The following is a 115343-nucleotide window of genomic DNA, read 5'->3' on the forward strand; positions in this document are numbered from 1 at the left end:
AATTCAAGGAGGATCAGTGATGACTTTAAAAGAGGCTCATGAGCTACAACGCCGAGAACTTATTTCACTTCGTGCAAAGGTAGCCCGCCTCGAAAAACAAACCACTGGTCTATTTCCCGTGGAAGAAAAAGAAACTTTGGAACGTCATATCCGTCATCTTGAACAGGTAAATAAGACCGAAAACCGTCGTCATCAACAAGCCAGAGCCCATTGGAAACTTATAGAATCCCAAAAGTATGATCTTGAGCTTGAACTTCTTGATGTAAGGGAACAGCTTGAAGTTGCACTATCTGAAAATGAGCTCCTTCGTCAGCTCGCTGAAACAGCAGAAGCTGAAGTAGCCATGCTTAATGGTACAAATGCCAAGCTTCAAAAGAAGCTTAACACAAACTTTGAGAATTCTTCCCTGCCTTCTTCTTCTCTTCCTTTTCGCAAAAAAGTTCCTAACAATCGTAAGCCTTCTGGCAAAAAAACTGGTGCCCAAAACGGTCATAAGGCTCATACTGCCTCTAAACTTCCAGCCACAAAAGAACCTGTTATTATTCCTGTCCCTGACACATTTATATCAAATCCCGATTGATATCCAACTGGAAGAAAAATTTCCAAGCAGCTTATTGATATTTCTATCTCTGTTAATGTAACTGACTTCATCACAGATGAATATCGTAATCGCATAACTGGCACCAGATGTCATGCACCTTTTCCTGCCGGTATTATGAATGATGTTAATTATGGTTCCTCTGTTAAGGCTCTTGCTTTCCTTTTGAACAATTATTACAACGTATCCATTGCCAAAACTAAACAATGTATTTCTGATATCACAAACGGTGTTATTAACATTTCTACAGGTACTATATATAACCTCTCAACTGAATTTTCAGCTTCTACTGAAGCTGAACGAGCCAAGTGAAGAATCTGTGCCTCAATAAGCCACCTGTCCGGTATGAAACCCTGATTCTGGAAGCTGGAGACCAGTAGTTCAGGACACGGAAAACGCTTTGATTGGCTTAAGTGCTATTAATCAGGTTCAACAAAATAATCAAGCACAAAGCCACTTTTCGGTGCGTAACAGTCTTTACTAATGAGGTAAATCTGATACGATTTCGTCACCCAATCGCACAATTTTATTGTTTTCCTTTCTCTGGACAGTAGGGACATATAAACCAGAATATTCATTCTATGCCGTAAATGATAACCTGCCGGAGATTATGAGTATTACGGCAGTAATAGTCGGAAATTTACCTGTGATTACTATATCGGCGGCAGAATGCTGTACATGCCGCGGACTGTAAATACTAATATTGGGGCTGTTTCCTTGACGAACGATTTTTTGTGAAGAGGTAGCCGTTTATAGCTATGTTCTAAAATTCAATCCAACTAGTTTATTATTTTTGATAGTATATTGGTCCTATCCCCCTCATAATTTGTGGCAGTAATATATAAATCCACAAGTTGATTTTTTTCTGTTTCAACTAATAGTGTTTCGGAAACTAATTGCATAATAATCAATCTAATTAAATTTGTATTCACTCTATTGATAATCTTTTTGCCATCCCAGACAACACCTTTCCAAACGGATGAGTTTAAGTTAAGCTGAATGTCATTCATTTGTTTCAAAACAAAATTAAAATTCTTTTTTTCTCTTTCAGCAATAAGGACAGAAGATTTAACAAACTCTATTATTCCAATGGGCCTAAATAGCAAGTTTCCGCCTTCCTTATTTCTATACTCTTCGGCAGGTTTATCGTCCTTTTTAACAAATTCCTCTATTACTGTGATATTCGAAATAAAATCTGACCAATATTCTTTTACATAATCATATATCTCACCAATAATGTCTTCATCAGGTCTATATAGTTTATATTCCTTAAGTTGTCTATCTGATAGTGCCAACTTATTTTGAATAAGGACTTCATTACACTGGTATAATGCAATTAATGAAGTAAATGCTGTCACATTAGAATTAGGAATTTGTTTAGTAGTTCCATTAAGTAGCCTTTCACCCTGAAACAGATCAAATTCTTCAACGATTTCACGTGTCACTATTGCAACAATATCATCTTCATCTAAAGCAATTTGATAATTGTCCCCAACCGGCTTTGCTCGCCTATTTAAAGTAGAAAAAAGTTTTCTAGTGCGTTTCTTTCCCTCGATGGTATTTTTATGTGCAATAAAAATTACTGGAACTTCCTCACTCATTAACGATTGGTTTTCACTGATTGATTCAATTATCCCCTTTACTCTATGCTGTCCATCAACAGGAAATACTTGTATATCCTCATTAAACGAGAGAAATCCTACATTGTTATATTCTTCGTATTCATCCCCAAATTCAATTTCGAGCCATTTCGGGTCACCATCATATATTGCAAGTACAATGGCATTAAAAAATCTTTGTTCTTCTTTTATCAAATATTTTGCTATACTTTTATAGTTCTCAGTTAATTGTCTTTGCAATAAATCATTCAAGCAACTCGGATTACAAAACTCATCTACAGAAGGAGTAACGACTTTCGCAACATCTTGAAATTTCATCACTCCTGTATAATATCTCCAATCTCCAATGTGCCCACGTATAACTGGTAATTTCATATTCCCTCCTAAAAAGCTGCGTCAACCGCATCTTTTACTGTTTTTATTAATATCTCCTTATTGCATGGTGGTCTTCCATAAGCAGCTATTAGTCTGTCTTCTAATTCCGTAATATCTTTTGAAGTTGAACTCATCGGCAAATAATAGACATAAACATAGTCTCCCCATTTTGTAAACAAACTATGTAGCTTTGAACGATTATACTTATCTCCAAATTGTTTTTTATATGAACGAACTCTAGCCCTTAAATTTTCAGTTTCAGTTTTTGTAGCTTTTCCTATATACATTAAATAATTCCCACCATTAGGAATAATTGACGATACTATAGTATATACATATATTCCACCACAATCTTTAGGTATCCTATTTGTTTCAGAACTAATACCTCCATCATCCCCTATCATTTTAGCCCGATCCCACTTGGAATAATCAACATCAATCCCTTCCAAATCAAATTTATCCCATAACTCCGGACTCAAAATGAAATTCACTTTATATGACATCAAATCACTTTCTACTAGATCATAAAGTGTCCCCATATTTCTCCTCTTCTTTACTTAAGTATTTTTTCCAATGCCTCAACAATCTGCCTTGCCTCATTTACATTGTTATCTTTTCCTAGAGATATTCTTATTGTACCTGTCGCCAACTCATCATTGAGATTAATCGCTTTCAACACATGAGATATGCTAGTTTTCTCACTATCACACGCAGATCCTGTAGACACACATATTTTCATCAAATCTAGTCTATGCAAAAGAGATTCACCCTCAAATCCCCCAAATGACAAACTCATATTCCCTGGAACATGCTCTTTACCACCATTACGCACATGTTCAATCTTTTTCTTTAAAAGTCCATCCTCTATTACTCTTTCAAGTTGTAACAGCTTCTTTTTGTTAATTTCTATATCTTCCACATTTTTCTCTAGAGCCTTAGCCATGCCTACAATAGCACTAACATTTTCAGTACCAGCTCTCTTTCCCTGTTCCTGTGATCCACCATCATTATGTGGAAAAATATTAATTCCTTTCTTTATATATAGGAATCCAATTCCCTTAGGTCCATTGAATTTATGAGCAGAAGCGGATAACATATCTATATTCATTTCTTTTACGTCAATAGCTACATGTCCTACCGCTTGAACTGCATCTGTATGTAAAATTGCACCGTTTCGATGAGCTATTTCAGCAATTTCCTTTATCGGCTCAATTGTGCCAATTTCATTATTTGCAAACATTATTGAAACAATAATTGATTCACTAGTGGAAGCTAATTTCTTTCTTTCCATCAACTTTCTTTCTAGCTCATCCAGTTTTAAGACTCCATCAGTGTTAACTGGTATATAGCATACGCTGCTCCCTTGCTTCTCCATATGTTTACAAGCATTTAATATTGCACTATGCTCAATTGTAGAAGTAAAAATAACTTTGGTTTCTGTAGGCATACCAAATTCTTTTATTGCCCAATTATCACTTTCCGTACCACCCGAAGTAAAAAATATCTCTTCAGGCTCTGCATTTATACATTGTGCAATGATTTTTCTCGCTTCTTTTAATGCTAGTCTTGCTTTTTTTGAAAAAAAGTATGGTTGAGAAGGATTACCAAATTCTTCTAATAAATATGGTTTCATCGCTTCAAAGGCATCTCTATCCAGTTTTGTTGTTGCGGCATTATCTGCATATATCATTTAAACAATAAACATCCTTCCTCTTTAAATTCCTCTATTTTATCTAGTAATTCCTCTTCTGTAACTTCAAGCTGTTCAGCCAGACACGATAAACAATACATTTTCTTTTCGGCTTTTCCTAATAACTTTTTAGTTATCCCAACTTCATCTTTACTTAATTTTTCCTTACCACAAGCATAACAAGCACTCATACCACACCTACTTTTCATATTTTGTTGATACTGTAAATACAGGAATATCTTTTCCTCTATATTCTTCATCCAATATACCTAACTGATATTTTATTATGTCTCTCATCTTTCTGGCACGATCCAAACAATATCTTTTAAACTCTCTTACTGAAATATCGCTTGCATCTCGCACATTTGGATAAAGTAACTTAAGATAAGCAGTTGCAATTCTTTTCACTGCTTCTGTATCTCTTGTATCTGCAGCTTCTGGAACTTCAATCAATTCATCAACAATTGCCCTATAACTCATGTCGTTTCGAAGTTCATGCATAATTGAACAAAAATACTCCGAATTCAATGCCCAACCAGATATTTTTAAATCATCATTCATTCTTGGAATATTCCATCCTTTAATAAAACCATGGAATCGTTCAATCAATGCTGATTCATGAAATACACTAGGTAATTCAACAAACATATTACCAAATCCATCCGCATCCATTGTTTCCTTTTTAATATTTCCACAAAGAACCATTCCCGCATCAGCTGTACCTTCGTAATTTCCTACAGTAAATATTCCCGATTCAAGATATCCCTTTAATGCGGCTCTCATTTCATCTACATCTGTAAATGATATTGTTTGTACTTCATCTAATGTAATGAAGTCATTTCCTGCTACAAGACCTTCCGACCTTTTATTTTGATCATAAAACATCTTTGCTCTACTCATAACTCCACCATTAGAAAGCCATCCATACCTACTTACACGCCCAAATAAGTATGACTTTCCTGTTCCCTTTGGAGCTAACTCAATGAGATTTATCCTCTTTTCGACAAAAGGAAGCAGTCGTGTCAACATAGTTAATTTCTTCTCTTCATCATCACAATATCCCTCCGCATTATAATCCACAGCTCCAAGCAAAACATCAATCCACTCATCTACTGTAAATTCATTTCTTGCATCCTTGTAATACTCTAAATCAATCTGGTATGGGCAGAATGTTTTAAATGAAACTAATTTGATTTTCCCTTGTTTTCCATCCTTACCATGAGAAGACTTTTTGTTATAGTCAAACGCCCAATCATATTCATCTGGTGCACGATAACCAAGTTCAACCATCCCCCAAGTTTCATGTTCTCTCACTAAATCATTTTTGCACGTCTCCCACACAGATTCTTCAATTATTGTATCCTTACTCGATAGCCCAAAATCTGGTAGTGAAAAGGACACCCCTCCAGTTTTTATATCAATATCAACTGACACCTTTGCCAAAAATTTTACACGCTCTTGTTCAACAACTACTCTATTTTTGATTGAATTCCAATCTTCTTTTTTAGGTAAGTATTTTTTTACAAATGCAGCAACTTCCTCTGTATTAAAGTTACCCTCTTCATCTTCAAATTTTTTTAAAATCCAGTCCCTCATAAAAGAAGGTAAACTTAAAGAATTAAAAAAATTGCTTTTTTTTAAGTCCTTATATACCACCATCTCATCGAAACAATTTCTTAGTTTCTCAACATTCATCTATATACCCTCCCGCATACTAAAAGAGATCATCAAATTCAGAATTAACAGATGCACTCTTTCCTTTTGTTGTAACATCTAATCTAGTAACTAAATTTTCTCCAACATATACATCTACCGCATATGTCTTAGCACGTTTCATATTAGTTACATGCACTTTATAATGGTTTTCATCTGTCCTTACTGCCTGAGAAGCTTCACCATCTACATGTACACAGAGCTTCTGAGTTAACGACTTATTAACAAAAATACACAAGTCAGCACCATTTCTATAATCAGAAACCACATTTGCATCTGCCAACTCAATCTTAATAGAGTTATCAGAAAGTGATAGTTCAATAACTGGTACTACAACCTCTTCAAGAGTTGCACCACCATGTACCTCCACGTTAGCTGCGCGGCTTCCTTTAAACCGACCATAATCAGCTAATACAATAAACCCACTTTCTTCTGTTGCAAATGGTAAATCGTAATTATTAAATGTTTTACAGCATCTACCAGAGTGTTCTCCTTTTGTATCAGTTTCGTATTTCTCTTCAATGCCACTTATTACTGCTAGTCTTGATGCACCATGATCACTAGTTATGACATACTTATCATAATGTCTAAGAGCTAACTCTGTCGCTGCTCTATCTATTGCATCAGCAATGATTTCCAATTCTTTAGCCAGATGTATTGGATACCTGTTATTAGGTCCATATTTATATCCGCCTTTTTCCTTATGCTTTACATCATCCAATTCTTCTATCTTTTCACGATGCTCTTCTGGCCAATCATAGAAAAACTGATTATTAACAGATGTAATTGTCGGCAATTTAGACCTTCCCACCTTAACCGAAACCATTAACCCTCTACATTTTGCAGCTTCCACAATATAAGCCAAATATTCAACACCTAAAGCATCTATCCAACATAAAAATGTGGACTCTCTATCAACTGCAGAAATCAGCTCATCACGAGTTCTAAGCCTATTGTATTCTCTAGATACAGCATATCTTTCAACTTTTTTCATAAAGCTGTCATCAATACTATTTCTAATTTTCTGTTGCTTATAATCTTCAAAATACTCCGTTAACTCTTTTGAAAGCGTATCCCCATGAAAGCAATACTTTTCAAGATACATGCATAAATCAGGATATATATCAGATAAATTATCCGGTCGCCCAAACTGAGAAAGCAATGCTATTATCTCTTGCTTTTCTACTGTTGTATTATCTGTAAGCTTATATATACTTTCCTGCAAATCAATTCTGTTACTAACCACAAATTGTGCAATTTCAGCCTTTGGATATCCAGCCAATAGCTTTTTTCTACCTACATAATAGTCTTTGAAGTGCTTATCTGTATGAGGAATCTCAATAATCTGATTAACAATTCTCTTTTTGAAGTCCTCGAAATCAGTACTACACCCTAATACATATTTGAGATACTCATTTTTTTCTGAAGTCATTGATAACTTAAGGTACAAATAATACAACCAGCATTTATCAGATACTCCTGCAATACGAGAATAAAATGAAGAACTTGTAGTGTCATTAAATTGGTAAAACTCAAATACAGCTTTCAACGATCCATGCTCAGTAACTTGAGACAATAGATAGTCCCATCTGCGTTCTTCTCCATAACTTCTAGGGATATTGAAGCCTGATATAATCCTTCTTATCGCCTCGTATGAATCCTTTATCTCTCTGATTCTACACATAGCATCTGGAAATGATAAATCCGAATTAAACTCAATACTGCCATTCTTTCCATCTTCTAACACTAACAACAAGTTTTTTAGCCCATTTGTGTCAAACATTGCAACATTAGTTGGCGATATAGACAACTCCAATTCCAGATGCATCACACTTTCATCCATATAAAACCTGCGGTTATCAAATCTTGGATCATCTACAGACATTTTTTTTACCGGATTATTAAGTCCTCGAAGTAAAAATACTACCCATGCACTTCCTAAATTAAAATCTTTAAAGTCATCTAAAATGGTTTTAGCCATTTCTTCTCCTTGAAGAATTAGATATTCTGCCAATCCCAATACAACCACTCTATTGCTTTTACAGTCTACATCAGCTGTTCTTAACTTTTCACGGAATAAATCCAAGTCAGGCTTTTTATCCTCTCCACGACAGCAATCACTTAATCTAATAAAATCCGTTCCTTGCTCTTCTAATTTTATTTTTGTTTCTAAATAATCTTCATTACTTACCACTGCAAAAAATGGTTTGTGTGTCGATGAAGTATAATATTCTTCAATTGCTGTCAATATCATATGAATTTATTCTCCTTCGTTCATTATTTCAACACCTATATTGATGTTGTCCTTGATTAACTTTATGAGATGTTTTTTTAAATCTTCAGAAGACATCTTCTCAATTTTTGATACAACTGTGTCACTTCCTCCAGCATCATACTCTGCTTTTGCAAGTTCTAAAATTTTAGACCTTATCGATGGATGAGTATCCCATTCATACGGTTCTACTGACAATCGTTCTAATGCATCCCTAACCTTTTCAATATCAGTCAAGATTGTTTTATATCTACCAAGCATCTTTGCAAATGCTTGATCAACCTTTTCAGGTTCCGTCAAATCTGCGTAAAAATCGGCACCTTCCAAAAATGCCAATGTACTTTCTATTTCTTTTTCAGTTGCAGTTGTACGATTAAGAACCTCGAACGCCTTTTTGGCATCGTCATAGAGATTTTTCGGAATCAAACATAAGATAGGAGTTCTATGGATAGCAGACCATTCTCTTGGTGTCTTTGAACCAGTCTTTTCCCTCCATAAACTAAACATCTTTGTTTTTGTCTGATTTTTTCTAAATTCGTCCGCTAATCCTTTAACAATAACGTTACTCTCTGTCTTACTTTTTCTAAATACATTAATGAGCTGTGGAACCTTTAACTGTGCGCATTCTTCAACTGAAATATCATCCAAATATGCTTTATATATTTCATGGAAAGTGCTTATTTCGTTATCAAAATATGACTGTAAATTAGTGCTCTGCTCCTCAAGCGATAAAGTACACTTCTTCATTTGGTCAGGCAAAATATCTTTTCTCGCAACAATATCAAACAAAAAAACATATACTTCTTTCATACTTGAGAAATACTCTTCTAAAGCTTCATGAGAACACATTACAAATTCCAGCTTTTCTCTCCATTTATCAAAAGCTTCTGCCTTTGAATGCGAACTGCAATTCAGCAACCTATTTGTTTCTTTCACAAATGTATAATCAACTATTAATTTTTTAATTTCATTTTCTCCCATATCGCTTTTCCATAAACTAGAATACGCAACAGAGAACAAATGGCTTATATCTGAGAGCATATTGTCTTCTGCACCAATTTCAGCAGCCAATTTTAGCAACAATCCATTTTCAAACTCCTGTAAAAATGACTTCATTCCTTCTTGGCACTTTTCGATTGTAAGCAGTTCAGCCAAATTATCTCCTAATGAAGTCTTAATCAACGCTGCAGAACCAATGCTTAATGCAATCTTATGGGCGTCTTTACCCTCTTTTTGAATGAGTTCTATGTATTTTTCTACAAAATCATATACTCCAGTATTATCGACTTCTTTTAAGCTCCAAACAGGTAATCTCAGTGACTGCATCTTATTTTTTACACCAACCTGTGCCTGGCTTATATGTGCGCATGAATCCGATTCTAACCCCCAAGCTTTCTCTGTAACTTCATAGAACGCCATTTCTTCTGGAGTCATCTTTACAATATATGTTGGTTGCGATTTACCGCTAATGTAATTACCAATCATCTCCGACAATTTTTCGGCTGACATGGAATCATGACTTCCACTTGAATCCAAATATCTAAAAGGTTCTCCTCCATATTCTTTAAGTAAGAAACCGACAATAAAGGCCGATAAATTGCATGGTGCAAATCCATATTCAACTTCTAAATGACTATAAATATCATCAATTGAAATCTGTCCATCTCTCTTAAATCCCTCAGAAATAATTTCTTCTAGGTCTCTTTTAATCACAGATATCTCAAGTCCAGATGTTTCTGAATCAGCCCAATACTCATTTACATCCCACACTGATGAAAGAACACTCTTCTCAGCTCTAGCCATAACACCACTAGTAGATTTATTAATTCCGCATTTAGCCGCAAGCTTAAGCTGTGTTGTTTTTAATTGATTTTCATTTACCCCTCTACAAAAATCAAATATGTACTTATATTTTGAAGTAACTATTGTCTGTAATACCTCTGCAACTGTAGAGCCTCCAATAACTTTTTCTCCTTCTTTACACTGAGAATGATATATTGTAAAGCTTCCGCTATATATTCTATTCTTCCAGGTTACCGCTAAAACTTGTTGCGCTTTAATAGTATTTTCTGTCGCCAATTTTGGATTATCATGATAGTACTGAGCCATCGCAGCAAAGTCTACATATGCATCAAAATCATCCTCACCTAAAACTGTAGATAGTGCATCAATAAACACGATATTTTCGTATTCTTCATTTTGAGCGGCTTCTTTAATCATTTTTCGCAAGCTTATTGCTTCATCATCATTTTTTGCAAATGCAATTACCGCGAGAAAATGCCACCCTACAGGAGCATCTTTCAATTCATTTATTTTTTTAGTAAAGTCTGCACTAGTGACTGAAACTAAGTTTCCATTTCCAGGATTCATTTCATATCGCAATTTAAGTGCAGGAGGCAATGATAACACTGTCTCCAGTTTTCCTTCTGCAACAAGTTTGGCAGTTGTACTATTCTGCTTTATTGTTTTCTTAACCTCATCAATTTTAGCCTGATCTCCAGCCAAAACAGCCGCACCATACGCGTACTTATTATTGCCAATTGGGGTTGTAACAAGTATCCCCTTGGCGGCTAATCCTTTAGCGATATTTTTACAATTAGTATCTAAACCAGAAGTAATACCCTCATATACATAACTAATATTTTGTTCTGTGGGCTTAAGTAGCTCTATTGTTCCTCCCAGTCTTTTATCAATGGCCTGCATTATAAGAATAGTCTTCAAAACACGCTTTTCGTCTTCTCTAAGATTCTGTTGTTGAGGAAATGTATCCAAAATCATTCTTATATCAGCGGTAAGGTTATCTCTTCCCTTCACATAGAAAAAGTCCCATAACATATCTACTGTTAACAGAGGATGATCATCATCTGGACCTGTTTTCTCTATAAACCACTGAAATGCTTGCGTATCATCAGCATTTGCGATCTTAATAAAGTCAAACATACTTCTCTGATTTGACTGAAATGCAACAGCTATATTTTTTAGGATTAACGCCGTCATCGGATGAATCGGCATAATATCCTTTATTACCCTAGGATCACTAATTCTTGCTGCTTTCATTACTGCAGCTCGCGATGTGCTTAATCGATTATTCAGATCGTCTGCACATAAATTCCACATATCTAGTGCTGCCGGCTTAATATTAAATGCATGCCCAATTAAATTAAAGGCAATATTATCTGGTAAAGATATCTCAGAAAAATGGAATCTCTGCTGAACTACTTTCCATGTAGAATCCTCACTATTAATAATCGATTCCGTTTGATGAGTAACAACTATAAAATAGAATGGTGCCTCTTGACACAACGCAACAATTTTCTGAAACTCATCCAAAGAATTTCTATTTTGCTTGAAGAAACCACTAAATTCATCCCAAACCAATACTATTTTAATATCATTTTTTTTGATAACATCCTTTAGCCAATTTTTCAGTTTATCACCATCTAAAGACATTGCAGTGATACCTTCTTTATCTGCCATTTTAAAAATGTTATCCATTAAGTTCTTCACATCAGAAGACTTTTCCAAAGTATTAATTACTTCATCAGAAGTGGACTGCGAAAAAGTGGCAACCCATTCAGGCTTTTTTAGTAGAATATCAAATATTTCTTTATGCTCTTTTATCCACGCAAGAACACTCTCTTTAAGAGTATTTTCTCCCATGTAGCTCACACATGGACTACTTTCAAGTGCTTTTTTCACACTTTCCTGAATAGCAAAGTACAAGTCTCTAGGAGTAGTAATACCACCGGAGGCATATCTATATGCCGTTACTATTCCTCTTTCTTTATGTCCAATAATTTTGTTCAACAAATCTGCATTATTTTTAAGAGGCTCATATTGATTCCAATATGCTTTTAATTCTTCTTCAGGGACTTCAAGGATCTTCTTAAGTGCATGTGCACACTGAGACTTTCCAGTTCCATACGCACCATGAATCCAAACAGAACGCTTCGTTGATCCGCCCAGCATATTTTCAACATTCTTTAATAATTCAATAAATGTCTCATGTGGGTATGTGTTTTCCCATGGAGCACCCGCTTCAATTGCAGAATCGTCAATACATGGGAAATATTTCTCATCAACATCAAAAAACTGCCTATACTTTCCTACTTCCTGTGTTGACATTATTCTTCCTCCTCAAACAACAAAATTACATCTTCTGCTCTTTTATTTAAAACAGATATTTTATCCAAGTCATTTGTAAATGATGCTATTAGATAATCCGGATATTTTTGTGACAAACCCATTAAGGCAGATTTCATTTCTTCATAATCCAATCCGAATATTTTCGCTGGGCTTATTCCGTTTCTCTCTACTGAATCATCCATTAACCAAGACAAAGTAAATTCTTTATTATCCTTACAGTTCTCAGTAAAAAGCAACAAACTATATAGAATTACTCGATTATCCGTGATAGTGCACTTATTTCTATAAAGAGAATCAATTTGTCTTCCATTCTCATACACAGCTCCCCAATTCAGTGCTGTTCCAAATGGTAATCCGCAAAATCTCTTAAATGCATTAATTATAGAAGTAGCATCGTTTTTCTTTACGCCATCATTAATTAGCATATCACTAATTGTATCTCGCTGATAGAACGTGCCAATATCCATATTGTTAATATACCAGTTAAACTGTGGGTTATACGCAAAGTTCGCTGCAATAATTCCCCAAGACACACTGCTTTCCCATCCAATTAATGAAACCACATTAAACAACTTTGTAGTATTTGCATTTTTATCAATAAGACCAGTATCTCTTAAAAAGCGTTTAAACATTGAAACTTGATTAGGTCCCAAACTATTTATTTTCCAATATTCATTTCCTAATTCAAAGAATTCACGTACCCACTCAATTTTCGGGGCGTGATTTGCAAATGAATTTATACTAGCATTATTCATCTTTTCATTTCCTCCTAACGATGTTCGCAATGAATGATACGCCAAACAACCATCATCAATTTCATGACACTGTCCACAATGAATACAATCCATTATTTTTAGACCATTCGCGAATGAAATACATCCATTTCTGCAGTTGGTCTCGCATACTCTACACCCAACACAATATGCCGCTTTCTTGAACACTTGTTTAAACTTCTTTGTTTCTTTCGGATATTTTTTTGAAATATATGCAGGAGCTGTAATCCTATATCCGCCTCGTATTTCTTCATATTGATATTCAAAAGGAACTTCGCCTAAAGTCTTAATCCATTCAAGCCAATCAGTTTTTGCATTAGTAATAGTTATAATTAGATTCCCGCCTTTTACTGTTTCTTCATAGTGCTTTTCGTTAATTGTAAGATCTCTTCCATTCTTTCTTGCATTCCATCCGCCATTTGTAATATAGGTTGTAAGTGCAGTTTCGTCACCTTTATTTCTTGCATTCATCTCTTTAATCATATCTATATACATTTGAATTTCTTCAGGATATGACTTTCTTTGAATATAATCTCCCTTTCCTCCCCCCATTGGGCAAAACAAACAGCCTGCTCTTGAATTACCTTTCTTGTATGCTTTATTGATAGGAAGATTATACATATACAAATACAGCCAGATTTCAGCAGACGTCCAATCTAAAATAGAATTATGACTATATTGTCCCTTTTGCTTTTTTCCAAAATTCTCATATTCATATTCACTTCGGGCAGTACTCTCATGCTTTCTTACACCAACAAAGTCAAGACCGACATAATTATTTTTTCCTGTGATTTCACGAAGTTTTCTAGTTTGTGGAGCACTTTTATGTACACTACAACACCATCTCAACACTCGTGCTGGTGGTCCAAACAAATGCCATGATTCATCAGGTTCAAAGTGACACTTTGAAGTATAAAAAGGAACATCTTGCCACTCACACCTTCTTTTGGTTTCTTCTACTGCCTCATATGTATCTGGAAACTCCATTCCCGTATCACCAAATACAACTACAAAACTTTTTTTAGGTAAAGTCTTTCTTACAAGATCTAAGAGAACCTGGCTATCTTTTCCACCAGAAAAAGCAACATGAAAAATATCTAATTTATTCTTATATTTCTCATAAACCGCCAATATTTTCTTAACCGTTGAACTCTCTATTATTCCCATTAATTCTCTGTTTTTTTCAATCATTAATGGAATATCAACTGGCTTAAGATATCCACCATTTGGTTCTGGTTCAATCACATTTCCATCTTTATCTTGCAACAAAACAATTTCAGGGGCATCATATAAACTTCCTCCTTTTAGCTTTGCAACAACTTTTCCTCTATATATATACTGTGCTGATTCTGCCCACATATATGGGGTATCTGACTGATTAACATAATTCCAATATTTATCAAAACCAAGCAGATTCAATTCATCCGCGTATACAGGTCTTGGTTCTTTCGAAAAAACAGTAGGTGTTGTATTAAGTAATATTCCTCCTGTCTCTTCATCATATATATATGAATACATCTATTATATTATCTCCTTTCCTTTAGCTTCAAAGCTAACTCAATCAATTCTTGCAAATACTTATATGAATGTCTTGCAATATATCCACTATCATATAAATAGTCCATAACAACTTTCTCTGTCAAACTAATATTTTTTGTAACCAATACATGCGCCAAAAGAGTATGATAATCATAATTACATTCTTTTCTCACTATAGCCCCAGCATTTCTCGAATTTGTTGTAACTGCCATATATTTAAATGTCTTACTGTACCTTCTGCAGAAGCTCTCAAGTAAGTATAAGTTCCAAGGAAAATTGCAATCAGGAAACAACGCAAATGAAGTAATTTCTTTAAGACCTAATGCCTCACCTAAAACCATACTATCTAAAACCTGGTCAATTCCCAATTCATTAAAAGTAACCTGTTCGTCAGAAACAAATCGATTTTTGTCGACACGTACCATCGAAGAGTATGCAATATTCAGCGGTTCTGCTTGCCTATGTGTTCCTGTTCTTAATTCCCACTGATTAAACAGTTCTTCAATCGATACTTCTCGTCTTGATTTACAGTATTCTTCAATTAAATCCATCGCACTTCCTTCTGTTCCCTTTTTTGTAATCGCACGATTACTTTTAACATACTCCGTTGATAAAAGTCTGTTATAAACCAAATTAAAGATTGCCGTTTCAGATAATTCATAATTCTCATCAAATACTGTTTCCAATGGCATTTCATCAAATAAAACGTAATCATTTTGTTCAATATTTTTTTTAATAAAATTTTGAATTTCTATTTCTTCGTTTTTGTCAATAACGAACTTATCTTCACATGTATATGTCTCAGCAGAATTCCATACAAAACAATTATTATTTGCCAATGCATATTTGATTTTTTCTATAGGAACATATTCCATACATTCATTCAAATCTGAATAGTCATGCAACACAGATTCTCCCCAAACATTTCTAATATATTCCTTCAGTAATTCATTTTCTGTACCTTGTGACCATGAAAAATACGATTTTCTGCATATAATATCTTCAGCGTATTTTTGTAAAAAGCTTTTTAGCATTTCGTCTGAAAAAATACCCAGATTATAAAACCATTCTTCATTCTTTTCGTATAATTCTCGATAGTAAAGTATCACAGCCCCACTTTTTCTCAGTTCTTCTATTTCAGTTAGAATCTCCGTACATTTGTTTTCGTTAACTAAATATCCCTTTCCTTCATGAAAAAAGCATTTTTCAGAAATAATTCTCCTAATATCCTCATCACTCCAAGGGCACTCTTCCCCATAATCTTCCACATAGAAACGTTTGAATCTCATCAACTCAATAGGTGAATCGGCTTTTATTCCATATGCAAAATGTGATAATAAAAAGTCATCAAACATTACTTTAATTTTCTTATCCACTAATTTTGCCTCCATTAATTTATTTTTAAAAAGAATAGGATCGTCCACATACAATTGCATCACTTCTCTAAAAAGCTTAGATCCACTTTTCAATCCATTTTTACTCTTAGAATATATATATTCAAGAGTAGCCATCTGCATTGAAATACCATTCTCGTTTCTGAAAACATCATCAATAGCAACTCCTTTTAACATAGCGAGTTGTCTTAACTCATCTGAAACGTTTTTAACCGCACCTTTCCTAGTAATCAAACCATTTTTCACTTGATAAAAAGCATCAACAATAATCAATGCTTCTTGTTCATTCCAAGGCACTCTAATTCCCATTTTCTGTTCCTTTATCATCAATCATTTTGATGAAATTCCATAATATCATCAGTAGAGCATTCTAAAGCCTTACAGATTTTTCCTAATATTTCAGTAGACACATCCTCATCACGTCCTAGTTTTAGCATGGCATATTGCGTTAATCCTGCGGATTCTTGAAGATCTTTTTTCTTCATGTTTTTATCCAATAATAAATGCCATAATTTCTTATAACTTACTGCCATTACAAAAGTCCTCCGTAAAAAGCAAAACAAAAAGTGCATATCACGCCAATGTTAATTATACAATTTTTTATTGTATAATCAATAATTATATTGTCAATACCATATTTTTCTTTATATAACGTTCATAATACATACTTCTTTTTTCTGGAAATAAAAGTCTATCACAACACAAGTCCCATTAAACGAACAATAACATTCCCACATTTCCCCATGTTACTGTTCAGACCCCAGCCAGAAGTCCTATCACGTAACCACATTTTATTTATAAAAGCACCTAAAAATCCTTGAAAAATGGCGGTTTTCTGCCATTTTTTCTTGCATTTTATAGTGTTATGTGTTATAGCAAACTCATAACCACTAAGGAGGTGTTTTTAATGGCTATCATAAAACAATTCGATAAAAGATCTGGTATTACCTATGTTTATGACTCTAAATCTTACTACGACAAAGAAAAAAAATGTTTCAGAGCCAAACGTACTCTCATCGGTAAACTTGATCCCAATACTGGTGAGATTATACCTACTGATGGCAGAAATAAGGGTGCAAAGTCTAAACCCAATTCTATATCTCCTGAAATTGATAAAGACAAACGTATTCAGGAATTAGAATACGAAAACCGTCAGCTTAAGCTTCAAATATCCGCTTTAAAGAAAGAACTTGAACGCATTCAGACTTCCAACTAAATTTTCTTATTCCCATAAATTCAAGGAGGATCAGTGATGACTTTAAAAGAGGCTCATGAGCTACAACGCCGAGAACCTATTTGTGAAACATTCACAACATAAACCCTGCACCCGTTCTATTTACTGCATTTGACTAAGGTGTGAACAGTAACTGTTCTTATTTTTTGTATTGTTTTATCAATCTGTCAATTTCAGCATTCATCATTTCAACCACATTTTGCGGTCCTGCAAGTGTTACCCCCTCTCCAAGACCTATGATCCACGCCAGAAACTGCCTGCTGACTGCAACCTCTGCATTGACTACGAAGCGTTTATCATCCAATCTGATCATTGATACATCTTTACCAAAGCGGTCTATCATTACACCAGCAAAAGAGTTGTCGCACTCAATGCGCACCCACTCTTCTTTGCCTCCATACATGCCAAACATTTTTCTGGCATATGCAGCCATATCAAATGATTTAAATGCCTGCCTTCCTTCTCTTCCCTTACCGTTTGACTTGATATAAAGCATTTTATCTACACGAAAATGTTTAATTATTCCCTCATTACTGTCATACGCAATTAAGTAATAATTTTCATCATCCCAGGATAATGACCATGGACTAACCTCGTAAAGTGCTCCATCATGACGCAGTTCCATCTTCTTGTCAACATTCCACTGAAAATACTGGAATGTTATCCTCGAATTTTCTGCTATTGCCGTATGTATCCTGTCAACATTGTAATAAATGCTCTCATTCATCGTCTTTACACGACCAGCCACAAATACTTGTCTGTGTAACTGCGATGCTTCATATTTACTTGCCAATCCTTCTATCTTTTTTATAAGCTCATTTGACTTCTTGGCTGTGATAAATTTTGCAGACTGCACAGAATCAACCAATAATTTTAATTCTGCAAGTTCAAACTGTCTGTTACCTATATGATACGAATATGTCCTGTCTTCCTGCGTTCCTATAACATCCAGACCATACACTCTTAAATTTTCAATGTCATTATATAAGCTTTTGCGCTCCGCACTTATATCATACGCAGCGAGTGCATCTATAATCTCCGGCATAGTAATACTGTGCGTTTCATCAGTCCGCTCCAGAAGAATTTTCATAAGATATATCAGTTTCAATTTCTGATTTGATGATTTAGGCATATAGCACCTCCAAACTCCCCGATAAAACTAAAAACTTCTCTTATATGATACCATAAATAACCATATAAGAGAAGTTCCTTCATTCCTGCGTTTGACGTTCAAAATATGTTAGTTTATGATTAAAAAAGAGGTGAAAAAATGAAAAATGCAAACATCGCAAAAGTATTAAAAGAATATCGCAAACGCAACCAGCTTTCCGTAACTGATGTCTCCATCCAGTTAAGTGAGAAATCTGTCCCGGAAGCACCCGGAAATGCAGGAAGCAATACAGAAATTATTGAATTTATCTTAAAAGTGCTATCTTCCCGACAGCAAAAAATCCCGGATACCTGATAAAAATGAGATGTTCCTCAAATTATCAGATATCCGGGATTTTCTATCCCAGTGCCACATCCAGTATCATCATCAGCAGAAATCCTACTGAAAACCATATGGTTGCAATATTCGAATGGCTGCCTGTGGATGCCTCCGGCAGCAGTTCCTCGATTACCACATAAATCATGGCGCCCGCTGCAAACGATAACAGATACGGCAGAATCGGAATCACTATGGATGCTGCTGCAATGGTTATAATTGCAGCTATTGGTTCTACAATGCCAGACAGTGCACCATAAAGAAATGCTTTTCCTTTTCCGGTTCCTTCACTGCGAAGTGGCAAGGATATAATTGCACCCTCCGGAAAATTCTGAATGGCAATACCGATTGCCAGGGCAAGTGCTCCTGTCAAAGTAATATTTCCGCTGCCCATCAGAAATCCTGCGAATACTACACCCACTGCCATCCCTTCCGGAATATTATGTAAGGTAACTGCTAGTACCAGCATGGTTGTTTTTTTTAGGTGTGCTTTAATTCCCTCCGGCTCATCACTGTTTAAATGTAAATGCGGAATAAGCCTATCCAAAATCAGCAAAAATGCAATTCCAAGGGCAAATCCAACTGCTGCCGGAATAAATGACAACCTTCCCATTTCTTCTGACATTTCCAAAGACGGAATCAATAGTGACCATACCGACGCCGCCACCATGACTCCGGACGCAAATCCCAGCAGGGATTTCTGCACCAGCGGCTTCAACTCCCCAGTCATAAACAGCACACAGGCCGCCCCTAAAAATGTTCCTACAAACGGAATCCAGATATATACTCCAATCATATAAAACCTCCTTTCACATTTGCTATTCTAAAGTAGCATTTCATTATCTTCTCATAAAATTCTTCTCTCATATAGAATTTATCTCATAAAGTTTCTACTCCAGCGTAAGATTCAAGTACCCATTCTCCGCCTCATCACATCCGGTTATCATGCCAAAATCTTTTTTCTGATAGCCCGGTTTTTTTTTACCATTTCCGACTCGTTCTTCTCTTTCAACTGCCGCCAAAGATTTTCTGACTCTGACCGGAACTTTTATCCGAAGACGCTTTAATACCGCCAGCAAATCCTGCTCTGATAAAGTTGTTTCCAATACTTCGATTACATTTTCCTCTTCCCGGAATAATAAAAGATCCTCTCTGCCATGGTGCTGCACTTTATAAGCATAACCATCTGCATAGTCATTTTCCAGCAACGCATAAGTGATTGCATCCTTATCCCAGCGGATATAACCATTTCCCATAAAATAAGCATCCCGAAGCTGCACATACTCATCCGGTGTCACTGTAAGCAGCCAGTATTCCTGCTGCCCTTTTTCTTCCCCTTTTGCTTCTGCAATTTCGTCCGGAAGAATGGTTCGCTCTGCTACGCAAAATGCCATACGGAAGCCCAGCTTCTCATAATAGTATATGAGGCTTTCGCTGGCTGGTTCTAAGACAATCGGTGTCTGAAAATGCTGTTTTCCTTTTTCTAACAGTATTTTTGCATAGCCCCTGTCCCGGTATTCCGGCAGGGTTGCTACTGCATAAGCATAATGTACCGGTATCTCACCTTCCCCGGTCACAAGATACGCCTTAAGAAATGTTGTCATTGCCACAGGCTTCTTATCTTCCATACACACCAGCATATTTTCTTCCGTAAACCGGTGCGTGAAATAGAATTCCATATAGTCCTCTTCATCCCCGAAGCACCGATGCCAAATCTCTTTTATCTGTGGAATCATCTCTTTTGTTGCAAACCGTATTTCCATCTTAAATCTCCCGTGCAGTATAATTTTTCAGCAAAATATCAGGATAATAGGATAATTTTGCCTTTCGCAGTCCTTCATCCCCGGCATCATCTTCTCGGTTTACATAACTATACTCCTGACAATTATGCATTACAAACTGCTGGTTAATCATTGGATAAGCACCCTGTATTTCCGGAAATGCTTTTTCAAAATGCACTACATAAGTATCGGAATTCAATCGTTCTCCTATGGTAAATGCTACGATTTCTCCAGCCTTACGCAATATGCCACCTTCTAAATGCAACTCATCAAAATATTTCATTGCCTGATTCAGGGCACACTGCTCATCACTCATATCCTCATTCCACTTGCAGGCTCTCCGGTCGCACCACTTAAGATTCATATCATAGCATTCCTGCTTATTTTCCGCTGTCATTGGCTCATAACTCCAATCCTCGTCATCTTTAAATCTTGCAATGTGATTTCGTTTGCCATGAAGCTTCTTTCCTGCCAGACTGGTCAGCTTGTCCACTGTATAAATATAATCAAAGCTGTCCCTGTTTTCTTCGATCTGAAAAATACCGGAAAAATACGTTTCTAAAAACTCCCGGTCTGCCTCCTCAATACTTTCAATATAGAGCTTGCTGTTATCTTCTTTTGCATGTGTAAGGAGCTGCATAATTGCTGCCTTCTTATCTCCTGCTCCAATTGGGAATGCATAACAGTCTTCCCCTTCTGCATCGAATTTTATCACGCAGCAGCCGCAGACTTCTGCCACTTCCACTTTATATATCACAGACCAGATAAAGTTATTTGCAAAGCTGTATTCGCAGCCCTGTCGGTTATCTTCCCTAAGCTTTTCACTCATCCAGTCTCTGTCATCTATGGTTATTGGTCTAAATTCTATCATATCATCTTCCTCATTCTCTTTTCTTCTTCAATTATTATACCCCAGATTGTCAAATTCTGCTCCTGCCATAAACTACTTGAAACATATTTTCAAGTTTATCGGAACAAAGAATGTGCCTTGGCACTTTCTCGTGCCTGCGGCGGTCGCTTGCGACATCTACCTTATACGCCGCAGTGCGCATCCTCGCGGAGCGTTTTTTACTTTACAGGAAAACAATTTCCTGTAAAGTAAAAAAAGATTCCCTATTGTCTCCTTCCATCGGTTATGACAATAGCGAACCTTCTCCTTAAATCATGCTATTCCAATATATATTTTACTGTTCTTTACCACCCTGCAATAAATTTTCTGCTTCCTCTTCCGGCAATGCAAAAATATCCATCAGATTTTCGATATAGAAAAATCACTCTTTTTCTTTAATCATTTTAAACATCTGAACACGGTTTCTGATACCCAGCTTCCGATAGATATTTAAGATATGCTTCTTTAATGTATTTACGCTTATGGACAATTCTTCACAGATGGTATGATTATCCTTTCCCTGCATCAAAAGCTGCAATATCGTATGCTCCCGCTTTGTCAGTTCATATTTCTCTGTTACTTCTGTTATCGTTAGTTTCTCTGCCCTTTCATCCTTTTGCTGTCCGTCCTTATATAACCGGAATGCCAGATGATCTTTTAACATGTCCAGAATAAAAATGTCATCATACTGGAAATTATCTTTTCCGATTGTCCGGTAAAAAGTGACAACGCCTAAAAATTCTTTATTTCTTCCCAATATCATCTGGATTGCATAATGCCAGTTATTTGGCCGGTACACCTTCTGATAATATTCTGTCTGTACCCTTTTTTCATCCGATATCATATCTGTTTCCCGGTACACCAGACTCTTTCCGCTATATACAATTCCGCGATTCGAATTCATTTCATCATACATCGGGGATTCATCATCACAATTATAAGTGACCGGTCTTACCAGATGCCTGCTCTCCTGGCTGTCTGCGAGAAAAAAATCTGCACTGTCAAAATCCAGCACCATCTTCATCTGCTCTAAAAACTGCTCCCGCATAATATCTGCATCTTCCGTCGTATAAATCTTATAAATAATACTATTTAAAATCATCCAGTCATTTGTCTCTAATGTTTTCAATCAATCACCCTCTTTAAGTATTTTTCAGATGTAAAAAGAGGGCATATTCTTTCGAATATACCCTCTTTGGTCTAAAACCATTATATTTTATGGCATTTTAAATTGCAAGTATTATTTTTATTATTATTCATGAAAGATTACATTGCGGTACTTATTCAGTACCCGGAGTAATACACTGCCTAAAATCACACAAGTGATAACTTCTCCGATTCCAACAGTAAGTGCATTAAATGGAATCGACCAGTCAACGCCTTTATATTCTGTAATAAAGCCATAACCATAGCGTAATACAAAAGGTACAATCACCATATTTGCAATAACCGGCGGCCATGTACATGCGAATTTATGCTTTCTTAATGCATAAGTTCCAAACGCTCCAATCAAAGTTGCAATACTTCCGCACACAACATCCACCGGAATCCCGCCTGTCAGCATATTTGCCAGAAAACATCCCAGCCATAATCCCGGAATTGCTGCAGTCGTAAATACTGGCAGAATACATAATGCTTCTGAAATACGCACCTGAATCGTACCGGATGCCAGTCCTGCAATACTGCTAAGATAAGTCAGTGCCACATAGATTGCTGCAATTAACGCAGCCTGCACAATAAATAATACTTTTTTGTTTCTCATATTCTTTTGTCTCCTCTAGTTTTGTTTTACGAGTGGAAGGTCTCGAACACTCGGTTTCTTCTTCCCCTAAGACCTTGGTTTTACGGGGTACTTGCAACGTTTGAAAGTGTATCACAGAACTTGTCTAATTGCAAGCGATTGTATGCACCCACAAAGAGAGGCTGCCTTTCGGCAACCTCTCTTTGCGCTTAATTATATTTTGTATGAGGAAATGGAAAAAAAGAATTACTTGTATTTTTATTAGCCCTTTACACCACCAAGTGCTACACCTGCTACAATATACTTTGAAAGGATAAGGTAAGCAATAATTAATGGAAGTACCGTTACGGTAAGACCTACATATACAACACCGTAATCTACACGGAACTGATCAGATGTCAGCATCTGTACAAACAATGGAAGTGTTTTCTTCTCATCAGTTGTTAACATGATGGTTGGGGTAAAGAGGTTATTCCACTGTGCAATAAACTGGAAGATTGCCTGTGTTGCTACTGCCGGTTTCATAATCGGCATGATAATGGTATTGAAAATCCGGAATTCTCTTGCTCCGTCAATTCGTGCAGCTTCAATCATTTCAATGGATAAGGTACTTTCCATATACTGTTTCATGAAGAATACAACTGCCGGTGCTGCGATACAAGGAATAATCAATGGGATATAAGTATCTACCAGATTCAGTTTTAACATAAAACGGTAGAAACCAATGATTGTAATCTGGTTCGGCACCATCATGATTGCCATGATGAACGCCCATGCAAACTTCTTTGCTTTGAAGTTATATACATGAATTCCATAAGCTGTCATACAGGAACAATATACTGCAAGGAAGGTACCTGGTACTGTGATACATAAGGAGTTCAACATTGCTCTTCCTAATGTTAATCTCATACCATTCTGCTTCTGAAGAAGCATGTTCCAGTTCTCCATCAGGTGGGAGGAAGGAATCAAGGATACACCTGCCTGAATATCTCCAGAAGTTCTGGTCGCATTCATAACCATTAAAAGGAATGGCAGTAAACTAAGGAGACAGAAGAGGATACAAATCAAACCTCGGATTGCTCTTTTTGTATGTAATACTTTCGAATAACTTTTCTGTTTTGGCTGGGATGTCTGTCCGCTCATTGCCATATCAAAACTTGCCATTATCGATTCCCTCCTTTCTTATGTTTCTTCTCGCTCCGATCCGTCATCGTTCCGAAGAAGATAAGACTAATAATCAAGGTCAGAATAAACAGGAATACAGATACTGCTGCTGCCTTACCTACATCACTCTGATATAATCTCATGATGTACATTGCCATTGTTGTGGATGAATCATCCGGCTGTCCGATAAGTCCTGACTTACTGACATTGAATAATGCCGGGATATCGTACATCTGTAAACCACCGATTGCGGAAGTAATCAATACGTATAACATAATCGGTTTTAATAATGGAAGTGTTAAATAACGGAATTTCTTCCATCCGGTTGCTCCATCGATATCAGCCGCTTCATAAAGACTTGGGTCAATTCCCAAAACTCCTGATATCAGCAACAGGGTTGTATTTCCATACCACATCCAGAAGAGGATAAATGATATTAATCCCCGCGTTCCGCCGACGCTTGTCATAAAGTTAAATTTCTGTGAAATGATTCCCATATCACGTAAAGTCTGTGTAATTGGTCCATACTGGGAAAACATTGCATTGAATAAAACAGATACAGACGCTGCTGTGATAATACTAGGTAAGTAAATAATAATTTTGTATGCGCCCTGAGCTTTTAATTTTACAATGTTATCAGTCAGCCATACTGCCAGTAACAATGAAACTAAAATCTGTGGAATAAAGTTACATACCCACATTGCCAGTGTATTTTTCAAATAAATCAATGCATATCCTTTTTCACCGGCTGTCAGTCCGAGAATATTTTTGAAATTGTCTAATCCGCAAAATTCAATAAATTCTCTACCGTTTCTCTTATAGTAGCTTAATGTACTATAGTAAAATGTATTAAATAACGGCCATAACTGAAACAGACAATATGCAATGAAGAATGGGGCGATAAAGAAGTATCCATATCTGCCATATTCAATATGTTTACGTTTTTTCTTTTTGTCCATCTTTGCCAACTCCTCTCAATCCATCTTCCATTTCCCTATATTTTAAAATAACTCTCCAATAGTTTTGTTTATAAATGCTGCCCTTCCCATGCCGGAAAGGGCAGCATAGTTATTGTTCTTTTACTGATTATTCAGCTTTTAAGTATGAATAGGAGTCATGTACTGCGGATTTGAAATCTGCGATTGCAGTATCCTTATCCTTGTTTCCTGCTGCATACTCTTTCACCTGAGTAGCCCAAGCAGAGTTGATGTTCTGATCTTCTGCTGTTGCATTCTTAGCACTGATGGAATCAGCCATTGGTAAGTAGAATGCCATGATGTCCTGACCAGCTGCTTCATATAAGTAGTCACATGTTGCGCCTGCTTCAGAAATCTTCTTAACAGCTTCTTTGTTGTTTACGAAATCACTGTTCTTTGCATTGATAGATACCATGAAGTCTGTGTCACAGGTAAATGCTTTGATAATTGTTCCAGCCATTTCTTTGTCTGCACAGTTAGCTGTTGCTGCAAGTCCTGTACCACCCCAGTAGAACTGTTCCGGAGCATTTACAAGGATTGTGTTACCTTTCCAGGTATCTTTTAAGCTCCAGTATGTGAACCATGGGCATCCACAGTAAGCAACTGCTGCATTAGATGTCTCGCCGTCACCTTCCATGTTTGCATACCAGTCTGTTGACCACTGGTCTGTTTCATAGGTTAATCCTTCGTCTACCATTGTCTTAGCAAGATCCATATACTGTGTCATATTATCATCAACAGAAATTACATCGTCATCGCCATACCAACCAGTTGCTCTTGAGTTAGAAAGTACACGGAAACACTCATCATAACCAGAGAACAGTTTACATTTTCCGCTTGATGCATCATTTACTTTTCTTGCTGCTTCCAGGATTCCATCCCATGTAGAGAACATTGTGCTTAATTCAGCAGGATCAGTTGTTCCAAGGTATTTCTCACAAAGATCAGCTCTTAACTGGAAGCATCCAGGAGTAGCCTGCCAGAATAATGCTTTTACATTGTTTGCATCAGATGAATCCTCACCAGTTACGGTACCAAGATCCAGATTATACTGATACTGATTTGCATAATCATCTGCTGTAACTCCACAATCACCAACTGAGGTCAGCCAGTCACTGTTTACATATTTCAAAACGTAGTCAACCTCAAGTCCCATCAGGTCTGGGTACAATTCATTGCTTGGGTCATCTAAGATTTCATCAATCTTTGTCTGATAATAATCAGATCCACCTGCATTTACGAATACGATACGTTTTGCAAGATCCGGATACTGCTCTGCAAACGGTCCATCCAAAATGTTCTTGATGTCATCGTTCCAGCCCCATACTACGAATGCATCATCTGCACTTGGATCACCGGTGATGGTGTTCTCTACTTCTGTAGAATCAGAACCACTGTCTGTGTCCGTATCTGCATCTGCTGTTCCTTCTGTGTTGGATGCATCATTGTTCGCATCCTTTGTGTCATCCCCTGATCCACATCCAGCTACCATAGCTGCTACCATGGATACGCATAATAAAGTACTGATAAGTTTCTTTTTCATTGAGTTCTCCTCCTTCTCATTTTTCATCCTCTTCGGATGTTGTTTCAGGCAGCTCTCCTACCGACTGGCCGGTAATCAATGTGCCCTCTATAACGACTCTCTCTATGAGAGTAGTTCTCGGTTTCTCGATGGCATCAATCAGACGCCGTGCTGCTTCTCTTCCTATTTCTTCTGTATCCTGACGAATCGTTGTGATTCTCGGATGAGATAACTGGGAAATTCTTGTTCCGTCATATCCTGCAATGGAAACATCTTCCGGAATATGCATCCCACGTTCCATAATCACGTTTTTTCCTCCGATTAAAGAGGTGTCATCCGGATAAAGAATACAGGTTGGCGGGTCATCCATATCAAGTAAAATTTCTGTCTGCTCCGCCGCTCCCTTTGTTTCCAGATAAGCAGCTTCCCGAATGTAATCTTCATTTACCTTAATATGAAGTTCTTCCATCGTCCGGTAAAAGCTTGTAAGTCTTTCTCTTGTTACATTCGAGTTTTTCTGTCCATGTATGTAAGCAATTTTTCGGTGACCCTTCTTATATATATACTTCAGCAGCTCTTCCATTCCTTTTACATTATTGGAACAAACTGCTGTGCAATTGTAATGTGTATAATCAATGGTCACTACCGGGAATGCACTGTTCATTAATTCAAGCACTCCCTGGCTGGCAAAATCAGCACACACGATAACGATTCCTTCAAAGTTCCGGTATCTGCAATGTTCAAAAAATGAGGTTTTCTTTACTCCGTAACTGTTGTTGATAAATGTTACATCATATCCCATCTTCTCAACCTGCACCTTAATTCCATTTAGCACACCTGAAAAATATTCATGTGTCAGACCACTTCCTGCTTCTTCCTGAAACAGGACTCCTACATTGTAGGAACGGTTGGTCTTTAATGCTCTGGCAGCTGCATTTGGAAAATACCCCATCCGCTCTGCTGTCTCTCTTACTCTTGCTTTTGTTTCTTCTCCAATATCATGTTGTCCATTCAGTGCTTTGCTAACTGTTGCAGTTGATACACCACATTCTTTCGCAATGTCTTTTAAAGATACCATCTTTTGCACCTCACTGTTTTGAGTTGCTTTTCTTAATCGTTTTCGTAGCTTTATCATAACATATTCAGTGTGAAATGCAACTATTTTTTGTATATTTGTAACAGTTATCCAGTTTTAAGTCGTCAGTTTTGTGCATTTTTTACTAATCTTGTTTTCTTTCTTCTATATTAAGTCGATTTTTTTCTTTCTCTTTACTTAATCGTTATCACTCGGTGTTTTCGATTCATATGACAAAAAGCTGTCATTTTCGCTCTTTTCTCCTAAAATGCATACTTTCTTCAATATTTCTGTTGCTTTTTCCTGATTCTTATATTATACTCAACCTAAAGAAATACCTCTCTTAATCGTTTTCGGACTTATTGTATTTAAGGAGGTTATTTAATTATGAAATTTGGACATTTCGATGATGCAGCGAAAGAATATGTCATCACTTCCCCAAAGACTCCACTTCCATGGATCAACTATTTAGGATGTGAAGATTTCTTTTCACTGGTTTCTAACACCTGCGGAGGATACAGTTTCTATAAAGATGCCAAGCTCCTTCGTCTTACAAGATATCGTTACAACAATATTCCTTATGACAGCAATGGACATTATTACTATATCAAAGATGGTGACACCATCTGGAATCCGGGATGGATGCCAGCCAAGACTGAATTAGATTCCTATCAGTGCCGGCATGGATTAGGCTACTCTGTTTTTGAGGGAAGCAAAAATCAGTTATCCGCAGAGCTGACCATGTTTGTTCCTATGGGAAATACCTGTGAGATTAACAAACTGACACTGACCAACCACGGCAGCGAACACAAAGAAATTTCCGTATTCTCTTATGTAGAATTCTGTCTGTGGAATGCCATGGATGATATGACAAACTTCCAGCGTAACTTCAGTACTGGTGAAGTGGAAATTCACGGCTCTGCCCTTTATCATAAGACAGAATACCGCGAACGCCGTAATCATTATGCGGTATATGCTGTAAATACCCAGCTTGCCGGATTCGATACCGACCGTGAATCTTTCCTTGGTGCTTATGGCGAAAATTCCGCGCCGGAAGTTGTCATAAACGGAACCTCTAAGAACTCTGTAGCAAGCGGCTGGTCTCCGATTGGTTCCCACCATATCAAGGTTTCTCTTGCACCGGGCGAATCAAAATCCTTTGTTTTTGTACTGGGTTATGTAGAGAATCCGGTTGCCGAGAAATGGGATGGTCCTGCTGAAAACGGATGCATCAACAGAAAACCGGCAGAAGAATTATTAAAACGTTTTGATACCACAGAAAAAGCTGACGCTGCTTTAGCAGAATTAAAAGAATACTGGAATAACCTTTTAAACCACTTTACCGTATCTTCTTCCGAAGAGAAGTTAGACCGTATGGTAAACATCTGGCATCAATATCAGTGTATGGTTACCTTTAATATGTCACGTTCCGCTTCCTATTTCGAATCCGGAATTGGACGAGGCATGGGCTTCCGTGATTCCTGTCAGGATCTTTTAGGATTTGTTCATCTGATTCCGGACCGTGCAAGACAGCGTATTTTAGATATCGCATCTACCCAGTTTGAGGATGGAAGTGCTTACCATCAGTATCAGCCACTTACCAAAAAAGGAAATGCTGATATCGGAAGCGGATTCAATGATGACCCGTTATGGCTCATTGCCGGTACTGCTGCTTATATCAAGGAGACCGGAGATTACTCCATTTTAGATGAAATCACTCCTTATGATAATGACGAAAGCAAAGCAACCGATTTTATGGAACATTTAAGACGTTCCTTCAACTATACCAGAACACACTTAGGACCACATGGACTTCCTCTGATTGGACGTGCTGACTGGAATGACTGTCTGAACTTAAACTGCTTCTCAGAAGAGCCGGGTGAATCCTTCCAGACCTTCGGACCATCTGAGGGACCAAATGCAGAGTCTGTATTTATCGCAGGCATGTTTGTAAAATATGGTAAAGATTATGTAGAAATCTGCAAACACAGAGGTCTGGAAGAAGAAGCCAAAGAAGCGGAAGAAGCAATTGCTTCCATGGAAAAAACCGTTCTCGATGCCGGCTGGGATGGCGAATGGTTCTTAAGAGCTTACGACCACTACAAACAGAAAATCGGTTCCAAAGAATGTGACGATGGTAAAATCTTTATCGAGCCGCAGGGATTCTGTGTTATGGCAGAAATCGGACTGAAAGAAGGCAATTGTCTTCAGGCAATGCAGTCTGTTGAAAAATACTTAGATACCAAATACGGTATTGTACTGCTGCAGCCACCTTATCACAAATACCATGTAGAGCTCGGTGAAATTTCTTCCTATCCACCTGGATACAAAGAAAATGCAGGTATCTTCTGTCACAACAATCCATGGATTTCCATTGCAGAAACAGTCGTTGGACGTGGCGACCGTGCATGGCAGGTATACACCAGAACCTGTCCTGCTTATATCGAAGATATCAGCGAAATCCACCGCACTGAGCCATATGTGTACTCTCAGATGATTGCCGGAAAAGATGCACCAAACTTCGGTGAAGCAAAGAACAGCTGGCTTACCGGTACTGCTGCATGGACTTTCCTTGATGTATCCCAGTATATCTTAGGTATCCGTCCGGATTATGATGGTCTTGTAATTGACCCATGTATTCCATCTACTTTATCCGGTTTTACCGCAAAACGTGATTTCCGTGGTGTAACTTATCACATTCAGGTAAAGAATCCAAATGGCGTACAGAAAGGTGTCAAGGTTCTTACTGTGGATGGTGTTATTGCTGATGGCAATATGATTCCATTTGATCCGTCTAAGAAAGAAGTTACTGTTGAAGTAATTATGGGTTAAGCAAAATACCTCCCTTTATTTATCTTATATAAAATCAATCCATGATTCAAAAGAAGGGCGTATGAAAAAACGAAAGTTTTTTCATACGCCCTTCTTCTATATACTTCTTTTATAACCTGCTGCTCTTACAATTCACAGGTATTAACGGTTCTTGGGAACGGAATGACATCACGGATGTTTGCCATACCGGTAAGATACATAACGCATCTTTCAAATCCAAGTCCGAAGCCTGCATGTCTTGCAGAACCATATTTACGTAAATCAAGATAGAAGCTGTAATCTTCCTCTTTTAATCCAAGTTCATGGATTCTTTCTAATAATTTATCGTAGTCATCCTCTCTCTGGCTTCCTCCGATAATTTCTCCGATTCCTGGCACCAGACAGTCAACTGCTGCAACTGTCTTGCCATCCTCATTGAGTTTCATATAGAAGGCTTTGATTTCCTTTGGATAATCTGTTACAAATACCGGTCTCTTGAAAACCTGCTCTGTTAAGAAACGCTCATGCTCGGTCTGAAGGTCACAGCCCCAGGATACCTTATAATCAAATTTATCATTATTCTTCTCCAGAAGTTCAATGGCTTCTGTATAAGTCACTCTTGCGAAATCGGAATGTAATACATTATTCAGCCGTTCAATCAGTCCCTTGTCTACGAAGGAATTAAAGAACTGCATTTCTTCCGGTGCATGTTCCATAACATAGGAAATAATATATTTCAGCATACTCTCTGCCAGTACCATGTCATCTTCCAGATCTGCAAATGCAATTTCCGGCTCAATCATCCAGAACTCTGCAGCATGTCTTGTAGTATTGGAATTCTCTGCCCTGAAGGTTGGTCCAAAGGTATAAATATTTTTGAACGCCAGTGCAAAGGTCTCTCCGTTTAACTGTCCACTTACGGTAAGATTGGTTGGTTTTCCAAAGAAATCCTGTGTATAATCAATGCTTCCGTCTTCCTTGTGTGGAATGTTATTTAAGTCCATGGTAGTAACCTGGAACATTTCTCCCGCACCCTCACAGTCACTTCCGGTAATCAGCGGAGTGTGTACATAGACAAAGTCCCTCTCCTGGAAGAACTTATGAATTGCATATGCAATCAGGGAACGTACACGGAATACTGCCTCAAAGGTATTGGTACGTGGTCTTAAATGTGAAATAGTTCTTAAATATTCGAAGCTGTGGCGTTTCTTCTGTAACGGATAATCCGGTGCAGATGCGCCTTCAATTACGATTTCCTCTGCCTGAATTTCAAATGGCTGTTTTGCTTCCGGTGTAGCTTCCAGCACTCCGGTAACAACAATAGCTGCACCAACATTAATTTTGGTAAGCTCCTGAAAATTCTCCAGTCCGTCTGCATATACTACCTGCAGTGGCTCAAAGAAAGTTCCGTCATTTACTACGATAAATCCGAAGTTTTTAGAATTACGGTTACTTCTTACCCAGCCTCCGACGGTAATCTTCTTACCTACATAATCTTCCTGATGGTGAAATAAATCTCTGATGTCAACAAGTTCCATTTTTCTATCCCCCTTAGATAAAAAATTTTCTAATCCTTTTTAGTTTTCTGTATTTAATTCAGTATCTGTAACATTTTCTGTTCCTGCCTCATCTTCAACAGTTGCACTGTCAACTACTTTCTGAAGTGCCAGATTACATACATATACTTTCTTTAAATATTCTTTTCCGCTGTCTGCGCTCAATCCATATGATTTGTATAATGTGGATTCATCGCTGTAGCTGTAATTGCTCATAAGATTTCCAACGTAGCTGTCAAAGCCATCCTGGTCAAACTCAATGCCTTCCTTTTCTGCAATTGCCTCTAAAATCATCTGTGTCTTAAGATCTGATGTCACTTCGTCAGTTACATTGCTTACAAATTCATCATAATCCTGATTTGCTGTATTTTCCACATAATCCTTAAGGCTGCTTCCATCGCTGCAGTAATAGGATTCATACTGTGCCATTACTTCTTCCATACGGGCATCCAGAAGTCCATCCGGAAGTTCCTTTACGGTACATACCTCTCCTAACTTGTCCATTACTGCAGAACGGATTGCAGATTTCTTGGAGGATTCCTTAGAAGATTCCAGATAATTGCGTGCATCTGCCTTCATCTCATCTACCGTATCATAGCCAAGGCTGGCCTTAGCATTGACATATGCCACATATTCATCTGTCATATTGTCATAAGTAATATCCTGCTTCTCAACAATTTTATTGATGGTTACATTAAACACAACCGCCTGTCCTGCCAGGTCTGTATTTTTATAGCTTTCCGGAAATGTAAGATTCAAGGTTACTTTATCCCCTACTTTTGCACCAATCAGTCCTTCTTCGAAGCCGTCAATAAACGTATTGCTTCCAATCTCTAAGACCGTATCTGTTGCAGTTCCACCGCTGAATGCCACACCATCTTTTAATCCTTCATAATCGATATTTACAGCATCTCCATCCTCTACCACTGTTTTATCCGTATCTACATAGTATGGATAGTTGGTAATTACGCTATTCTCAATAAAAGTCTTCACATCATCATCACTTACGGAATAATCGTCTGTCAAAGCTACTGACAATCCCATATAATCGCCCAGTTCCACATAATCAAGCGGGTCAAAATCAATTGCCGCACTGGATACCACTTCTGTGCTCTCTGTATTCTCTACCGATTCACTTTTCTTGTCTTTTCCACAGCCAGTTACTGAAAATGCCAGTGTCAGGCATAACAATACTGCCACTATTTTCTTCTTCATATTTATTTCCCTTCTGTCTTTCATTCAAAGGCTGGATTTTTCCAGTCAGTCATACTTTCTAAAGATACCACATTTTCACCGAAAATAAAAGCATTTCATAGAATTTTTCGCATTTGCAGGTTGTCAATCCTGCCAATCAATGATACAATCATATTTGGATTTTACTTAAGGAGGTTTTCATCGTGCCAAAATTTGCGATTGTATTATTAACAATACTGATTATTATGATTATTGCCCTGATTGTTCTTTATTTTGTGGGCAAACGAGCTCAGAAAAAGAAAGAAGAACAGGATGCCCAGATTGCAGCAGCAGCACAGACCATTTCCATGCTGATTATCGATAAGAAGAAGATGCGGCTTAAAGATTCCGGTCTTCCGGCAAATGTCATTGCCCAGACTCCGAAAATGCTCCGCCGTTCCAAACTTCCAATCGTCAAAGCAAAGGTTGGTCCAAAGGTTATGACTTTAATCTGTGACGGACAGATTTTTGATTCCGTTCCGGTTAAGAAGGAAGTAAAAGCTACTGTCAGCGGGCTTTACATTACCGCAGTAAAAGGAATGCGTGGTCCTATCGAAGCACCTGCCAAAAAGAAAAAAGGCTTTATGGCAAAGTTAAAAGAAAAAGCTGGTAAATAAAATAACTTGAGCTGGGTTTTCACCCAGCTCTATTTTATTTTACAGGAGATTGCTTTCCTGCAAAGTAAAAAACGTTCCGCGAGGATGCGCACTGCGGTGTATAAGGTAAATGTCGCAAGCGGCCGCCGCAGACGCGGGAATGTGCCAAGGCACATTCTTTGTTCTACATCCAGCTACGCAAGACTGAATCCGCCTTTTTCTTTTGATGCAATCTTCATCTTAATGGTACAGTCCGCCAGATGCTCATAGTTTACCTCCAATGCATAATCTATCTGCACATCAATACAATGTTCTGTCTCTTCCACTTTAATATCCTTTGCATCAATTCCAACCAGAAGATTTCCAAATGGCGTTCCATAATAAGACATATTTTTCCGGTTCTTTTCAAAGACCATGTGTACATTGGAAACTCCTTTTTTTGTAATATCAATACAGTTTTCCTGCATCTTGATTATATTCTTTGTGCTTCCTTCAAAACCTTCATTTACTTCTTCATACAGCACATAATGTTTTCCGTTTTTCTGGTAATAATCCCCTACTGTAATCACTTCAACCGGCTCTGCTTCTCCTTCTGCCGGCATCTGTAATCCGCTGATTGATACAATTACATCTTTTGTCATCTAATCCGCTCCTTCTATAGAAATCCAGGTCAGTATAGCACTATTTATCCCAGAAATCCAGCCATTTCCATGAAATCTTATAATTCTTCTCTTCCATCAGAGACTGATATTCCGTCTCACTCAAGGTATCCTTCAATACCTTTTCTGATTTACCATCCACAACCTCATAGACACTTCCTTCAAAGCACATATTCGGATACATGACACACCACCAGTTATGTCCCATGCCTGCTCCGATAATCACTTCCAGTGCCTGATAAGTTCCCGCCGGGAACGTATAACTGCCATAGGTCTTTACCGGGAACTCCACGGAAGATAATTTCACCTCTACCGGATAATCATAGCCCTCCTGCCGGATGACTTCTTTTGCAATATGTATAATTTCCGGGAAGTGTTCTCTTGCAATCCGGCTGCTTTCTTCGGCTGTCTTAGCATCCTGCAAAAGTTCTCCCATTTCTTTTCCAACAGCATCCCGCACCTTAAGCTTCAGTGCCTGATCTGCTTCCCCATCACTGTTTGCCCTGACATGGAAACGCAGAATCTTTTCTGCAATGTCCTCCTGCATTCTTCGCCCCTCATAAGCCTTTTTCGCACTGCCTGCCGTAAATACCAACAGTAATAACAGCATGCCATAGAACAACGCCCTTTTTAAATACAATTTTTTTCGGTTATATTCTTTCATGGTAAAACTCCTTTTCATGTTTCTGATTTCTTGTTTCTTTTTTTCCTTGCTACGCTTTCTTTAGCCATACCATTCTGACTTTCTATCTGGAATATAACCGAAAAAATTTTTTCTATACATTTTGATAACTTTTTGAGGGAGAAAATTTTATGTAGAAATGGGGTGGGGTTGTAAATTTTTCTTGGTGGGATGCGGCTGAGCTTGTAACTTTTCTTTTTGGGGACACGGTTGAGTTTGCGACTTTTCTCTCAAAAGTCGCTGGTGAAGTTGATTTGGGTATAATTTAAGAAAAATGACTCTTTTTTGCCCAATCTCCTCTGCTGTTATCTCCGAAGTTCTCTCGGTTTGGGTAAGATTCTAGAAAAATGAAGTCTTTTTACCCAATCAGAAGCAAATAACAAAGACTATGCTTCCTTCTGCAACTCATTTTGGGCAAAAAGTAATGTAATCTTTCTGTTTTTGCCCAATCTAAGTCAAATTAATAAATTAACTTAAGAAATAATAGGCTGCCGTCAGCATCACCAGAACCAGACATCTTACAAAGATGTTGCCAATGTTACCAGTGTAACCGGGTGTCCAGCATCCTACGGAGATGTCACCAGCGTGACATCCCAATGATATTCCACTGTCAGGTTTTTCCGGTAACTGCTCCAATCCTTCTGATATTGCAAATAAATATCCCTTGCATATGCCCCTAATTTATAATAACTGTTTGTTCCATCTGCATTCTGATTCTGTTGCAATTTTTCTGTCATGGCATCCATCTTTTCTTCCAAAGTCTGCTCTATTTCTGCTTCCACTTCCATCAGAGCATTTTCATCCTGACTGTCTGTATGAAGGTCTTCCAATTTTTCATCCCTGTGCTTTGTTTTCTGCAGCAGTTCCCTGTTGCCCTGATACTTTCCATCCGCCTTTATTGTAACGGTTTCCGTCACCTGGCCATTCTGCTCCGTAAAAGCATAGCTGCAGCATAAATTACTAAGTGTTACACTTTCTGCATCTTCAAGTGAAATGCTGTAGCTTTTCATCTTCTGCTCTGAGAGCAAAGCCAGTTCTCCCGTTTCCCGGTCCACTTTGCCTGCTGCCGTCCTGCCCTGCATCAGATAATATTTTTCCAGTATCATTTTATCTTCTGCACAGTTAATATAGGGAATCCACAGATTTTCGTTCTCATTTTCCCATATCCGGAACAGGCTGCCCAGGGTAACTGCCTCACTGTCCTTAAAACGTTCATCCGAGGCAATTCTTTCATTCAGATAAGTTCCTACCGGCTCTTTTAAAACTGTATCCATCTCCATCACCTGATCCGGTTCATCCTCCGTAACAAAAAGCAGCGTATTCCTCGAAAAAAGATTTTCCTCTTCCAGATACCCAAGAAATGCCCCCAGCTGCTTTTCATTCTCTAACAGCGACCTGTTTAGAATCAATGCCTTTAAATGGTTATAATCCATCTCTCCAGGATTTTCCCCATCTGCATGTAAAAACAGCTCCATGCAGTCTTTTCCTTCCGCCAGAAGTACCGATGTATTCTCTTTTTCGCTTTTCTCATCTGCCACATTCTTAAGCTGCTCAAAGCCAAATGCCATCTGATAGTTCTCCTTTGTCAAAGTCACCGCTGCTGCCAATGGAAAATTCCGTTCTTCCAACTCTGTATTTCCACAGCCGCCAAGGCATAAGACTGCCAAAAATATCATGGAAACAATTGTCACGATTCTATTTTTCATACTGCTGCTCCTTTCCACCATTTTTTCCGCTATCCTTTTTCACTATCCCTTTTCACTATCCCTTTTCCCGGCATTTACTTATCTCTCCAATGCACAGCGGAAGAATTACCGTCAACGGAAGAAATGCAATTGCCTGAATCCATATAAACATTATTTTCCACTCCGGTAGCCGGTAAAAAAGTAATGTGACTGCAAATGTAAGAACCATTACAATTAGTATTATCAATTTTTCTATACTTTTCGCATCGGCTTTTCCCTGAATCGCTTCATTTTTCCCATCCGCTTTTTGGTGCCCTTCCTTTTGCCATACAGCTTTCAGCAAATCCGAGGCATAAAACATTCCGGTATTGATAAATGCGTAAATTGTAAAGAACCAGATTGCTACCATAAAGGCATCCTGCCGTTCGAAGAAACCGCCTGGCAGTTTTATCATGCTCATTAATGTAATCGCCGGATATTTCATTTCCGGCAGCATGCCACTGCCAAAGATGCCAAGCGTAATCAGATAGATTGCAGCATTAAAAATCACTGTAACACAAAGGCTTTTCCGGCATGTCCGTCCTACACGGACATTTTCTGCAAGATAGGGCTGTAAAAACAAAACAAATGCCATTGTGCCATACAGGAGCACGACTGCCGCTGTCCCTTTCACAAAGTTTCCCCAGGAATGTACCATTACCGGAGTCCAGTAAATCGTATTGACATCCTTTGTTGCCAGAAGCAGCATTAAAATAAGTGGAAGAAATACAAACCAGAACAGGATTTCATACACCCGGGCACGCCCTTCGATGCCCTGCCAGATTCCATAGCCACATAAAAGCATTAGTAAAACTGCTGCCAGCACAAATGAACTGTCCTTTAACAATTCACTCACCATCAGGTCACTTAAAAGAAATAAGCCATAGCCCGCCAGCAGAATTCCCTCGACTGTATAGACTACCAATACAAAAATGCGAATAAAACCATTGCCTTGTTTCTTTAAAATCTCCGGATAACTTTTCCCGATGTTACTGATATTGCTGGTATTACTGCCATTTCTGGTATTACTGTTTTTCCGCTTTTCCTGTAGCAGCTCTGGAAGAAAGGTAAATAGATACACCGGCACTGCTCCCAGCAATATGGCAAATACGCCGTCTGTCCCAAGCATTTTTCCTAACAGTCCGGGAAGCAGCAACGTACTGATTCCGCACATATCAAAAATCAGGAGCCTTGCCATCTGCCTCTCTGATATTTTCTGATTTTCTGAAAACATAATTACTTTTTCCTCCTAAGCCGCAGACGATTGTGGCGTCTCGCAAAAACCGGTCTGTGCCGCAGTTGATATAATGGCAGACGCAGCAGACTGTCCCGCTCATCCTGATAATCCGTTACATCTGCGCCTACAAAGGGCATCAGATATGGAATGCCAAAACTCTTAAGATGTGACAGATGAATGAGTACCGCAAGCAAAGCCATCAAAAAGCCGAAAAAGCCCAGCCACGCACACATGGCAATAAAGAAAAATTTCAAGATGCGAAATGCTGTTGCAAATTCTTCATTGGGTACCGCAAAGGAACAAAGTGCTGTAAATGCCACCACAATTACCACGATAGGACTGACCAGATTTGCTTCCACCGCCGCCTGTCCGATAATCAGCCCACCGACAATTCCTATGGTATTCCCCATAGCTCCCGGAAGGCGTACGCCTGCTTCCCGCAACAGTTCAAAGGATAATTCCATCAAAAGCACCTCTACCACCCCGGGAAACGGCACTCCTTGTCTTGCTGCTGCAAAGGATAACAGCAATTTCGTCGGCAGTATCTGTGTATGAAAATTACAGACTGCAAGATACAGTCCCGGTAATGTCATGGCAAAAAAAGAAGCCAGAAAACGTAACATTCTTCCCAATGATGCAATTTCCCAGCGGTTGTAATAGTCATCACTGGTCTGTATGAAGGAGTTATAATCCGTCGGCAGTATCAGTGCAATTGGTGAATTATCCGCAATCAGTACTACCCTTCCCTCTAAAATTGCCATTGCTGCACGGTCTGGCCGCTGTGTGGTCTGAAACTGGGGAAATGGAGAATACCATTTTTCTTCTGTAAGCTGTTCAATAATTCCACTGTCTAAGACTCCGTCAATTTCAAATCCATCAAGCCGCTTTTCTACCTCCTCTAAAACTCCGGGATAAATCAAATCTTCCATATACATCAAATCCACATTGGTCTTACTGCGCAGCCCTACCTTTTTCTCTTTTACCTTTACTTTCGGAGAACGAATCCTTTTACGTACCAATGCCGTATTTGCTTTTACGGACTCGGTAAATCCTTCATTAGAGCCCCGGATTACCTTTTCTGAATTTACTTCAGAAATTCCCATAGACGGGTATCCCTTATCCGGAATCTTTAATGCTTTATCATAGCCATCTATAAATAGAATGGTATCTCCGGTCAGAAGACCTGCTGCTGCATCCGAAAAAGTATCAAAGGGCGTAACATCCGATAATCCAAGGGCATTCTGCGACAGCCGCTCATAGACTTCTTTTTCATTATAATGACACAATTCGTTTAAAAGCCTGCCAACGAGAGATTTTTCAAAAATTGCTCCACCACCGGTTATCTCTATGTATGCTGCCATACACGCAATCTGCTGCTTCTGTCCTATCTTCATGGTTCGCATTTTAATATCCGCACACCCGGAAAATATCTTCTGAAAACGTGCAGCATTTTCCTGCAAACTGGTTGTAATTTCATCATTGTGTTCTGCATTACGTTCTGCTGTATGTTCTGCGGTGTGTCCTACGATATGCTTTGCGGTGTGCTCTGCGATTTTCTCTTCTTTCTGCTGCATAAATCAACTCCTTGGCATAATTTTTATAGTATCGGATGTCCGCCAGCTCTGCATATAAACATGCGATTTTCCAGTCACCTGTGCATATGCAAAAAGGACAGACCCTGTGTGGTCTGTCCTTAGTGTTTCCGTATTTTGTTTTTTTATTCCTGTTTCTTTATGCTATTGGTCTTGTTCCTGCTGACGGATCATATCTTTGACTGCTTCTGCCTGATTCTTCACATGCTCCCGCATGGTTTCTGAAGCACGGGACTTGTCCTTCCTGCGAAGACTCTCTGCAATATCCTTATGTTCCTTTAATAATCTCGGATAAATCGTCTCGTCCTTTAAATATTCTACACGGTAACGATACATCTGCTCCCGCAGATTGTTCAGCATGGATACCAGTTTTGCATTTCCGGTAGCATTATAAATAGCATCATGAAATGCTACATCTGCCTGTGCAATTTCTTTTACATCATCACTTTTTAAAGAATTTTCAAAATTCTGTCTTGCCTGTTCTAATGCATCAAACTGTTCATCTGTAATCTGTTCTGTTGCAAGCTGCACTGCCAGTTCATCTAAAGCTGCCCGGATCTGTAACACATCTTCCATGTCCTTTTCTGTCATGCGGGCAACCTCGGCTCCTCTTCTCGGTATGGTTACAGCAAGCCCCTCCTGCTCTAACATCCGGATGGCCTCACGAATCGGAGTCCGGCTGACTCCAAGCTTAGATGCCAGCTGCAGCTCCATCAGTCTTTCACCCGGTTTTAATTCTCCTTTTAATATTGCCTCACGAAGTGTATTAAATACAACATCTCGCAAAGGAAGATATGCATTCATATTTAATTCCAGATTATCTGTCATATATTAACCCTCCAACCCTTTTTTATAAAGAGCATGTTGTTATCTTCTATTATTATAAATCTCTGTTACAAAGACCTGCCTTGCGAGCCCGCTCTGGCGTACAATCGCTGCTGCCATTTTTGCCGTTTCCAGTTCATCAAAAAGTCCAAATACTGTCGGGCCACTTCCACTCATCATGGCATTCAATGCACCATTTTCCCGCATCAGTTCTTTTATCTTCTCTATCTCCGGATACTTCTTTGCAGTAACCGTTTCTAAAAGATTTCCCATACTACCTGCAATTGCCGGCAAATCCTTTGTGCGGATATTCTGTATCAAGGCATCAATGTCAGGATGCTGTGTATCCTCATCCAGCTTCAGATTCTCATAGACATATTTAGTAGATACACTGACCTGCGGTTTGGCAATCACTACCGGACACTTCACCATCGGTGGCAGTGAAGTTAATTTTTCTCCAATGCCTTCTGCCAAAGCTGTACCACGCATGATGCAATACGGTACGTCAGCCCCAATCTGAACGCCCAGTTCCATCAGTTCTTTCCGCTTTATTCCAAGATTGAATAATTCATTGATTCCATAAAGCACGCCTGCGGCATCCGTGCTTCCACCTGCCATCCCGGCAGCAACAGGAATCCGCTTATTCAGCCGGATATCAATGCCTTCTTCAATCTGATATTTTTCTTTCATAAGTCTCGCTGCCCGGTAAGCCAGATTACTTTCATCTACCGGAAGAAATCCAAGATTTGTCTCTAAATGTATGCCAGACTCTATTTTCTTAAGATGAAGCTGGTCATATAAATGAATGGTCTGCATAACCATCTTTACTTCATGATACCCATCTTCTCTCCGACGCAATACGTCCAATCCAAGATTTATTTTTGCCAGTGCTTTTACTGCAAGTTCGTCCATTGTTTTTCTCCTGTATTTTGTATACATGATACAAATTTATGTTATCATTTTTTCTAAAAAAGGTCAATTCTTCCTCTTATATTTTGTCCCATTCTTACCGATAAAATATATGAATAAGACTAAGAATGGATACTTAGTAAGCATTTGACCAAGGAGGGTTAAGATTATGGCAATTAATTCTATTAACAATTATGTATCTGCTGCATCCACTGTTGCCACAGATTCCAAAGTTTCTTCTAAGAAGACCGAATCTTCGAAGAATGACACCTCTACTGGTGTTATCTATGAAAAAGGCTCCAGTGACAAGAGCAGTTCTTCCCAAAAGACACAGAACTCTGCTCTCATTGCAAAAATGAAAGCTGATTCTGACAGCCGTATTTCACAGCTTCGCGGAATTGTAGAACAGATGATGAGCAAACAGGGCGCAGCCATTGGCAAAGCCGATGATATGTGGTCTTTCCTTGCAGGCGGTAACTTCACTGTTTCTGCTGATGTAAAGGCACAGGCACAGGCTGATATTGCAGAAGACGGATACTGGGGTGTAAACCAGACCTCTGACCGTATTTTAGATTTTGCAAAAGCATTATCCGGTAATGATAAGTCCAAGGCCCAGGAATTAGCAGATGCTTTTAAAAAGGGCTTCGATCAGGCTACCAAAGCCTGGGGTGGAAAGCTTCCTGATATTTCCCAGCAGACCTATGATAAAGTATTAGAAAAATTCGATAGCTGGATGAATGGTGAAGAGGACTAAATAGAATAAAGAATGTGCCTTGGCACATTCTCGCGCCTGCGGCGGTCGCTTGCGACATCTACCTTATACGTCGCAGTGTGCATCCTCGCAGAGCGTTTTTACGTTACAGGAAAGCAATTTCCTGTAACGTAAAGAAGCTGCCGGTTTTGGCAGCTTCTTTTATTTTTCTTTATCCGCTCTATTTTTTTCTTCCCGCAATAGCTCTGCTTCCTGTGCTGCCTTGGCCTCTAGAATTGCTTCGTTCAGGGATAACATCTTTGCATCCAGCATAGAAACAATTTCTGCACACTCCCGCAAATCTTTACTGATATATTCCGGTGCATTTCCTTCGAATTTGTAATATATCTTATGTTCAAGACTCGCCCAGAAATCCATTGCAATGGTCCGTATCTGAATCTCAACCTTTGTATCCACTACACGGTCTGATAAAAAAATCGGCACCGTAACCAACATATGATAACTCTTATAGCCGCTTTCCTTCGGATGCCTGATATAATCCTTTACCGATACCACGGTAAGGTCATTCTGTTTTCCAATCATCTCTGCCATACGATAAATATCAGAGGTAAAGGAACATACAATACGGATTCCTGCAATGTCATTTACATAATTGACCATATTATCAATGGTACTCTCGTAACCATATCGTTTCAGCTTCTTTACGATACTCTCCGGCGTCTTAATCCGCCGCTTTATATATTCTATCGGATTGTACTGATGTACATGCTGAAATTCATCATTTAATATTTCAAGCTTGGTTCCAACTTCTTTTAATGCAGAATTATAAAGAAAGATTATGGTATTCCAACCATCTACACCTTCTGTCACTTCAATTGGTGATTCCATTTTCTACTCCTCCATGCATCTACTGCGGAAAATAACCTTTTTATATTTCCGGAATTTTCCTCGTAAGTTATAATATATGCAATAATAATCTAACTTTAGTATAGCACATCTTTGTATAATATGTTTGTTATTAGTTAAATTTTTATCAATTTTTAATAATTATGCACAAGAGGTATTGTTTTTATTTTCTTATGGTATAACTTTTATCTATATTTTCTTAAATCTTTCTTATAAATCGAGCTTCAAATCATTTTCTTTGATCCAGCCAATCTTACGGAAGAACAGACCGAATGCCCAGGTTAAAACACCCGGTAAGATAAAGCATACTAACAGCATTCCAATCCAGTCCATTGGTGTAATGGCTGCCTTGGTGCCGGATGCAATATCATTAATCCAGCCGGTATAAATACCAATCTGACCAACCAGTCCACAGGTTCCCATTCCGGATGCTACAGCTGCACCGTTCATCTGAAGATGGAATACACAGGTTGCTATTGGGCCTGTTATGGCGGAGCTTAAAATTGCCGGAAGCCATATTCTTGGATTCCGCACGATATTTCCCATCTGTAACATGGAAGTTCCGATTCCCTGTGCGAAAAGTCCACCCCATTTATTTTCCCGGAAGCTCAGTACTGCAAAACCTACCATGTTGGCACAGCATCCTGCTACTGCAGCTCCTCCTGCCAGTCCGGTCAGTCCCAAAGCTGCACAGATTGCAGCACTGCTGATTGGCAGCGTCAGTGCAATACCTACAATTACAGAGACTAAAATTCCCATAAAGAACGGCTGCAATTCGGTTGCCCACATAATGGCATTTCCTACTGCACTGGCTGCGGCTCCGATTGCCGGTGCCCACCAGATGGATAAGCCTGCTCCGATGAAAATGGTTACAAACGGAGTAACGATAATATCAATTTTGGTTTCTTTGGATACTGCTTTACCGAATTCGGCTGCAAAGATGGTGACAATCAATACTGCCAGCGGTCCGCCTGCTCCACCCAGGGTATTTGCGGCCACACCGACGGCTGCCAGTGAAAAAAGCACCAGTGGCGGACACTGCAAAGCAAAACCAATGGAGATTGCCATTGCCGGGCCGGTTGCTGCTTTGGCATATCCACCGATGTCCACCAGAAGCTGGATGCCAGCCTGCTCACCAATTGTACTGATAATTGTTCCAATTAAAAGAGAAGCAAAAAGACCTTGTGCCATTGCACCTAAGGCATCAATGCCATATCTTTTTGCTGAGATAATAATATTTTTGCGTTTTAAGAACGCTTTTATCTTTTCCATTTTTCTTCCTCCTTGACTTTAACTGTCTTGTCAGTTGTCTTGTCAGTCAAGGAGTAGTTTACCATATCGAGAAAAAAAGTCAAGCTGTTATCTTGCGTAGCCTTTTTCCCGTAATTTTTCTTCTATGATGTCAAGTAATTGTTCTGAATCTGCTTCTACGGTATGAAAGTGTTTATTTCCGGTCAGTGTCTTAAGCGGCTTTGCCTTGCTCTTTGCAACCTTTGCAATAAATTCGTCCACATCCTGACGGCTTTTTAAAATCAGATCCACCGTTATCTGTCCGTAAATATCATGCTCGATTACGACGTCTAAGACTTTCCCACCGAAATCCACGATGGTATAAAGCTCATCCTGTGTCTGTTCATCACTGTGGCTTACTGCAATGGTTCTTCTTGCTTTCTGTGTCTCTTCCGAAGGGTCATAAAGCACATAGCCTTTGTTGGTGCTTAAAATATTCTTATTTACTGCACGAAGCAATGCAATATCCTGTACAATCACCTGACGGCTGACTCCTAATTCTTTTGCCAATTCTGTTCCGGACAAAGGTTTTCCCTTCTCCCCCAGCATCTTAATGATGGTATCCCGGCGCATCTGCCCTTCCATTTTCTTTCCTCCTGACACAGTTACTTAATCCTCTTCAATCACATGAATTTCCAAAAAATCAAATTCAATTTCTTCCACAAAATTATCCTGATAAAACCTGGTCTTTGCATGCCGCTTAAATTCATCTACATTGCGGTCTAACCAGATTGGTTTTCCCAAATCAAAGGTATAGCACACCTCATCTAATGCCCGGAACACCTTATGGGTTCTGGTATCCCCGGAGTCATCACAGATGGTGGTATCCTTTAACATATGATTGTCTTTAAATTCTTTTGCCCATAACCGGAACATCCCTTACCTCCTCTGGCGTGCTGCCTCATACATCAGCAGTGTTGCCGCAATTGCTGCATTCAGTGATTCTACTTTTCCTGCCATTGGAATGTGGATATAGGTATCTGCCATTCTGGCAATCTCATCCGATAATCCATTTCCTTCATTTCCAATTAAAAAGCCTGTGGGTTCTTTATAATCCGGCTCCTCATAAGAAACACTGCCCTGCAGATGGGCACTGTAAAGCTTTATTTTCCGGGACTTTAACTGCATCAATATATCCTGCAGGTTTTCCGTCACGAAAAATGGTACGCGAAAGATACTGCCCATAGTGGAGCGGATGGTCTTTGGATTAAAAACATCTACAGTGGTGCGGTTCATGATAATTCCGCTGATTCCCGCTCCCTCTCCGGTTCGGAACATCGTGCCTAAATTGCCCGGATCCTGAATACTTTCAAGAATCAGAAGATGGGCATTTTCCTTTGGTATTACTTCTTCTAAGGTATAATCCGGCATTTTCACAAGACAAAGGATTCCCTGCGGTGTCTTGGTATCGGACACACTTTCAAACACATGATTGGCAAGTACTTCATAATTTTTTCCCTGCAGAACTTTTACATGGGATTCCTCTTCCATGAAATGCTCGGAAACATAAATTCTATCAAGCCAGCCTTCCGGGATTTCCCGGAACATACGGATTCCTTCCACAACAAAAAGCCTCTGTTCATTACGAACTTTGGCTTTTTTTACTAACTGAATTAAATTTTTTACCTGCGGATTTGCTGTACTGGTAATCATAATAACATCCTATCTGGAAAGATTTCTACAAATTTCATACTGATATTCCGGAATGGATTTGGTCATTGCCAGTGCCTCGTCAATATCATAATCTACGAATTCACCATTTTTATATGCTACAAGACGGTTGGATTTGCCTTCGCACAGCAAATCTACGGCAATGCATCCCATGGTAGATGCATAAACACGGTCTTTACAGGTCGGGCTTCCACCACGCTGCATATGTCCTAAGATGGTCGCTCTGGTTTCAACTCCGGTTGCTGCTTCAATTCTCTTTGCCATGCTTGCGGAATGACCGATACCTTCTGCATTTACAATAATATGATGCTGCTTTCCACGTTTTCTGTTCTCTATAATATTATTTACAAGCTTCTGCTCGTCATAATCATATTTCTCCGGAAGCAGGATATCCTCTGCTCCATTGGCAATACCACACCACAGTGCAATGTAGCCTGCGCCTCTGCCCATTACTTCAATGATGGAGCAGCGCTCATGGGAGGTTGAGGTATCACGTACCTTATCAATGGCTTCCATGGCAGTATTTACTGCGGTATCAAAACCGATGGTATAATCGGTACAGGAAATATCAAGGTCAATGGTTCCCGGTAATCCGATGGTGTTGATTCCAAGTGCTGCCAGCTTCTGTGCGCCCTTAAAGGAACCGTCTCCACCGATTACGATAATTCCATCAATGCCATGTTTTCTGCAGATTTCAGCACCCTTCTGCTGTCCTTCCGGTGTTACGAATTCCTGACAACGTGCAGTCTGTAAAATTGTTCCACCTCTCTGGATAATGTCTGCTACATCTTTTGCTTCCATATCAATAATCTCTTCCTGCAAAAGACCTGCATAACCTCTCTTAATTCCTTTTACTTTCTTTCCCTTTGCAATAGCTTCCCTTACTACTGCACGGATAGCAGCGTTCATGCCCGGAGCATCCCCGCCACTGGTTAAAACACCAATTGTCTGAATTTCTTTTGACATTCCCTGTTACCTCCTATATGTAAACACTTCTCTTTGTTCTTTATCCAATCATTTTTATTCTAATCCTTAAACTGTGGTTTTGCAATGGCTACAACGACTTTTCTACAACTTTTACATTATCTTTACCTAAGAAATTCCCAAGATCTTCTAAAAGCTCTTTTGTAATTGCAACATTTCTGTTTTCCGGCAGACGCTTCATCTGTTTTTCTGCTGCAAGATAAATAACGACATGCTCTGAGCCATCGGCATCCATCATTTTTCCATAAAGAGCACCTTCTTTTTCTTCGAAATCGCTCTTACTTGGGAACTGCAGCCACAGCTCCCGTTTCACTTCATCAAAGGAAATGATTTTCTCACAAATAAGCTTGCCGTTACGGTCTTCTTCTGCAGTTACACGGCCTTCCACAAATACTTTGGCATCATTTTCAAGATATTTTGCATAACGCTCATAATCCTTCGGGAAAATGATGATTTCCACTGTTCCCACCAGATCTTCTAACGTAATAAATGCCATCGCCTTATTACTCTTGGTATACTTGATGACTTTATCGGTAATCATTCCACCGATACGTACCTTTGCGCCATCCGATACCTTAAGGGTTCCGGTCTCTTCATCCAGTACAAAGTCTGTGGTAACGGCATTGGTATTCTTCTTTAAACGCTCCATATATTCTTCCAGCGGATGTCCGCTGATATATATGCCCAGGACTTCCTTTTCAAAGCCAAGAAGCACTTCTTTGTCATACTCTTCTACATTCGGAAGCTTGATTTCGTACTCTGCCTTGTCCTCTTCCGGTGCAATATCAAAAAGTGTCATCTGACCAGCCATTGTGGTCTTCTTTTCCTGATTCAGTGCATCCAAAAGAGAACCGTATATCATCATCTTCTGACGGCGGTTTCCTTCCAGTCCGTCTAAGGCTCCCGCTTTGATAAAGTTTTCTATGGTCCGTTTATTCACTTCTCTTCCGGAAAGTCTTGTAATAAAATCCTTTAACGTGGTAAACGGCCCACGGATTTTACGCTCCTCCACAATGGCATCAATCACCGGTCTTCCGATACTCTTAATGGCAGAAAGTCCATAGCGGATTGCTTGTCCGGATACGGAGAAACCACCCTCGCCTTCATTGATATCCGGCGGCAGAATTGCGATTCCCATCTGGCGGCAGGTGTAGATATATTCTGAGACTTTGGAAGTATTGTCTAAGACTGATGTCATTAACGCTGCCATAAACTCTACCGGATAATAGTATTTCAAATATGCGGTCTGATATGCAACCACTGCATAAGCTGCCGCATGGGATTTATTAAATGCGTATTTGGCAAAGTCAATCATGTTATCATAAATCTTGTTTGCCACTTTCTCATCGATTCCTCTTGCAATACAACCCGGAACATTTTCTTCCGGATTACCATAGACAAAGTTCTTCCGCTCCTGCTCCATTACCTTGCCTTTTTTCTTAGACATGGCACGGCGCACCAGGTCAGATCTGCCCCATGTATAACCGGCGAGGTCACGTACAATCTGCATAACCTGTTCCTGATATACGATACAGCCATAGGTCGGCGCCAGAATCGGCTCCAATTCCGGGCAGTCATAGGTAATGCTTTCCGGGTGGTCTTTTCCCTTGATATAAGCCGGAATAAAGTCCATTGGACCCGGACGGTAAAGAGAAATGCCTGCGATAACATCCTCTAAGCTCTGTGGCTTTAACTCCTTCATGAAGTTCTTCATTCCGGCACTTTCCAACTGGAAGACACCATCGGTTTTGCCGGTTCCAAGAGAGTCTAGCACTTTCTTATCGTTATAATCAATGGCATTCATATCAATTTTTTTACCGCTGCTCTTTTCTGCAAGACGGACTGCATTCTGGATTACAGTCAGTGTCCGGAGTCCTAAGAAATCCATTTTCAGAAGTCCTAATTCTTCAATGGTAGTCATGGTAAACTGTGTGGTTATGGTGCCATCGGATGCTCTTGACAACGGAACATATTCATCCATTGGTTTCTGGCTGATTACCACGCCTGCTGCATGCATGGACGTATGCCTCGGCAGACCTTCTAATCTTCTTGACATATCGATAAGCTTCTTTACCGACTCGTCGGATTCATACATGCCCCGAAGCTCCGGGTTCATCATCAGTGCCTTATCAATGGTGATTCCAAGTTCATTTGGAATTGCCTTGGCAATCGTATCCACAAAATTATAAGGCAAATCCATGACACGTCCAACATCACGGATTACTCCACGGGCTGCCAGCGTACCAAAGGTTACAATCTGTGTCACACAGTCCTTGCCATATTTTTCTACCACATAATCAATAACTTCCTGTCTTCGTTCAAAGCAGAAGTCCACATCAATATCGGGCATAGATACACGTTCCGGATTTAAGAAACGCTCAAAAATCAGATTGTAACGAACCGGGTCAATATCTGTAATTCCGGTGGTGTAAGAAACAAGGCTTCCTGCGGCACTGCCTCGTCCCGGTCCCACCATAATATCATGCTCTCTCGCATAATGGATAAAGTCCCACACAATCAGGAAATAGTCCACATATCCCATATTTTTAATAACGGCAAGCTCGTCATCTAATTTCTGTAAATATTTTGGTGCATCGGCTCCATACCGCTTATCCAGTCCTTCATGACACAATTTATTTAAATAAGTCCAGGAATCATAGCCTTCCGGCACCTCAAAATGCGGCACCTTGGTATGTCCGAATTCAATTTCCACATGACAGCGGTCTGCAATCTTCTGGGTATTTTCCAGTGCCTGCAGTGCATATGGAAAAAGTGATTTCATTTCCTCTTCGGATTTGACATAATACTGTCCGCCTTCATAACGCATTCTGTCTTCGTCCGCTAATTTTTTTCCGGTCTGAAGGCAGAGCAGGATGTCATGAGGCTCTGCATCCTCTGCATTGGTGTAATGCACGTCATTGGTTGCCACCAGCTCAATTCCGGTCTCCTGACTCATGCGAAGAAGCTGCTGGTTTACCAGCTTCTGCTCCGGAATTCCATGATCCTGCAGCTCTAAAAAGAAATTGCCTTTTCCAAAACAGCGTTCATAGCGGTAAGCTACTTCTTTTGCTTCTTCATACATTCCACGTACCAGATTACGCTGTACTTCACCTGCCAGACAGGCACTTAAGGCAATGATTCCCTCATGGTATTTTTCTAACACTTCCATGTCCACACGCGGCTTATAATAGTATCCCTCCACAAAGCCTTTGGATACAATTTTCATCAGATTGCTATAGCCTGTGTTATTCTCTGCCAGAAGCACAAGATGATAGTATCTGTCCTCTCCATGTACCATCTCGCGGTCTAATCTGGAGCCGGGAGCCACATAGACTTCACAGCCAAGAACCGGGTTAATTCCCGCATCCCTGGCTGCCTTATAGAAATCAATGACACCATACATAACACCATGGTCGGTAATCGCCCCTGCTGTCATGCCAAGTGCCTTGATTTTCTCCACATATTCTTTTATTTTATTTGAACCGTCTAACAGACTGTATTCTGTATGTACATGTAAATGGGCAAATGCCATTCCCGTTTCCTCTCTTCCGCTGTTTCTATTCTTCGCCTTTTATCACTGTCTCATATTATAACGTTTTTTGCGGAAGGTTTCAACGACCGGAAGGAGATTCTGTGTGGATTATTCCGGGGAAATTATATCAATTTGCGGCATTCGTGCTGCTCCCCATATATTAACGAAATTGTTTAGAGACTCTTAGAATTTCTCACCAAAACTGGCAATGCTGGCACATGGACGTGCCAGCAAGGCACAGATGAACATGGATGTGAATTTGTGCCGGTTGCCGGAACTTTTTTTATATTTCATGAAATTCTTAGAGACTCTTAACAATGCAGTGACATATGGGGAGCGGCCCGAATGCCGCAAACTCTTATATTTTCCCGGAATATACATACAATAAAAAATGTATTTTGACATTCTTCTTCAATGTGCTAAACTATATGTGAAAAAATTAACGAAGTATATCTCAAGAGGTGATATCATGGAAAAGTCTGGATTGATTGTAGAAGGCGGCGGTATGAAATGCGCTTACAGTGCCGGAATTCTGGATGCCTTCTTAGACGACAATGTTACATTTGATTATTGTATGGGGGTATCTGCCGGTGCGGCAAATACTGCTTCTTACCTTGCCGGGCAACGTGGCCGTAATCTGCGTTTCTATATAGAGCATGTAAAAGACCCCCGCTACATCAGTATCAAAAATCTGATTAAAACCGGTTCTCTCTTCGGGCTTCAATATATTTACGGAACCTTAACCAATTCCACAGGAAACGACCCGCTGGATTATGATGCCTTAGCAGCAAATCCAAGTGAATTTCATTTTCCGGCAACCAATGCTGCCACCGGAAAGGCAGAATATTTTTCCAAAGAAGATTTAGGCCGTGATGATTACCGCGGCATTATGGCAACCTGTGCCCTTCCGGGCTTCTGCAAACCGATTTCTTTTCACGGCAATTATTACTATGATGGCGGTGTTGCAGATTCCATTCCGGTTGAACGTGCCATTGCAGATGGCTGCGACAAGGTAGTAATTATCTACTGCCGTCCACTTGGCTATGTCAAGCAGCCGGAGAGTTACCGTTTTCTTTACAAAAAGATGTTACGGAAATTTCCAAATACGATTACTGCAATTGATAACAGACACTTAAATTACCGGCACTCGGTAGAAGTTGCTGCAAAATTACAAAAAGAAGGACGGGCATTTCTCTTTGCACCGTCCCATCAGGTTAAGATTGGCACTTTTACCACTGACCCGAAAATCATGCAGGAGCTTTATGATTTAGGAATCAGTGATTATAAAGCACAAAAGGATGCGCTGCGTGCCTTCTTAAACAATTAACAATATTTCTTTCTGCCAGCAGCTGCCACAACCATCAATCCAGCTGCGGAAAACATCAGAAGCAGTATTCTTCCAACCGGTGTTTCATCACCAGTTTTTATGGTTGCAGTCTTCTGTATTGTTCCCGTCAGGGCTGCCGTATTGGAACCGGCTGCATCAGAGCTGCTTCCATTTGAAGTTCCCGCTACTGTGCCGGAACCGTTCGTTCCAGTGCTGCCTGTAGTTCCATTACTGCCTGTGGTTCCATTACCACCTGTGGTTCCATTACCGCCCGTGGTTTCACCTGGATTGGAACCAGTTCCAGTAGAAGGGGCTTCCTTTACGGCAACTGTTACCTTTGTAGACGCAGAAGCCAGATAGTTTCCTGTTTCTGCATACCGTACGAAATAGTCACCTGCTGCAAGCTGGATTATCTTTGTACCATCTGTAACCTTGATCCAATGAATTTCATCTGTGCTGTATTCCATTGCAGTAGTCAGGTTTTCAATGGCTCCATCACTTGCACCTGTTTTACTGGTATTTACAGCCTTCAGTCCTGTTGGTGCCGCCTGACCTGCCTTCCCTATCGTAAACTGCAGATGTGCTGCTTCATGATACACTCCAATACCTGTTATTGTTACCTCTGCATTTCCTGCATTTTTGTTATCCGAATAAGCAACGGTATAATCCGTATCCTTTGTCAGTGTCTGTCCGTCATATACCACAAGTACTTCCGGTTCCTTTGCTGTTCCATCATAAGTATAGGTCGTTGGATTCAATGTTGCTGATAAATCTGCATCTGTCATCTTACGATAACGAAGCTCCACATTCTGGGCAATCTGACCATCTGCATCCACAATGGTATTTCTGTAATCAACATCTGCCGGATTTCTCTTCCTATTTGCAATAGAATAATCTTTTGGCAGGAATCCCCGGATTGTTCCCAGGCTTTCTTCCAGTGCAACATTAGCATAATTCGAAATACCCTGGCTTACATTCTTTAATATCAGCTTTGAATCTTCATCCATTGTAAGCTTCTCTAACCAGCACTGTCCAGAACCATCATTTCCGGATACTGTAACTTCACTTCCCTCAAGCTTTACTCCACTGTTCGTCATCCACTGTAAATCAGTCAGTGCTGCTTTTGCATTTTTAAAGGTCAGTTCCTTTGTAAGTCCGACACCGCCATTGGTAATCTTTCCCTTATAATTACCATTTGCAATGGTAAGATTGTTCCCTGAGGAAATCGTATCCAGAATCAATGTATGTCCGTTCAGGTCAAGGGTTACGGCTTTACTGTCTCCGATTGCTGCGGTTCTTCCATTTCCATAAATATCTTTCACAAATTTGATGGTATCTCCATCTTCCAGGTATCTGAAATCATTACGTGCTCCGGTTCCACCGAAGTCTCCATTCAGCATTCTCTTAGTCGTTCCATCCGTTCCAATCAGCTCTGCATATTCTATGTCATATTCTCCACAGACCATACATCTGCCGGAATATCCTGCTAAAATCGGATGTTCACAGTTATCTGCATCATATGTCTCGCCGGTTGCCATTATCTGTACCCAGTTTTCCCCGCCATCGCTATATTTTACGATATCATTCTGCGTCTGCAATGTTCCTCCCAGAAGTGGCGGAGTACCGGTAGCAGCACTTCCGGTTCTGGATATGGAAAGCTCACCGCCTGCTGCATTCATTAAAATGTTGCTTCCCCCTATTACAGAATGCCCTTCTGCTCCCAGAAGTGTAATGTAATTTCGTGCCTGAAGGTCTGCATCCCCTGCAATTGCTGCATTGTTCGCACTCTGCATGGATATTCTATTTGCATTTATCTTTGCATTTCCTTCGATTATGGCAGCATCTCCATTTGCCTGCAGCATAACAACTAATGAAGGTGCCGTAATCTCTGTACTTCCGGTTGATACCGCTCCCCCTTCACTGGTTATCTCAACACCATATCCATTTTCTGCATTGACAGCGAGATTTCCTTTTACCGCAGTCTTCTTTGCGCGGATTGTTACATCTTTTACTGTTTCTAATTCAAGATTGCCTTCTGCTATTGTTTCACCCACAAGAACTATCCTGCCACTCGAACTGTTCGAATTACTGTTTCCATTGGATGACAGAAATGTATCTTTTGCTTTAAAAAATGCCTCTGTTACATTTATATTATTTCCATTTACCAGATCAAACGAATTCAGGGAACCAGTCTTTTTCAGGCTGATTTCTCCGTTCTGCTCATCCGTTGCCTCTATCAGATACTTCACCGCTCCACCTGATAAATAGATGTCCAACTGATCCGCCTCAAGCTTAACTGAACCGGCAGAGATAAATACATCACCAGTAACATCGTCTGCATCTAAAGTTATCTCCCCGGCGGTTTTTAAGTCCACCAGAGAAAGTCCCTTTATAAGAGCATTTCCACCCCTTCCAGAAACTTGAATATCTCCGGTATATTCATCCGCCTTAAGTACTGCATCTGCAGTTCCTGTAACCAATGTTTCCGTATCATTATCATTTGTCAAATAAAAGTTACCATCCCCTTTCAATGTCAGGGTTCCATTTTCAATCTTTAAGATTTCTGTTGAACTTCCTCCGTTCGAATATATTTTTACACTTCCTTTTACTTCCATTATACCTGCACTATAATAGATATATGCTCCCGGAAGAGCCGCCGGGTCACATTCACTCATGGTTCCACTCCCTCTGCTTCCTCCGAATGCATAGTATCTGCCATCCTCTAGTTCCGTTCCGTTTATGGATACCTTCAGTCCCTCTGCATGTACCGGTATTACTTCCTGCATTCCGGTAAATACAGTCATCAGCAGCAGTAACACTGCCAAGATTCCACATGTTTTCTTTTTTAATTTCATAAGTTACCTCCCAAATTTATTTTTCTCTTACGAAATATTTTTCAGAATGAATTTGTATACCAATTTCCTTTATACCATTCTTTTTGAAGGCTTGTCAATCGGGGTGGGATGAAAAGCACTTTAGTGGGATGAAAGATTCGTATTTTTTCGACAGGTATGCTATAATAATGCCTGAAAAGCCATGAAATCGAAAGGAGGCTATCTCATTGCGGTTTGCAATTGTTGATGACAATATAGAAGAAATACATATGACAGAGCTGCTCATCCGGGACTGGTGCGGTAGCCATAACATAACGGTCTGCTGTGATACATTTACCGAAGGGGATGCTTTTTTGTTGTCTGCCGCCTCGAATTCCTATGATTTTGTGCTATTCGATATTTATCTTAAGGAAGCAAACGGGATTGACCTTGCGGTTTCTTTTCGCAGGATTTCACCGAAGACACCGATTGTCTTTCTGACCTCCAGCTCGGAATATCATGTGGAAGCTTTGCATGTCCACGCTTTCGACTATCTGCAAAAACCGATTACCAAAGCTGCCATCCATCCGTTATTAGATGACCTTCTGGCTGTCCGTCCTGTTTTGGATTCCCATTTATTTCTGACCGTAAATACCAACAAGACGAAGCTTCCGATTCTTTATTCGGACATTCAATATATTATTTCAGATTCAAACTATCTTATTATTCATACCAGCGAAGAAATCCGCTGCCGTATGCTGTTTCGGGATGTTACCCGCACGCTTTCGGAGGATGAACGTTTTTTGACCATTAACCGTGGTGTTATGGTAAATCTGGACTATGTTTCTTCCATGGACGGAGCAGTCTGCATGATGAATGATGGAGCATCCTTTTCCATGAACAAAAAGCAGTCTAATACCCTTCAGCAGACTTATATTACCTGGCAATTTACCCAACGCACAAAGTCACTTTTACACGGAGGTCTGTCATGAATCCTTTTACTGTTCTGATTGCCGCAGCCCATTACGGAGTTATTTTCCCGGGTATTTTTATCTGCATCGTTCCGGTTGCTGACTGGATATCAATTCCCCTGCGGAAACTCCTTTCTGTTCTGATTCCGGTTATGACTGCAATTTGTCTGATTTTAGGCTGCGTTGAATCCACCGGGAATTATGATGCAAATCTGTTCTTTTTCCCACTCCTGTCCGTATGCCTTATTGTATATTTTATTACGGTCCGCCTGAGTAATCTAAAGCTCTGGTATTTATTTTTATGTGCCACCGCAGCCCTTTCCTTTGGCTGCATTGCCAACGATTATATCATTGCTTATACCGTCCCTTCTTCCAATGTAGATGACAGCTCTGTTCCGGGACTGCTCTTACAATACGCCATCAGCTTTCTTATTATGTTCTTATTTATCGTCATAAAAGATAAACTGAAATGGATTTTCGAAAATGTAAATCAGCCTTTATTCTGGTGGCTTACATGGATTATTCCTGCCATTATTACTTTTTGTAATATCTTTATGCTGCCTAAGGACTACAACAATATCCGTGTAGGCCGGGTATTTGTAATTGCCATGGTTATCGAGGTGGTTCTTTTTATCTTTTTTATAACCTTCCAGATTCTGCTTTATCTCATTGCCGTTACAACTGCACAGAAAATCAAAGCAGATACCACTTCGATTATGTACCGCGCCCAGGCAAGCCAGTATGTCAAGCTTCAGAATTATCTCGATCAGTCCCGTCAGGAGCGGCATGATTTCAAACATACCATTGCAGTTATGCAGGAACTGGCCCAATCCGGGCAATATGAAGAATTAAAAAATTATATGGCTGACTACCAGCTGGAAACCGGAAGACATTCCATGCAATATCTTTTCTGCCAAAACATGGCTGTGAATGCAGTTATCAGTTACTATGCTTCCCTTGCAGAATCCTGTCATATCAAAATGGATTTTAAGGTTATTGTTCCCCGGAAGATTTCTATTTCTGATGTAGACTTAAGCCTGCTTTTCGGCAATCTTTTGGAAAATGCCATCCATGCCTGCTGTCAGGTTCCGGTGGAAAACAGATATATCCACCTCAGTTCTGACCTTAACAGTCCGGGCACCATATATATCACAATGGTAAACAGCTTCAATGGAATTGTAAAAAAGATGAACGGGCAGTTTCTGTCTACAACAGAAAGCGGCAGCGGTATTGGACTTCTTTCTATCCAAACCACTGCCGAACGTTATCATGGTTCTACCCGGTTTTATAATGAGGAAATGGAGTTTATTTCAAATATTATGCTGCGGTTATCTTAAGAGAAAGCTATTTCATCATATGATTGTAATGGACTCCTGTTTCATTTGAGACCTCCCTGTTGCCGGATGTATCTATTTTACTGTATCAGGTATAAGACTTCAAGATGCTTTACTTATCTCTCGCGGACTTTCAAAAAAATAGGACTTAAATCATTCAAACCCTTGTTGTATAAGGTTTCTCTTGATTTAGTCCTATTTTATCATCTGATTTAATTACTGAAGATCCTCATCTCTTAATCCATCAGAACCATCCGCATGCTCAAATGCTGCAAGTTCCGGATGTTCTCTCTTTTCTTCCGTATAGTTCTCATAAGGTGCTTTCTTATGTTTCTGTTCTGCCCAGATACGGTCTGCAACCGGTCCCCACTCTTCTGCATAGTGGTCACACTTAGAGCAAAGATGCTCAACAGTCTCTTCTGCTTCAGCGTTTGTTCCCTTCGCACCAGTCTTGTTTACCATTTCTCTTAAGAGCTTTGGATTCTCAAGCATCGGACATGGACGCAGGTGGTTTCTGTTAAATGGCTGTCCTTCATGATATGCCTTAAACAATGGACTCTGCAGCATCTCAAGGATTGACTTATCATGGATATTCGAATCCGAGAAATGGATAAATACGCACGGTTCTGCGTCTCCCTGTGCATTAATATGGAAGTAGTTACGTCCACCGGCAATACATCCGCCAACAAATTCTCCGTCATTCTGGAAGTCCATTGGGAAAAATCCGATATCATTGTCTCCGGTACGAACCCAGCGAATCTTCTTAATAATTTCTTCCCGCTGTTCCAATGTCGGCATCAGCTCCGGAGCTGCGTTCTGTCCTACCGGCATATAATGGAAGTAGAAACCGAAACGTGCGCCCTTATCAGCAATGAAACGTAAGAATTTCTCATCGGTAACAGCCTCAACATTGGCTCTGGTATAGCAGATAGAAGTTCCGAATATGATACCATATTGTTTCAACAGATCCATTGCCTTCATAACTGCTGCATAATGTCCGTCACCACGACGTCCATCATTTGTCTCAGGTGTTCCCTCAATGGAAAGAAGGAATGTAATATTTCCAAGTTCTACAATCTTCTTACATAACTCCTCATCAATCAGAGTAGAGTTGGAGAAAAGACCGAACATACAATCATTATGCTTCTCAGCAAGTTTTAAAATATCATTCTTACGAACAGTCGGTTCTCCACCTGTCATAAAGTAAAGATAAGTTCCAAGTTCCTTACCCTGTGTAACAATCTTATCCATATCCTCATAGGACATGTTATTCTTGTGGCCATATGTGCCGGACCAGCATCCTACACAATGCATATTACATGCGTCTGTCGGGTCAAAAAGAATCAGCCATGGAATATTACAGTTGTACTTCTCACGGTTTGCCCTGATTGTCTTTGTTCCACGGAAAAATGCTTCATATCCTAAATTCAGAAGGAATTTCTTAGCATAATTTGGATTTGTCTCATCCAGAACACGGTTTACAAACTTCACCCATCTGTTCTCCGGATTCTTTACATACTCTCTGACCTTATCCAATGTTGCCTTGTCTGCGCCATTTCCCCAGAAAGTCTCTGCCTTATCAATAAGTTCAAGGAATGTTTCCTGTCTTTTCGCGATATCATCTGTCTTAGTCAACTTACCTACGATGCTATTGGTCATTATCTCAAAAGCTTTTCTTTCTACTTTGTGCTGTGTGTTTTCAACGAATGAAGCCATGCTAACTTCCTCCCTCTTTTTTCTTCTATGTATTTTAACATTTATTAGTATAAGAAACAATGCGTTTTTTTGACATATACAATAGATTTTTTTTGTATGGTCAAGTTATACTTTTTCGACAATTTGTATATCTGACAGCACAAATTGTCCATTTTGTTTATAACTGCTCATCATAGACAAGTCCTTTGATATCGTCCTCGGCAAGTTTATGCTCCGCAACCTTTTTCTCTGCTTCACTCTTTAAAAGGCTGCTCTGGGTCTCCTTGTCTAATTTTGTATCAGTCTTCTTATCCTCTTTCTTGTCTGCATCCTTCTTATCCGTATCTTTCTCATTTTCTTTGATGGTCTCATCGATGTGGTCTACTGCTTCCCCAATCAGTCCTAATGTTGCTTCATCGGATGCATTGTCTAATATTTCTTCCGCTTCCTTCTGGCTGTCTATCATATCATGATGCTTTAACCGTTCCGTATGTACTGCCCGGAGGTATCCGTTATCCTCGGCTCTTTCCTTTCCAAGGTCTTTTATCTTGCTTCTGTATTCTGACTCCATTTTATAGTAGTCCATGGACTCTTTCTGATAGTCTGTCATTCCGCCTTTCTGTAATTCTGAGACATGCTCTAATTCTTCTTTGGAAAGCATGCTTCTTCCTTCTGCTGTACTGGCTTTCTTTAAAAGGTCAAGGTCTGCCTCTTCCTGGCTGCCATCCGCTACCTGGTAACGTCCCTTTAATTCAGCTTCCTTATTCTGTAAGTCGCGGATTTCACTCTGATAATCTTTTATCTCGCTGTCAATTTCCTTAATGTGGGCACGCCGCTCGTCCATCTCTTCATCCACTGCGTGCTCACCGGAAAATGTATCCATAATCTTCTTTAATGCTTCTTTCTGGGCATTTGCCATCTTCTGTCCAATCAGATCTGTCTGATTCAGATTAAGACCGGCACCTTTTATTACATTGCTGTCATTCTTATTATCCTGCTTCTTATCATCTGACTTTGCACTTCCCTGTGTCCCGTCATTCTGATATAAGCTCTGTGTCCCAAAACTGGTATTGATTCCATTCATATACGCTTCCCTTGCCTTTCTGCAACGCTTATCCGGTTATCGGATATTTCTTTCACTGTTGTATACACTTTTATAAATAATACATCGGTTTTCCACTGCGTTTTCCTAAGAGTTTTGGTCTTATTTTTCCTTTACAATAGCTTTCGTCAGAATCCATTCTGCCCACTGGGCATAATATTTTCCTAGAGGATGGGCATCATCACTGGTATACTGGGCATCGAGGTTTCCTGCCCCATCATCAAAGATTTCATTCACATCAATATAATAGGTCTGCTTCTGGTCACATAAGGACTCCACCACGCCATTGAGCCAGTCAATATTGGCATTGTTATAAAGGCTGTCCGAATCGGATTTTGCCTTGGAAACATGAAGACTCGCCTCTAAGAATAAAATGGCATCCGGCTGCATTTCCCGTATTTTCTCTACCACTTCACGATATTGCTTTTCTATGCTTGCATGTGGATATCCCAGTTCATTGATACCTAGCATCAGATAAATCTTTCCGTAATTTTTCCGGCTTAACACTTCATCCAAAGTTTCTTTTCCATAGCCCGGCATATCCACCTCTGTTTCAAACAGCTTAAAGGAACTTAAGCCAATCGTTGCAAATACATCCGCATCCCCAAGGTCTGCATACTCCGATAATCCTACTGTTCTGGAATCTCCAATAAATAAAGCATCGGAAAAATAGCTGATATCCTCTGTTGTAAAGGTTCCCTCCTGCTCCGTATCTGCCACCGTTTCATTATCCTTGGTACCTGTTTTATCTTCTGTATTTTCTGTACTATCAATATCTTCTTGTCCTGTACCGGCTTTATCTGTGCTGTTTTCTTCCGTTCCGGCAACTGCTTCCGCCGGCTCTTTTTCTGTGTCTGTCACCTGTGCCAGTTCTTCCTGCCTTGCCTTCTTCTCCTGCTCCGCAGTTACAAGCTTTACGGTAATCACCGGGAATGCAATCACAAATGTCAGCAGTAAAAGTATAGTAAATTTATATTTTTTCATCGTATTTCCTCACTAGAATCTGAAGTATAAGAATGGATCATCCATTCCAAGATACATACAATATACGCTCGCCCAGAATAATGCCAGCAGCAGTAAAATCACCCAGAGGCGGTTCTTATTCTTCTTAAGGAGCTTCTCCTGAACACCTGTTGCAAACAGGATACCAAGCACCAGATAAATGCCATAGGTCTTACCATATTTCAGATAATCTCCCTGAAACAATACCGTTCCGGTACTGCCAAAGAATGGGAATAATTTCTGTAAATAAATGCCAAGCTGGCTTAAATCCGTAATCACAAAGACCAGCCAGGAAAGTGGTATCCAGAGTATCATATAAATATGGCCAAGCGCCTTATGCCGCTCCAGCACTTTTCCAAGTCCGGCTTTTTCCACGAATAATAAGACAAAAAGCAAAAGTCCCCACAGTACAAAGTTCCAGCTTGCGCCATGCCAGAGCCCTGTCAGAAGCCATACCACAAACATATTGCGGACGGTCTTTGCAAAACCACCGCGGTTGCCGCCCAGCGGAATGTATACATATTCCCGGAACCAGCCACCCAGTGTCATATGCCAGCGGCGCCAGAAATCCGTCATGGACACTGCCATATACGGATTGTTAAAGTTCTGTGGAAAGTCAAAGCCCATCATCCGCCCCAGTCCGATTGCCATCAGGGAATACCCATAGAAGTCAAAATATAACTGCAGGCTGTATGCCACAATGCTCATCCATGCCAGCGGTGTGGAAATGCTCTCATAACCGATTGCTGTCACCTCTGTCCAAAGATGTCCCACCCGGTTTGCCAGCAATACTTTATAAGCAAGTCCCAGTGCAAATACCTTAAGTCCGGATTCCACCTTTACCATGGAATGTTTTCTCTTATGAAGCTGTTCCTGAATCAGATGGTAATTGACAATCGGTCCTGCAATTAACTGCGGGAACATGCAAAGATACGTTCCCAGTGAAATCAACGATTTTTCCGCTTTCGTTTCCCTCCGGTACACGTCCACCAGATAGGAAATAATCTGGAACGTATAAAAGCTGATTCCAATCGGCAGAATCAGATTCCATGTTTCCAGCTGTACCTTAACGTGCATTGCACCAAAAAGGGCATTCAGATTCTCTATAAGAAAGCCCAGATATTTAAACAGAATGAGCCATCCTAAATCATAGACGATTCCAACCACAAGCCAGGCTTTCCGTGCCCGCTTCGTCTTCTGTGCCTCAATCAGTTTTCCAGCCACGAAATTGACCACCACGGACATAATCATAAGTAAAAGATAACCCGGATTTCCCCTGACACCATAGTAATAAAAACCAAGGCTGGCAAGGAAAAGCCAGGCATTCTTATAAGAAGCCGGCAGGATATAATAAACCAGAAAAAATACCGGCATAAAATACATGATAAATGCTATGCTGCTAAAAACCATCTTTCGTATCCTCTCTTTACTATCTTAAAATGGTATTATCCATTCATTCTTTACCATTCATTATACTCTTTATAGATTAGACGTTCCAGATGAAAAAAAAGTTTCTTAAATTCCGTATTTCGATAAATTTCTTCTCTGACAGTAAAAAGAAAGTCCTGATGTCACAAATTCTGCCACCGGAACTGCCAGCCAGACTCCCTTTAATCCGATAATTTGCGGCAGAATCAGTAAAGAGGCCAGAATACAGACAAAGGTTCTGCTGAAGGATACCAGTGCAGATGTTTTTCCATCAGAAAGTGCCGTGAACAGTGAAGATGTAAATACGTTATAGCCGCTGAAAAGATAGTTGATGCCAAACAATGCAAATCCCGTAACTGTCATTGCAAAGGTATGACTGCTTTCTGAGACAAATACTGATGTAATCGGCTTCGCCAGAAGGACGGATGCCACCGCCATAAAGCCGGAGGATATTTTTACAAACCGGTTACTGATATGGTAAACGTTACTTAATTTTTCACTGTTCTTTGCTCCGTACTGGAAGCTGATAACCGGTGCCACACCCATGGAAAATCCAAGATACAGCGCATTGAATAAAAACTGTCCGTATAAAATAATGGTAATTGCAGCTACCCCGTCTGCTCCAACCATACGCATCAGAATAATATTAAAAAGGTATGTAATTACTGCATTGGAAAGGTTCGTTACCATCTCGGAAGAACCGTTGGTGCAGGACTGCCACAATGCTTTTCCATCCCAATGGAAGTGGGTAAAATGAAGTCCTTTTCTTTTCACCAGGAAATAGATGACTCCCACTACCGCAGGAATCATCTGTCCGATGCCTGTTGCAATAGCTGCTCCGGCAATGCCAAGCTGCATTGGCCCCATAAAGACATAATCTAAGATTGCATTGGCTACACCTCCGGCAGTAATCAGTCCGAGTCCATATGCAGGTTTTCCTGCAGTCACAAAGAAGCACTGAAATAAACTCTGCAAAATACAGCACGGTCCAAAATACATCATATAAATAAGATATGTTTTCCCATTTTCGAATAAAGAGTCGTCTGCTCCTAATGCATATACAATCGGTTTATGAAAAAGTAATACAATAACCAGCAGCACCAGGCTTACAGCAACTCCTGCCACTGCAAGAAAAGTAAAGTTCTCACATGCTCCCTTTTCATCTCCCTCACCCATTTTTCTTGCTACCACTGCACTTCCACCGGTTGCTAACATAACGCCGATTGCAATGAGAATACAAATAACCGGCCATACAATATTGACTGCAGAAAGAGCGCTTTCTCCTACCAGTCTTGACACAAAGATTCCATCTATGATTGTATACAATGACATAAATACCATCATAATCATAGATGGCAATGCAAATTTCAATAAGGATAATGTTTTAAAGTTCTGATTTAATGAATTCGACATGATAACCTCCTTGTCTTATGAATCACTATTTGCTATCATAAACTATATGGTAACCATATAGTCAAGGAGATTTTTTAATGAGTAGAAATGAATATCTGACCACCGGAGAAGTTGCCAGGATGATGGGCACTACAAAAAATACACTGTTTCACTACGACCAGCTTGGCATTTTTTCACCCGAAGCAAGAGGGGACAATGACTACCGCTACTACACCGTCCGCCAGATGGATGTGTTAGATGCCATTATCACGCTGCGGGAACTTGGCATGCCTCTGCCGGAAATTAAAGAATACATGGAACACCGAAGCCCGGAAAATTATGCCACACTTCTTACGAAAGAAAACGCTGTCATCGAACAGCAGATTCGTGCATTAAAAGAAAAGCAGAAGTGGATTCAAAGACAGCAGAAACGAATTAAAACCAGCCTGACTACAAATCCGGATATCATTGAAGAAGTCTCTCTGCCAGGATTTTATATTGCAGCACACCATGTCAGTTCTTCCGATGATAAGACCATCTCCGTAAAAGTCAGTGAGCTTCTGAACTCCTATTATGAAAGCAAGGAAACTACCGGTTTTACGGTGCTTTATATCCAGATGGAACGTGACCTTGCCCGGGGTGCCCACAATCTTTATCACGAAGTATGCCTTGCCATGCAGACCCCTCCCAAGAAAATGCCTTACCGGATTCTTCCGGCTTCTAAATGTCTCGCCGCCTATCACCTGGGAGACTGGGATGATATTTCACTCGCTTATGACAGGCTGCGCAGCTACATGAAGCAGCACCAGATTACTTCATCCGATGGCAGATTCTATGAAGAAGAATTGATTAACGCTACCATGACGGATAAACAAAGTGAATATCTTACCCGCATTATCGTCAGAATCTAAAAAGCAGCATTACAGTTTCATTTTCCCCTACATTTGCTTATCTATTTTACAGTGCCCCAAGAATCTCTTTTGCCCGGTCTATCTGCTCCTTTGTAGGCGGGTCTACGCCTTCTAACTGGTATGGAATTCCAAGTTCCTTCCATTTAAAGACGCCTAAGGTATGATATGGCAGCACTTCCACCCGCTCTACTGTCTTAAGGGTATCAAGAAAACTTCTTAAGCGGTGAAGCTCATCCTCTTCTGTTGTAATACCAGGCACCAGCACATGGCGGATCCACATTGCTTTGCCATGGTCTGATAAATAAGCTGCCATTTCCAAAATATTCTGATTCGTCTGTCCGGTGAGTTTCCGGTGTGCTGCATCATCCATATGCTTAATGTCTAACATAAAGAGGTCTGTATATTTCATCAGCTCATCAAATTTACTTTTAAATGGTTCTTCCAAGGAAAATGGATTGCCAGAGGTATCGAGACAGGTATTTACCCCTTTTTCTTTTGCCAGCCGGAACAGTTCTGTTACGAAATCTATCTGTAAAAGAGCCTCTCCACCGCTTACGGTGATTCCGCCCTTTTCTTTCCAATATGTTTTATAGCGAAGTGCTTTTTTTAACACTTCTTCCGGTGTCATCAGCTCTCCGCCATCTTTTGCCCAGGTATCCGGGTTATGGCAGTACTGACATCTCATGTTACAGCCTTTCAAAAATACAATATATCTTACACCCGGTCCGTCTGCCGAACCAAAGCTTTCTACAGAATGGATGTGTCCTTTTATTTCACTCATATTGCCTCCTATACACAAAAATACTTACGGATGTTTAACAACCTGTGATAAAAATGTGCAGGCTTTTTTCATTAAGCCTGCACATTCTGCTTTACCTGAATCGCGGAAAATCGTATACTCCCCGCAGTTCGGTTACTGTCTTAAATTACATACGCTCATGACAGGTACGGGCAATAACATCAAGCTGCTGCTCTTTTGTCAGGTCGATGAACTTAACTGCATAGCCGGATACACGGATTGTGAAGTTTGCATACTCTTCTTTCTCCGGATGCTCCATTGCATCAATAAGCTTTTCTTTGCCAAATACATTAACATTCAGATGATGTGCACCCTGATCAAAGTATCCGTCCATTACATTTACAAGGTTATCGATTCTTTCCTGCTCGTTGTTTCCAAGTGCGCCAGGATTGATGGTCTGTGTATTGGAAATACCATCTAATGCCCACTCATATGGAAGCTTGGTCAGAGAGTTTAAGGAAGCTAAAAGTCCGTTCTGCTCTGCACCGTAAGATGGGTTAGCTCCCGGTGAAAGTGGTTCGCCGGCTTTACGTCCATCCGGCATAGCTCCGGTTGCTTTACCATATACCACGTTAGAAGTAATGGTAAGGATAGAAGTTGTAGGCTCAGAATCACGATAAGTATGATGTTTCTTTAATTTATCCATGAAAGTCTTAAGCAGCCATACTCCGATTTCATCTGCACGGTCATCATCATTTCCGTACTTCGGGAAGTCTCCTTCGATTTCGAAGTCTTTTGCAAGTCCGTTCTCATCACGTACGACTTTTACTTTTGCATATTTGATTGCAGAAAGAGAATCGATAACATGTGAAAATCCTGCAATACCGGTTGCAAAAGTTCTCTTTAAGTCGGTATCCATCAGAGAAAGCTCTGCTGCTTCATAGTAATATTTATCATGCATATACTGAATCAGGTTCAGTGTATTTACATAGATGTCTACTAACCAGTCCATCATCTTGTCATATTTTGCCATTACTTCATCATAGTCAAGATATTCAGCTGTAATTGGTGCGTAGTTTGGTCCTACCTGCTCGCCTGATTTTTCATCAACACCACCGTTGATTGCGTAAAGCAGACATTTTGCAAGGTTTGCACGAGCGCCGAAGAACTGCATCTCTTTACCTGTCTGTGTAGCAGATACACAGCAGCAGATTGCGTAATCATCGCCCCATACCGGTTTCATTGCATCATCGTTCTCATACTGGATTGAGCTTGTTTCAATCGAGATACGTGCTGCATAATCACGGAAGGTCTGTGGCAGTCTGGATGAATAGAATACAGTAAGATTTGGTTCCGGTGCCGGTCCCATATTCTCTAAAGTATGAAGGAAACGGAAGTCTGTCCTGGTTACCATGGAACGTCCGTCTACACCTGTTCCTGCTACATCAAGGGTTGCCCATACAGGGTCACCGGAGAATAACTGGTTATAAGAAGGAATACGTGCGAATTTAACCATACGAAGTTTCATTGTGAAATGGTCAATCAGCTCCTGAGCCTGCTGCTCGGTAAGAATTCCCTTATCCATATCTCTCTTAATATAAATATCAAGGAAAGTAGAAACACGTCCTACTGACATCGCTGCACCGTTCTGTGTCTTGATTGCTGCAAGGTATCCGAAGTATAACCACTGAACAGCCTCTTTTGCATTGGTTGCAGGTCTTGAAATATCATATCCGTAAATCTCAGCCAGTTTCTTCATGTCTTCCAGACATTTAATCTGCTCTGCAATTTCTTCTCTTAAACGGATGACATCATCTGTCATCTGTCCGCATCCGCAGTTGGCTTTGTCCTTCTTCTTCTCAGCGATTAAGTAATCCAGTCCGTATAATGCTACACGGCGGTAATCACCTACAATACGTCCACGACCGTAGGTATCCGGAAGACCTGTTAAAATCTTAGCATGACGAACCTTCATCATTTCCGGTGTATAAGCATCAAATACTGCTGTATTGTGTGTCTTATGATACTTGGTGAAAATTTCTTTTAATTTATCATTTACTTCATAACCGTAGGTCTCACATGCCTGAACAGCCATCTTGATTCCACCATATGGCATGAAAGCTCTCTTTAATGGTTTGTCAGTCTGAAGACCAACTACCTGCTCTAAATCTTTTAAGCTTTCATCAATATATCCCGGACCATAAGCTGTAATTCCGGTTACAACCTCTGTCTCCATATCAAGAACGCCGCCCTTAGCACGCTCTTCTTTCTGTAATTTCTGAAGTGCCCCCCATAGCTTGTTAGTTGCATCTGTCGGCTCAGCTAAAAAGCTCTCATCTCCATCATATGGAGTGTAGTTGTCCTGAATGAACTGACGAACATTGATTTCTTCTTTCCAGAGACGTCCTTCGAATCCATCCCACTCTTTCATTTCTATCATTGCGATATCCTCCTAAAAATATACTCAGCATGAACACTGAATGGTTACTAATTAGAATTAGTCTTGTTTAACTGTAGTTAGTATATACTGACTGTCATTTTTTTGTCAATACGTTTTGATGTTCAAAAAATCATACAAAACATCATGTAAATACAAGAAAACGAGCCAGTCCTCCAGGTTCATCGCCCAGACGGTCGGCTCGTTTTCGTTATACTTCATGTGGTTTTTCCACTTATCCGTCAGTCATATAACGGTTTTATCATAGACTATTTCTTTTCTGATTGCAATAGCTTATGAAAACTTTTTATCAACTATTTTTTCCGTTTTATCTGTTCTTTCCCTACAATACTTTGGAAAGGAAGTCGCAAAGACGCGGATTCTGTGGATTGGCGAAGAATTCTGCCGGTGTATTCTCTTCCTGAATCTGTCCTTCATTGATAAACATGACACGGCTTGCCACTTCTCTTGCAAATCCCATTTCGTGCGTTACCACTACCATAGTCATTCCGTCCTGTGCCAGTTCTTTCATAATTTCAAGAACTTCTCCTACCATTTCCGGATCCAGTGCGGAAGTCGGCTCGTCAAATAACATGACATCCGGATTCATTGCCAGTGCTCTTGCAATTGCAATACGCTGTTTCTGTCCACCGGAAAGCATTGCCGGATAGGTATCTGCTTTATCAGACAGTCCGACTCTCATCAAAAGCTCGTCCGCACGCTTAGAGGCCTCTTCCTTATTCATAAGTCCGGTCTGAACCGGTGCCAGCATGATATTTCCTTTTACGGTATAATTCGGGAACAGATTGAACTGCTGGAATACCATTCCAATCTTCTGACGCATCTTGTTGATGTCTACAGATTTATCCGTGATATCTGTTCCTTCAAAAGTAATCACACCGGAAGTCGGCTCCTCTAAAAGATTTAAGGAACGTAAGAATGTGGATTTACCACAACCGGATGGTCCGATGATGGCAACCACCTCTCCCTGGGCGATTTCTGTGGAGATACCATTTAATACATTTACATTTCCAAAGGATTTACACAAATCCTTTACTTCAATCAATACCTTCTTATCGCTCATTTGTTCTCAACCTCGTTTCCAGTTTATGTACACCAGCCGTTAAAATCATAACGATTATCAGGTAGATAATTGCAACACCGAACAATGGTAAGAACGGGTCATAGGTCTGGCTACGGATGATATCGCCACCCTTTGTCAGATCCGGGATTGCAATATATCCACTGATGGAAGTCTCTTTCAGTAAGGTAATAAACTCATTTGCCAGTGCCGGAAGTACATTCTTAAATGCCTGTGGCAGAATAATCAGACGCATGGTCTGCGAATAATTCAGTCCGAGGCTTCGTCCAGCTTCAAACTGTCCTTCGTCTACAGACATGATTCCGGAACGTACAATCTCTGCCACATAGGCAGCCGAATTCAAACCAAAAGCGATTACAGCCACTGCAATCTTATTATCGAGTGCAACCAGAATAATATAGTACATAATCAAAAGCTGTACCATCGTAGGGGTTCCACGCCATATGGTAAGATACACTTTACATATAAAATTCAAAACATTTAATCCACCATGTTTATCATGGGTGGAACGGATAATTGCGACTAAAAATCCAACCACAATACCCAGAAGTACTGCAAGCACTGCAATAAGCAGTGTATTGCCAAGGCCACGTAACAGATAAAGATATCTGTCTTTCTCTATAAAATCCTGTTGAAAGCTGCTTAAAAAATCGCTCAAGGTCTTTCCTCCTATACCGATTATTTATTTCTTACTACAATAACCTGGCTTGCTGTTGCATAAGTATCTGTAAAGTCAATGTTCTTAAGACGGTCTTCTGTTACAGTCATTCCTGCTGCACCAAAATCTGCTTTACCGGAAGATACTGCTGCGATGATTGCATCAAATTCCATATCTTCAATCTCTAAATCATAACCAAGCTTGTCACAGATTGCTTTTGCGATATCTGCATCGATACCAACTACGTTGTCACCATCATAATATTCGTATGGCTCAAACTGTGCATTGGTTGCCATGGTAAGTTTTCCGTTTGGATATTCTGTTCCCTCCGGAGTCTCATATGGATGCTCTCCTGTTTCATCACCAATATAGTTGCTGATGATAGTATCGATTGTTCCGTCTGCTTTTAACTCTTCGATTGCTTTGTTGAATTCGTCTGTTAAATCTGTGTTATCTTTTGCGATACAGATTGCATATTCCTCTGCATCAAAGGTATCATCTAAGATTTTCAAGTCATCATTCTTCTCAACAAATGCCTCTGCTGGCTGCTTGTCGATGATTACACAGTCGATCTTACCGGTCTTTAATGCCTGGATTGCATCAGAACCTTTGTTGTAACGCTCTACGGTGCTTCCTTCGTCCTCGTATGCTGTTGCATCGGCATCTCCGGTTGTTCCAAGCTGAACACCGATTTTCTTTCCCGGAAGGTCATCCTTGGAATTTACTGTGTTTGCAGCTACAGATGAGCCACATCCTACCATTGCTACTGTCATTGCTGCAGTTAATAAAAGTGCTGCAAATTTCTTCATGTTCTTCATATTTATTCCTCCTCTGATTATAATTATGTGAATTTATATTTCATACAGCATCATAAAATATATCAACATAACGCCTAGTATAGCATGATTCCGCCTATTTCACAAGTACCCGGAGAGTATTTGTCTGCATTTAAAAATACATTTTTCCATGTATTTTTAAACAGGCGGTACCTCAGTAGTTTGCATATTCGCTTCATAATTGTTATAATGTGCCAAGAAAAGTGATGATACTTGAGGAGGTTTTTTCATGAAGCGATTTGGCAGAATTATGTTCTGTTTTCTTCCGGCTCTGCTGGCATTTGGCCTGCAGCAGCTTATCTCCATTCCGGCAGTAGGGCTTGCCCTGCTGGGTGGTTTTTATACCAAAGGGGCAACTTCTATCGATGACTGTATGGATGCATTTTTAAATATTATTTCCACCGCCAATTTTAATGCCGGTGTCAGTGCAGCCTACGGTACTGTTGCCCTTGTGGTATTTGCCTACTGGTATTATAAAAAGTTCCGGCAGACAGAACCGGAAAATGTACGGAAACCTTTTAATATTCCGGTTATCTTCGGCATTCTTATTACTGCAGTAGGATTACAGTATATTACCAATTACATTGTATCTTTTACTGCAGCCATTAACCCGCACTGGCTGGAATATTACAGTAACCTGGTAGAATCGGTGGGACTGGATAAGCCTTCCCTGATTCTGGTTCTCTATTCCGTTCTGATTGGACCTGTCTGTGAAGAACTGATTTTCCGTGGACTGACTTTGAAATATGCCAAAAGAGCAATGCCTTTCTGGGTTGCGAACCTCTTGCAGGCACTGCTCTTTGGTGTGTTCCATATGAATATGATTCAGGGTGTTTATGCTTTTGTGGTAGGAATTGTTCTTGGATTTATCTGCGAGAAAAGCCGCAGCATTTATCCTTCCATGCTTTTCCATATCCTCTTTAACATCTGGGGAACCTTCTCTCCGGACTGGTTTATGTATAAAGCAGATACCGTTCCGTTCTTCTTCCTGTGGTTCTTTGTTGGTGCAGGACTACTGGTTGCAGGACTGCTCCTCTTTTTCTTTGGAGTAAATAAAAAATATCCAAAAATTGAAAATTCTTATTATTCTTAATATCCTTTTGCAATTTTCTTTCCCTGCAAAAGGCTCTGGTTTTGATTTACAAAGGAGCGTGTCCGCTCTTTTAATAATAATTTTCGTCCTTCCGGGGTTCTTGTATATACCACATGGTATGGTCCAAGAGCCCTTTTCATATGTTTTTCAAAAATCAGGGCACGTTCCTTTTGTCTTCCGAATATTTCCGGGACACTGTAACACTCTCTTGATGTGCCAAAGATTTTTTCCCGGATAAGAAGATATCTTGGATTATCAATAACACCCCACAATTCTTCCATGCAGGCAGAATAGGTTGTCTTATCTCTGGTGGTTCCACCTTTAAGCCAGGTACCTACCACAAGTCCGTTAAAGGATTCTACTTCTGTCCTGCAATGGGCACCATCCTCTAATTCCCCGCATTCCCTCAATGCATCTAGCATTGCTTCGCTAAGCTGTTTCATCCGTCTTGCCGGGGTGCTGAATTTAAACAGACGTATCCCCTGATAGACAATTCCGGCAAATGCGGCTAACAGCGCAATTCCAAGTAACAGGAAAGCCGGATGATTACCAAGCTTCTGTGCCATCATTCTTCCACTCATTAAGAGCATTGCAAGTATTACCTGTATGATTTCTATGCAGACCGCATTGATAAAGATATATCCGGTTTCTATTTCTTTTGCTGCAATTTCATCTATCTGTTCTATTTCCATCTGATTTCGCACTTCCTGTAAGGACTGGTTCCATCGCAGCCTCAATGCATTTCTGTCCTTTGCACGCTCAAGCATCATGCGGTTTGCTTTATCTACCTCATATTTTGATGTTATCTTTGGAATGTCCAGCCGACCGATTCCGCTTTCGATTACATCTTCCCTGCAGGATACTCCTAAAAATGATTCAAACCGGCGTTCCAGCATTTCATAATCGCCCTCTGCATCGGTATTACTCTGCTGTCCCCGCTCTTTTGGAAAAATACAGGCAAGGTGCCAGATGTTTCCGGTCTTATCCGGCTGCTCTCTATCGGTACGGATTGCTCTTCCACGCATCTGGTTACTCAGCATAAAAGACCCTACATAAGTTGCCAGTATCAGGGAATTGATGCACGGTGCATCCCAGCCTTCTCCCAGCAATGACTTGGTTCCAATCAGTGTATGAATCTCTCCCTGGCGGAATAACTCCGTCACAACAGCTACGGTGTGGGTACTCTTTCCTTTTATCATAAGCTGTCCGTATCCGGTATCTCCCAGTGGATTTAACGTTCCGCTGCAGCCATACTGTGCCAGCAATTCCGGCAGTTTTGCTTCCACTGCCATTGGAACGATTATCACTGTTCCGCTCAGTACACCCAGCCGGATTCCAGTCATGTTCTGCCGCCTTAAATATTCAAAAATCGGCACTGCACCAAGCTCTGTTACCAGTGTATCTTTACTTCCAATCTCCGGCAATTTGTCTTTCTTAATATAATCGCAGAGAACCAGAAGGCGTAAATCATTTCCCAGTGCCTCATACTCAGCCTGCACAATGGTATGGATGCTCTCCATCTTTCCCTGGCTTTTCATAAGTACCTTTTTTATGGCTTCATTATCCCGCAGTGCAACCTTGTTCCGGTAGATGGCTCCTGCCTCTTTTAATTCCTGCAGCAGGCTTTCCCGCTCTGCTTCCATCATGGTATAGGACTCTCTGTCCTCATAAAGAACACCCTGCAGTAACACTTCCATCCAGTGTGCATCCATTCCCGGCAGCTTTCCCTTTGTTCCGATGAGCTTCCTTAAATAACCTGAAAATGGAATCCCTTTTGCCTGGCAGTATACCAGCAGTGCTGTAAAATACTCCGGTTTATCTAAGAACCGCTCACTGTATTCTTCCGGATGCATAAGCCCCTGATGGGAAGATACGATTCTTCGCAAAGTCTCATCTGCCATCATTTTCTGCACCTGCATCTGCATCCGCTTCTGATGTTCCCTGACATATGCTTCCTCTTCTCTTGTCGGCCAGTTAAAATAAACATAGTCCTGATGCGGGCAGAGACTTCCTTCTCTTACCAGTTCCGGTGTAAAGATTTCTTCATCAATCGGTCCGCACATATCGATATAACGCTTCCACTGTGCCGGTGTGCTGTCATATGGCGGTGTTGCTGTCAATGCAATGATTTTCACATCCGGCAGCTTGTCTAAGAAAGTCTCCAGTGCCTTCCACCACTCACTACGAAGGTGATGTGCCTCATCCAGACAAATTGTTGTAATACCGGCTTCCTTCACTGCCTTAAAAATATCGAAATCCCGGTAGTCAACCTGCTCCGTTTCCTTCTCTCCATCTGCTTCTTCTGTCACTCCGCCGGCTGCCACTTTACTGTCTGCCGCATCTACTCCATCCACCGCTTCACTGGCTGCTGCATCTTCCTCTGCCGCTTCCCCGCTGTCCTCTTCCAGTGTGCCCTGCTCCCGCTTCATGGCACTGTACAGTGCCTGATAAGTCGTTGCAGTCATCTGCTTCATCTGTTTTAAATCATTGGATAATATTTCCTGCGGATCTGCCTCTTCGGTTAAGAAGCCCTCCTGTATACGCATCAGCCATTGCTGGCGGATGGTAATGCTGGGTGAAAAAATAAGGCAGGGTGCTCCCAGCCTCCGAATCAGTTCTATTCCAAGTGTAGTCTTGCCGGAACCCGGCGCTGCCACAATATGTATCTTTCCATCCTTCAAATACTGCTGCGCATGTAAGAGTACTCTTTCCTGATAATCTCTCCACTTTCCCCGAAATTGCAGGATTCCCTCATATCCTGTGTTCATAAATTTCCCTCCATCAACATTTTAATAAATGCAGTATCGCGATATATCCACGGTTCCTTCGAAAATGGCTCATTTGCTTTTACAATCTCTTCCGGTGTCATCCATTCCAGATGATAGCCTTTTGCCTTCTCGCTTTCTGTCATATGCGGTTCTGTTGTTCTCTCCTCAACTGCACAGGCAAAGAAATAGGTGTGACAGTGATATATTTTATCTGTTTCAAATAAATCACGGCGTTTTTCTTCTATCTCGCCCAACAGCTGCATACTTCCCGGACATAATATCAATCCGCCCTCTTCTAATACTTCTCTGGAAAGTGCCGTTTCAAAATCTTCCTCACCATCCATGCCACCGCCTAATATTTTGCAGTCCCCTGCCCTGCCGCGCTGGACTGCAATTTTTCCATTCTTTTTTATGATTGCCCGGACGCACTTTCTTTCAAATACCGGCATGCCATCCTCATAATCTTTTTTATCTAATACCAGAAGTATCTTACTTTCTGTCATTTTCGTTTCCTCGCTCTTGTCAAAGTTACCTAATCCGCCCACTGAAAACTGTTTACCATGGTCTCTGCTGTCCGTATAGATACCTTCACCATTTACCCGGGCAGCACTGCCCTGCACCTGCATCATAAGCTGTGAAAGAATAGTCCTTTGTATTAATTTCTCATCATAATATGTAATGTCGGTTGAAATCGCATTACTAATAGCTAGTATACCATAAACATACTGTTTTTGGGAAGAAATGTCCTATTTCATCCAATAAACAGCTATCTTGTCGCTTTCTACTCTCCAAAGTCATAGTAAGCAGTTGGTTTATCACCAAAGATACCTCCTCTTACTGCCAGCACAAAGTTTCGCTTGGCAAGCACTTGATGCGTTTCTTCTACGTATGCATATTGTCAAGTGTATGTGTCATATTTTATATTCAAAATAAAAAAGGCTGCTACTCTGAAAAATAACAGCCTTTCTTACTATATCAGCCTTTTGGAATTTGACCATCGACATACAGAATGTGATTAACTAACCACTCTGTGAGATATTTTAAAATTCCCATAATCTGTTCATCTTGATCTTCTACCTCATCATTGTGATGTTCCATAAATTCATCAAGTTTATGTATAAATTCCTGATGTTGAACTTTCTGTGTAAATATCTTCTTATAATTAATAGATTCCACCAAAACATTCCCTAATTTTCCTGGAAATATCAGAATCAACAAAACCTTTCTGCGCCATGTCATCGAGCATCTCACACGTTTTTTCGTGCGATAAACCTTTCTTATATGGTCTGTCCTCGGTTAATGCCTGATAAATATCAATACATGCCATAATACGTTCCGGCTCATTTAATTCAGCTGCGGTTTTTCCAAAAGGATACCCTTTTCCATTTAATTTTTCATGATGGAAAGCTGCCCAGTCTCGTATTTCTTCAAAATCATTAACCTCTGATAATATAAGGTATGTATAGCCAGCATGATTCTTCATTTTTGAAAATTCATCATCCGTAAGCTTATCCGGTTTTTCCAAAATTTCATTGCCTACTGCCATCTTCCCAATATCATGCAGTGCACCAGCCAGATAAATTTTTTGCACATTAATAGAATCATATCCGATATATTGAGCAAAAAAAGCTGCTTTTTCAGCCACTCCTATAGAATGTCTGCTTGTAAAAGAAGATTTATAATCTACAATCTTTGCAAAAAAATCTGCGACATTTTTACACGTTTTCCAATCAAAAACCTGTTTTTGTCTTGGGATAATCTCCCATAGCTTCATTTCAAAAGAATTATCACTTAAACATATAAAAGATTCAGAATGTGTGAATGCATGAAAAAAGGCATTCACACATTCTGAATCGAATAATCCATCCCTATTTTTTAAAAGGTACTGACATATAAAATTCCAACTGTTATTTCCAGATCCCGTGTTATTTCCTATAATATCAATGGTATCTGCAAGATGAATAATCCTTGCAAACAATGGAATTTCATTCCACTTTTTTTGAAAAGGACCAGTTCCATCGGCATGTTCATGATGATACAAAATCACATTTGACACATCTGTTTTAAATGGAATTTTAGTAATATTTTTTTCACCATAAATACAATGAAGATTTGTTTTTTTCTCGGATAAATCTTTTTTACAATGAATGACGGAATCCTTTTTCAGTTCTTCCGAAATATATTGTGTCAAAGCATTATCATGCAGTAAAGCACACATGGCTAAATCTTGTAATTCATCACCTTGAATTTTCCAATATTCAGCCATGCATATACTTATATAAGCCACTCTTTTTCCATGTTTGTTTTTGATATTCACCAACTCTGCTTCTATACAGTCCAAAGCATAAGAACAGGCTCCTGCAAGTCCGATGATATCTATACTTAGTTCTTCTTTCATTGGTATAATCCTATCATAATACATTTATGCTTCTGAGAACTGGTCTTTTCCTACAGAGCATAACGGACATTCAAAATCTTCCGGAATATCCTCCCACTTTGTACCAGGTGCAATACCACCTTCTGGATATCCTTTCTCCTCATCATATTCCCATCCGCAAACATCACATACGTATTTCATTCGTTGTTCCTCTTTGTAAATATATTAATACACAGCCTATATTACTGTTATATTTGTGTTGTTCTGTAACCTTAATATGTATAAATACTTTTAGCATTTCCATAATCCATGCAGGTTACAATATGCATATACTTCTTCTACCTGTTCACCATCGCAAAGACAAAAATCTGCTACCGGCTCCTGCCCTGGATTTAACTGTTTTCTGTATATTCCCTGGTTTGTATTTAATGTAATCCACTCAATAAAATGCTCTTCAAGCATTGGATGTTTTGTCTCTCCGACCACGACATGAACATGACTGCCTTCTATCGTATATACAGGTACATGCTTCTCGACAGCAGCATCTGTCACTCCGGCTTTTAATTCCTGCATAGGTTCTCCGCAACAAATTACAGGTACACCCTTATCCTTTACCTTTTCAACAATGTTTCCACAATGCTTACAAATATAATACCTTACTTCCATGCCTTTTTCTCCTTCCATGTGTAAAATTTATAATTCAATTGTCTCCATAATCTTTTTCAATGAATCTGCAGATTCCTTAAGCTTTAACGCTTCCTCGCCACTTAAATTAATAGGTATATCAGACTCAATACCATCTGCACCTACAATAGCTGGCATACTTAACGATACTCCGTCAATATCATATACTCCATGCATCATGTGTGATACAGGAAGTATTGATTTTTCATCTCTCATAATCACTTCGCAGATTCTTTTTACAGACATTGCAATTCCATAATATGTAGCGTGCTTTTTGTTTATAATCTCATAAGCACTGTTCTTGACTGCTGTAGCTATTTCTGCCGTGTTTTCCTTGTGCTTGTAATGTCCACGCATTTCACACATTTCACTTAATGGAACACCAGATACATTGGCTGATGACCATGCTACAACTTCGCTGTCTCCATGCTCACCTACTATAAATGCATGAACACTCCTACTGTCCACAGATAAATGCTCACCAAGCTTATATCTTAATCTGGCACTATCTAACACAGTACCCGATCCAATAACCCTGTTTTCCGGAAGTCCTGATAACTTTATAGCTACCTGAGTCAGGATATCTACCGGATTCGCAACTACAAGCATGATACCTGCAAAATTTCTCTTTGCTATTTCAGGAATGATTGACTTAAATATTGCTACATTTTTATTTACGAGATCAAGCCTTGTCTCTCCCGGTTTCTGTCCCGCTCCGGCAGATATGACAACAATTGCAGCATCAGCCACATCATCATAATCTCCGGCATATATTTTCATCGGACTCGCAAATGGAATACCATGACTGATATCCATCGCTTCTCCTTCTGCCTTGTTCTTATCTGCATCGATAAGGACAATCTCTGTAAACAAGCCACTCTGCATCAGAGCAAATACCGATGCAGAACCAACAAAGCCACAGCCTATCATTACTGCTTTTTTTGAATTAATCATTTTCTTCTTCGTAATAATCTCATCTCCTTAATAATTCTCTTCATGTACTTCAAAATAGCTCTGTGGATGATTACATACCGGACATACTTCAGGCGCCTTAGTTCCTACCACAATATGTCCGCAGTTACGGCATTCCCATACCTTAACTTCGCTCTTTTCAAATACCTGTGCAGTTTCAATATTCTTAAGAAGTGCACGATATCTTTCCTCATGGTGCTTCTCAATCTCACCTACTGCCCTGAATTTTGCTGCAAGCTCAGGGAATCCTTCTTCCTCAGCTGTTTTAGCAAAGCCTTCATACATATCTGTCCACTCATAATTTTCGCCTTCTGCCGCTGCCGCCAGGTTTTCCTTTGTATCACCAATTCCTGCTAATTCCTTGAACCACATCTTTGCATGTTCTTTCTCATTATCTGCAGTCTTTAAAAACAATGCTGACATCTGCTCGTAACCTTCCTTTTTCGCTACAGAAGCAAAATAGGTATACTTATTTCTTGCCTGTGATTCCCCTGCAAATGCCTCCTGCAAATTCTTCTCTGTCTGTGTTCCTGCATATTTGTTATCTGCCATCTCTTTTACCTCCGTTTTCTTTACAACTTTTTCTCCCTACATTTCGGGCAAATGCCTTTAAATGAAATATCATAATCCACAAATTCAATTCCATGAGTGTTATGAATTCTTTCCAGCAAATCCGGTATTTGATCCATATCCACATCAAAAATTTCACCGCACTTTATACATCTTACATGGTAATGATTTTTCAATGTAAAATCAAATCGGTTCGGTCCATCCGGAACTTCAACCTTTCTTAATACACCTTCCTCTACCAATATATCAAGATTTCTATATACAGTTCCTTTTCCAATTGTTGGATATGCTTCTTTTATAAATTCATACACTTCATTTGCCGTAACGTGTCTTCTCATTTCGTATACGGTATTTCTTACAAGATCTTTTTGAATGGTATTTCTCCTACTTGTCATTTGTCCTCCTTATTAGGATTAGTTCTTAATAAGGATTATATATCACTATCATCCTGTTGTCAATAAAAAATAGTAATAATTCTCATTATTATAAAAGATGCCAAACTGAGCATCTTTTACCTGAATAACTATTTTATTTTGCGTTCAAATACATATTCTGAATCTGAAGATAAATCAGACCTAAACGAATATCCGAGTCTGTCAAATTTCTGAATCTCCATCGGATTTTCAATATTATTTTCCGCTATGAATCTGACCATTTCACCACGAGCCATCTTGGCATAGGTACCTTTTGTTACCAATTTATCTCCGGATAACTCACAAAATACAATCGTAATATATCTGTCCTGTGGTGTCAGATACTTTTCTATACATTTTGAGTATTCTTTTGATGCAAGATTAATGATAATCCTACTGTCATCGATTACTGAGCGGTATAACAATTCTCCCCAGTACTCATACAGATTTTTTGCATCTCCAATTCCAACCTTTGCCTGCATTTCAAGACGATAAGGAGTCACACCATCCATTGGTTTTAAAATGCCATAAAACGCAGACAAGATTCTTAAATGATTTTGCAAATACTCAAACTGCTGGATTTCAAACACAGACGGTGCCATATATTGAAATGCAATCCCTTCATATGCTAAAACAGCCGGAGTAAGCCTGTTATAAAGATCCATATTTTCCAATCTGTTAAAGTTCTGCTCTGCAATCTTGTCATTACATTTCCAGATAGCTTTCAGTTCTTCTTTTGATTTGCTTTTCATCCAGTTTAATACTTCTGCTGTCTTATCAATATAGACAGGCAGTTCAACCGGTGCTAATTTATCGGTATCTACAATCATCTTTTTTGCAGGTGATAAAATAATCTTCATTATGCCAATTCCTTAAGCATATTTTCAGGATCATCTGCCGCCTTGACTTTATCATTTGCCTTTATAATGATTCCCTGCTCATCAATAAGATATGTAGTTCTTACTACACCCATAGATACTTTTCCATAATTTTTCTTTTCTTTCCAGACATCATATGCTTCAATAACTTTACGCTCCGGATCTGCTAATAGCGTAAATGCCAGTCCGTATTTTTCTTCAAATCTCTTGTGAGACGCTACAGAGTCCTTGCTTACTCCGAGAATAACAGCTCCCTTCTCAGTAAACTGTGGATAACGCTCAGAAAAGCCACATGCCTGCTTCGTACATCCTGGTGTATTATCCTTTGGATAAAAATATAGGATCACTTTTTTTCCTGCATAATCGCTTAATTTATGCATTTCTCCATTCTGATCCGGCAATTCAAAGTCCGGTGCTTTTTTTCCTACTTCTAACATATTTTATTCCTCCAAATTGATTAATCTGTTTCCAAAATAAATATCTCTGGATCATTAACAATATTATACATTCCATCCATTACTTCCGACAAGCAGGGAAAGAAAAATAATCAATCCAAATACAAAAGGATGTATCACGATAATTCTTGCATTACCTTGACACATCCTTTCGTGTTGTATTTTTTATTCTTCTTAATGACAGCTATGGTTTCCACATCCATGCTCACCACATGTATGTCCATCCCCATGGAACACGGAAGGTTCAGAATCGTTTGATGGCTTCACGCAAGGATGATGCTCCGGCGATTACCTCCAGGTCATTTTTTCTGGCCTATGCATCCGTCTGCTGTTCCTCAAGCTCCTCATAAAACCGGTAACTGTTCTTACCATTCTGTTTGACATAATACAATGTCTTGTCCGCTCTTATATAATATTCTTCAAAGTTTCCTCCCTGTCTGCACATGCACAGACCGCAGGACAGGGATGCCGGTGAAGTCTCTGCCGTGAGATTTTTTGCCGCACCAAAGCTTTCAAACAGCTTTCTCATCCGCATGTTCATCTCTTCTTCTGATGCCTCCGGCAGATAGAACAGGAATTCATCTCCTCCCAGCCGGCAGACCACTGCGTTCTCCATGCACTCTGTGAGCATTGCTCCTACCAGCCTGAGAGCACGATCCCCCGCCTTATGTCCATAGACATCGTTGATCTTCTTAAGATTATCCATATCGACAAATCCCAGACAGCCATCATGCTCCTGCATTTTCTCAAGGATCAGCTTTTCACCCTTATGACGCATAGGAAGACCTGTCAGATAATCCAGGCTTTCCCTGGCCTCTTTCTGCCTGGCCAGCTCCAGCTCGCGGATGCGGTCCATTGTCTGGATCAGCGTAACGACCAGCAGGACCACCAGTCCGGTTGCGATAAAAATCCCTGACATTGACACCACTCGATACACCTCTGTCACCTCCAGCATGACTGCAATCATGGCAACTACCAGTCCGATCAGCGGAAGCTTGTAATGTTTCGCCGTTCCCTTGATGAGATCCCGGCAAATGGTGATAAATATTGTCAGGAACGTTCCTGCAATCACTAGGTGGGACAAGAACATTGTCGAGATAAAATCTGCGATATTCAGTAGCTGTAAGGACGTGCATAGTACAAAGTTCACACAGGTGATACACTCTGCCACATGATAGACCTTCCGGTACCTTCCCTGCTGCACACTGTCAATATAGAACATGAGCGGAACCGGGCAGAGCATCACAACGAAGAAGCACATATTCGACAGAATAGAAGCATTGGAAACGAACAGCTGGCGCAGCTTCGATTCTCCCAGCATCCACACTGCTCCCAGAATCATGCACCATCCCAGGTACTCCAGATCAAATCTCGTCTTATATATAATATCAAGCACCAGACTGATGATCAGCACGACCAGTCCGGCAAACAGCATGGTGCAGGCGATCAGAGTTACCATAAAATAGCAGTGGAGTATATATGCCCAGATATCTGATTTGTCCCCACAATATACCGTGTTGACGACACCGGAATACTTGTCGGTAAAGGACTGCAGTTCAATCCGCACTTCCTGCCCCGCATCCTCGCCGGATGTCTCGCAGAACACATACCCACTGGCAGAATTTTTCCCAAAAGGTCTGGTATTCTCCGTATCATACAACGCCCTCAGTTCCCCACCGATGTAAATGCGCACATTCTCCAGAGAGGACCTGATGGCGATCGTATTTTCATGATAATCCTGTGGGAGCACTGACCGGATGACCAGAGGCTCTCCGGCAGGCACATCACATTTGCCCGGAACCGGGATTTCCTCTTTGGTTCCGTCTGCCAGCACCCGGTAAAAGTTTCCGGTATAAGTAATGCTTTCCTCCGTGACCGTTTCCCTTTCACTTGGGTAAATATATTGTCCCAAAAGGAATGCCGCAAGCAGCACACATATCACCACATAAAATAAAATTCTTTTATACTTTCGGATTGTATATTTCTCTTCTGTCAACTTTTCTACCTCATTAAATGATACCGGGACAGCCCGGCTTTTATTCCCTTATCGGAGTTCTGTCCATGATTTTTCCCTCACTTATGAACAAATTTATCACAAACGGCAGGAAAAGCAACTATCCATTTCGCTCTGTAAAATGTTTATGGAAAATTCATTCGACAAATCATGCTTTCCGAACTAAAATAGGAATGCGATATGATAATTTCATGATCCTATGAAAGGAGACAACATGATATGAAGAATAAAAAATATTCCATCGTTTATAGCAGCTTAACAGGTAATACCAAGGTGCTGGCTGATGCAATCCACGAGGCATTACCTCAGGATGAATGTGAGTATTTCGGTGTGTCCGACACAGTGATTCCTTCTTCCGAACTGCTCTATATCGGATTTTGGACAGACAAGGGAAATGCCGATACCAAGACATTACAGCTATTATCACAGTTAAAGAATAAACAGATTTTTCTGTTTGGAACTGCAGGCTTTGGTGGCAGTGATATCTATTTCCGGAAAATCCTGAATCAGGTTAAGCAGTTCGTTGATGCAAGTAATGTTATCGTCGGAGAGTATATGTGTCAGGGCAGAATGCCACAGTCTGTCCGGGAACGCTACTTGAAAATGAAGGATGCTCCCGATCATCCGGCAAATCTTGATGTATTGATCCAGAATTTTGACTGTGCATTGTCTCACCCTGATGCAGATGACCTGGAGAGACTCAGACAAGCCGTTAGGAACTCATCCTTCTGATAAGACCATAAAATAAGGCAGCCCCACATATCTGAGGCTACCTTACTCTCTTTATTTAACATTGATGCCACTGACATATTGCTGTAGAAACTGTTTCTTTCCACATGGTCTTCCAAAATAATATCCCTGCAGATAATCAACCTTCATTTCTTTCATTTTCAGAAGCCATTCTTTTTCCTCGATGCCTTCTGCGCATATCCTGACGTTAATACTATGTACCATTGGGATGATATTTTTATATAATTCATAATCCCTCGCACTGTTCATCGCCTTGGCAGTAAAATCCCTATCCATTTTCACGTAACTTGGATTCATATCACGGATACAATGAAGATTCGAATATCCTGTTCCAAAATCATCGACCACAAAGGGAATTCCGTTCTTGTCCAGAGTTTTACGAAATTTACAGAACGAAGGTGTCATATCCATAAATCCGCTTTCTGTCATTTCAACACATAAGCATTCCGGCTGTAATGAATATTTTTGAATTGCATCCAGAATATCCCGCTCCACATTGCCTTGCAGAATCTGAACATAGGATACATTTACATTCATCCGGAAGTCAGGAATATATTTCTGCATTTCACAGCACATTGCTGCAGCTTCGTTCAAAATATATCTTCCAGCGGGAATGATCAATCCGGTCTCTTCCAATAATGGGATAAACTCCATCGGTGAAACAAACTCCCGCCCTTCTTCCGTTATCATGGAAAAACGCATCAGTGCCTCTGCTCCAATGATCTGTTCGGACTGACAGTCCACGATCGGCTGGTAGTATACTTCAAAGCCATCATAATGGTTCACAATAGCATTACGAAGTGTTGCTATGATTCTTCCTTTTCGTAAAAAGACCTCATAGTCATCCTGGTCAAAAATATAGAATCCATTTTTACCCATGCTTTTTGCCTGTTTCAAGGCAAATTCAAACTTTTTGCGGCATTCTTCGATTCCCTCACAAAAGGTTGCTGCATCTATAACACCAATCGAAATAGAAAATATAGCTTCATAATTTTCGGCTACTATGAAATTACGAAGTTTATCTGTAATCTTTTCTTTCAGTGCCACAGCGTCTTCTGCAGAGGAAGCTTCCAGATCCACGATCACATACTGATCCGCAACCAGATGGTAAAGCCTTTGATTATCAGAAAGACAGCTCTCCATGCAGTCGGCAACACTTTTTAAGATATAGTTACCATAATCCGCTCCTCTGGAACTATTGATTGCTCCGAAATCATCAATTCCTATATGCATAAGAAAACCCTTGGAAATGGGTTCCTTTTGTGCACGCAGGTAAGCAAGGAATTCCGGCCCGCCAAGCAGTCCTGTGACATTATCGGCTCTTCTCCTGTTGCCGGTCTCATTCAGACACCCGACCAGATACTCTGCCTTTCCCTGCTGATCAATGATCACGATACCACGGCAGTTAATCCAGACCGGCATACCTTCTTTATCAAGCCACCTGTAATGATCTCAAATAAGATTTCTGCTGTCTGCTCTCCAAACACTCTAAATATATCATTAATCACAACAAGAACCTTCCTTCCGACAACTTCACTCTATTCCTGCCATTTTCTAGAATAGCTTAAAGATATTCACACGGTCATGCATCTTGGCTGCTCCCTCTGCCAGATTAATACTGATCGCAGTATTCTCTTCGGAGGATGCAGCATTGCCCTGTACTACGCCGGACAGCTGTTCAATTTCCTGGCCAATCTGCTCCAAGGACTCTGCCTGGGAGTTGGCTTTCTCCATAGTGTTCTCTGCAAGCTCTGCAAAGGACTCCATGCCTCATTTTCATTCTGTAATACTTCTTTTGCATTTACTGGCATACTCCCCAATATTGCCAATACTATCACACAACAAATTACTTTTTTTATTCTATACAGCTTTTTTAACCTCCTTTGTAATCTCTACTTCCTCTACGCCCGGTATCCATGCATTTTTCCATAATACCCGGTGTCCCAAATACCAGATTTGAATATGTTGTCCTTCTTTAATATCTTTAAAACTTCCGGCACTTCCATCCGGTAATGTTACCGGGATTGCATCATCTTGCGCCAGACGATATACCTTTCCGGGATTTTTTCCATTTGCATCTGTCTCTCTTACATAAATCACCTCACCCTTCGATTCAACCACTGCATTCATGCATAAATGATATTCTAAAATATAATTTTTCTGAATGTTCTCTACACTGTATCCGATTAAAACTCCAAATAGCACAAACAGAATACACAACACCCACCGGTACTTTCGTATCTGTCTTTTTTTCTCCCTCTTTGCAATATCTATAGTATCTTTTACCAGCTCATTTACCGTATGCTCTGCCCTGCCAGCCTCTTCTCCCCGGATAATATCAGCAACATCCACCTGAAATACCTGTGCCAGCTCCTCCATTAATTCAATATCTGGAAATGAGATTCCGCGCTCCCATTTCGAAACTGCTTTGTCTGAAATATGAAGCTGTTCTGCAAGCTGCATTTGTGTCCAGCCTTTCTTTTTCCGAAGGTTTCTGATATATTCGCCTGTTTTTTCTTTATCCATACCCATCCTCGTCCGTTTGCCGGACTTCTTCTCCTCCCTGATATTTTGATACCTTTATTCTATATGAATTTCGATATTTTTGCACTCTACTCCTGGTTTAGTGCGTATAAAAAATGCAGGATTCAAGGTTTTCCCTCTCTTCCTGCATTGCCTGCTTTTTGATTATCTCTCCAAACCTCGTCCATTTCCGATTTGTGCCTCCTATTTTTCAGACTGTAATTTCAATTTGGTTATCTTCGAATGCAACAATACAACTTTCATAATAACCATCTCCAGTCTTTCTTGGACCGCTGACAACTTTATAACCATCCGCCCTTAACTCTGCAGTCAAAGCATCAACCTTTTCTTTGCTGCCTACGCTAAAAGCAATGTGCGCATATCCGGTACGAGTAAGCTCTTTGGGACAATCCGACATTTCTGGTTTATTCATAATCTCTATGCGTGTATCATCATCAAATGAAAGAAAATAAGAGCGGAAATCCGTCTGAAAATTATGATATCCATCGTTTGATTTTGCATCAAAATATTTCACAAAAAAATTTCTTGCTTCTTCCAGATTATTTACATATAATGCAAATGGTGCAATCCTCACAAGCAGGAAGTTAACTGATACTATCATAAAATCTTTGCAACACAATCGCCAACTCTTCCGGGACTTCTATGTTTGCTTCATGACCTGTTTTCATAAGTTCATGGAAGTAGGAATTGTTCAGATAATGGCAAAGTTCTTTTGAAGTTTTTTTGTTTGCATTGTCCTTCTCTCCACAAACGATTAATACCGGACAAGACACCTTATGCAGTGAGTCACTGAAATCTAATTCAGCCATCGTACCACATAGTTTAATAACATCTGCTTTTTTGAAGCCCATTTTATTGAATGCCGAATTCGGCATAAGATGAAACAATATATTCTGAACTTTCAATAATTTTCGGGGCATTTTATATTGTGCTGCAATTAATACGAGTGCCTTTACTTTATCTGGGTGGTCTATCGCATAATTAAGTGCCAAAACAGCTCCTAGAGAAAGCCCACATAAGACAATTTCTTCGTTCTCCTTGTCGCATTCTGATGAGAATGCTGAATATAATTCCTTATATGTAGCAGATTTCCTTTCTAACAGCTCTGATAAACTCAAACTGCAACTGCTTTTCGATACTTTCGTTTCTTTTATTACTCTATTCCAACTGTCTGGTTTTTGCCCTAGTCCATGCAAATATAAATACTTCATATATTGTCACTCCGTCAAATTTTGATTTCTATTTTTGTTTCCATAGCATAGTGTATTCTTTTTCACCAGTAGCTTCATCCAAACCTTTACATTGAATAATGAACCCTTCTCTTTGGTAAAAAGAAATTGCTCTGGCATTCTTCTGGTATACATTTAATTGTAATCTATCTTTTTTATCCTTAATATAATTCAATAAAAGCTTACCTATGCCACATGACTGCATTTCTTCAGGAACAAAAATACCTTCAATATATTCATTATTTAGTCCTACAAATCCTTGTATCATCTTATCCACTTCAAACACATAGACTTCGGATTGTGACATCATTTCTTTCACTAATTCATAATTACTTTTCCAGTATTGATTGGAAATAAAATAATGCGTTTTCAGATTTGTCTTTAACCATATGTCAGCAACTCTATCGATATCTCCGTTCAGCAACTTTCTAATCATAACAAATATTCTCCACAACTACATCCTTTCTGCTTTTCTCTTTTTTCATTCTATCACAAGCTCACCATTAATCATCAATTTTTTGATATTTTTTCTTTTTCCCACTGTAAAACAGCCTCTGAGCGTTTCTATAGGCTTTGATGTCCGGGCAGCCTTCGGGTTGCCTTTACATAGTTTCCACTTTCAAAAAATAAAAAAATTTGTGTTTTTGAAAGTGGGTGCCTATATAAAAACAATCACGAGAGCAAAATATATCGATAGAATCATTGAACTGAATGGCACTCCTGACATCAAGATTATCTTCATCGACTTCATGGATTTGGCGTATGAAAAAAATCAAGGAATAACATTCCTTACACGCCTATGTGTAAGAACATTATCAGGAAGGCAAAACGAACTATATAAAGGAGTCTTCCTGAAAACATACAAAAACTATATAACATAGGGCATGAATGATTTTTTCTCCATCAAACTGGAATTTGTAATTACATTCCATACATATTGGCATTCTTTACAATCACTCTATCTCCTTTTTCTAATTGTTCCTTAGAAACTCCTCTTAACCCAAGTCCAACATGCTCTGTTTTATATCCACAACCATTTGATTTTCGTTCTTTTGTATGTATATCGATGGTAGTAATTATAGTCTCTAATACACCTCCATTTGTTTTATAAACACACGCATTTTCTCCTTCTCTACACATTCCTGTTGATATGTTTCCTGTGGCAACTGTTCCAACCCCCATAATTGTAAATACATCATCAATAATCAATTCAAAGTCTTCTTTTAAACATAATGGAACATCTAATCTGTTCATATACTCTTTTTCTCGCTCTTTTTTGCTTTTACCAAATAATCCCATAGTGTTTCTCCTTTATAACTTCCGATTGTTTTAATTCTTCTCAGTTCCACCTTCTTGCCCTTCGGACAAGAAGTATCCCTCACTCAAAGAGCTCGGTCAATTCCAGGTTATCGGGGTAAAGCCCCTCAGGAACCTTCATTTTTTTGCAAATTATAAGTTGTTATTTCAATGCTTTTTTATCATTTTCTTTTTCATCATATTATGTTCAAACTCAACCCATGCGATTTCAGAAAATAGAACTATCATATAAATAACCACCTGAACCACAACGCCATCCAGCTTTTTAATAAAATATCCAAAAACAGCTTGTGTAATAAATAGCACACAACCCAAAATAATAAAATTTCTGCCATGTCTATGGTTCCATTCCGTAACATTTGTCAGTTCATCTTTACGAAGTGGTTTCTCTCCTGTATTTATTGATACTGGTTTTTCAGACCTATACTGCATAATTCCAAGTATGATAAAAATAAGTGAAATCAATAATGAAATTACCAAATAAATAATTGTAGCAGCCATGTCTATTCCTCCAATTCAGCCTCTGCTTCCACTCTCTCTGCTTCTGCCCTCTCCGACTCTGTCTGTTTCTTATTCTTCGCATTCTCCATATGCCGGTAAAGGAGTTATTCTTGAATTATAAGATGCACAGTGGGACAGTCCTATGTGCCTCCTTTGTTTTGATACCTCTATTAGATATCAGAACGGTCGTTGCCACAAGCAACACAAATTAACTTTTTCGTTTTTGCCGCAGTAAACTGGATGACCGGTCCGGAAATGAGGATTGTTACTATGGTGCATATGCCAAATTTTCCGCCCAGCATAACACCTGTCACAACCATCACGACATCCAGTACCATTCGTACAATTTTTACCTGCCAGTTGTTCTTCTCTGCAAGAGAAAAAGTCAGTGCCTCATAAGAACCCCGCCCCAGGGAGGCTGCCGCATAAAATCCGGTTCCTATGGCAAAAATCACAATTCCTAATAACATGATAAGTGCATTTACCCATATATGCGTACTGTACACATGTGCATTTGCAAACAAATCTACACAAAGGCTATATACAATCTGATAAAGTATCGTGCCGATATGTATCTGTGACCTGTCATAGAAAAACGCAAATACAATCATAACTATGGCTACTATCATGGATGCCATACCGATGCTTACATGAAATGTTTTTGAAATTCCCTGCCATAATACCGCAAGGGTGGCACCACCAAATCCCGCATACAGCGCCAGCGTAATGCCATATGCCGCAACGACTGAACCAGCCACTATAATAATTAATTTTATTGTCCACTCCAATTTACTCATGTCATTCCGTTTTTCCATTCCATTCACTTATCATATTTCAACATCTATCCAATTTACACTTCCAAAATTTTACACTGTTCAAGTCCCGCACTCCAAAACTCCTCAATCGGCATACCTTTCACCTGACAGATAATGCTTGCATTCATCGCACCATGTCCCACAATCAGGATATCCTTACCTTCCTGTAGCTGCGGGTCTATCACTTCCTTCAAAAATGCTCCGGTTCTTGCAAAGAGTTCCTCCCAGGTTTCTGCTCCACCTATCGATTCGTGATATTCTCCCGGCTTTTGAAACAAAATATTAATCGGGCAATCCGGAATAGCAAAGCTGTTTTCGATTCCCTCATAATCGCCAAAACTCATTTCCATCAGCCGTTCGTCTTTTATTATTGGAATTTTCCGGTTTTTTAACACAATTTGTGCTGTCTCAACAGCCCTTATCAACGGAGAACAATAACACACATCTATGTGCAAATCCTTATACTCTTCGCATGCTTTTTCCGCCATCAGGCGTCCTTCTTCATTTAATGGGATATCCGTTCTTCCCTGTATTTTATGTAATGCATTCCATTCCGTTTTTCCATGCCGCATAATATATAACATTTTGAATTTCTCCTAAAATCATAGTTTTTAACTTATCTTTCTGTTTAATAAGCCCCACAAACTCAGGAAACCTATTGCAGCCCCAAGCACCACTCCGGCTACTTTCATTAATTCATTGTTCCTAAATTTTTTATCCGGAAGAATGCCCGCTTTATTATATGAATATTTTATATGATCTGTGGTATATGCAGTTATGGTATCTCCCACTTTATATTCTGCATATACACTTTCCGGCACCTGCATCCGCTTATTATATTCATTCGTTTTGCCACCATGATAATAGAAGAAATAATTTTGAGATATGGCATTATCCGCCGTAGCATCTTCACTCTTTTTATCCGTTATCACAACATCTTCTCTATCATAATCTTCTCCTAATACCATCTCTTCCATTTGTCTGTGAAGTGCCTTCGACGTCAAAAATACGTTTAACCAGACCGCCAGAAAAGCTATGCTTAAAGCAGCAAAACAACTCCAGAACAGAACTTTCTTCTGCTTTCCGGTTAATCGTTCTTTTTGTTTCTGATGCTTCGCCAATTTGTTGCTCATGCTGTAATTCTCACATTCTTTCTAATCGTCTTACTTATCATACTTTTTCAGGAAATACGTTGCCTTATCTTTATCTATATGCAGTTCCTCTTGCAGCAATAAAATAATTTCCTTCTCTGACTTTCCGAATCTGCGTCCAAGTTTTATAACTTCCTTCGTTTTTCCTACTATTTCGCCCTCTTCCAGACCTTCTTTTTTTCCTTCTTTTCTGCCTTCCTCTTCGCCCTGTTTCCGAATTCTTTCTTCTCTCTCAAAGCTCTTCATATATGCAAGACCTACCTCTCCATCCCGCTTGACTGCAGTTACCATCCGGTGTAACTTTTTCAGTTTCTCGGTGGAAGCATTCTCTACGGATGAATGCTCCATGTAATGCAGTAGCTGTTTTAATTCATCCGGTGGATTTCCTTCACTTCCTCTTGTATACAAAAATATGGTCTGCGCCCCATCTTCATACTTTAACTCCGGCACCTCGATGCAACAATTCTTGATTGTATACACCATACGATTCAGTCCAAAGGGATCATAGGTTGTAATGAAAATAACAACAACATTCCGAAGACTTCCATAGGTTTCGCCCGATGGTAAATTTCCGGCATCAATTTTTGCATGATAAAACCGGACTCTTCTTGGTAATGCTGCCATCTCGTTCTTCCCATCATTCTGGTCCGGTTCTATATCAAAGATTTCACCATTCTCTTCATCCAGATATACATCCAGCCGGATTCCGTGGGTTTCTGTATTCTCTCCGCAAAAGAAACGCTGTGGCACTACCGTAAGCTTTCCTATCTGTCGATGCAGAATGCATTCCAAAATATACCTCGCTGACTGTTCCCCATAAATTTTGTGACTGGTTAAGCTGTTTACTAAAAAGTCATCCACCAGATTCAGTTCTTCTAAAGTTCTCATTTTTCCTCCTTTTCCCATAATGCAGTGAAAAGCAGGATTGCATATATCTCATATTTTCCTAAACTTCCGCCTCTTCAATGCACTATGCGTTTATTAATTGTTATTAGAATTTAAAAGCATAGAATTCATTGAATTGATACTAGAAATTTAGACTGGCTTTCACCATTCGAAAATCAGAATATATGCTTTGTGTTGATTGTAACAAATAAGTTCTTTGAATACAAGTAAATTTTTCCCAGTAGCTTAAACCTCACAGAATCTGTCACCGGTGCTTCTTACGGATGCCTAACGTCTTAAAGCAGAAAGAGGCAACAACCCTGCCGGGCTGCTGCCTCTTTCTGTTTTTATGCTTATGCTCTTATTTCTTAATTTTATTCTGCTTTGTCATCTACTGTAACAGTGATTTTGTTCAGGTGCCAGATATCATCCACATATTCCTGAATCGTACGGTCAGATGAGAATTTGCCGGAAGCTGCAATATTTAAGATTGCCTTTCTAGCCCATTCTTTTTCATCTGCATATGCAGCATTAATCTTCTTCTGTGCTTCCACATAAGAACGGAAGTCTGCCAGAATAAAGTAAGTATCTGCGTACTGTGTGCACTGTGTATTCAGCAGTGAGTTGTAAAGGTCACGGAACAATTCCGGATCATTTGGTGAATAAAATCCGTTGATTAACTGCATCAGAACTTTACGGACATCCTGATCATTGTTGAAAATCTGCATTGGGTCATAATCGCGTTTCTGCTCATGAGCAATCACTTCGTCAGAGCTCATACCGAAGATAAACATGTTTTCTTTGCCGACTTCTTCTGCCATCTCAACGTTTGCACCATCCATGGTTCCGATAGTAAGCGCTCCATTCAGCATGAACTTCATATTACCGGTTCCGGAAGCTTCCTTACTTGCGGTAGAAATCTGCTCGCTGACATCTGCTGCTGCAAAAATAATCTCTGCATTGGATACCTTGTAGTCTTCGATAAATACAACCTTAATCTTTCCGTTGATAGACTTATCATTGTTGATGACATCTGCAACAGAGTTGATTAATTTGATGGTAAGTTTTGCATTGCGGTAGCCTGCTGCTGCTTTTGCTCCGAAAATGAAAGTTCTTGGAATGAATTCCATATCCGGATGCTCTTTTAATTCATTATAAAGATACATTACATGAAGAATATTTAAGAGCTGGCGTTTATACTCATGCAGACGTTTTACCTGTACATCAAAGATAGAACGAGGATTTACTTCAATTCCGTTGTGTTCTTCGATATAAGATGCAAGACGCAGCTTGTTCTGATATTTGATATTTAAGAATTCCTGCTGAACCTTTTCATCATCTGCATAGAACTCTAATCTCTTGATGCGGGAAAGGTCTGTAATCCAGTCTTTTCCAACATATTTGGTTACCCAGTCTGCAAGTAATGGATCTCCATGCATTAAGAAACGACGCTGTGTAATACCATTGGTCTTATTATTAAATTTCTCCGGGAACATCTCGTAGAAATCTTTTAATTCCTGTTTCTTAAGGATTTCTGTATGAAGTGCCGCTACACCATTTACAGAATATCCTGCACAGATTGCCAGATGAGCCATTTTTACCTGACCATCATATACAATTGCCATCTTCTCAACCTTGTGGTTGTCTCCAGGATATTTCTGCTGGATTTCCAGTACAAAACGACGGTTGATTTCTTCTACAATCTGGTAAATTCTAGGAAGCAGTCTTGAGAAAATCTCGATTGGCCATTTCTCTAATGCTTCTGCCATGATGGTATGGTTGGTATATGCACAACATTTTGTTGTAATATTCCATGCATCATCCCACTCTAAACCTTCTTCATCCAGTAAGATACGCATTAACTCTGCAACTGCTACGGTTGGATGGGTATCATTCATCTGGAATACTGCTTTTTCAGGAAGCATATGGATATCTGGATGATTCTTCTTAAATCTTGCAATAGCACGCTGTAAGCTGGCAGATACAAAGAAGTACTGCTGTTTTAAACGAAGCTCTTTTCCTGCGATATGGTTATCATTCGGATAGAGAACTTCTACTAAGTTCTTTGCAAGGTTCTGCTGTTCGATTGCACGATGATAATCACCTTTATCAAAGGAATCCAGCTCGAAGCATTCCATTGGCTCTGCATCCCAGATCATCAATGTATTTACTACATTATTGTTATAACCTACGATTGGCATATCATAAGGAATTGCTTTTACGGACTGATAGCCTTCCTGTACGAATCTGGTTCTTCCATCTGGCTGTGCCTCTGCACGTACATATCCACCAAATTTTACTTCGAAATTGTATTCCGGACGTTTTAATTCAAATGGATATCCATTCTGTAACCAGTTATCCGGCTCTTCTACCTGATAACCATTCTCTATTTTCTGACGGAACATTCCATAATGGTAACGGATTCCACAACCATATGCCGGATATCCCAGAGTTGCCAAAGATTCCATAAAGCAGGCAGCAAGTCTTCCCAGTCCACCATTTCCAAGTGCCGGGTCCGGCTCCTGATCCTCTATGGCATTTAAGTTGATTCCCATTTCCTCTAAAGCTTCTTTCACTTCATTGTACACAGTTAGGTTAATCAGGTTATTGCCTAATGCACGGCCCATTAAGAACTCCATGGACATATAGTATACAATCTTTGGATCTGCTTTATCAAATTCCTGCTGGGTTGCAAGCCACTGGTCAATGATTACATCTTTTACAACGTAGGATACTGCCTGGAAAATTTCCTGCTCGCTTGCTTCATCCATTGTCTTACGATAGAGGTATTTTACGTTCTCAACTACCTCTTTTTTGAAGGTTTCCTTTTCAAACATTTTGCTTTTCATAATGTTCTCCTTTTGTTTCGATTCCGGTGTTTTTTGTGCAAAAAGGGAGCAAGCCACTGTCGGCTCCGCTCCCTTATCTTTATTCTGCTTATTTCTTTTCCACGCCAAGCACAACTGTTTCACCATTAATGTTCCATTCTTTCTGATATCCGTTCACCGTATCAGCCACAACGCTCTCAGCCAGAACTTCTTTTGCAATTTCTTCCCCATATTTTGCAAAGATGTCTTTTACTTTCTGATCTGCCTTATAAGAAACAGTAATTTTATCCATTACTTCAAATCCTGCTTCCTTACGCATTGTCTGGATTTTGCTGATTAATTCTCTTACCATTCCTTCCTCTAAAAGTTCCGGAGTAAGGTTCGTATCAAGAACTACGGTCACTTCATTATCACCTTCTGTCATGTAACCTTCCTGCTGTGTCATGGTGATAAGTAAATCCTCTTCATATAATACAACTTCGTCGCTTATACTGTCAAGTTTCAGTGCACCTGTGCTCTTAAGCTCAGCCATTGCCTTGTTGCCGTCTAATTCTGCAAGTGCTTTCTGAATCTGGCCTAAATATTTACCGAATTTCGGTCCAACGGTACGAAGCTGTGGTTTGAAGGTATAGCTAGTATATGCACTGACATCCTCTGTAAATGTCACTTTCTTTACATTCAGCTCATCTTCGATAATCTCTGTAAAGTATTCGGATAATTCAAATGGTGCTTTTACAAACATATTTCCAATCGGCTGACGGTTCTTGATATTTGCAGTATTTCTGCAGGCACGGCCCATAACAACGATTTTCAATACTTCGTCCATATTTTTCTCTAATTCACTGTCTATCCAGCTCTCGTTTGCCACCGGATAGTCGCAAAGATGGATGCTTTCCGGCGCACTCTTGTCGATGCTGCATACCAGGTTCTGGTAAATTTCTTCTGTCATGAAAGGAATCATCGGCGCTGCTACCTTGCATACAGTTACCAGTGCAGTATAAAGAGTCATATATGCATTGATTTTATCCTGCTCCATGCCCTTTGCCCAGAAACGCTCACGACAACGTCTTACATACCAGTTACTCATCTCATCTACAAATTCATCCAGTGCTCTTGCAGCTTCCGGAATACGATAATTACCCAGATTATTATCTACAGTCTTAATCAGTGTATTGAGTTTGGAGAGAAGCCATTTATCCATAACGGAAAGTTTCTCATAATCCAGTGTATATTTGGTTGCATCAAATTCATCAATATTTGCATACAACACGAAGAATGCATAAGTATTCCAAAGTGTTCCAAGGAATTTACGCTGTCCTTCCTGTACTGCCTTTCCATGGAAACGGTTTGGCAGCCATGGTGCAGAATTGATGTAGAAATACCAGCGGATTGCATCTGCTCCGTAAGTCTCTAATGCATCAAACGGGTCAACGGCATTTCCTTTGGACTTACTCATCTTCTGTCCATTTTCATCCTGTACATGTCCCAATACGATAACATTTTCATATGGTGCTTTATTAAATAATAAGGTAGACTCTGCCATCAGGGAATAGAACCATCCACGGGTCTGGTCTACTGCCTCGGAAATAAACTGTGCAGGGAACTGCTGTTTAAAGAGGTCTTCATTTTCAAATGGATAATGATGCTGTGCAAATGGCATTGCTCCTGAGTCAAACCAGCAGTCAATTACTTCCGGTACACGATGCATTTCGCCGCCACAATCCGGGCACTTGAAGGTTACTGCATCAATGTATGGACGATGTAATTCTACTTTGGCATCATCCGGGTTACCACTGCGCTCTGCTAATTCTGCACGGCTTCCGATACACTCCTGATGTCCACAGGAACACTCCCATACAGGAAGCGGAGTTCCCCAGTAACGGTTACGGGAAATACCCCAGTCCTGAATATTTTCAAGCCAGTCACCGAAACGTCCTTTTCCGATAGATTCCGGAATCCAGTTTACGGTATTGTTATTGCGGATCAAATCCTCTTTTACAGCGGTCATCTTAATGAACCAGGATTCTCTTGCATAGTAAATCAGCGGAGTATCACAACGCCAGCAGTGTGGATATTCATGTTCAAATTTTGGTGCATCAAAGAGCAGTCCTTTTTCTTCCAGGTCTTTTAATACCATTGGGTCTGCTTTCTTTACAAATACACCGGCATATGGAGTTTCTTTGGTAAGTTCTCCTTTTCCGTCTACCAGCTGGACAAATGGAAGTTCGTATCTACGTCCAACCTGGGCATCGTCTTCACCAAATGCAGGTGCGATGTGAACGATACCGGTACCATCTGTCATGGTTACATAAGTATCACAGGTTACATAGTAGCCTTTCTTATGCTGTTTCTCACAGATTTCCTTTGCGCAGTCAAATAATGGCTCATATTCCTTGTACTCTAATGACTTTCCTGGGAAAGTATCCAATACTTCATATGCTTTTACGCCATTTTCTTCATCCGCAAATTTGCCAAGTACCTTATCTAACAGTGCTTCTGCCATATAATAAGTATATCCGTCAGCAGCTTTTACTTTACAGTAAGTCTCGTCCGGGTTTACACAAAGTGCAACGTTAGATGGAAGTGTCCATGGAGTTGTGGTCCATGCCAGGAAATATGCATCTTCTCCGATTACTTTGAATCTTACGATTGCGGAACGTTCTTTTACCGTCTTATATCCCTGTGCTACTTCCTGAGAAGAAAGCGGAGTTCCACATCTCGGGCAGTAAGGAACAATCTTGAAACCTTTGTATAACAGCTTCTTATCCCAGATTTTCTTAAGAGCCCACCACTCAGATTCAATGAAATTATCATCATAGGTTACATATGGGTTATCCATATCAGCCCAGAATCCAACGGTTCCTGAAAAATCTTCCCACATTCCTTTGTATTTCCATACGGATTCTTTACATTTCTTGATGAATGGCTCCATACCATATTCTTCAATCTGCTCTTTTCCGTTTAATCCTAAAAGCTTTTCTACTTCCAGCTCTACCGGAAGTCCATGGGTATCCCATCCGGCTTTACGTGGGACATATTTGCCCTTCATGGTCTGGTATCTTGGAATCATATCCTTGATAACACGGGTTAATACATGACCGATATGTGGCTTACCATTTGCAGTTGGCGGTCCATCATAGAAAGTATAGGTCTCGCCTTCTTTCCGGTTCTCCATACTTTTCTTAAAAATGTCATTTTCTTTCCAGAATTTTACAGTCTGCTTTTCTCTGTCCACAAAATTCAGATTTGGGGAAACTTTTTCGTACATGTTAGTCCTCCTTTAAAATTTCAGTTTCTCGCTAGCCGCGTAAAAAAGAATGTGCCTTGGCACATTCTCGCGCCTGCGGCGGTCGCTTGCGACATCTACCTTATACGCCGCAGTGTGCATCCTCGCGGAGCGTTTTTTACTTTACAGGAAAGCAATTTCCTGTAAAGTAAAAAAGGCGCCGTCCTGTAATAAGGACGCGCGCCTGTCGTTTCTAACCACCTTGTTACAACATACTTGAAGCTTACAGCTTCGCATATACGTTCCCATAACGGGGGAAATCCGTCAGTTTCTACTAACGCAGCTTTGCCTGTTTGAACTGCAACTTGGAAGTGATTTTCATTTTCCATTTACTCATGCCGGTTTCCACCTGCCCCGGCTCTCTTTGACTTTCCATGGAAAACTACTCTCTTCGTCATCGTCTTTTCATATTCTTAATAAGTATAGAACCTGTATTTTTAAATGTCAATTCCTATTTTCAAATTTTCTATATCTACAGATGCTACCACCGGGAGTTCTTACAGATTTCTGGCAGCTTCTTACAAATACTGAACAACACAAAACAAGGCGGCATCCTTCCGGATACCGCCTCTCGTTTATGTAGGAAACCCGCAATGCGTGTTTCTTATGTTTCATTTACAATATGTCTCTTACAGGATTCTCTTAATCCATCCTTCTGGAGCTTCAATACGTCCCATCTGGATTCCGGTCAGAGTATCATAAAGTTTCTTTGTTACAGGTCCCATTTCTTCCATTCCACTTGGGATTAAGATTTCTTTACCATGGTCAACAATCTTTCCGATTGGAGAAATAACTGCTGCTGTTCCGCAAAGTCCTGCCTCTGCGAAGTCTTTTACTTCATCGAAATATACTTCTCTGTGTTCTACTTTCATTCCAAGATAATGTTCTGCAACATATACCAGTGAACGACGTGTAATGGATGGCAGAATAGAATCTGACTTCGGTGTAACCAGTTTATTATCCTTGGTAACGAAGATGAAGTTTGCTCCACCTGTCTCTTCTACCTTAGTTCTTGTCTTAGGGTCTAAGTACATATTCTCATCAAATCCGTCTGCATGTGCAGTTACGATTGCATGAAGACTCATTGCGTAATTCAGACCAGCTTTGATATTACCGGTTCCGCAAGGTGCTGCACGGTCATAGTCACTGACACGGATGGTAATTGGCTTTGCGCCACCCTTGAAATATGGTCCTACCGGTGTACAGAACATACGGAACTGATATTCATCCGCTGGTTTTACACCGATTACAGGATTTGTTCCCATCATGTATGGTCTGATGTAAAGTGTTGCACCGGAACCATATGGTGGAACATATGCTGCATTTGCTTCTACTACCTTCTGTACTGCATCTACAAAACGCTCTTCCGGGAATACCGGCATTTCCAGTCTGCGTGCTGAATCTGCAAGACGGCTTGCATTTAAGTCAGGTCGGAAAGTAACGATATGTCCATCCTCTGTTGTATATGCTTTCAATCCTTCAAATACGGTCTGTGCATACTGGAATACACCCGCGCATTCATTCAATACAATATCTGCATCATCGGTTAAAGCTCCCTCATCCCATGCTCCATTTTTGAAATTTGATACATATCTCTTATCGGTCTTTACATAACCGAATCCAAGATTAGACCAGTCTAAGTCCTTCTTTTCCATAATAACATCCTCCATTCATTTGTCGCAAATAGATGTTATAACCTGGTGTTATAGCTTTCTATTGTTCTATGTTTTTTCATTATTTTAGTCCTATAAAAGCTATTTGTCTAGTATTTTTTTCTAGGAATACATAATTTTCTCACTGCCAAACATTTTCGCCAGTACCGTTGATAAAATACCGGTATAAATAAGGTTGCTGACAAGACATGCCACAATATTGATTCCGCTGTAGGAGAAATCAAAAATTCCGGTCATGCCCTGCACACTGTTATAGAAAGGAATCAGATACCAGTAAAATTCCTTCGGTGCTCCGCTTCCAAGCATGGATGTAATGGAAATTACCATTACCACAACCATCAGCGGCATAATCATAGAACCGGCTTCCTTTACTGTCTTTGCAAATGCTGAAATTACAGCTAATGCTCCAACCAGTACCAATACTGTGGTAAGAATCACCAGCAATAAAAGGATATAATCAGTGACGCTGTATACGCTGGCATCCATTGCATTGGATTCTGTTCCCATTAATTTTGGAAGGGATAACATGGTACCCACAAAACTGGAAATTCCACTTAAAAGTCCGATAATGCCAAGGCTGATGATTTTTCCCATAGCAAGCTGCCCACGTTTCATCGGTGTTACCAATAAGGTAGCAATAGTTCCTCTCTCCTTTTCCCCTGCTATGGATTCCGGTGCAATTGCCATACATCCTGAGAAGAGGAATATCATAAGCAGCATTGGAAGCATCATGGAGAAAATCTGTCCGGTGCTGTCTTCCTTGCTGGCAAGGTCATATTCTGTGTCCCCGCTGTTGACATCAAACTTGTTTGCCATAGAAGCTTCATATCCATCTAATACTGCAGTCATAATCTGGTAACATGCTGTGGATTCGGTATCTGCAGAATTATAATATAAGGCTACCTGCGGAGCCGGTGTAGCTGCTGTCATACTGTCATATGCCTGCACATCCGCTTCAAAATTCTCTGGAAATACCATCAGAAGTTCGGCATCTTTATCAGTTACTGCCTGCTTCATATCCTCTTCGCTGATGCCATCTCTGTCTAAATATTCCAATTTAATATCACTGCCCTTTATCATGGAAGAAACAGTAGATGGCATATTTTCTGCATAAATACGGTAAGTATAATCCTCATCTGCTTCGAATTTGGAGGTCAGTCCACTTCCCATGAAGCTGTACATGATATAAATCAGTAAGCCCGGCATTAAAATAGTCGTAAATACCATTCTCTTATCCCCGAAGAAGCGGGCAAGTTCTTTCTTTATAATTGTTATAAGATTGTTTCTCATTCTGCTTCACCTACCGTTTCTTCATAGATTTCAAAGAATCTGTCTTCTAATGATTTGCCATTTTTCACTGCCTCTAATGTATCGCAGATAATCATTTCTCCCTTGATGATAATTCCGACTCTGTCACAGATTTTCTCAATCAGGCTGAAAATGTGGGTAGAAACGATGATGCTCTTTCCTTCTTTCTTAAGCTCTAACAGGAAATCCGTTACTACTTTGGCTGTCAGAACATCAAGTCCGTTGGTCGGTTCATCAAAGATAATGATTTCCGGGTCATGGACTAAGGAAATAACCAAAGAAACCTTCTGTTTCATACCGGTTGACATATCCTTTACTTTCACTTCTGCAAACTGTGTGATGCCGAAGCGGTCAAAAAGTCTCTTCTTTCTTTCATCCCGGACAGCCGGCTCTACTCCGTATAAATCCGAAAAGAAATTATATAAATAATTTGGTGTAAAAAAGCCCTCTAATTTCAGTTCACTGGTCAGAAAGCCGATCTTGCCACGTACTTCTTCCGGTGCATTAACAATACTGCTGCCATCTAAAACAGCATCTCCGGAATCCGGTTTAATCAGTGTTGCCAGCATACGAAGTGTGGTTGTCTTTCCGGCTCCGTTTGGTCCAAGCAGTCCAAACACCTCTCCCCGATAAGAAGTAAATGATAAATCATGCACTGCAATTCGCTTCTTCTCATTGGTTTTCTCAATCTTTTGTTGTTTCTGGGATAATGTAAAGGTCTTATTGAGACCCTTTACCTTCATAATCTCCTCCATAACTTCTCCTTTCAGTTATCGTCTTGATTGTACTATTGTATTATTACACTTGTGTGTCTGTGCGTCAAGCACTATTTTTTTCAACGGTTAGTGCTTTCCTTTTACTTTCCGGTATTTCCAGATAAATGAAGCAAAAAGCACTGAACAGATTTGATTCTCCATTCAATGCTTCTTATGTTCTTCTTAAAAATTCTCAAAATTATGCTGCAGATAATCCTCTAAATCCTGATAGTCATCCGGTGCTTTCATTTCACCATCAAACTGATATTCATAACGTCTTAGGAATTCATCCGGCCCACTGGTTCTGCCTGCTGCATGAATAATCAAAAGCCAGTACGTTACAAATGCAAGTATACCAACTACAGCTGTTACAATACCTGCAACTGCCATTCCAGGGTTCTGTTTTTGTTTCACCAGATGTATAATTCCAAAAACAATTGCCAGAATTGCAGTTATAATATTGATTCCGGTGCAAAATAATACCAGTGAAATCAGCCCCAACACCATGGATGCAACTGCGAAACCTTTTCCCGGCTCCTCTTTCCGGTTATCTGCCGGACGCTGATTGTAATTTGGCGGGTACGGATTCCCATACTGCGGATTCTGGTTCTGATTCGGCGGGTATGGATTCCCATACTGCGGATTCTGGTTCTGATTCGGCGGGTATGGATTCCCATACTGCGGATTCTGATTTTGATTCAACGGATATGGATTCCTGTTATCTGGATACATTCTGCTTCACCAATTCCTTTTTAATAATAGTAGCTATATCCCAAAGAACTTAATGATACTGCACCAACGATGTACAGGATAAGTACCAGCACCAGAAGTGCAATGGTAATAATACTGCAGACAATACCTGCTGTTGCCATTGGGGAATGCTCGTTTTTCTTATTATAAAGAATGCCAAGGATTAATCCTACAATTGCACAAGGAAGTCCTACAATCCAGAAACAGATTGCCGGGATGGATACAATTCCCAGTACCATGGATGCAATTGCCATTCCTTTTCCGGATGAAGCCGGCTGGTTGTAACCATACTGTGTCTGGTCGAAGCTTCCATATGCCTGCTGCTGTGGCTGCTGATAAGTTCCATATCCCTGCTGGGACTGGTCATAACCATAGTTCTGCTGTGCATACTGCTGATTCTGGTTATAAGCCTGCTGGTCATAATTCTGCTGTGGCTGTTCATATGCCTGCTGTGGCTGGCTATATGTCTGCTGTGGCTGACTATATGTCTGCTGTGGCTGGCTATATGTCTGCTGTGGCTGGCTATATGTCTGCTCATTCGTTCCATTTTCAGTGTTGAAATTTTCTTCACTCATTATAATACATCCTCCATTAGTATAAAATATTTTCTCCCATTTATTGTAACAAATGCCTACCCCCATTACAAGAAAAATAAATGAAATTATAAAATTTTTATAAATTTTTTCTCATATATTTTATCATAAACTTTGCAAATCCGAAAAAAATGGTTATAATGAAGCATATTTATACTCATTACTTGCTTTTTTGTAAGTAAAAGTCTATAATTCATCTGACAAGACACCTGTATTTACAGATGTAAAAGAAAGGAATATCACATATGAGTACATTAAATTTGACATTGTTGACTGATCTTTATGAGATGACAATGATGCAGGGATACTTTAAAACCGGCAACCGTGATGTGGCTGTTTTTGACGCTTTTTACCGCACCAATCCATGTGATGGCGGTTATGCAGTCTGCGCGGGATTAGACCAGATGATTGACTATATCAAGAATCTTCATTTTGACGAAGAGGATATTTCCTATTTAAGAAGTTTATCCATCTTTGATGAAGACTTTTTAACTTATTTAAGTAACTTTAAATTCTCCGGTGATATCTATGCAATTCCGGAAGGAACTCTGATTTTTCCAAGAGAGCCTCTTGTAAAAGTGGTTGCTCCGATTATGGAAGCCCAGTTAATCGAAACTGCAGTCTTAAATATCATCAACCACCAGAGCCTGATTGCCACCAAGGCTGCCCGCGTATGCTACGCTGCCCAGGGCGATGGCGTCATGGAATTTGGTTTAAGACGCGCCCAGGGTCCTGATTCCGGAACCTACGGTGCCAGAGCTGCTGTTATCGGCGGCTGTAAAGGTACTTCCAACGTCCTTGCCGGTCAGATGTTTGACGTCCCGGTACTTGGAACCCACGCCCATAGCTGGATTATGAGTTTCCCGGATGAATATACCGCCTTCAAGAAATATGCAGAGCTTTATCCATCTGCCTGCATCCTTCTTGTCGATACCTATGATACTTTAAAATCCGGTATGCCAAATGCCATCAAGGTATTTAAAGAAATGAGAGATGCCGGCATTCCGCTTACCTACTACGGAATCCGTATGGACAGTGGCGACCTTGCTTATCTTTCCAAGAAAGTCCGCAAAATGTTAGATGATGCCGGATTCCCGGACGCAGTTATCTCCGCTTCCAATGATCTGGATGAGTATCTGATTGAAAGCTTAAAGATTCAGGGGGCTACCATTACTTCCTGGGGTGTTGGAACCAACTTAATTACTTCCAAAGACAATCCTGCTTTCGGCGGTGTATACAAGCTGGCTGCTATCCAGAATGAAGCCGGTGAATTCATTCCAAAGATTAAGCTTTCCGAAAATGTGGAAAAAGTTACAAATCCTGGCAATAAAACTGTTTATCGTATTTATGATAAAGAAACCGATAAGATTAAGGCTGACCTTATCTGTCTGGTGGGCGAAGTCTTTGATGAATCCAAGGACATGAAGCTCTTTGACCCGAACGCCCCATGGAAGAAAACAACTCTTCCTGGTGGAAGCTATACGCTGCGTGAACTTCTTGTTCCGGTTTTCCAGAAGGGCGAATGTGTTTACGAATCTCCAAGTGTTATGGATATTCAGCGTTACTGCACCAGAGAAAAAGATACCATCTGGGATGAGACAAAACGTTTCGTAAATCCACAGGAAATCTACGTTGATTTATCCGACAAATTATATGAAATGAAAACTGCTCTCTTAAATAAAGAGCATATGTAACTACAAGAAACACTCTTTGCGAGCATGCAATTTTTCTCGTTACTCGCATAAAAAAGAAACCGCCTTTACCGTTTTCATATCATTTCCGGCATAAGGTGGTTTCTTTATATAAGCAATAATGCCCTCTGTTGTTTTTCTTTTCTACAAACCTACGCTCGTTTATTCACATTTTTTCTTTCAGCTTAGTTAAATCCGACAATCTTCTGGGTCAGCTTATATGCTGCAACAGAAATCTTTCTTCCACCCTTACCCGGAAGATTCATGGACTGTCCTAAAATCCCCCTTCTTAAATGATGGAAGAGACGAAGATCATAACCTTTGATATAAGACCACAGTTCCCGTTTCTTCATGAGATTTTCTTCTGTCTCGGAACGCAGGCAAAGTACTGTTGATACTACAGTAATAATTTCAAGGTAATTAAACATATATTTTCTTAATTTTGGGTTTGCAATTTTCCACAAATTCACTTCTTCTATCATCAGTTTATTTACCTTAATCTGCTGATCAATTCTTCCAATCATAACCTTTTCATTGACAGACTGGTCTTCCCTTCCGATAAAATAACGATAGAAATCCACATTCATATAATACATGGTCTTTACATATGGCAACGGATTGTATACAAAAAGATTATCCACATAGAAGGTGTGTCTTGGCAGTTCAAGTCCGCAATCCCTTAATAACTGGGTACGGTAAATAACAGAATGCATCAGAATATAATGCCCCTTGCTGATATGCCTTACATCAGACCAGGTAAAGACTTCATTTTCCGGGAACATTCTGGTATATTTCATTACTTTTTTATGCTCTGCGCCCTGCTTCTCATATACGAAATTGCTGATAAACATATCAAGAGTAGTACTTCCGCCCACAAGTTCTCGTAATTTAGCAAGAATCTTGTGATAGCTCTCTTCATCTACCCAGTCATCACTGTCTACCACTTTAAAATACAGTCCGGTTGCATTGGCAATACCGGTATTTACAGCTGCACCGTGTCCACCATTTTCCTGATGGATTGCCTTAATAATAGTAGGATATTTCTTCTGATAACGGTCAGCAATCTCTGCTGTTGCATCCTTTGAGCCGTCATCTACGATTAAAATCTCCACATCTTCTCCACCTGTCAGCAGTGTTTCAATACAATGTTCCATATAATCCTGTGAATTGTAACATGGAATGGTTACTGATAATAATTTCATTCTTTTTCTCCAATCGTTTTTCGAAACATTTTATTTTAAAAGTTCTTTGGTAAGTTCTAATGCTTTCTCTGTCATGGCATCAATATTATAATATTTGTATTCTGCCAGTCTTCCCAAAAGATGCATATTCGGATATTTTCCGGTCAGTGCTTTATATTTTTCATATAATGACTGATTTTCTTCATTTAAAATGGCATAATAAGGAATCTCTCCTTCTGCTCCACTGTATGCAAATGGATATTCCTTTACAATCGTGGTTCCATCTGCCTGCTGCCCGGTCAGATACTTAAACTCCGTAATTCTGGTATAATCCTCGCTTACCGTATAATTTACAACACTGTGTCCCTGATAATCCGGTTTGTCATAATATTCAAAATCAAAGCGGAGGGAACGATATGGCAGCCTTCCATAACAGCATGCAAACAACTCATCCAGTGCTCCGGTATAAATGACATTTCCTTCGAATTTCTTTCCATCAAAATAAATGCCGTCCTCTGTAAATTTCAGTACCTCTCCGGCATCTACACCAGTCCTTACCTCAATATCCGGATGGTCTAACATCTTTTCGAACATTGCGGTATAACCTTCCTTTGGCATACCCTGATATTTATCCTGGAAATATCTGTTATCATAAGAAATCAGCACCGGCACACGTCCTGTTACTTCCGGGCTTATCTCCTCTGGTTTCTGCCCCCACTGCTTCATCGTATAATAAAGGAAAATATTTTCGTATACATAATCCGCAATCTTCCGGATATCTGCATCTTCATTTTCCCGTAATTTCATAATCGGAACCCGGCTTCCCTCTCCGTATGCGGCAATCAGCTTCTGCTCTAACCGGTCTGCCTGCTCTTTCCCATAAACCATATGTAAAGTATTCAGGTTAAATGGTACCGGAATCAGTGTCCCATGCACATTTGCTACTACCTCATGACCAAAGAAATACCAGTCTGTAAATCTTGACAGATACTGATATACTTCTTCCTTATTTGTATGAAAAATATGTGGACCATATTCATGTATTACAATTCCATGGTCATCCGGTCTGTCATAACAGTTTCCTGCAATATGATTTCTCCGTTCCAATAAAAGAACCTTCTGCTTTCCTTCTTCTGCCAGCTTTCTTGCTGCCACACTGCCGGCGATTCCGGCTCCGATTACAATGCTGTCGTACATTTCTGTTCTCCTTCCCCTTGGTAATCCTCATTCAATTATACACATTTGTCATTTGTTTTCCAATTCATTTTTTCTTAGGATTTCTTTAAGGCACTTCGTTTACAATTTATTCATATTTTATTTACAGCCTTCTAACAATCCGGGCATATTGTTTTCACATTCTGCTTTTATACTATAACTAAGCTGAGAAAGAAAAAAGCGATAATTTTATTTTTTCATAGACCTTGCATCTGATGCAAGGTTCCTCCCAAAAAATAGTGTTTTTAACACTTACCATAAAAAATCTTTTTCATATGAAAGGCCGGTGATAATCACCGGCTCCCTCTTTTTTCTATGGCTTTTCTGCTATTCTTCCTTATATCTGTCATTTCCAAGACGAATGTTCATATATCCCGTGTATCTGGAAAATGCTGCCGGAATCGGATACTGTTCTTCCGTTTCTTTCACATTCACAAAGAGCATATTCTGATACTCCTGCTCTGTCTCATCAATCTGCACTGCATATCCTGTCATATGCCATTCAATATGGGAAAAAATATGCCTGCTGTCTTCTAATTTTTTCAAACGAATCGGTGACAACCCCATTTTCTTAAGATAGGTAATAACTTCCTCTTCCTTAAGATGCCCTTCCACATTTGGAAATTCATAGAGTCCAGCTAAAAGTCCCTTGTTGGCCCGTTTATGCAAAAGGACCTTATCCTCTGCCTTTATAACAAGAACTGTTCTGTCCTCTATCCTTCTTGCCTTCGCCTTGCTCTTTACCGGAAGTTCTCTCCAGCGTCCACTCTTTTGTGCCCGGCAGACTTCTTTCCAAGGACATGCTTCGCATAAAGGTGCCCCATTCGGCAGACATACCGTTGCACCAAGCTCCATCAGTGCCTGGTTAAAAGCTCCCGCCCTGTTTTCCGGCATAATTTCCAATAAGTCCTTCTCCATTGCCGTCCGCACAGATGCTTTCATGATATCCGCATCATCCTCTGTTACCCGGGATATGACACGGAGCACATTTCCATCCACCGCCGGTACCGGAATGCCAAATGCGATAGATGCGATGGCACCTGCCGTATAATGACCAATTCCTTTCAACTTTATCAGTGCCTCATAATCTGCCGGAAGCTCTCCATGATAATTCTCCATGACCGTCTGTGCCGCAATCTGCATATTTCTCACCCGGTTGTAGTATCCAAGTCCTTCCCAGAGTTTCAAAAGCTTCTCCTCCGGGCAGTCTGAAAGTGCTGCCACATCCGGCAGCTCCTTTAAAAACCGGTCAAAATATGGTTTTACCGCTTCCACTCTGGTCTGCTGCAGCATAATTTCAGACACCCACACCCGGTATGGGGTCGGCTCATTGCGCCAGGGCAACACTCTGGCATGGTCTTTAAACCAATTTAATAATGGTTCTATCAGGGTTGTCAGGTCAAATGGTTCTCTCATGGTTCCTCTTTCTAATTCTATTTCTGTTTCGTGGGTGCAGGGTTGTACGTTGCTATCGATAGTTTGAACCGAGCATATCCCGGCAGTCCGTTAAGTTCTGATGCCACATAAAGCCGATAAGTGGCACTAAGAATTTCGAAGGGATACAGCCTTCGCTGGCAACCGGTGCAAATTCACATCCATGTTCATATGCACCTCGCTGGCACATCCCTGTGCCAGCGTTGCCGGATGCCGGACGAAATTCCAAGTGCCACTAACCGCCTTTATCAGGCATCCTTACTTAACGGACTGTCCGGGTATCTTATCAACAATACCATCTACTCACGTAAATCAAATGCATCACATAATAATTTTCCAATTATTAGAACTGTGCTACGAATTCAGCAATTTTCTCCAGACAGGCACGAATGACATCCTGCGAATATGCATAGGAGCACCGTACAAAGCCTTCTCCGCATGTACCGAAGGCATTTCCCGGGATAACGGCTACCTTCTGTTCCTGCAACAGGCGGTTACAGAATTCTTCACTGGTAAGTCCTGTTTTTCGAATGTCCGGAAATACATAGAATGCGCCTTCCGGTTCTGCTACGGATAATCCCATCTTACGGAATCCCTCTACCATCAGTGTTCTTCTGGCATCATACTCTTCCCGCATGACTGCAATCTCTTCATCTCTCACCGGACTGGTCAATGCTTCCAATGCCGCATACTGGCTGGTGGTTCCTGCTGACATAGTTGTAAACTGATGTATTTTATTCATATGGAAAATAACATCCTTTGGTCCTGCTGCAATTCCCATACGCCATCCGGTCATGGCAAATGCTTTGGAAAATCCGTTTAATACAACGCAGCGCTCATACATGCCCGGAAGAGATGCGATGGAAACATGTTTTTTTCCATAGGTTAATTCTGCATAGATTTCATCGGTAATCACGAACAAATCATGTTCCTTTACCACCTCTGCGATTGCCTCTAAATCTTCCTTTTCCATAATGGCTCCGGTCGGATTGTTCGGATAGGAAATCAGTAAGACTTTGGATTTCTCCGTTATCTTTTCCTCTAACTGTTCTCTGGTCAGTCGGAATTTATTCTCCGCTCTTAATTTTAATGATACCGGAACACCGCCACATAATTCAATACATGGAATATAGGAAACGTAGGAAAGTTCTGCCACTAAGACTTCCTCTCCCGGATTCACCAGTGTCCGAAGAGCTAAATCAATTCCTTCGCTGGCTCCCATGGTAATCAGTATTTCGTCCTGTTTATCATAATGCAAATCAAATTTTGTCAGATAATCCGCTGCCGCTGCACGCAGCTCTACCGTTCCGCGGTTATCGGTGTATTTGGTATCCCCCTTTTTTATAGAAGCAATCGCTGCCTCTCTTACATGCTCCGGTGTCGGGAAATCCGGTTCGCCTACACCCAGTGAAAGTGCACCTTCCATGGTATTTGCCACATCAAAGAAATCCTTGATTCCGGAATCCGGCATATCCTGTACGATTTTTGATAAGTATGATTTTGTATCTTTCATTTTCATTGACCTCTCTTTGTACAAGTCCTGTCATGTAATTACGCAATTATTTTTTAGAAGCAGTGGTTTTCGAATTTTAAGCAGCTTTTCTATAGCCTTTTTAGAAATCAGAATGCTACAATTCTAAAAAAGTGCTTTTTTCTCTTGGGATAGTGCCTGTTTTTCCAATGTTTGACAGTATGCCTTCTGCGGTTCGCCTGATTACGGATATCATTTAGGTGCCTTGCTAGCAGCTCTTGGCATTTCTTTTGTTAACTGGCAATCCTGGCACATGGATGTGCCAGGAAGGCGCATTGGAGCACGGATGTGACTATGCGCCGGTTGCCGGAAAAACAGCTTTATAAGCAGAAATGCCTAGAGCTGCTTAAAGGTGCCTTAGATATCCGTAACAGACGGACCACAAAAGGCATCCGGTCAAAGCAGGCGGCAAAACAGACAACAATAAGAAAAAAGCACTTTTAAGAATTGCATACATTCTGCTTTCAACAAAAAATCTTATAGAAAAGCTGCTTAAAATTCCAAAAATCCGCTTCCTCACAAAAACCATTGCGTAATCACATGACAAGTCTTTTCCTATTGTAGCACAATCCCTGTAAAATACCAGTTTTTATTGACAAATCCCTCCAAAAGTTATACCATTATAAGTATTGAAACATTGTTAATAATTTATCAATCAGGAGGGTCCTATTTCATGAACAACTTAACTTTAACAGTTGAAAACGAAATTGCAGTTCTTACTATTACCAGACCTGCAGCATTAAACGCATTGAATTCCGAAACATTGGATGAACTGAACACTGTTCTTACCGAAATCGAGGGAAGAGACGATATCAAAGTCGTTATCTTAACCGGTGGTGCTGATAAGAAAGGTAACGAATTCAAATCTTTCGTTGCTGGTGCTGACATCGCTGAGATGGTTAACTTCTCTGCTGCTGAAGCAAGAGCATTCGGTATGAAAGCTTCTGTTCCATTCTTTAAATTAATGAATATGAGACAGGTAACTATCGCTGCTGTTAATGGATTCGCTTTAGGTGGCGGATGCGAAATTTCTATGGCATGTGATATCCGTATTGCTTCTGACAACGCAGTATTCGGACAGCCTGAGTGTGGTCTTGGAATCATCCCAGGATTCGGTGGTACACAGAGACTTGCCCGTCTTGTTGGCATGGGACGTGCAAAAGAAATGATCTTCACCTGCGATAACATCGATGCAAACGAAGCATACCGCATCGGACTTGTAAACAAAGTTGTTGCAAAAGAAGAATTAATGCCAACCGCAAAAGCTATGGCAGAGAAAATTATCTCTAAAGGAAGCTATGCAGTATCTATCGCAAAAGCTGCTATCAACAACGGATATGATATGGATATCAAGAATGCTGTTGAAATGGAAGCTAACCTGTTTGGCGTAACCTGCTCTACCCATGATAAAAAAGAAGGCATGAGTGCTTTCTTAGAGAGAAGAGCTGCTGACTTAACAGATTTCTAATTGAACTTATACTTAGACAATATCAAAGGGGATATTCCAGTAGCATCTGGGATATCCCCTTTCATAAAAGGAGAATGCATCATGTTAGATAAAAAAATTGGTTTTATCGGAAGCGGTAATATGGGTCGTGCCATGATTGGCGGAATTATCTCTTCCGGTCTGGTTCCTGCCAGCCACCTGATTGCCAGTGCGAAAACCCAGGCCACACTGGATACACTTTCTGAGCAGTATGGTATCCGCACCACCTTAGACAATGAGACTGTTGCTGTAGAATCCGATATCATTTTTCTTGCTGTAAAACCATATCTTTATGAAACAGTCATCAAAGAAATCAAAGACAGTGTTACCGATGACAAAATCATAGTTGCCATTGCTGCCGGGCAGACCATTTCACGGATTGAATCTTTATTCAGCAAAGATATTAAACTGGTTCGTACCATGCCTAATACACCGGCTATGGTTCAGGAAGCCATGTCTGCCATTACCCCAAATGAGCATATCACAGAAGAAGAAAACAAAATGGTTGTCTCTCTCTTTGAAAGCTTTGGTAAAGCAGAAATTGTACCGGAAAGTCTTATGGATGCCGTAGTCGGAGTCAGCGGTTCCTCACCGGCTTATGTCTATATGTTTATTGAAGCAATGGCTGACGCAGCCGTTAATGACGGAATGCCGCGTGCCCAGGCTTATAAATTTGCTGCCCAGTCCGTTCTTGGTGCAGCTAAAATGGTATTAGAGACCGGTAAACATCCGGGTGAATTAAAGGATGCAGTCTGCTCCCCGGCCGGAACTACCATTGCTGCTGTGGCAAAATTAGAGGAAGGCTCCTTCCGCAGCACCGTAATTGCTGCCCAGAATGCCTGCTCTGAAAAATCCCGTGCCATGAGCAAACTCTCCGATTGATATTAAAGGCATATAAGAAACCCCGGAAGGACTAATTTACATACAATCGTTCTTCCGGGGTCTTTTCTATCTTTACTGTTTATTTTACCTGCTTTTATAAATCTTTAAGCACATCATCATAAAGGGCATCTAACATTTCCTTCAACTGCTTTTCAATGGTATCAAAATAAATTTCTGCTGTATCGTTGTCAAATTCCATCTCATTGCCGATTTCCATCACAATGTCAAGGATTCCGCTGTTCAACTCATCAATTGCATTTTCCACAATCTCTTCAAAAGTGCAGTAGGCATCGCCTGTCATATGCACAATAAAATCTTTCTTATCTATCTTTCCACGAAATTTGTATTCATCGGTAAAAAGGCTCCAGCCATCTCCGGCTGCCTCCCGCATCTCATTCCGAATGGATTTATAATCCAGTGGTACATAGTTCTGCTTAAAAAATTCTTCAAACGATGCTTTATCTTTATATTCTTCCATTCCAATTCCTCTGTCTGTCTAAATTTCCTGTAAATGTTCTAACGCCTGCTCCGGCAAAATGCATTTTCCATGCTCCATAATATATGCCCGGGTCGGTCCATGCGCATAAATATCATCTGCAAATTCCAAAGAAGCACTTAAAAGACGACAAAGCTGTTTATCACTAAGTTCTCCCTTCTCAAGCAAAAGATAATAAGCATCCTCTCTGGTCAGATAATAAAGACTGCTCTTCATCGGCAGTTCCAGACGGACGCCCTTGGCATAAAAAATTGCACGTTCCATGCTTGCAAAGCAAAGCTGATAAAAATTCCGGTCTTTTAGTGTAAAGCCACCGGTAGACTGTTTCTTATCTGTGCTTTCTTCTGCCTTGGAAGCTGACTGCTCCGGCTGTATTTCTGCAATGCCTTCATCCGTATGATTCTGATTTGCCAGCTCTTTTGACGTCTGTTTCAGCTTTTCAATATCAGGAGCATTCTTAACCAGACTTTCTACTGCAGACTTCAGATTTTCCAACATATTGCTGATGCCAAGCTCCGGCTTCTCCGAAAAAGTAAGTGCCAGCGTATGCTCCGGCAGTACTGCAACCTGAATGGTAATATTTCCACCCTGTACTTTATATCCGACCTCTTCTTCTGCCATGGAAATAATCTTACGCAGAAACGATTCTGTTCTTCCGTCATTCTGCAGAAAATCATCTACTTCCAGTCCATTTTCCATTAATTCTTCTTCTGAAATAATACAGCGCACCGTATCCACATCGATTCTTTTAAATCTCATAAACAATCACCTGCCATTATTCTCGCTGCGTTTTCCCTTATTTGTAACCTTACTATACACTAAAAGCCCTTTCTTTTCAACCGGAAAGCTTTTATAATATAGGTATTCAAGGTATTAAGCCCGTAAACAGCCGGCAATTCCATAATACGGTAAAGGAGGAGCATTATGCACCGGATTATCTTTCATATTGATGTCAATTCTGCTTTTTTAAGCTGGAGTGCTGTTGACCGCCTAGAGCATGGTGAAACTTTAGATATCCGCACTATACCGGCAATTATTGGCGGTGACTCTGCTACAAGACACGGTGTGGTTCTTGCCAAGTCTGTGCCTGCCAAAGCCTATAAGATTGTCACCGGCGAACCGGTTGCCAATGCTTTACGTAAATGTCCTACCCTTATGCTGGTTCCGCCGGATCATGCCATGTACCAGAGAAAAAGCCATGCACTTATGGAACTGCTACATACCTACACCGATGATATCGAGCAGCTTTCCATAGATGAATGTTTTCTTGACTTTACGCCCATTGCCCACCGGTATGAATCTCCTCTTGCAGCAGCCAAAATCATTTCTGCAAATATTAAATCACGATTTGGTTTTACCGTTAATATTGGAATTGCTCCAAATAAGCTTCTGGCGAAGATGGCAAGCGATTTTACCAAGCCGGATCGGATTCACACTCTTTTTCCGGATGAAATTGCAAAAAAAATGTGGCCGCTTCCGGTGGATAATCTCTACATGGTAGGGCATTCCAGTGCTGCCCGGTTGAAAGCACTTGGCATCCGTACTATCGGAGAACTTGCAGCCACTGACCCGGATTACCTCCGGCAGGAATTCAAAAGCCACGGCACACTGATGTGGGAATATGCCAATGGAATCGGAGATGACCATGTGCATTCTACCAAGCGGGAAGCCAAGGGGATTGGCAATTCCACCACTTTAAAGGAGGACGCCCGCACCTTAGCAGATGCAAAAAAGGTTCTGCTCTCTCTTTCCGAATCTGTATCCATGCGCCTCCGGAAAGAAAAAATGTTAGCCCAGAGTATCACGGTAGAAATCCGCTACCATGATTTTACCAATACTTCCCACCAGTGCAGTCTCCTCTCAGCCACAAATACTACAGATGCCATTTATAAAACTGCCGTTTCCCTTTTCCAGCAGCTCTGGAATAGTGAACCTGTCCGACTCCTTGGCATCCGTACCAGCCGTCTGCTTCCTGAAGATGCACCGGTGCAGCTTTCTATTTTTGATTATGCAGCCGATTCATCGGCATCTGCCTTGATTTCCACAGAAAGTACAGCTTCCGGCAGTCCACTCCCAGATGGCAATAAAAAAAGCTGCACCCAGATGCCTTCTGCCAATAAGCAAAAACAACTGGATGCAGCCATTGATTCTATTCGGAAACGTT

100 protein-coding genes, 3 pseudogenes and 1 riboswitch (2 of these 104 only partly in view) are annotated in these 115343 nt (G+C 40.1%); of the genes and pseudogenes, 17 read left to right on the forward strand and 86 right to left on the reverse strand.

The window, feature by feature from the left end:
* Positions 1-580 (forward strand): annotated as a pseudogene (locus tag DXB39_RS10350) (DUF6444 domain-containing protein); the annotation flags it as partial.
* 797 nt (positions 581-1377) lie between these two features.
* Here the strand turns inward: DXB39_RS10350 and DXB39_RS10355 are convergent.
* Genes DXB39_RS10355 through DXB39_RS10400 form a run of 10 tightly spaced genes read right to left on the reverse strand, consistent with a single transcriptional unit; the run spans position 1378 to position 16652 of the window.
* A complete protein-coding gene (locus DXB39_RS10355) occupies positions 1378-2592 on the reverse strand; it encodes a DNA sulfur modification protein DndB (protein ID WP_117841754.1) in 1215 nt (404 codons plus the stop codon).
* Between the two features lie 8 nt (positions 2593-2600).
* A complete protein-coding gene (locus DXB39_RS10360) occupies positions 2601-3131 on the reverse strand; it encodes a GIY-YIG nuclease family protein (RefSeq protein ID WP_117841753.1) in 531 nt (176 codons plus the stop codon).
* A 14-nt stretch (positions 3132-3145) separates the two neighbouring features.
* On the reverse strand, positions 3146-4282 hold the full coding sequence (locus DXB39_RS10365) for a cysteine desulfurase family protein (protein WP_117841752.1): 1137 nt from the start codon (positions 4280-4282) through the stop codon (positions 3146-3148).
* Positions 4279-4473, reverse strand: coding sequence for a hypothetical protein (locus tag DXB39_RS10370; RefSeq protein ID WP_117841852.1), 195 nt, complete (start codon positions 4471-4473; stop codon positions 4279-4281). The genes DXB39_RS10365 and DXB39_RS10370 overlap by 4 nt, the downstream gene beginning before the upstream one ends.
* Positions 4474-4480: 7 nt before the next feature.
* Complete coding sequence (gene brxL, locus DXB39_RS10375) at positions 4481-5977, reverse strand: BREX system Lon protease-like protein BrxL (protein ID WP_117841751.1); 1497 nt, start codon at positions 5975-5977, stop codon at positions 4481-4483.
* Positions 5978-5996: 19 nt separating this feature from the next.
* On the reverse strand, positions 5997-8249 hold the full coding sequence (pglZ, locus tag DXB39_RS10380) for a BREX-4 system phosphatase PglZ (RefSeq protein WP_117841750.1): 2253 nt from the start codon (positions 8247-8249) through the stop codon (positions 5997-5999).
* 6 nt (positions 8250-8255) lie between these two features.
* Positions 8256-12392, reverse strand: coding sequence for a hypothetical protein (locus DXB39_RS10385; RefSeq protein WP_117841749.1), 4137 nt, complete (start codon positions 12390-12392; stop codon positions 8256-8258).
* Positions 12392-14704, reverse strand: coding sequence for a phosphoadenosine phosphosulfate reductase domain-containing protein (locus DXB39_RS10390; protein ID WP_117841748.1), 2313 nt, complete (start codon positions 14702-14704; stop codon positions 12392-12394). The genes DXB39_RS10385 and DXB39_RS10390 overlap by 1 nt, the downstream gene beginning before the upstream one ends.
* Positions 14705-14712: 8 nt before the next feature.
* A complete protein-coding gene (locus tag DXB39_RS10395; protein WP_117841747.1) occupies positions 14713-16428 on the reverse strand; it encodes a hypothetical protein in 1716 nt (571 codons plus the stop codon).
* 17 nt (positions 16429-16445) lie between these two features.
* Positions 16446-16652, reverse strand: a complete 207-nt coding sequence (locus tag DXB39_RS10400; RefSeq protein WP_117841746.1) for a helix-turn-helix domain-containing protein — start codon at positions 16650-16652, stop codon at positions 16446-16448.
* A 374-nt stretch (positions 16653-17026) separates the two neighbouring features.
* Here DXB39_RS10400 and DXB39_RS14950 point away from each other — a divergent pair, with 374 nt between their 5' ends.
* The gene (locus DXB39_RS14950) at positions 17027-17335 is read left to right on the forward strand and encodes a hypothetical protein (protein WP_199535134.1); all 309 of its coding nucleotides are present in this window, start codon (positions 17027-17029) and stop codon (positions 17333-17335) included.
* 157 nt (positions 17336-17492) lie between these two features.
* On the opposite strand, the gene DXB39_RS10410 is transcribed toward DXB39_RS14950, so the two are convergent.
* On the reverse strand, positions 17493-18485 hold the full coding sequence (locus DXB39_RS10410; RefSeq protein ID WP_117841745.1) for a helix-turn-helix transcriptional regulator: 993 nt from the start codon (positions 18483-18485) through the stop codon (positions 17493-17495).
* Between the two features lie 138 nt (positions 18486-18623).
* Between DXB39_RS10410 and DXB39_RS15070 the strand changes: the two genes are divergently transcribed.
* Positions 18624-18818: a hypothetical protein gene (locus DXB39_RS15070; protein ID WP_243006020.1), complete on the forward strand. Its 195-nt coding sequence runs from the start codon at positions 18624-18626 to the stop codon at positions 18816-18818.
* Positions 18819-18861: 43 nt separating this feature from the next.
* Here the strand turns inward: DXB39_RS15070 and DXB39_RS10420 are convergent, their stop codons facing one another.
* From DXB39_RS10420 to DXB39_RS10460, 9 genes are all read right to left on the reverse strand, one after another.
* Complete coding sequence (locus DXB39_RS10420; protein WP_117841744.1) at positions 18862-19635, reverse strand: ZIP family metal transporter; 774 nt, start codon at positions 19633-19635, stop codon at positions 18862-18864.
* Between the two features lie 94 nt (positions 19636-19729).
* Positions 19730-20602 carry a GNAT family N-acetyltransferase gene (locus DXB39_RS10425; RefSeq protein ID WP_117841743.1) on the reverse strand — a complete coding sequence of 291 codons (873 nt, stop codon included), beginning with the start codon at positions 20600-20602 and terminating at the stop codon, positions 19730-19732.
* 1 nt (position 20603) lies between these two features.
* Positions 20604-21491 (reverse strand): DUF2156 domain-containing protein, encoded by an 888-nt coding sequence (locus DXB39_RS10430; RefSeq protein ID WP_117697998.1) that lies wholly within the window; start codon positions 21489-21491, stop codon positions 20604-20606.
* 400 nt (positions 21492-21891) lie between these two features.
* Complete coding sequence (locus tag DXB39_RS10435) at positions 21892-22638, reverse strand: helix-turn-helix domain-containing protein (RefSeq protein WP_117697996.1); 747 nt, start codon at positions 22636-22638, stop codon at positions 21892-21894.
* Positions 22639-22761: 123 nt separating this feature from the next.
* Positions 22762-23271: a QueT transporter family protein gene (locus tag DXB39_RS10440; protein ID WP_022243700.1), complete on the reverse strand. Its 510-nt coding sequence runs from the start codon at positions 23269-23271 to the stop codon at positions 22762-22764.
* A 240-nt stretch (positions 23272-23511) separates the two neighbouring features.
* Positions 23512-24414, reverse strand: coding sequence for a carbohydrate ABC transporter permease (locus DXB39_RS10445; protein ID WP_022243701.1), 903 nt, complete (start codon positions 24412-24414; stop codon positions 23512-23514).
* Positions 24414-25373, reverse strand: a complete 960-nt coding sequence (locus DXB39_RS10450) for a carbohydrate ABC transporter permease (RefSeq protein ID WP_117841742.1) — start codon at positions 25371-25373, stop codon at positions 24414-24416. Before DXB39_RS10450 ends, DXB39_RS10445 begins: the two co-directional genes overlap by 1 nt.
* Before the next feature lie 127 nt (positions 25374-25500).
* Positions 25501-26934: a hypothetical protein gene (locus DXB39_RS10455; RefSeq protein WP_147343730.1), complete on the reverse strand. Its 1434-nt coding sequence runs from the start codon at positions 26932-26934 to the stop codon at positions 25501-25503.
* A 16-nt stretch (positions 26935-26950) separates the two neighbouring features.
* Positions 26951-27991, reverse strand: a complete 1041-nt coding sequence (locus DXB39_RS10460) for a LacI family DNA-binding transcriptional regulator (protein WP_117697993.1) — start codon at positions 27989-27991, stop codon at positions 26951-26953.
* A 384-nt stretch (positions 27992-28375) separates the two neighbouring features.
* On the opposite strand from DXB39_RS10460, the gene DXB39_RS10465 reads away from it, so the two are divergent.
* Entirely contained in the window at positions 28376-30820 is a 2445-nt protein-coding gene (locus DXB39_RS10465) for a GH36-type glycosyl hydrolase domain-containing protein (RefSeq protein ID WP_117697992.1), read from the forward strand.
* A gap of 125 nt (positions 30821-30945) precedes the next feature.
* On the opposite strand, the gene asnS is transcribed toward DXB39_RS10465, so the two are convergent.
* Complete coding sequence (asnS, locus tag DXB39_RS10470) at positions 30946-32337, reverse strand: asparagine--tRNA ligase (protein ID WP_117697991.1); 1392 nt, start codon at positions 32335-32337, stop codon at positions 30946-30948.
* A 39-nt stretch (positions 32338-32376) separates the two neighbouring features.
* Entirely contained in the window at positions 32377-33570 is a 1194-nt protein-coding gene (gene tig, locus DXB39_RS10475) for a trigger factor (protein WP_158561536.1), read from the reverse strand.
* Positions 33571-33794: 224 nt separating this feature from the next.
* On the opposite strand from tig, the gene DXB39_RS10480 reads away from it, so the two are divergent.
* On the forward strand, positions 33795-34205 hold the full coding sequence (locus tag DXB39_RS10480) for a hypothetical protein (protein ID WP_117698024.1): 411 nt from the start codon (positions 33795-33797) through the stop codon (positions 34203-34205).
* Between the two features lie 173 nt (positions 34206-34378).
* On the opposite strand, the gene DXB39_RS10485 is transcribed toward DXB39_RS10480, so the two are convergent.
* The 7 genes from DXB39_RS10485 to ispE all read right to left on the reverse strand — a co-directional run bounded on the left by DXB39_RS10485 (position 34379) and on the right by ispE (position 41815).
* On the reverse strand, positions 34379-34825 hold the full coding sequence (locus DXB39_RS10485; protein ID WP_022243709.1) for a DUF1934 domain-containing protein: 447 nt from the start codon (positions 34823-34825) through the stop codon (positions 34379-34381).
* Between the two features lie 40 nt (positions 34826-34865).
* Positions 34866-35507 (reverse strand): stage II sporulation protein R, encoded by a 642-nt coding sequence (gene spoIIR, locus DXB39_RS10490; protein WP_158561838.1) that lies wholly within the window; start codon positions 35505-35507, stop codon positions 34866-34868.
* Positions 35508-36091: 584 nt separating this feature from the next.
* The gene (locus DXB39_RS10495) at positions 36092-37231 is read right to left on the reverse strand and encodes a Ger(x)C family spore germination protein (protein WP_158565989.1); all 1140 of its coding nucleotides are present in this window, start codon (positions 37229-37231) and stop codon (positions 36092-36094) included.
* A 55-nt stretch (positions 37232-37286) separates the two neighbouring features.
* Positions 37287-38483 carry a GerAB/ArcD/ProY family transporter gene (locus DXB39_RS10500; protein ID WP_117841738.1) on the reverse strand — a complete coding sequence of 399 codons (1197 nt, stop codon included), beginning with the start codon at positions 38481-38483 and terminating at the stop codon, positions 37287-37289.
* A gap of 2 nt (positions 38484-38485) precedes the next feature.
* Positions 38486-40060, reverse strand: a complete 1575-nt coding sequence (locus DXB39_RS10505) for a spore germination protein (RefSeq protein ID WP_117841737.1) — start codon at positions 40058-40060, stop codon at positions 38486-38488.
* A gap of 162 nt (positions 40061-40222) precedes the next feature.
* Positions 40223-40906 (reverse strand): GntR family transcriptional regulator, encoded by a 684-nt coding sequence (locus tag DXB39_RS10510; RefSeq protein WP_117841736.1) that lies wholly within the window; start codon positions 40904-40906, stop codon positions 40223-40225.
* A gap of 39 nt (positions 40907-40945) precedes the next feature.
* Positions 40946-41815, reverse strand: coding sequence for a 4-(cytidine 5'-diphospho)-2-C-methyl-D-erythritol kinase (ispE, locus tag DXB39_RS10515; protein WP_117841735.1), 870 nt, complete (start codon positions 41813-41815; stop codon positions 40946-40948).
* Between the two features lie 166 nt (positions 41816-41981).
* Here ispE and DXB39_RS10520 point away from each other — a divergent pair, with 166 nt between their 5' ends.
* Positions 41982-42566: a hypothetical protein gene (locus tag DXB39_RS10520; RefSeq protein ID WP_117841734.1), complete on the forward strand. Its 585-nt coding sequence runs from the start codon at positions 41982-41984 to the stop codon at positions 42564-42566.
* Between the two features lie 159 nt (positions 42567-42725).
* On the opposite strand, the gene DXB39_RS10525 is transcribed toward DXB39_RS10520, so the two are convergent.
* From DXB39_RS10525 to DXB39_RS10555, 7 genes are all read right to left on the reverse strand, one after another.
* The gene (locus tag DXB39_RS10525) at positions 42726-43412 is read right to left on the reverse strand and encodes a GTP pyrophosphokinase (protein WP_117697983.1); all 687 of its coding nucleotides are present in this window, start codon (positions 43410-43412) and stop codon (positions 42726-42728) included.
* A gap of 228 nt (positions 43413-43640) precedes the next feature.
* Positions 43641-44702 carry a PTS transporter subunit IIC gene (locus tag DXB39_RS10530; protein WP_117697982.1) on the reverse strand — a complete coding sequence of 354 codons (1062 nt, stop codon included), beginning with the start codon at positions 44700-44702 and terminating at the stop codon, positions 43641-43643.
* A gap of 87 nt (positions 44703-44789) precedes the next feature.
* On the reverse strand, positions 44790-45305 hold the full coding sequence (locus DXB39_RS10535; RefSeq protein WP_022242312.1) for a transcription repressor NadR: 516 nt from the start codon (positions 45303-45305) through the stop codon (positions 44790-44792).
* 24 nt (positions 45306-45329) lie between these two features.
* Entirely contained in the window at positions 45330-45596 is a 267-nt protein-coding gene (locus DXB39_RS10540; RefSeq protein ID WP_022242313.1) for a hypothetical protein, read from the reverse strand.
* Between the two features lie 3 nt (positions 45597-45599).
* The gene (locus tag DXB39_RS10545; protein ID WP_117841733.1) at positions 45600-46373 is read right to left on the reverse strand and encodes a TrmH family RNA methyltransferase; all 774 of its coding nucleotides are present in this window, start codon (positions 46371-46373) and stop codon (positions 45600-45602) included.
* A 9-nt stretch (positions 46374-46382) separates the two neighbouring features.
* A complete protein-coding gene (pfkA, locus tag DXB39_RS10550) occupies positions 46383-47357 on the reverse strand; it encodes a 6-phosphofructokinase (protein WP_117841732.1) in 975 nt (324 codons plus the stop codon).
* 88 nt (positions 47358-47445) lie between these two features.
* A complete protein-coding gene (locus DXB39_RS10555; protein ID WP_117841731.1) occupies positions 47446-50907 on the reverse strand; it encodes a DNA polymerase III subunit alpha in 3462 nt (1153 codons plus the stop codon).
* 469 nt (positions 50908-51376) lie between these two features.
* Between DXB39_RS10555 and DXB39_RS10565 the strand changes: the two genes are divergently transcribed.
* Positions 51377-52234: a patatin-like phospholipase family protein gene (locus tag DXB39_RS10565; protein ID WP_022242317.1), complete on the forward strand. Its 858-nt coding sequence runs from the start codon at positions 51377-51379 to the stop codon at positions 52232-52234.
* Here DXB39_RS10565 and DXB39_RS10570 read toward each other — a convergent pair.
* On the reverse strand, positions 52231-55089 hold the full coding sequence (locus DXB39_RS10570; RefSeq protein ID WP_117841729.1) for a hypothetical protein: 2859 nt from the start codon (positions 55087-55089) through the stop codon (positions 52231-52233). The genes DXB39_RS10565 and DXB39_RS10570 overlap by 4 nt on opposite strands.
* 206 nt (positions 55090-55295) lie before the next feature.
* Between DXB39_RS10570 and DXB39_RS10575 the strand changes: the two genes are divergently transcribed.
* Both DXB39_RS10575 and DXB39_RS10580 read left to right on the forward strand, forming a co-directional pair.
* A complete protein-coding gene (locus tag DXB39_RS10575; RefSeq protein ID WP_117841728.1) occupies positions 55296-56039 on the forward strand; it encodes a LytR/AlgR family response regulator transcription factor in 744 nt (247 codons plus the stop codon).
* Positions 56036-57355 (forward strand): ATP-binding protein, encoded by a 1320-nt coding sequence (locus DXB39_RS10580; RefSeq protein ID WP_117841727.1) that lies wholly within the window; start codon positions 56036-56038, stop codon positions 57353-57355. Before DXB39_RS10575 ends, DXB39_RS10580 begins: the two co-directional genes overlap by 4 nt.
* 213 nt (positions 57356-57568) lie before the next feature.
* Here DXB39_RS10580 and DXB39_RS10585 read toward each other — a convergent pair whose 3' ends face one another.
* The 5 genes from DXB39_RS10585 to DXB39_RS10605 all read right to left on the reverse strand — a co-directional run bounded on the left by DXB39_RS10585 (position 57569) and on the right by DXB39_RS10605 (position 63992).
* A complete protein-coding gene (locus DXB39_RS10585) occupies positions 57569-59068 on the reverse strand; it encodes a radical SAM protein (protein WP_022242699.1) in 1500 nt (499 codons plus the stop codon).
* Positions 59069-59225: 157 nt separating this feature from the next.
* Positions 59226-60131: a hypothetical protein gene (locus DXB39_RS10590; RefSeq protein WP_117697975.1), complete on the reverse strand. Its 906-nt coding sequence runs from the start codon at positions 60129-60131 to the stop codon at positions 59226-59228.
* Positions 60132-60251: 120 nt separating this feature from the next.
* On the reverse strand, positions 60252-61133 hold the full coding sequence (locus DXB39_RS10595; protein WP_117841726.1) for a GDSL-type esterase/lipase family protein: 882 nt from the start codon (positions 61131-61133) through the stop codon (positions 60252-60254).
* A gap of 12 nt (positions 61134-61145) precedes the next feature.
* A complete protein-coding gene (locus DXB39_RS10600) occupies positions 61146-62561 on the reverse strand; it encodes an MBOAT family O-acyltransferase (protein WP_117841725.1) in 1416 nt (471 codons plus the stop codon).
* A gap of 105 nt (positions 62562-62666) precedes the next feature.
* Positions 62667-63992 carry an MATE family efflux transporter gene (locus tag DXB39_RS10605; RefSeq protein ID WP_117841724.1) on the reverse strand — a complete coding sequence of 442 codons (1326 nt, stop codon included), beginning with the start codon at positions 63990-63992 and terminating at the stop codon, positions 62667-62669.
* 77 nt (positions 63993-64069) lie between these two features.
* Between DXB39_RS10605 and DXB39_RS10610 the strand changes: the two genes are divergently transcribed.
* Complete coding sequence (locus DXB39_RS10610; protein ID WP_117841723.1) at positions 64070-64882, forward strand: MerR family transcriptional regulator; 813 nt, start codon at positions 64070-64072, stop codon at positions 64880-64882.
* A 46-nt stretch (positions 64883-64928) separates the two neighbouring features.
* Here DXB39_RS10610 and pflA read toward each other — a convergent pair whose 3' ends face one another.
* From pflA to DXB39_RS10635, 5 genes are all read right to left on the reverse strand, one after another.
* Positions 64929-65663, reverse strand: coding sequence for a pyruvate formate-lyase-activating protein (gene pflA / locus DXB39_RS10615; RefSeq protein WP_117841722.1), 735 nt, complete (start codon positions 65661-65663; stop codon positions 64929-64931).
* A 145-nt stretch (positions 65664-65808) separates the two neighbouring features.
* Entirely contained in the window at positions 65809-68061 is a 2253-nt protein-coding gene (gene pflB, locus DXB39_RS10620) for a formate C-acetyltransferase (RefSeq protein ID WP_022242705.1), read from the reverse strand.
* Positions 68062-68238: 177 nt separating this feature from the next.
* Positions 68239-68318, reverse strand: a riboswitch (ZMP/ZTP riboswitch).
* An 83-nt stretch (positions 68319-68401) separates the two neighbouring features.
* Positions 68402-69142: an amino acid ABC transporter ATP-binding protein gene (locus DXB39_RS10625; protein ID WP_022242706.1), complete on the reverse strand. Its 741-nt coding sequence runs from the start codon at positions 69140-69142 to the stop codon at positions 68402-68404.
* Positions 69132-69818, reverse strand: a complete 687-nt coding sequence (locus tag DXB39_RS10630; RefSeq protein WP_022242707.1) for an amino acid ABC transporter permease — start codon at positions 69816-69818, stop codon at positions 69132-69134. Before DXB39_RS10630 ends, DXB39_RS10625 begins: the two co-directional genes overlap by 11 nt.
* A gap of 20 nt (positions 69819-69838) precedes the next feature.
* Positions 69839-70636 carry a transporter substrate-binding domain-containing protein gene (locus tag DXB39_RS10635; protein ID WP_117841721.1) on the reverse strand — a complete coding sequence of 266 codons (798 nt, stop codon included), beginning with the start codon at positions 70634-70636 and terminating at the stop codon, positions 69839-69841.
* 247 nt (positions 70637-70883) lie between these two features.
* Between DXB39_RS10635 and DXB39_RS10640 the strand changes: the two genes are divergently transcribed.
* A complete protein-coding gene (locus DXB39_RS10640; protein WP_117841720.1) occupies positions 70884-71747 on the forward strand; it encodes a type II CAAX endopeptidase family protein in 864 nt (287 codons plus the stop codon).
* On the opposite strand, the gene DXB39_RS10645 is transcribed toward DXB39_RS10640, so the two are convergent.
* The 12 genes and pseudogenes from DXB39_RS10645 to DXB39_RS10700 form a co-directional block, all read right to left on the reverse strand.
* A complete protein-coding gene (locus tag DXB39_RS10645; protein ID WP_117841719.1) occupies positions 71744-74515 on the reverse strand; it encodes a DEAD/DEAH box helicase family protein in 2772 nt (923 codons plus the stop codon). The genes DXB39_RS10640 and DXB39_RS10645 overlap by 4 nt on opposite strands.
* On the reverse strand, positions 74512-75144 hold the full coding sequence (locus DXB39_RS10650) for an NUDIX domain-containing protein (protein ID WP_243006019.1): 633 nt from the start codon (positions 75142-75144) through the stop codon (positions 74512-74514). The genes DXB39_RS10645 and DXB39_RS10650 overlap by 4 nt, the downstream gene beginning before the upstream one ends.
* 346 nt (positions 75145-75490) lie before the next feature.
* A pseudogene (locus DXB39_RS15270) lies at positions 75491-75691 on the reverse strand (bacteriohemerythrin); the annotation flags it as partial.
* Positions 75678-76937 carry an HD domain-containing phosphohydrolase gene (locus tag DXB39_RS10660; RefSeq protein WP_199535135.1) on the reverse strand — a complete coding sequence of 420 codons (1260 nt, stop codon included), beginning with the start codon at positions 76935-76937 and terminating at the stop codon, positions 75678-75680. The pseudogene DXB39_RS15270 and the gene DXB39_RS10660, both read right to left, overlap by 14 nt.
* The gene (locus DXB39_RS10665; RefSeq protein ID WP_012740305.1) at positions 76938-77093 is read right to left on the reverse strand and encodes a rubredoxin; all 156 of its coding nucleotides are present in this window, start codon (positions 77091-77093) and stop codon (positions 76938-76940) included.
* Between the two features lie 90 nt (positions 77094-77183).
* Positions 77184-77558, reverse strand: coding sequence for a desulfoferrodoxin family protein (locus DXB39_RS10670; RefSeq protein WP_023920586.1), 375 nt, complete (start codon positions 77556-77558; stop codon positions 77184-77186).
* A gap of 27 nt (positions 77559-77585) precedes the next feature.
* A complete protein-coding gene (locus tag DXB39_RS10675) occupies positions 77586-78530 on the reverse strand; it encodes an L-lactate dehydrogenase (RefSeq protein WP_117841718.1) in 945 nt (314 codons plus the stop codon).
* A 27-nt stretch (positions 78531-78557) separates the two neighbouring features.
* A complete protein-coding gene (gene rbr / locus DXB39_RS10680; protein ID WP_117697963.1) occupies positions 78558-79100 on the reverse strand; it encodes a rubrerythrin in 543 nt (180 codons plus the stop codon).
* Positions 79101-79120: 20 nt separating this feature from the next.
* A complete protein-coding gene (locus DXB39_RS10685; RefSeq protein WP_117841717.1) occupies positions 79121-79513 on the reverse strand; it encodes a Fur family transcriptional regulator in 393 nt (130 codons plus the stop codon).
* 128 nt (positions 79514-79641) lie between these two features.
* Entirely contained in the window at positions 79642-80391 is a 750-nt protein-coding gene (yaaA, locus tag DXB39_RS10690) for a peroxide stress protein YaaA (RefSeq protein ID WP_117841716.1), read from the reverse strand.
* Complete coding sequence (gene bcp, locus DXB39_RS10695) at positions 80391-80846, reverse strand: thioredoxin-dependent thiol peroxidase (RefSeq protein WP_005604299.1); 456 nt, start codon at positions 80844-80846, stop codon at positions 80391-80393. Before bcp ends, yaaA begins: the two co-directional genes overlap by 1 nt.
* 331 nt (positions 80847-81177) lie before the next feature.
* Positions 81178-82860: a GGDEF domain-containing protein gene (locus DXB39_RS10700; RefSeq protein ID WP_243006018.1), complete on the reverse strand. Its 1683-nt coding sequence runs from the start codon at positions 82858-82860 to the stop codon at positions 81178-81180.
* 237 nt (positions 82861-83097) lie between these two features.
* Between DXB39_RS10700 and bilS the strand changes: the two genes are divergently transcribed.
* Positions 83098-83610: a flavodoxin family protein BilS gene (bilS, locus tag DXB39_RS10705; RefSeq protein ID WP_117841715.1), complete on the forward strand. Its 513-nt coding sequence runs from the start codon at positions 83098-83100 to the stop codon at positions 83608-83610.
* A gap of 51 nt (positions 83611-83661) precedes the next feature.
* Here the strand turns inward: bilS and DXB39_RS10710 are convergent, their stop codons facing one another.
* The 6 genes from DXB39_RS10710 to DXB39_RS10735 form a co-directional block, all read right to left on the reverse strand.
* Complete coding sequence (locus tag DXB39_RS10710) at positions 83662-85050, reverse strand: bifunctional diguanylate cyclase/phosphodiesterase (RefSeq protein WP_243006017.1); 1389 nt, start codon at positions 85048-85050, stop codon at positions 83662-83664.
* A 132-nt stretch (positions 85051-85182) separates the two neighbouring features.
* A complete protein-coding gene (locus tag DXB39_RS10715; RefSeq protein ID WP_242994244.1) occupies positions 85183-85395 on the reverse strand; it encodes a hypothetical protein in 213 nt (70 codons plus the stop codon).
* Between the two features lie 93 nt (positions 85396-85488).
* Positions 85489-86154, reverse strand: a complete 666-nt coding sequence (locus tag DXB39_RS10720) for a helix-turn-helix domain-containing protein (protein WP_118087770.1) — start codon at positions 86152-86154, stop codon at positions 85489-85491.
* Positions 86155-86362: 208 nt separating this feature from the next.
* Positions 86363-86773: a VOC family protein gene (locus DXB39_RS10725; RefSeq protein WP_330414822.1), complete on the reverse strand. Its 411-nt coding sequence runs from the start codon at positions 86771-86773 to the stop codon at positions 86363-86365.
* Entirely contained in the window at positions 86757-87383 is a 627-nt protein-coding gene (locus DXB39_RS10730; protein ID WP_117841713.1) for an alpha/beta fold hydrolase, read from the reverse strand. Before DXB39_RS10730 ends, DXB39_RS10725 begins: the two co-directional genes overlap by 17 nt.
* 28 nt (positions 87384-87411) lie before the next feature.
* Positions 87412-87837 (reverse strand): GNAT family N-acetyltransferase, encoded by a 426-nt coding sequence (locus tag DXB39_RS10735; RefSeq protein WP_117841712.1) that lies wholly within the window; start codon positions 87835-87837, stop codon positions 87412-87414.
* A 190-nt stretch (positions 87838-88027) separates the two neighbouring features.
* Here DXB39_RS10735 and DXB39_RS10740 point away from each other — a divergent pair.
* Positions 88028-88205, forward strand: a pseudogene (locus DXB39_RS10740) (ATPase); the annotation flags it as partial.
* Positions 88206-88322: 117 nt separating this feature from the next.
* Here the strand turns inward: DXB39_RS10740 and DXB39_RS10745 are convergent.
* The 13 genes from DXB39_RS10745 to DXB39_RS15075 all read right to left on the reverse strand — a co-directional run bounded on the left by DXB39_RS10745 (position 88323) and on the right by DXB39_RS15075 (position 103245).
* Positions 88323-88700 carry a translation elongation factor Tu domain protein gene (locus DXB39_RS10745; protein ID WP_021748087.1) on the reverse strand — a complete coding sequence of 126 codons (378 nt, stop codon included), beginning with the start codon at positions 88698-88700 and terminating at the stop codon, positions 88323-88325.
* Positions 88701-88865: 165 nt separating this feature from the next.
* A complete protein-coding gene (locus DXB39_RS10750; protein WP_117841711.1) occupies positions 88866-89219 on the reverse strand; it encodes a hypothetical protein in 354 nt (117 codons plus the stop codon).
* Between the two features lie 170 nt (positions 89220-89389).
* Positions 89390-90034: a YczE/YyaS/YitT family protein gene (locus DXB39_RS10755; protein ID WP_330415599.1), complete on the reverse strand. Its 645-nt coding sequence runs from the start codon at positions 90032-90034 to the stop codon at positions 89390-89392.
* A gap of 35 nt (positions 90035-90069) precedes the next feature.
* Entirely contained in the window at positions 90070-90618 is a 549-nt protein-coding gene (locus DXB39_RS10760) for a histidine phosphatase family protein (protein WP_117841710.1), read from the reverse strand.
* A gap of 27 nt (positions 90619-90645) precedes the next feature.
* On the reverse strand, positions 90646-91167 hold the full coding sequence (locus tag DXB39_RS10765) for a hypothetical protein (protein ID WP_117841709.1): 522 nt from the start codon (positions 91165-91167) through the stop codon (positions 90646-90648).
* Positions 91168-91197: 30 nt separating this feature from the next.
* On the reverse strand, positions 91198-92073 hold the full coding sequence (locus DXB39_RS10770) for an Rpn family recombination-promoting nuclease/putative transposase (RefSeq protein WP_117841708.1): 876 nt from the start codon (positions 92071-92073) through the stop codon (positions 91198-91200).
* Between the two features lie 371 nt (positions 92074-92444).
* Positions 92445-94919 carry a glycogen/starch/alpha-glucan phosphorylase gene (locus DXB39_RS10775; protein WP_117841845.1) on the reverse strand — a complete coding sequence of 825 codons (2475 nt, stop codon included), beginning with the start codon at positions 94917-94919 and terminating at the stop codon, positions 92445-92447.
* An 88-nt stretch (positions 94920-95007) separates the two neighbouring features.
* Entirely contained in the window at positions 95008-98166 is a 3159-nt protein-coding gene (gene ileS, locus DXB39_RS10780; RefSeq protein ID WP_117841707.1) for an isoleucine--tRNA ligase, read from the reverse strand.
* A gap of 647 nt (positions 98167-98813) precedes the next feature.
* Positions 98814-99839 (reverse strand): branched-chain amino acid aminotransferase, encoded by a 1026-nt coding sequence (locus DXB39_RS10785; RefSeq protein WP_117841706.1) that lies wholly within the window; start codon positions 99837-99839, stop codon positions 98814-98816.
* A gap of 120 nt (positions 99840-99959) precedes the next feature.
* Positions 99960-101147: an ABC transporter permease gene (locus DXB39_RS10790; protein WP_117841705.1), complete on the reverse strand. Its 1188-nt coding sequence runs from the start codon at positions 101145-101147 to the stop codon at positions 99960-99962.
* Positions 101144-101920 carry an ABC transporter ATP-binding protein gene (locus DXB39_RS10795; RefSeq protein ID WP_117699085.1) on the reverse strand — a complete coding sequence of 259 codons (777 nt, stop codon included), beginning with the start codon at positions 101918-101920 and terminating at the stop codon, positions 101144-101146. The genes DXB39_RS10790 and DXB39_RS10795 overlap by 4 nt, the downstream gene beginning before the upstream one ends.
* A 183-nt stretch (positions 101921-102103) precedes the next feature.
* Entirely contained in the window at positions 102104-102652 is a 549-nt protein-coding gene (locus DXB39_RS10800) for a DUF4190 domain-containing protein (protein WP_117699086.1), read from the reverse strand.
* Positions 102653-102672: 20 nt separating this feature from the next.
* Positions 102673-103245: a DUF4190 domain-containing protein gene (locus DXB39_RS15075; RefSeq protein ID WP_242986260.1), complete on the reverse strand. Its 573-nt coding sequence runs from the start codon at positions 103243-103245 to the stop codon at positions 102673-102675.
* A 263-nt stretch (positions 103246-103508) separates the two neighbouring features.
* On the opposite strand from DXB39_RS15075, the gene DXB39_RS10810 reads away from it, so the two are divergent.
* A complete protein-coding gene (locus tag DXB39_RS10810) occupies positions 103509-104957 on the forward strand; it encodes a nicotinate phosphoribosyltransferase (RefSeq protein WP_117841704.1) in 1449 nt (482 codons plus the stop codon).
* Between the two features lie 182 nt (positions 104958-105139).
* On the opposite strand, the gene DXB39_RS10815 is transcribed toward DXB39_RS10810, so the two are convergent.
* From DXB39_RS10815 to DXB39_RS10835, 5 genes are all read right to left on the reverse strand, one after another.
* Positions 105140-106156 carry a glycosyltransferase family 2 protein gene (locus DXB39_RS10815; protein ID WP_117841703.1) on the reverse strand — a complete coding sequence of 339 codons (1017 nt, stop codon included), beginning with the start codon at positions 106154-106156 and terminating at the stop codon, positions 105140-105142.
* 30 nt (positions 106157-106186) lie between these two features.
* The gene (glf, locus tag DXB39_RS10820; protein ID WP_117841702.1) at positions 106187-107332 is read right to left on the reverse strand and encodes a UDP-galactopyranose mutase; all 1146 of its coding nucleotides are present in this window, start codon (positions 107330-107332) and stop codon (positions 106187-106189) included.
* Positions 107333-107677: 345 nt separating this feature from the next.
* Complete coding sequence (mutY, locus tag DXB39_RS10825; protein ID WP_117841701.1) at positions 107678-108766, reverse strand: A/G-specific adenine glycosylase; 1089 nt, start codon at positions 108764-108766, stop codon at positions 107678-107680.
* A gap of 52 nt (positions 108767-108818) precedes the next feature.
* On the reverse strand, positions 108819-109013 hold the full coding sequence (locus tag DXB39_RS10830) for a hypothetical protein (protein ID WP_117698545.1): 195 nt from the start codon (positions 109011-109013) through the stop codon (positions 108819-108821).
* 114 nt (positions 109014-109127) lie between these two features.
* The gene (locus DXB39_RS10835; RefSeq protein ID WP_117841844.1) at positions 109128-110297 is read right to left on the reverse strand and encodes a pyridoxal phosphate-dependent aminotransferase; all 1170 of its coding nucleotides are present in this window, start codon (positions 110295-110297) and stop codon (positions 109128-109130) included.
* Positions 110298-110988: 691 nt separating this feature from the next.
* Between DXB39_RS10835 and DXB39_RS10840 the strand changes: the two genes are divergently transcribed.
* The gene (locus tag DXB39_RS10840) at positions 110989-111783 is read left to right on the forward strand and encodes an enoyl-CoA hydratase-related protein (RefSeq protein WP_022243431.1); all 795 of its coding nucleotides are present in this window, start codon (positions 110989-110991) and stop codon (positions 111781-111783) included.
* Positions 111784-111864: 81 nt separating this feature from the next.
* Positions 111865-112683 carry a pyrroline-5-carboxylate reductase gene (proC, locus tag DXB39_RS10845; RefSeq protein ID WP_117841700.1) on the forward strand — a complete coding sequence of 273 codons (819 nt, stop codon included), beginning with the start codon at positions 111865-111867 and terminating at the stop codon, positions 112681-112683.
* 94 nt (positions 112684-112777) lie between these two features.
* Here proC and DXB39_RS10850 read toward each other — a convergent pair whose 3' ends face one another.
* Both DXB39_RS10850 and DXB39_RS10855 read right to left on the reverse strand, forming a co-directional pair.
* Positions 112778-113161: a hypothetical protein gene (locus DXB39_RS10850; RefSeq protein WP_022243433.1), complete on the reverse strand. Its 384-nt coding sequence runs from the start codon at positions 113159-113161 to the stop codon at positions 112778-112780.
* An 18-nt stretch (positions 113162-113179) separates the two neighbouring features.
* Entirely contained in the window at positions 113180-113938 is a 759-nt protein-coding gene (locus DXB39_RS10855; protein ID WP_117841699.1) for an adaptor protein MecA, read from the reverse strand.
* Between the two features lie 165 nt (positions 113939-114103).
* On the opposite strand from DXB39_RS10855, the gene DXB39_RS10860 reads away from it, so the two are divergent.
* Positions 114104-115343 carry the 5' portion of a DNA polymerase Y family protein gene (locus tag DXB39_RS10860; protein WP_117841698.1) on the forward strand. Its footprint extends 80 nt past the window's final position, so 1240 of the gene's 1320 nt are visible here — the first part of the coding sequence; the start codon lies at positions 114104-114106; its stop codon lies off the right edge, out of view.
* Positions 115329-115343: the 3' end of a hypothetical protein gene (locus tag DXB39_RS14675; protein WP_117841697.1), read on the reverse strand. 417 nt of this gene lie beyond the right edge of the window; 15 of the gene's 432 nt are visible here — the last part of the coding sequence; its start codon lies off the right edge, out of view; the stop codon is at positions 115329-115331. The two genes, DXB39_RS10860 and DXB39_RS14675, sit on opposite strands and share 95 nt — an antisense overlap.

The organism is Roseburia sp. OM03-7AC (genome assembly GCF_003462625.1).
Taxonomy (GTDB): Bacteria; Bacillota; Clostridia; order Lachnospirales; family Lachnospiraceae; genus Roseburia_C; species Roseburia_C amylophila.

Excerpts from the sequence above, each read along its gene's own strand:
- DXB39_RS10355 (WP_117841754.1), bottom strand. The coding sequence starts at position 2,592 with ATGAAATTACCAGTTATACGTGGGCACATTGGAGATTGGAGATATTAT.
- DXB39_RS10360 (WP_117841753.1), bottom strand. The coding sequence starts at position 3,131 with ATGGGGACACTTTATGATCTAGTAGAAAGTGATTTGATGTCATATAAA.
- DXB39_RS10365 (WP_117841752.1), bottom strand. The coding sequence starts at position 4,282 with ATGATATATGCAGATAATGCCGCAACAACAAAACTGGATAGAGATGCC.
- DXB39_RS10370 (WP_117841852.1), bottom strand. The coding sequence starts at position 4,473 with ATGAGTGCTTGTTATGCTTGTGGTAAGGAAAAATTAAGTAAAGATGAA.
- brxL (WP_117841751.1), bottom strand. The coding sequence starts at position 5,977 with ATGAATGTTGAGAAACTAAGAAATTGTTTCGATGAGATGGTGGTATAT.
- pglZ (WP_117841750.1), bottom strand. The coding sequence starts at position 8,249 with ATGATATTGACAGCAATTGAAGAATATTATACTTCATCGACACACAAA.
- DXB39_RS10385 (WP_117841749.1), bottom strand. The coding sequence starts at position 12,392 with ATGTCAACACAGGAAGTAGGAAAGTATAGGCAGTTTTTTGATGTTGAT.
- DXB39_RS10390 (WP_117841748.1), bottom strand. The coding sequence starts at position 14,704 with ATGTATTCATATATATATGATGAAGAGACAGGAGGAATATTACTTAAT.
- DXB39_RS10395 (WP_117841747.1), bottom strand. The coding sequence starts at position 16,428 with ATGGGAATTAGAGTGCCTTGGAATGAACAAGAAGCATTGATTATTGTT.
- DXB39_RS10400 (WP_117841746.1), bottom strand. The coding sequence starts at position 16,652 with ATGGCAGTAAGTTATAAGAAATTATGGCATTTATTATTGGATAAAAAC.
- DXB39_RS14950 (WP_199535134.1), top strand. The coding sequence starts at position 17,027 with ATGGCTATCATAAAACAATTCGATAAAAGATCTGGTATTACCTATGTT.
- DXB39_RS10410 (WP_117841745.1), bottom strand. The coding sequence starts at position 18,485 with ATGCCTAAATCATCAAATCAGAAATTGAAACTGATATATCTTATGAAA.
- DXB39_RS15070 (WP_243006020.1), top strand. The coding sequence starts at position 18,624 with ATGAAAAATGCAAACATCGCAAAAGTATTAAAAGAATATCGCAAACGC.
- DXB39_RS10420 (WP_117841744.1), bottom strand. The coding sequence starts at position 19,635 with ATGATTGGAGTATATATCTGGATTCCGTTTGTAGGAACATTTTTAGGG.
- DXB39_RS10425 (WP_117841743.1), bottom strand. The coding sequence starts at position 20,602 with ATGGAAATACGGTTTGCAACAAAAGAGATGATTCCACAGATAAAAGAG.
- DXB39_RS10430 (WP_117697998.1), bottom strand. The coding sequence starts at position 21,491 with ATGATAGAATTTAGACCAATAACCATAGATGACAGAGACTGGATGAGT.
- DXB39_RS10440 (WP_022243700.1), bottom strand. The coding sequence starts at position 23,271 with ATGAGAAACAAAAAAGTATTATTTATTGTGCAGGCTGCGTTAATTGCA.
- DXB39_RS10445 (WP_022243701.1), bottom strand. The coding sequence starts at position 24,414 with ATGGCAAGTTTTGATATGGCAATGAGCGGACAGACATCCCAGCCAAAA.
- DXB39_RS10450 (WP_117841742.1), bottom strand. The coding sequence starts at position 25,373 with ATGGACAAAAAGAAAAAACGTAAACATATTGAATATGGCAGATATGGA.
- DXB39_RS10455 (WP_147343730.1), bottom strand. The coding sequence starts at position 26,934 with ATGAAAAAGAAACTTATCAGTACTTTATTATGCGTATCCATGGTAGCA.
- DXB39_RS10460 (WP_117697993.1), bottom strand. The coding sequence starts at position 27,991 with ATGGTATCTTTAAAAGACATTGCGAAAGAATGTGGTGTATCAACTGCA.
- DXB39_RS10465 (WP_117697992.1), top strand. The coding sequence starts at position 28,376 with ATGAAATTTGGACATTTCGATGATGCAGCGAAAGAATATGTCATCACT.
- asnS (WP_117697991.1), bottom strand. The coding sequence starts at position 32,337 with ATGGAACTTGTTGACATCAGAGATTTATTTCACCATCAGGAAGATTAT.
- tig (WP_158561536.1), bottom strand. The coding sequence starts at position 33,570 with ATGAAGAAGAAAATAGTGGCAGTATTGTTATGCCTGACACTGGCATTT.
- DXB39_RS10480 (WP_117698024.1), top strand. The coding sequence starts at position 33,795 with ATGATTATTGCCCTGATTGTTCTTTATTTTGTGGGCAAACGAGCTCAG.
- DXB39_RS10485 (WP_022243709.1), bottom strand. The coding sequence starts at position 34,825 with ATGACAAAAGATGTAATTGTATCAATCAGCGGATTACAGATGCCGGCA.
- spoIIR (WP_158561838.1), bottom strand. The coding sequence starts at position 35,507 with ATGAAAGAATATAACCGAAAAAAATTGTATTTAAAAAGGGCGTTGTTC.
- DXB39_RS10495 (WP_158565989.1), bottom strand. The coding sequence starts at position 37,231 with ATGAAAAATAGAATCGTGACAATTGTTTCCATGATATTTTTGGCAGTC.
- DXB39_RS10500 (WP_117841738.1), bottom strand. The coding sequence starts at position 38,483 with ATGTTTTCAGAAAATCAGAAAATATCAGAGAGGCAGATGGCAAGGCTC.
- DXB39_RS10505 (WP_117841737.1), bottom strand. The coding sequence starts at position 40,060 with ATGCAGCAGAAAGAAGAGAAAATCGCAGAGCACACCGCAAAGCATATC.
- DXB39_RS10510 (WP_117841736.1), bottom strand. The coding sequence starts at position 40,906 with ATGACAGATAATCTGGAATTAAATATGAATGCATATCTTCCTTTGCGA.
- ispE (WP_117841735.1), bottom strand. The coding sequence starts at position 41,815 with ATGGACGAACTTGCAGTAAAAGCACTGGCAAAAATAAATCTTGGATTG.
- DXB39_RS10520 (WP_117841734.1), top strand. The coding sequence starts at position 41,982 with ATGGCAATTAATTCTATTAACAATTATGTATCTGCTGCATCCACTGTT.
- DXB39_RS10525 (WP_117697983.1), bottom strand. The coding sequence starts at position 43,412 with ATGGAATCACCAATTGAAGTGACAGAAGGTGTAGATGGTTGGAATACC.
- DXB39_RS10530 (WP_117697982.1), bottom strand. The coding sequence starts at position 44,702 with ATGGAAAAGATAAAAGCGTTCTTAAAACGCAAAAATATTATTATCTCA.
- DXB39_RS10535 (WP_022242312.1), bottom strand. The coding sequence starts at position 45,305 with ATGGAAGGGCAGATGCGCCGGGATACCATCATTAAGATGCTGGGGGAG.
- DXB39_RS10540 (WP_022242313.1), bottom strand. The coding sequence starts at position 45,596 with ATGTTCCGGTTATGGGCAAAAGAATTTAAAGACAATCATATGTTAAAG.
- DXB39_RS10545 (WP_117841733.1), bottom strand. The coding sequence starts at position 46,373 with ATGATTACCAGTACAGCAAATCCGCAGGTAAAAAATTTAATTCAGTTA.
- pfkA (WP_117841732.1), bottom strand. The coding sequence starts at position 47,357 with ATGTCAAAAGAAATTCAGACAATTGGTGTTTTAACCAGTGGCGGGGAT.
- DXB39_RS10555 (WP_117841731.1), bottom strand. The coding sequence starts at position 50,907 with ATGGCATTTGCCCATTTACATGTACATACAGAATACAGTCTGTTAGAC.
- DXB39_RS10565 (WP_022242317.1), top strand. The coding sequence starts at position 51,377 with ATGGAAAAGTCTGGATTGATTGTAGAAGGCGGCGGTATGAAATGCGCT.
- DXB39_RS10570 (WP_117841729.1), bottom strand. The coding sequence starts at position 55,089 with ATGAAATTAAAAAAGAAAACATGTGGAATCTTGGCAGTGTTACTGCTG.
- DXB39_RS10580 (WP_117841727.1), top strand. The coding sequence starts at position 56,036 with ATGAATCCTTTTACTGTTCTGATTGCCGCAGCCCATTACGGAGTTATT.
- DXB39_RS10585 (WP_022242699.1), bottom strand. The coding sequence starts at position 59,068 with ATGGCTTCATTCGTTGAAAACACACAGCACAAAGTAGAAAGAAAAGCT.
- DXB39_RS10590 (WP_117697975.1), bottom strand. The coding sequence starts at position 60,131 with ATGAATGGAATCAATACCAGTTTTGGGACACAGAGCTTATATCAGAAT.
- DXB39_RS10595 (WP_117841726.1), bottom strand. The coding sequence starts at position 61,133 with ATGAAAAAATATAAATTTACTATACTTTTACTGCTGACATTTGTGATT.
- DXB39_RS10600 (WP_117841725.1), bottom strand. The coding sequence starts at position 62,561 with ATGGTTTTTAGCAGCATAGCATTTATCATGTATTTTATGCCGGTATTT.
- DXB39_RS10605 (WP_117841724.1), bottom strand. The coding sequence starts at position 63,992 with ATGTCGAATTCATTAAATCAGAACTTTAAAACATTATCCTTATTGAAA.
- DXB39_RS10610 (WP_117841723.1), top strand. The coding sequence starts at position 64,070 with ATGAGTAGAAATGAATATCTGACCACCGGAGAAGTTGCCAGGATGATG.
- pflA (WP_117841722.1), bottom strand. The coding sequence starts at position 65,663 with ATGAGTGAAATAAAAGGACACATCCATTCTGTAGAAAGCTTTGGTTCG.
- pflB (WP_022242705.1), bottom strand. The coding sequence starts at position 68,061 with ATGATAGAAATGAAAGAGTGGGATGGATTCGAAGGACGTCTCTGGAAA.
- DXB39_RS10625 (WP_022242706.1), bottom strand. The coding sequence starts at position 69,142 with ATGAGCGATAAGAAGGTATTGATTGAAGTAAAGGATTTGTGTAAATCC.
- DXB39_RS10635 (WP_117841721.1), bottom strand. The coding sequence starts at position 70,636 with ATGAAGAACATGAAGAAATTTGCAGCACTTTTATTAACTGCAGCAATG.
- DXB39_RS10640 (WP_117841720.1), top strand. The coding sequence starts at position 70,884 with ATGAAGCGATTTGGCAGAATTATGTTCTGTTTTCTTCCGGCTCTGCTG.
- DXB39_RS10645 (WP_117841719.1), bottom strand. The coding sequence starts at position 74,515 with ATGAACACAGGATATGAGGGAATCCTGCAATTTCGGGGAAAGTGGAGA.
- DXB39_RS10650 (WP_243006019.1), bottom strand. The coding sequence starts at position 75,144 with ATGATGCAGGTGCAGGGCAGTGCTGCCCGGGTAAATGGTGAAGGTATC.
- DXB39_RS10660 (WP_199535135.1), bottom strand. The coding sequence starts at position 76,937 with ATGTATTATGATAGGATTATACCAATGAAAGAAGAACTAAGTATAGAT.
- DXB39_RS10665 (WP_012740305.1), bottom strand. The coding sequence starts at position 77,093 with ATGAAATACGTATGTGATGTTTGCGGATGGGAATATGATGAGGAGAAA.
- DXB39_RS10670 (WP_023920586.1), bottom strand. The coding sequence starts at position 77,558 with ATGGAAGTAAGGTATTATATTTGTAAGCATTGTGGAAACATTGTTGAA.
- DXB39_RS10675 (WP_117841718.1), bottom strand. The coding sequence starts at position 78,530 with ATGATTAATTCAAAAAAAGCAGTAATGATAGGCTGTGGCTTTGTTGGT.
- rbr (WP_117697963.1), bottom strand. The coding sequence starts at position 79,100 with ATGGCAGATAACAAATATGCAGGAACACAGACAGAGAAGAATTTGCAG.
- DXB39_RS10685 (WP_117841717.1), bottom strand. The coding sequence starts at position 79,513 with ATGACAAGTAGGAGAAATACCATTCAAAAAGATCTTGTAAGAAATACC.
- yaaA (WP_117841716.1), bottom strand. The coding sequence starts at position 80,391 with ATGAAGATTATTTTATCACCTGCAAAAAAGATGATTGTAGATACCGAT.
- bcp (WP_005604299.1), bottom strand. The coding sequence starts at position 80,846 with ATGTTAGAAGTAGGAAAAAAAGCACCGGACTTTGAATTGCCGGATCAG.
- bilS (WP_117841715.1), top strand. The coding sequence starts at position 83,098 with ATGAAGAATAAAAAATATTCCATCGTTTATAGCAGCTTAACAGGTAAT.
- DXB39_RS10710 (WP_243006017.1), bottom strand. The coding sequence starts at position 85,050 with ATGCCGGTCTGGATTAACTGCCGTGGTATCGTGATCATTGATCAGCAG.
- DXB39_RS10715 (WP_242994244.1), bottom strand. The coding sequence starts at position 85,395 with ATGGAGTCCTTTGCAGAGCTTGCAGAGAACACTATGGAGAAAGCCAAC.
- DXB39_RS10720 (WP_118087770.1), bottom strand. The coding sequence starts at position 86,154 with ATGGATAAAGAAAAAACAGGCGAATATATCAGAAACCTTCGGAAAAAG.
- DXB39_RS10725 (WP_330414822.1), bottom strand. The coding sequence starts at position 86,773 with ATGATAGTATCAGTTAACTTCCTGCTTGTGAGGATTGCACCATTTGCA.
- DXB39_RS10730 (WP_117841713.1), bottom strand. The coding sequence starts at position 87,383 with ATGAAGTATTTATATTTGCATGGACTAGGGCAAAAACCAGACAGTTGG.
- DXB39_RS10735 (WP_117841712.1), bottom strand. The coding sequence starts at position 87,837 with ATGATTAGAAAGTTGCTGAACGGAGATATCGATAGAGTTGCTGACATA.
- DXB39_RS10745 (WP_021748087.1), bottom strand. The coding sequence starts at position 88,700 with ATGGGATTATTTGGTAAAAGCAAAAAAGAGCGAGAAAAAGAGTATATG.
- DXB39_RS10750 (WP_117841711.1), bottom strand. The coding sequence starts at position 89,219 with ATGGCTGCTACAATTATTTATTTGGTAATTTCATTATTGATTTCACTT.
- DXB39_RS10755 (WP_330415599.1), bottom strand. The coding sequence starts at position 90,034 with ATGGAAAAACGGAATGACATGAGTAAATTGGAGTGGACAATAAAATTA.
- DXB39_RS10760 (WP_117841710.1), bottom strand. The coding sequence starts at position 90,618 with ATGTTATATATTATGCGGCATGGAAAAACGGAATGGAATGCATTACAT.
- DXB39_RS10765 (WP_117841709.1), bottom strand. The coding sequence starts at position 91,167 with ATGAGCAACAAATTGGCGAAGCATCAGAAACAAAAAGAACGATTAACC.
- DXB39_RS10770 (WP_117841708.1), bottom strand. The coding sequence starts at position 92,073 with ATGAGAACTTTAGAAGAACTGAATCTGGTGGATGACTTTTTAGTAAAC.
- DXB39_RS10775 (WP_117841845.1), bottom strand. The coding sequence starts at position 94,919 with ATGAAAAGCAAAATGTTTGAAAAGGAAACCTTCAAAAAAGAGGTAGTT.
- ileS (WP_117841707.1), bottom strand. The coding sequence starts at position 98,166 with ATGTACGAAAAAGTTTCCCCAAATCTGAATTTTGTGGACAGAGAAAAG.
- DXB39_RS10785 (WP_117841706.1), bottom strand. The coding sequence starts at position 99,839 with ATGGAAAAGAAGGACTTAGACTGGTCTAATCTTGGATTCGGTTATGTA.
- DXB39_RS10790 (WP_117841705.1), bottom strand. The coding sequence starts at position 101,147 with ATGAGAAACAATCTTATAACAATTATAAAGAAAGAACTTGCCCGCTTC.
- DXB39_RS10795 (WP_117699085.1), bottom strand. The coding sequence starts at position 101,920 with ATGGAGGAGATTATGAAGGTAAAGGGTCTCAATAAGACCTTTACATTA.
- DXB39_RS10800 (WP_117699086.1), bottom strand. The coding sequence starts at position 102,652 with ATGTATCCAGATAACAGGAATCCATATCCGTTGAATCAAAATCAGAAT.
- DXB39_RS15075 (WP_242986260.1), bottom strand. The coding sequence starts at position 103,245 with ATGAGTGAAGAAAATTTCAACACTGAAAATGGAACGAATGAGCAGACA.
- DXB39_RS10810 (WP_117841704.1), top strand. The coding sequence starts at position 103,509 with ATGAGTACATTAAATTTGACATTGTTGACTGATCTTTATGAGATGACA.
- DXB39_RS10815 (WP_117841703.1), bottom strand. The coding sequence starts at position 106,156 with ATGAAATTATTATCAGTAACCATTCCATGTTACAATTCACAGGATTAT.
- glf (WP_117841702.1), bottom strand. The coding sequence starts at position 107,332 with ATGTACGACAGCATTGTAATCGGAGCCGGAATCGCCGGCAGTGTGGCA.
- mutY (WP_117841701.1), bottom strand. The coding sequence starts at position 108,766 with ATGAGAGAACCATTTGACCTGACAACCCTGATAGAACCATTATTAAAT.
- DXB39_RS10835 (WP_117841844.1), bottom strand. The coding sequence starts at position 110,297 with ATGAAAGATACAAAATCATACTTATCAAAAATCGTACAGGATATGCCG.
- DXB39_RS10840 (WP_022243431.1), top strand. The coding sequence starts at position 110,989 with ATGAACAACTTAACTTTAACAGTTGAAAACGAAATTGCAGTTCTTACT.
- proC (WP_117841700.1), top strand. The coding sequence starts at position 111,865 with ATGTTAGATAAAAAAATTGGTTTTATCGGAAGCGGTAATATGGGTCGT.
- DXB39_RS10850 (WP_022243433.1), bottom strand. The coding sequence starts at position 113,161 with ATGGAAGAATATAAAGATAAAGCATCGTTTGAAGAATTTTTTAAGCAG.
- DXB39_RS10855 (WP_117841699.1), bottom strand. The coding sequence starts at position 113,938 with ATGAGATTTAAAAGAATCGATGTGGATACGGTGCGCTGTATTATTTCA.